This window comes from Rhizobium sp. O111, from assembly GCF_055616315.1.
Genome location: NZ_JBSHXL010000003.1, coordinates 225,126 through 338,821, shown reverse-complemented (window position 1 = coordinate 338,821; position 113,696 = coordinate 225,126). Strand labels below are relative to the sequence as shown.

Genomic DNA, 113,696 nt, shown 5'->3' with positions numbered 1-113,696 from the left:
CCGCTGAACACACCGATGTGGTCCTTGTTCTTTGAGGTTTTCGCCAACATTGCTTTCGCGGTCTATACAAGGCTTCGACTGCCGCCGTGGTCTCTTCTCGTGATCGTTGTGGTAAGCGGTCTTTGGCTATTGATTGGGATCAGCAGTAGAGGTGACGTAAACTTTGGTTTCAATACAAGTGGCTTTTGGTTCGGCTTTCCGCGGGTGATCTGGTCATTTTCCATCGGCATGCTGATCTATCGGTATCGTTCATTCGCCCCCAGGAACATGTTTTTCCCGGCGATGGTCGTCTTGGTCGCCATTCTCCTAACGCCCACGCTTGGCCTCTCCAGGGTGGCAGCCGATATGATCATCGTGATGATCATAATGCCCGCAATTGTCTTTGCATGCTTGAATGCGGATCTCGGCAGCCGCGCTCGGCTGTGCGCGACCTGGGGCGGTAACCTCTCCTACCCGCTGTATGCGCTCCACTATCCGATCGTCCAAGTCTTGGGCTACGTGGCAAAAGCGCAGAACTTGCCATGGATAATGCAGGCTGGTGTCGTGATCGGAGGAACGGCCTTCCTTGTTGGCCTGTCTGCGGTCGTCTACACCATGGTAGATGTTCCGCTGAGAAGACGCATATCGATGCTGGTGCGGCGCGCTTGAGCGCTTCTTCGATCGCTCTGGGAGCCGTGTCACAGCCAATCAGTGATGGTTGGATTTCGAATGCCAGTTCCAGGCCGAGCTGATGATCTGGGACAGATCATGCTGCGGCACCCAGCCGAGCACTTCGCGTGCCTTGTCGTTGTTGGCGACCAGCGTATGCGAATCGCCTTCGCGGCGACCGACATATTCGACGGGGAATGGCTTGGCGGAGACGTCTTCGATCGCGCCTAGCAGTTCCTTAACCGTCGTGCCGGTGCCGGTGCCGAGATTGAGCGCGACCGAGTCACCGCCGCGCAGCAGGTGCTCGACGGCGCGGACGTGTGCATCGGCAAGATCCAGCACGTGGATATAATCGCGCACGCAGGTTCCGTCGCGGGTCTCATAGTCGCTGCCGAACACCTTGAAGCCGTCGCGCCGTCCGAGTGCTGCGTCGATCGCGAGCGGGATGGCGTGGGTTTCCGGCTGATGCCACTCGCCGATACGACCTTCGAAATCGGCGCCGGCGGCGTTGAAATAGCGCAGCACGACCGAGCGAAAGCCGGTGTACTTGTCGTAGTCGGCAAGCGCCTGCTCGACGATGTATTTCGTCTGGCCGTAGGGGTTGATCGGCACCTGGCGGTGGGTTTCATCCAGCGGCACGCTCTGCGGCAGGCCATAGGTCGCGCATGTGGAGGAGAAAACGAAAGCCTTGATGCCAGCTGCCTGGGCCGCTGCCAACAAGGTGAGCGTGCCGATGACGTTGTTTTCGTAGAAGGTGACCGGGTCTTTTACGGATTCACCCACCTCGATCAGGGCCGCGAAGTGCAGGATGGCTGCGGGCTTGTGCTTGGCCAGAACCTCGTCGAGGCGCGCGCGGTCCCTGATATCGCCTTCTTCTGCCGGACCCCATTTGACGAACTCGCGGTGCCCGTTGGAGAAGTTGTCGTAAACGACGGGCTTGAAGCCCTTGTTGGCGAGATCGAGACATGTGTGGGAGCCGATATAGCCTGCACCACCAACGACCAGAACTGTTTCACCTGACATGCACCACCTTCTACAGTGCCACCATCACAGGGTAATGGCCACGTTCTTCTCATCTGGCAAGGGTCATCCGGGTGCCATCATCTCGAAAGCAAGCGCAACAAAGGCCGCACTTAAACACTTACCGCCCATCCTCAGGCATTCATCAAGCGGTCTTGAGCGGCGAGCTTCGCGTAACGGGGAACGTTGACGTTCTCGAAGGCAGTAAAAAGAAACAGTTTCAACGCAGTGACCTCTATTTCCATCGCAGCCGCCTGTGCTGGATCAGAAGCAGTCCATTGCCGCACGGTTGAGATCGACCTGCTCAGCGCGCCTGGAGAGGTAAGGTTGGCTGCGTCAAACTTCCCGCTATCCGTTACATACCAAACGAACAGGCGGATCGCGACATAGGCTGGATTGTAGTAACCCTCCGCGCAAATATTTTCATGCTCCTTGCGCAGCATAGCGGATGTTTCGCGTTTTAGTCCACGCATGTCCAACCCGAGCTCGCAAAGCTTATCGGCGACACTTTCCGACTGAGTTTCAGGCCTAAGCCTTGCGAGTATGGGTCTCATTTCCATACGCACAGCGTAACGCGAGATTGGCGAGTTGAGAACGGTGCTTACATAAGCAATTTGGCTAATGTAGTGCAGCAAAAATACAGACCGCGATCTTCTATCCAGATCTCGCGGAATTCGCATCGGACATACCGATCAAGTAGGGTTGATGTCTCTCGAAACCCGCTGGCCCTTGAGGCGCTTTGTTCTATTGAACTTTCCTGGACCCTTGGTCGGTGTCAACCACGATCCCGTGCTTTAGGGCTTCGTCCACAATTTCCTCGATCGCTTGCCTTACGCGGTAAACTGCGATGTCAAATCCAGGGCCTCCCCCTAGGGGCAATGTCACCGGCGACAATAAGTGTTAAAATCAACTGTGCAATACTGGATTCGTCATGAATATCGCCCTCATGTAATCGTAGAGACTGGCGGCAATACTCTTATGCTGCAATGCACAATACCAGAATGCGCTTGCGAAATTGCAGTGGCGATGTCTCCGAGGTCAGACTGCGATCCGTTCAAGCGGCCCCACAGTCCTCACTCCCATCACTGTACCGGATATGCGGACTCCTCGCTGTTGACTTTCACCGAGAAATGACCCGGCATTGCCGGGGATGCAGACCTAAAACTTCGATCACCGAGCGTTAGCGCAATCCTATTTTCCGGGGCCTCGAGGAGACCAACATGGTCCCATTCGGCGGCTTCCTTCCCACGGTTGAAGTGGATGCATCGACCGAGGTGCTGGCAACCTTCATTTCGGACTTCCCGATCTTTCCGCCGGAAACGTCTTGGGTGCGAGAACCAAAATCAAACACTCCGGCCATCACCATCAAAACCACGTCCAACGGCGGCAAGCCGCGGCCGACTTGGACCGTTGCTATGGGCGTGACGCCAATCCCGACCTCGCGCTGATCATTGCCAACGCAGTGAATTACGCGATCGGCGACGAACGAAAGGTGGCGCTGTCGGGTACCCACGGTGTCATCATTGCTGAGCTCTACCGTCAGGGAGGCCGCAAGATCCTTCACCTGAACAACAGGATTCTGCTCTCGAACGTCCCAGGAAGACAATATGACCTCGTTCCGATCGGTCCGGTCACTGTCCGCCTTCGCATCGAGAAGGCGTCCGCGAAGATCGACCTGCGTGTTCGTGGGAAGGCCGTGGAAGGAAAGACCGACGGTAACTACGTGACCTTCGTTGTCGACGCCATCCCCCACCATGAAGTTGTCGTGGTGGACTGACGAGGCTAGCCAAGCGATGGGGGCGGTGTGCTCCCATCGCTACCCCAGTCGGTCGGCAGTGGCTTTGCTTGCTGAAATACGCGATCCCACCCCCGACGATCTGGTGCGTTCACCTCTCCGGCAAGCCAGCTTTCCGGAAGCCATCGACGAAGTGGTCCCGCACATATGTGTCGCGCAGCGGCTGGGAGTTTAACCAGTGGTCGATCGTGAAATGAGGGTGGGCGATCAGGAACAATTCCGCTTCTCGGTGCGCTTCCTCATGGTCGCCCAACTGCGCAAGCGTAGCGGCCAGGAATTTGCGTGAGTTGGTGCGATATGTCTCCTCCCTGCGGAGTGTGGCTTTCGCCGCCTGATAGTCGTGCGCGGCGTATTGCGCCTGTCCAAGATGGCAAAGGTACCAGCAGGCTGGATAGGGATTAAGCCGCAGGGCCTTTTCGATCTGCGCCAAGCCGGCGGCAACCTTGCCATCCAGCACGGACATGTCCGACATGGCAGCCCAGGTGTCGGCGTGGTTGGGGTCCAACTCCAGGGCCTTTGCGAAGGCTGTCTCGGATTCCTCCCATCGCCGCTCATAAGCCATGATGGTCCCCAGAATGTAACGGCAGTCGGCATCGTTGGGATCCATGTCGACCGCTTCCTGCGCCAGCGTCACTGCCATCGCCCGGTTTGGATCTTCCGGCTCGCCGAAATGAGTCCAGGCAAGCCAACGATTATATGCGAGCAGACCGAGCGCCTCGGCATATGATGGTTCGAGCTGAACCGCGCGCTGGAGCAACATGTAAGCCTCGCGCTCGGTTTGCGGCGACTCTTCCGTCAGGAGGCGGGCGCGGACACACAGATCGTATGCCTCGACGTTCTTCGGACGATTGCGTTGCGCCGGAGCGGTCAGCCGGCCGACGAGGGCTTCGACGATCTTGGCATTGACTTCGTCCTGCAGCTCGAAAACATCTTCGACCGTCCTGTCAAACCGGTCGGCCCACAGGTGCTTGCCGCCAAGCGCGTCGAACAATTGCGCGTTGATGCGCACACGCCCCATCGTGCGTCTGGCGCTTCCCTCAAGCACGTAGCGGACGCCGAGTTCCTGGGCGACCAGCCGTACGTCGACCGCTTTGCCCTTGTAAACATAGGCGGAATTGCGCGCGATAACGAACAGGCCGGCCGTACGGGACAGGTCGGTGATCAAGTCTTCCGTCAAGCCGTCGACAAAATGAGCGTCAGCATCATCTCCGCTCATATTGGTGAACGGCAATACGGCGATCGAGGGCCCTTCGGGGAGTTGCAATATGCTCTGCAGCGCATCCGGCCAATGCCACACGTGGACCGGGCGGGTCAGGTTCTTCAGGTAGCGTTCGCCGGCATCGAAGAACCGCTCGTTGATTTTGCCGACGATTTCGCCGTGGACGCCGGCTGAAATGCAGATGCCTCCCGATGCGGCCTGCGTCTGAAGGCGCGCGGCGACGTTTACGCCGTCGCCGAGGATGTCCGAGCCGTCGCCGATGACATCTCCCACATTGACGCCTATGCGCAAAGGCAGGCGGCGGTCTCCAACCAGTTCAACAGCGGCAGTGGCCCGCTGTATCTCCAACGCCGCGGCGACCGCGTCCAACGCGCTTGCGAATTCGATGAAAAATCCGTCGCCCATGACCTTGAAAATGCGACCGTTGTGGCGCACCGCGGCCGGTTCGATAGCGCCGGAACGGAGTACCCTGAGGTTCTCCACCGTCGCGACTTCATCAGCCTCCATCAGGCGAGAATATCCCACCACATCGGCAACGACGATGGCGGCAAGGCGCCGCTGAAGAGATAGATCCGTCATCTGAGGACAAGCCTAACGACTGAGCTCGCAGGTTATTGTTCAGCCGTATGTGAGTCAACAACTCGTGAGAGGTGCAATGTCTACTGTCGGCATGAAGTCGCCATAGGGGCTCCCGCGCTTCCCATTGGCGCGTCCATGATCATTCATCCAAACATGCCGAATAAGCCTTCAACTTTCGAAGCTCGGTCGATATGAATCGAGTGGATGTCAGTCGAGGTCACCGACCTATGGCAAGTAGAAAATGAGTTGCTGCAGCTTTGATAACAAATCGGAAACAGGGTCGCTTCCGGATCGCGCGACTGAGGTCCAGCCCGCTACGTCTTCTCCACCATGCGATGTCAAGGAGATCCCAGGGGGTCGTGTTCACGTCGGGACAGCTAAGTTGCTTCTTACCTTTGTCGGCGAAGGGCCGCCACGCGTGAAAGCCCCAGACAGGTCTCCTGACATTTCACTCTCGATGGGGCCGAGACGCGGCCGAACCGCTGCGGCCTTGGGATTGCGATTGGTTTTGCGTGAGATGCCACGCTCTCGCTATCTTTTGTCGCACCTGCATCCAGTGGCAATTAAAATTAAAATCGATTAGCAGATTCATGAAACGACAGAAATGCCCGGATTCGCGATTTCCGGTACTGGACAGGTATTGACGTCTTTGGTTGATGAGCCTCGGCCATAAACGCCGTGCAATGAATAAGCGCGACCCGGTCGCCGTTAGGGGTACAATAAACATGACATTGAAAATTGGAGCCCCGAAGGAGCTTATAGCCGGCGAATCGCGGGTGGCGATGACACCGGACTCGGCGTTGCAACTGCAGAAGCTGGGTTATATCTGTCTGATCGAGGCTGGCGCCGGCTCTCTGGCCGGCTTTTCCGACAAAGCCTATCGCGCGGCGGGCGTGGAGGTTGTCGAAACAGCCGAGGCCCTGTTTGGACAAGCCGATATCATCGCCAAGGTGCGCCCTCCCGAACCGCGGGAACTGGAGCGCCTGCGTGCCGGTCAGACGCTGATTTCGTTCTTTTATCCGGGGCAAAACGCCACGCTGCTGGAGCAGGCCAAGGCAACCGGTGCCAACGTCATCGCCATGGACATGGTGCCGCGCATTTCGCGCGCGCAGAAGATGGACGCGCTTTCGTCGATGGCCAACATCGCCGGTTACCGCGCCGTCATCGAGGCGGGCAACAATTTCGGCCGCTTCTTCACCGGCCAGGTCACCGCCGCCGGCAAGGTTCCGCCGGCCAAGGTGCTGATCATCGGCGCCGGTGTCGCCGGACTTGCCGCGATCGGCACGGCTACTTCGCTCGGCGCCATCACCTACGCCTTCGACGTCCGCCCGGAAGTGGCCGAGCAGATCGAAAGCATGGGGGCCGAATTCGTGTTCCTCGACTTCAAGGGCGACAGCCAAGACGGCGCAGCGACCGGCGGTTATGCAGCACCGTCCTCGCCGGAGTTCCGCGAAAAGCAGCTGGAGAAGTTCCGCGAACTGGCGCCTCAGATCGACATCGTCATCACCACGGCGCTGATCCCGGGGCGCGATGCGCCAAAGCTGTGGCTGGCCGATATGGTCGCCGCCATGAAGCCGGGTTCCGTTATCGTCGACCTCGCCGCCGAGCGCGGTGGTAACTGTGAGCTTACCGTTGCCGACCAGCGTATCGTCTCTGACAACGGCGTCGTCATCATCGGCTACACGGATTTTCCGAGCCGCATGGCCGCGCAGGCATCGACGCTCTATTCGACCAATATCCGCCACATGATGACGGACCTGACGCCGGCGAAGGACGGTGTTGTCGTCCACAACATGGAAGACGACGTCATTCGTGGCTCGACCGTCGCCTTCGAGGGCAACGTGACTTATCCGCCGCCGCCGCCGAAGATCCAGGCGATCGCCGCGCAGAAGCGACAAGAAAAGGCCAAGGAGCTGACGCCCGAGGAAAAGCGGGCGAAAGAGACCGCGGCTTTCAAGGCGCAGACGAAGAGCCAGGGCTTCCTGCTTTTGATCGGCACCGCCCTGTTGTTGCTCGTCGGTGCCTATGCGCCGGCAAGCTTCATGAACCACTTCGTGGTCTTCATGCTGGCGTGCTTCATCGGCTTCCAGGTTATCTGGAACGTCTCTCACTCCCTGCATACGCCTCTGATGGCGGTGACCAATGCGATTTCCGGCATCGTCATCCTCGGTGCGTTGCTGCAGATCGCCTCCGGCAACTGGTTGGTCATTCTCCTTGCCGCTCTGTCGGTGCTGGTCGCGACGATCAACATCGTCGGCGGCTTCCTCGTCACGCGGCGTATGCTCGCCATGTTCCAGAAGTCCTGATCGGCCAAGGGATATCAAAGGGTTTTCAATATGACGATTGGTATCGTTTCGGCCGCCTATATCTCCGCGGCCGTGCTTTTCATCCTCTCGCTCGGCGGCCTTTCGGGCCAGGAAAGCGCCAAGCGCGCCGCTTGGTACGGCATTGTCGGCATGGCGCTCGCCATTGTCGCGACCATTTTCGGCCCTGGTGTCAGCAACTGGTTCATCATTCTCCCGATGATCCTGGCCGGCTCCATCGCAGGCTACTACGTGGCCAACCGCGTGCAGATGACCGAGATGCCGCAGCTCGTAGCGGCACTTCACTCCTTCGTCGGCCTCGCCGCCGTCTTCATCGGCTACAACGCCCACATCGAAGCATGGCGCGTTGCCGGCATGGATGAGGCGGCACGCGCTGCACTCGATGGCTTCGCCGGCATTCTCGCGCACAAGACCCCGGTCGAGCTCGCGATCATGAAGGTCGAGGTCTTCCTCGGCGTCTTCATCGGCGCGATCACCTTCACAGGCTCGGTCGTTGCCTTCGGCAAGCTGGCGGGCAAGGTCGACGGCAAGGCCAGGAAGCTGCCGGGCGGGCACTTCCTCAATGCCGCCGCAGCGATCCTGTCGCTGATCCTGCTCCTGATGTACGCCAACGATGCTGGTGTCTGGACGCTGATCCTGATGACGTTGCTCGCCTTCTTCATCGGCTACCACCTGATCATGGGCATCGGCGGCGCCGACATGCCGGTCGTGGTGTCGATGCTGAACAGCTATTCCGGCTGGGCGGCCGCCGCCATCGGCTTCACGCTCGGCAACGATCTCCTGATCGTCACCGGCGCGCTGGTCGGCTCCTCGGGCGCGATCCTGTCCTACATCATGTGCAAGGCGATGAACCGCTCGTTTGTCTCCGTCATCCTCGGCGGCTTCGGCGGCACCACGGGTCCTGCCATGGAAATCGAAGGCGAGCAGATCGCCATCGATGCCGAAGGCGTGGCGTCCGCGCTCAACGATGCCGACAGCGTCGTCATCGTGCCGGGCTACGGCATGGCGGTGGCGCAGGCGCAGCAGGCAGTCTCGGAGCTGACGCGCAAGCTGCGCGCCGCCGGCAAGACCGTGCGCTTCGCGATCCATCCCGTTGCCGGCCGTCTGCCCGGTCACATGAACGTGCTGCTTGCCGAAGCCAAGGTGCCTTATGACATCGTGCTCGAAATGGACGAGATCAACGACGACTTCCCCGAGACCGACGTCGTCATCGTCATCGGCTCGAACGACATCGTCAACCCGGCCGCGCAGGAAGATCCGAACTCGCCGATCGCGGGCATGCCGGTTCTCGAAGTCTGGAAGGCCAAGCAGGTCTTCGTCTCCAAGCGCGGACAGGGCACCGGTTATTCCGGCATTGAGAACCCGCTCTTCTACAAGGAGAACACACGCATGTTCTATGGGGACGCAAAGGCGAGCGTTGGAGCGCTGGTGCCTCTTCTCGCATAGTTAGGTGACGAGAGGCAGCCTACCGCGACTTCCAACACTGCGTGAATACACTATGCCGGGCGATCTAAAAGCGTCCGGCATTTTCCCGTCGGGTTGCGTTTTCGCGGACGTTTCTGGCGGCCCACGGCCGCCAGAACATCATTCTCAATGTACCGGTTTTGAAAATCCTGCGACAAACTTCCTACAGACCCGGCAAACCCCTGCGCCAACTCTAAAGTAACTACCGCTCACCGATAGTCCTCAAAGGGAGACGGATATGCGTGGAGAACTTTGGCAGGTGATCATTATGCGGCAGGTGCTCAACGAGTTCCGCGCTCAGCATGATCTGTCCGTCAAGGATCGCCCCGCGTCGAAGCGGCTGAATTGCTCATGCGGTTTGTGGCGGAAGGTGAGTTGGATCCCGACGAACCGCGGGCGCGTCTCGATGACGTGATGGTGGATCACCCTTTCGGCAAGCGGCCCCAGTCCGCAGCGCAAGACGGCGCCCGCGCCTAAAGCCTTTTCGCGTTCACAGTTATAAAATACCGAAGGGGGAGCGACCTGAAGGATGGCTCTGGTATCCGCGTTGAAATTCATTGATGGAAAATTCAGGCGTCAGCCTTCCGTCCGCTTTCCAGGCTATCAACGAGTTGTCATGGAATTGTGCCGGATAGTATGAACAGTGTAACGGGATTGTCTCAACTGGCTGTACGATGCGATCGTAATTCATTGCGTCCGCTGCCACTTTACCGCATCAACGCGCGGCCATGGAACGCGTGACGCTGTCGCGTCAGAGAGCGGGTGCTGACCGCGAAGGGTGGTCGGCGATGTCGTGCTGATCTGGCGCTTCAGACGTGAATAAGTAAGCCTGACGTTTTCATGATCGATCTGCTCGGACGAGACGCCTAAGATAGGCGCTCCGTCACTGTGCGCGGTTGCCGGATCAAGGCAGTGGCGGCGCATTCGTGCGGCCCGCTACTGCTATCTATACCACCAGGCAATGCCTATGGATGCTGTTGCACGCTCAGACCGCCATCGATGGTCAGGCAAGTCGCATTCATGAATGGGCATTCGTCCGAGATCATGAAGACCGCAGCCAGTGCGATCTCCTCGGGCGTCGCTATGCGCCCGCCCGGGTGCAGCTTCATCGTCTCGGCCTTGGCGGCGACGGGATCTGGGAAGCTGTCCCAGTAATCGATGACCTTCTGCGTCGCCACGTAGCCCGGTGCCAGGGCGTTTACCCTGACATTGTGGGCCGCATATTCGAGCCCGAGCGACTTTGTCATTCCGAGCAGTGCGTGCTTGGCCAGCGGATAGGGGAATGTGTGGGGTATGATGGTGAAGGCGTGGGTCGATGCGATGTTGAGGATGACGCCACCCCGCATCGCAATCATGTTAGGAAGCACAGCCTTGCAGCAATTCCAGGCACCCTTCAGGTTGATGTCGAAACACCGATCCCACTCCTGATCGGTGGTCCCCAAGGGATGCGAGAAGACGTTGACGCCGGCGTTGTTGACCAGGGCGTTTATCGCGCCGATTTCATCTGCTGCCTGCTTGACCGCGGCGGTGACAGCCGTTGCATCGGTGATATCGACCGAGCAGTAGCCCACCTTTCCGCCAAGCTGCTTGAGACGCTCGGCTTGTTCGGCCAGGAGCGCTGCATCCCTGTCGATCAGGAACAGCGAGGCATCCTGCCGGAGAAACTCCTTCGCGATAGCCAGGCCGATGCCCTGCGCCGCGCCGGTGACAAAGATTTTCTTTCCATTTAATCGACCGGACATATTCTCGCTCCAACCTACCATTCGGCAAAGCTGCCGTCGCCATGGCGCCACACTGGATTGCGCCAACGGTGGCCTTGCTTGGCCTTCTCGATAACGTATTCCTCGTTGACTTCCACCCCAAGCCCCGGCCCTTGAGGGATGCTGACGAAACCGTCCGCATAGTGGAACACCTCCTTGTTGGAGATGTAGTCCAGGATGTCGTTGCCCTTGTTGTAATGGATGCCGAGGCTCTGTTCCTGGATGAAGGCGTTGTAGCTGACAGCATCGACCTGCAGGCAGGCGGCAAGCGCGATCGGCCCGAGAGGGCAATGCGGGGCGAGCGCCACGTCATAGGCTTCCGCCATGGTGGCGATCTTGCGGCATTCGGTGATGCCACCGGCATGGCTGAGATCGGGTTGAAGGATATCCACATAGCCCTCGGCCAGGATGCGCTTGAAATCCCAGCGCGAGTACAGCCGTTCGCCGAGCGCGATGGGCGTCGAGGAGTGATTGGCGATTTCCTTCAGCGCCTCATGGTTCTCGGAAAGCACCGGTTCTTCAATGAAGAGCAGCTTGTAGGGCTCAAGCTCCTTGGCGAGCACCTTGGCCATCGGTCGATGAACGCGGCCGTGGAAATCGACGCCGATACCAACATGCGGTCCGATGGCCTCACGGATGGTCGCTATGGTCTCGACCGCCTTTTCCACCTTGTCATAGGTATCGACGATCTGCATCTCTTCGCAGCCATTGAGCTTGATGGCCTGGAACCCACGGGCCACCACCTCACGGGCGTTGTTGGCGACATCCGCGGGGCGATCACCACCGATCCAGGAATAGACCTTGATCCGGTCTCGCACCTGGCCTCCGAGCAGCGAGTGAACCGGCTGGCCGAGCGCTTTGCCTTTGATGTCCCAGAGTGCCTGGTCGATGCCGGAGATCGCGCTCATGTGGATTGCGCCGCCGCGGTAGAAGCCGCCGCGATACATGACATTCCAGTGGTCTTCGATCAGAAACGGGTCCTTGCCGATCAGGTAGTCCTCAAGCTCGTGCACGGCGGCCTGAACCGTGAGGGCGCGCCCCTCGACGATCGGCTCACCCCAACCGACAATCCCCTCGTCCGTTTCGATCTTCAGGAACAGCCAGCGCGGCGGAACGATGTAGCTGGTCAGCTTGGTAATCTTCATGGCGTGGGTCCGATCAAGCGAGAATGAGGTCGGCCGCCTTGGCGGCGGCGGCAAGGACAGCGGCGTTGGTGTTGCCGCTAACGATGGTCGGCATGAGCGAGGCGTCGATCACGCGCAGGCCGCGTGTTCCGTAGACGTTCAGGCTTGCATCCAAGACGGCCTCGGGATCGCTGTCGCGGCCCATTTTGCAGGTGCCGACAGGGTGGTAGCCGGTCTTTACGGTGCGTTTGCAGTGGGCGGCGACGGCCTCGTCGCTCGAGACATCAGGGCCAGGGAAAATTTCCTTGTCGATTAGATCACGCAGCGGCGAGGCTTGCAGGACCGTTCGAGCGAAGCGAAAGCTTGCCATCGTCAGCCGCAGGTCGTCGGGGTCGGAAAAGATCTGCGTATCGACAACCGGATCGGCAAATGGATCCGCCGACGAAAGCGTTACGGATCCGCGTGCCTTGGGGCGCAGCAGCAGCGAGTTGATGGTGACGCCGTCTCCCGGCTCCGTCCCCATCACGTCGCGATCTAGATAGACCGTAGGCACGCAGAACATCTGGATCGTCGGTCGGTCGTTGTTGCCGTCGGGGTCGTAGAAAGCGCAGGTCTCGACGCCGGTGGTGGAAACGGGGCCGGACTTGAACAGCAGATATTGCAGCCCTGCCTTGATCATCGGCCAACCCCGGTCGGCGCCGTAATATCCGAACGATCCGCGGGTCGTGGCGACGACCGGGCACTCATAGTGGTCCTGCAGGTTCTTGCCGACACCGGGGAGCGCAAGCCTCGTCTTTATTCCGTGCCTTGAAAGTTCATCTTCCGGTCCGATGCCTGAGATCATCATCAGCTTCGGTGTCTGATAAGCGCCGGCGGCCAGAATGACCTCGGCGCCGGCTGTCGCCGTTTTGCTGCTCCCGCCTTTCATGTAGTCGACGCCTGTCGCGCGGTCGCCTTCCATGCGAATGGCGGTTACGGTCGCACCGGTCTCGATCGTCAGCAACGGATTGTCCATCACCGGCTTCAGGAAGGCATCGACCGCGCTCGAACGCTTGCGCGTCGCCCAATCGATCGTGTGTTGCATGAAGCCGACGCCGAACTGATGCTCGCCGTTGAAATCCGGGTTGTAGGGAATGCCCATGCCCTGCAGCGTTTTCACATAGGTGCGCGTCATCGGGCTTGTATGGCCCAGATGCGATATTTTCAGCGGACCGCCGAAGCCATGATACGCACCCGCCAGATGATCGTTGTCCTCCTGGCCTTTGAAGTAGCCAAGCATGTCCTGATAGGACCAGGCGCCATCGTTATTGGCACCGGCCGGTGTCACGAGCTCGTTCCAATGATCGAAATCCGCTGCCTGGCCGCGCATGTAAACCATGGCGTTGACCGTGCTGCCGCCGCCGAGAACGCGACCCTGCGGTACGATCGGACCACGATCGCCCAACTGTGGTTGCGGTTTGGTCTTGTGCATGGCGAGGTACGTATCCTTCGCCAGGAATTTCATGTATCCGGCGGGGAAATTCATGATTGGGTTGGGTTTGGCGGGGCCGCGCTCGAGGATGAGCACGCGCGCCTTGCCATCGGCCACAAGTCTCGCGGCAACGACGCAGGCGGAACTGCCTCCGCCAACAATGATGTAGTCGAACTGACCAGTACCGGGCATGCGATTCTCCAGCTATGCGCGACGTATTAAATAGCTTGTGGCCGAAGGCGAATGGATCCCGAGAGCGTCTCGCCGGGTTCCAGCCGCCTGAGATCACCGAGACCGGGAAGATTATGCCCGTTCGCCAGATGCGACATTGGCTCGAAGCAGAAATAATCCCGCTTGAATGAAGGATCGAACGCCGTATCGGAAACGAAGACGAAGGCGTGCTTGAACACGGGGTCCGCCGTCAGATGAAGAGCGGTGTGGCGCTCTGGCCATGATACGATCGCCTCGCCGCACCAGTCCTCGAATCCGTTGTTTACCCACCGATGTGGAAGTTCGGACGGCCTGCTGAAATCGAGGTCCTCGGGAATGTTTGTCGCCTCTCCAGGCAGCCAGCCCTCGACCTCGGTCCAGAACTTCGAAGCTGGGGCGAAGAGCGTTGTCTCAGCTGTCATCGGAAAGTATGGATGCCAGCCGATGCCGAACGGCAAGGCCAATTCTCCGCGGTTCTCCACGGCCAATGTCAAAACCAGTGCGCCATCCTTCAACGCGAAGGACTGCGTCGCATGATATGCATAGGGCGTATGGCCAGCTCGGTGCGTGAAGCCGAGCTCGAGGTGATCATCGCCCTGGCCATCGATCGCCCATTCCGACTGCCATCCCTCGCCATGGAGGTAATGCTCATCCCATGGGGTGTTTGGCGTGAATTGATACCCCCTACCCTCGTACACGAAGCGGTTTTGCCGAACGCGATTTCCGAAGGGCACCAGGGGATAGCATCCTGATGATAGCGCGTCGGCATCATCAGACCGAGCCGGACGCAACAGCGGCACCTTGCCCATGTCACTGTCTTGCCAGAAGCCGAGGACAAGGCCGCCCGTCGTCGATACCTTCAGTGACAGCGAGCCTGACGTCAGTTCAATTGCGGACATGATATGCGCTCAGCCCTTGTTTCGCGACATGCTGCGCTTGATCGCCTGGATGTTTGCCAGCACGGCGATGACGATAATGAGACCACGCACGACCTGCTGGAAGAACGGGTTGATACCGAGCAGCACGAGGCCATTCCCGATCAGTGTGATGACGAGCACACCAAGAAGCGTTCCCAGCATGGACCCGCGGCCGCCGGACAGCGATGTGCCGCCGACCACTACCGCCGCGATCACGTCGAATTCCAAGCCGGTGGCAGCCGTTGCATTGCCCGATCCGAGACGCGAGACGAGCAGGATGCCGGAGATTGCCGCCATGGCGCCGGCAATGGCAAATAACGCGACCCGAATTTTCGATACGCTGATGCCGCTCAGGAACGCGGCATGCGCATTGCCGCCGATCGCGAATACCGACCGACCGAAGGCTGTCTTTCTGCTGATGAACGCGAAGGCCGCAAACAGCACCAGCATGATGATTGCCGCCGGCGGCACGCCGAACAGCGAGCGATCAAGCGCGTCCAGCATGTCGTTGCGACCGATGGAGACAGGCAGCGCATCCGTGACGAACAGGGCCGTACCGCGCAGCGCGCTCCACAGGCCGAGTGTGGCAACGAAGGATGGAACGTCGCAATAGGCGCGCAGCGCGCCTGCGATGGATCCCAGCAAAGCACCGACCACGATCGCAAGCGCAAAGGCCAGCGGTGTCGGAGCACCCCACTGCAGGAAGAAAGCCAATACGACGGAAATGAACGCCACCATCGGTCCGACGCTGACGTCAATTTCGCCGGCGATGATGATCAGCGTGGCCGCCCAGGCAGCGATCCCGATCGTGGCGGCATCGCGCAGGATGTTGATCTGGTTGTTGAACGACAGGAAGCCGTTCGCGGACGAGGTAAACACGACGTAGAGAACGATAATGGCGACGAAGAGGCTCAACTCGTTCATGTGTTGCGACAGACCAAAGCCCGACTTGCTGGATTTTGATCTTGAGGACGGCTTGGCCGTCTGTTCGAGTGACATCTGGTGCCTCCCTCAATGTCCGCTGATGCAGGCGGCCATCACGGCATCCTGATCGATGTTGGGTGATATGAACTCGTCTTGCAGCGTGCCGTCTCTGAGGACGAGGACGCGATCGCAAACAAGCGGAAGTTCCTCGATTTCGCTGGAGACAAAGATCACGCTCCGGCCCTCGGCCGCGAGTTGACGGATGATTGCATAGATTTGCGCCTTGGCCTCGACATCGACGCCACGCGTGGGTTCGTCGAGAAGTAGGATACGGCTGTTGGCATAGACCCAGCGACCGATGACGACCTTCTGCTGGTTGCCTCCGGAGAGCGTGCCGATCGGCGTGTCGGTGCGCGCTGCCTTGATATGCAGCCGATCGATCACGCGCCGTGTTGCTTCCGCCATCATCCGGCTCGACAGGACACCTGTCTTGCTGACACCGGAGAAGTTGGTCGAGAGCGTATTCTCATCGACACCCAGCAACGGGACGATGCCTTCTTCCTTGCGGCTCTCCGGTGTGTAGCCGAAGCCACGGCGCAGCATCTCCTTGTAGCGGCCAGGCTTCACGGTCGCGCCATCGACAAGCAACTGACCGGCATCAAAACGGCGCACACCGGCGATCGACTGCAGCAGCTCCGTTCGCCCGGAGCCCAGAAGGCCGGCAATGCCGAGCACCTCGCCTTTCCTGAGTGCGAAGGAAACGGAGTTCAGCTTAGGCGCAAGCGCCAGATCCCGCACCTCGAGGACGACCTTGTCACTGCCGGTGTTTTCAAGAGCGGCCGTCCGCGAAGCTTCCGATCCCAGCATCAGCCGAACGATCTCGCGCGTGTCGGCGCCCTTGACGTCAACCGTGTCGATGATGCGCCCGTCACGCATCACGGTCGCCGAATGCGCGATCTGGCGGATCTCGTTCATGCGGTGGCTAACATAGATCACGGCTATGCCCTCGGAAGCGATGCGCGTCACCGCGGCCATCACTTTTTCCGCTTCGGCCGCTGCAAGCGAGCTTGTCGGCTCGTCCAGAATGACGATCGTCGGCTTGCCGACGAGAACACGGGCAATCTCCAGAAGCTGCCGTTCGGCGGGGCTGAGGCCAGCAACCAGCCTGTTGGGAGGCAGGTCGAGGCCCAGCCGTCCCATCGCTTCGGCTGCCGCGGCTTCCATCTCCGCATATTGGATAACGCCGCCCTTGCGCGGCCAGCGGCCGAGGAACAGGTTCTCGGCAAGCGTCATTCCTGGTACCAGGCTGAGTTCCTGATAGACAACCCGAACACCCTTTTCGAATGACTCCTGAGCGCGCCCCGATCCGGCATGCGACAGTTCCGCGCCGTTGATCGAAACCGATCCGCTGTCCGGGATTTCGGCACCGGTCAGCATGCGGATGAGCGTCGATTTTCCGGCGCCGTTTTTTCCGAGCAGCGCCCGGACTTCACCGGCCGCCACCTGGAACGTGGCGTTGTCGAGCGCAAGCACGCCAGGGTAGCGACGCGTACAGCCGATGACGGATGCAACGATGGGCGATGACGCTGGCTGAAGATTGGTGGCTTGTGTCATAGGTCTTTCCACTCATGGAGCGATGCCGCCGGTGGGCCGGCGGCCTCTTTCTTCAAGGCAAGCGAGAGGATCCGCGATCAGGGGATGCCGTCCGCGTGTGCCTTCAGCCAAGCCTTTCCGTCGTCGGAAGACTTGTAGAGGTCGATGTCGTAGGCAACCTTGATGTCGGCCGGAGCCTGCCCGTCAATGGACTTGATCGCCTGGGCCAGAGCCAACTTGCCCAACCCCTGGCCGGAGATGTCGACCACGGCCTTGATGACCGTGAAGTCTGAAAGTTCCTGTGCGATTTCAGTGGTCATGTCGCCGCCGAAGACAACAACCTTGCCGGTCTTGCCCTGACTCTTGACCGCGCGAGCGGCGCCGAGCGTGGCGCCACCGGCCTCGCCGAAGAACGCATCGATATCCGGGTTGGAGGAAAGCATGGTGCTGGCGACGGATACCGCCTTGTCCAGAACGGCACCTTCCTGGTTCGCGACGATCTGGGCGCCGGGAACCTTGGCTTTCAGGGCATCTTCAAAGCCCTTGCGGCGCGTGACGCACACTTCGACAAATTCACAATTGAGGACCGCGATCTTCGGCGCATCCTTTTTCTCGGCGATGAAGTAATCGGCCGCTGCCTCGCCGAGCTTGTGTCCAAAGTCGTAGGGGTCTCCGACGGCATAGGCGGAGATATATTCCTTCATGTCGGCGTCGTTGAGGCAGGTATTATAGCAGACCACCGGGATGCCGGCGTCATGCGCGCGGCGGATCGCGCGGTAGGAGCCGTCGGCGGAAACGGGCGAGACGATGATCGCTTGAACGCCGGCGGAGATCAGTGAATCGATGAACGACGATTCCTTGCTGACATCGCCCTGCGCATTGGTTTCCACCACGTCCAGTTTGCGCCCGGCGTCGTTGGCGCCAGTCTGGATACCCTTGCGGACGCCGGCATAGAAGCCCTGGGCATCCATGTAGATCGCGCCGACCTTCAGGTCCTTGTCCTGCGCGAAGGCAGGGGCTGCGCTTGAGGCAGCAAGGGCGCTAATCGCCGCCAATGCGACGCGGCTGAAACGTTTCATTTTTTCCTCCCAAAAAATTGACCACCGGCGAAGGCCAAGGCTCATCTGCCGCCCTCTCCACGACGACTGGAAACTATTCATCATCGTACAAATGTCAATATAAATACGATTTATTTTCGGAATTTTGCCTGAGTGTGACGCCGGATCGCCGAAAAGGCCCGAGTTCCATCAAATTTGTGGATAATAAATCGTATTTATTTGACGATTTATCGGTGATTGACTACTGCTGCGTGTTGCGGGCATTTGCAGAAGATGAATCGGGAGGACACGAGTGGCAGGCGCAAGAACGGCACGCAATCTGACGGAAGACGGCGACCCAATAGCAGCACGCGGAAAGCGCAGTGTCCGCGAGGCACTTCTGCATCACTTCGTCGAGAAGATCGTTTCCGGCGAGATGGCGGAGGGCTCCACCTTGCCCAACGAGGCTGAGCTTACCGAGCGATTTGGCGTCAGCCGTACGAGCTTGCGCGAGGCGATGCAGTATTTGTCCGCGCTCGGGCTTGTGCGGTCGCGTACGCGGGCGGGAACGACGGTGCTGCCACGCGAGAACTGGAACTATCTCGATCCGCTGGTTCTGGATGTGCTGCTGTCCATCGGCACCGACGAGAACTTCTACATGTCACTGATCGACGCCCGCCAGTTGCTTGAGCCCGCGGCCGCCGCGCATGCGGCCGCGAATGCAACCGCACGCCAACTCTACCAGATCTCCAAGGCCTTCGAGGACATGGTCGAGGCCAATTCACGTGACAACGAGGCCTGGAGTCGCGCCGACCTCGAGTTCCATACGGCCATTATCGATGCGAGCGGCAACTGGGTCTATCGCCAGTTCGCCAGCGCAATCCGCGCCGCGCTTCTGGCGAGCTTCCGTCTGACGAACCGCGCCAGCCAGTCACACGAGCAGGCGATCCTGAAGCACCAGGACGTGCTTGAAGCAATCAGAATGCGCAGGCCGGAGGCCGCTCGGCACGCGATGGAGCAGCTGATCGGTGTCGCCCGAAGCGAGATCACCGATGCGCTTCGCAAGGTTCGCGTGTGACTACAAGGCTGTTGTCGCGGAGGCTTCATTATTCCGGCCGGTGACGTCTCATTGATCTGACCGCGCTATCGCTCATGTCCAGCAGTGGCGACACGATTGGCAACCCCGCTTCGGCAAGCGACCGGTTGGCAACGACCGGATGCTGAGCTGAAAGGATGAGCGTCGTCCCCTCACCGTTCCGCGGGAATGTCAACGCGGCGGCCTGGCGGCGTCGGATAGCCACTCGAAACTGACAGCCGCTTCGTTCGCAAGCATTCACGCTGGTTCCGTCGCAAGTTCCAGTATGCGCCGCGCCTGCCGCAGGTGCGGTGCATCGATCATCCGGCCATCGAGTTGAAGCACGCCTTTTCCCGGATTCGCTTCGAATGCCGCGACGATGGCTCGGGCCTTTTCGACGTCGGCCCGCGTCGGCGAGAAGGCCTCGTTGATAACGGGGATCTGAGAGGGATGAATTGCCATCATCCCGGTAAAGCCATCGCAGCGCGCCCGGTGCGCGTAGCGCCGCAGGCCCTCTAGGTCGCCGAGTGCCGGGTAGATGGTCTCGATGGCAGCGGCGCCGGCGGCGTGACCGGCAAACAATGTCAGGGAGCGCAGCATTTCATAGGGATGGGTATAGCTGCCATCCTCATTTCGCGACCGTGTCGCACCGATCGCCGCTGGCAGATCTTCCGCCCCCCAGGTCAATCCCAGGATCAGGTGACGAACGGCCGCATAGCTTCCGAGCTGGAAGATTGCCGCGGGCGTCTCCGTCGCGATCGGCATGATCGGCACACCGGGGGCGAGCGCCGCCAAGACCTCGACACTTGTGCTGCCCTCGGCCTTCGGCAAGACAAGCGCGTCGGGCCGGGCATCGAGAATGGTCGCGAGATCCTGCTCCAGAAGGCCACTCCCCAGTGAGTTCACCCGCACAAAGAGCTTGGTCCGCCGTTCGGCCGATCGCAGGAACGTCGCGACAGCCTCTCTTGCCGCGAGTTTCTCGACAAGCGCAACGGCATCTTCCAGATCGAGAATGAGGGCATCGGCGGAAAGCGCGAGCGCCTTCCACATGCGATCCGGACGATCTCCTGGCACAAAGAGCAGTGAGCGCAACCTCATGTCGGTCTCCTTTGCACCAGTGCGGTGCGCAGGCATCTGCAAACCACTTCGCCGCGCTGATTGATCAACTCGTGCTGGAAGGTAACGATGCCGGCCGTCGGCCTAGATCGGCTGTCCCTCAGATCGGCGATTTCGGTTTCGGCGCGCATCGTATCACCGATGAAAACGGGTTTCGGCATCACGAGCTTATCATAACCCAAATTCGCAACCAGCGTCCCCAGGGTCGTATCACCGACCGAAAGACCGATCATCAGCGCGAAGGTGAAGGTGCCGTTGACCAGTATCTGGCCGAATTCGCTGGCCTTGGCCGCTTCCGCATCGATGTGCAGCGGCTGCGGATTGTGGGTCATGGTGGAAAAGAGGAGATTGTCTGTCTCGGTGACCGTGCGACGTATCTCGTGCGCAATTCTGTCGCCGATGGTCCAGTCCTCGAAATGACGCCCGGCCATCACTGGTCTCCTTCCAGCTGCATGAGGACACTGCCTTCGACGACCTGGGCGTCGGCAAGGACCTTCATCTCCGAAACGGCGCCATCGAAGGGCGCGCTCAGCGTCTGCTCCATCTTCATTGCCTCGATGACGACGAGGGGCTGCCCTCTGGTCACCCGATCTCCCTTGTCGACCATCAACGCGATCACCCTGCCCGGCATCGGCGCAACAATCGCGCCATCGGAATGGCCGGCGCTCCCTCCGGCATGACCGGCGCGTGGCGGCCCGAAAGCCCAGGCTTCGCCGTCCAGAAACAGCACGCCGGCGTGGGTCACGGCCGGCTCGCCACCATCATCGCGCAGTTCCACCCAATATGCCGCGCCGCCGACCTCGACGCCGATTTCCCGCGACGCCGGCGCGTTCATCCGCAAGCCGCTTACCATCGTCCATATATCGCCGCCCAATTTCGGCAGGATCGCCCGTGCCGCCGCTTGCAGCACGCGCCCGCTGGGTTCGGTCGGCGGGATGAGATCGGTCGCGTGTCTTTCGATGAAGCCGGTATCGACCGTGCCGGCCTTAAAATCGGGATGATCAAGCGTGCGCGCGAGGAAGGCTGCGTTGGTGCGCACGGGCCAGACCTCCACGGAACCGGCCGCCCGGGCCAATCGCCGCGCCGCGTCCTGTCGCGTCGCGCCGTGGCTGATCAGCTTGGCGATCATCGGATCGTAATAGGAGCTGATCTCATTGCCTTCCTCGACACCGCTATCGACCCTTATGCCATCGGGAAACCGCAAATGGCTCAGCCGCCCGGTCGACGGCAGAAAGCCGGTGGACGGATTTTCGGCATAGAGCCTCGCTTCCATCGCCCATCCGTTGATCGATAATTGCTCCTGGCGCAGAGGCAGCGGCTCGCCGGATGCCACCAGGATTTGCCATTCCACCAAATCCTGGCCGGTGATGGCCTCGGTCACAGGATGTTCGACCTGCAGCCGGGTATTCATCTCCATGAACCATATGCGATCGGCGCGAAGTCCGTCGGACGAATCCGCGATGAACTCGATCGTTCCCGCGCCGACATAATCGACCGCGCGCGCTGCCTGGACCGCGGCCTTGCAGACAGCCTCTCGCGTCGACGCATCCATGCCCGGCGCCGGCGCTTCCTCGATGACCTTTTGGTGGCGTCGCTGAAGCGAGCAATCGCGCTCGAACAGGTGAACGACGCTTCCGTGTGTGTCGCCAAAGATCTGGACCTCGATGTGCCGGGGCGAGAGGATGTATTTCTCGAGCAGCACCCGGTCATCGCTGAAGGCGGCAACGGCTTCACGCCGGCAGCTGGCAAGCGCCGCTGGAAATTCCGCTGCGCTATCGACCCGACGCATCCCCTTGCCGCCGCCACCGGCGACAGCCTTGATGAGGACAGGATAGCCGATCGCTTCCGCCTCGCGCCGCAGTCGTTCGTCCGTTTGGTCCTCGCCGAGATAGCCTGGCGTGACCGGGACGCCCGCCGCGATCATCCGCTTCTTGGCTGCATCCTTCAGGCCCATGGCCCGGATCGAAGCCGCCGGCGCGCCGACCCAGATCAGACCGGAGGCCGTGACCCGCTCTGCGAACTCGGCATTTTCCGACAGAAAGCCGTATCCCGGATGGATCGCCTTCGCGCCAGTCCTGATGGCGGCCTCGATGATCCTGTCGGCATTGAGATAGCTCTCCTTGGCCGACGCCGGGCCGATGCATACCGCCTCGTCCGCCTCGCGAACGAAGGGCATGTCGCCATCGATCTCGGAGTGCACGGCGATCGTGCGGATCCCGAGCCGTTTCGCCGTTTTTATGATCCTCCTCGCGATCTCGCCGCGATTGGCGATCAGCAGGCTGTCTATCACGGTCTCTCCTCTCCCTGCCTTCGCGACTACATGCGAAACAGACCGAACTGGGCGCGCTCTGGTATCGGCGCATTCAGCGTCGCCGCGAAGGCCAGGCCGAGCACGTCGCGTGTCTGAGCGGGGTCGATGATGCCGTCGTCCCACAGCCGCGCGGTTGCGTAGTAGGGGTTGCCCTCGTCCTCGTACTTCCGCCGGATCGGCACCTTGAAGGCTTCGGCCTCATCGGCGCTCCAGCTCTCGGCATCGCGATGCACGGTCGCCAGAACCGAGGCCGCCTGCTCACCGCCCATGACGGAAATGCGCGCATTCGGCCAAGTAAACAGAAAGCGCGGCTGATAGGCTCGGCCGCACATGCCGTAATTGCCCGCGCCGAAGCTGCCGCCGATCAGCACCGTTACCTTCGGCACCGATGCCGTTGCCACCGCTGTCACCAGTTTCGCGCCGTTCTTGGCAATCCCCTCGGCTTCATATTTTCCGCCGACCATGAAGCCGGAGATGTTTTGCAGGAAGAGCAGCGGGATGCGCCGCTGGCAAGCAAGCTGGATGAAATGGGCGCCCTTCAGCGCACTCTCGGAGAAGAGCACGCCATTATTGGCGAGAATGGCGACCGGGATACCCCAGATACGCGCGAAACCGCAGACCAGCGTGGTGCCATAGAGCGCCTTGAACTCCTGCAACTCCGATCCGTCGACGATACGGGCGATGACCTCACGGACGTCGTATGGCGTGCGCACGTCTCGCGGAACAATGCCATAAAGCTCCTCCGGATCGAGCTTAGGCGGCTGTGGCTCGGCCACCTCGATATCCACCCGCTTCGGCCGATTGAGCGTGGCGACGATGTCGCGGACGATCAGGAGCGCGTGCTCGTCGTTTTCGGCGACATGGTCGACGACGCCGGATTTCCGGCCGTGCGTATCGGCACCGCCGAGTTCTTCGGCGGATATGATCTCACCCGTCGCCGCCTTCACCAGCGGCGGGCCGGCGAGAAAGATCGTTCCCTGGTTGCGCACGATGACGGTTTCATCGGACATCGCGGGTACGTAAGCCCCACCCGCCGTGCAGCTCCCCATGACGCAGGCGATCTGGGCGATGCCCGCCGCCGACATCCGCGCCTGATTGTAGAAGATGCGCCCGAAATGATCGCGATCTGGAAAGACCTCGGCCTGATGCGGCAGATTGGCTCCGCCCGAGTCGACCAGATAGATGCAGGGCAGTCGGTTTTCCCAGGCGATCTCCTGCGCCCGCAGATGCTTCTTCACCGTCATCGGAAAATAGGCGCCGCCCTTCACCGTCGGGTCGTGCGCCACGATCATGCATTCGACGCCCGAGACACGCCCGATGCCGGCGATCATGCCCGCGCCGGGCGCCTCGTCGTCATACATGCCATTGGCGACAAGCTGTCCGATCTCGAGAAACGGCGAGCCGGGGTCGAGAAGGCGCTGGACGCGGTCGCGCGGGAGAAGCTTGCCGCGCTCGACATGCCGCTCGCGATGCTTTTCGGAACCACCTCGGGCTGCCTGCGCCACCTTGGATCGAAGTGTCTCCACCAGAGCAAGATTATGCGCATGATTGGCGGCGAAGGTTTTCGAGCTGGAATCGAGCATGGTCTGCAGTTCCGGCATCAGCCCCTCCCCTCAGCACCTATGACTTCGCGCCCGATCAGCATGCGGCGCACCTCGTTGGTACCGGCGCCGATGTCGAGCAATTTCGAATCCCGCCAATACCGCTCCACCGGCCAGTCTTTCGTATATCCCGCGCCGCCCAGAGCCTGGATCGCCTGCTCGGCCACTTTGACCGCACTCTCCGACGCATAAAGAATGGCCCCGGCTGCATCATGCCGCGTCGTCTTGCCGGCATCGCAGGCTCGTGCCACTGCGTAAACGTAGGCGCGGGCGGAATTCAGTGCCACGACCATGTCCGCCACCTTCGCCTGGATCAGCTGGAAACTCCCGATCGGGGCTCCGAACTGCTTGCGCTCCATGATATAAGGAAGCACCACATCCACACAGGCCTGCATGATGCCGAGCTGAATACCTGAGAGCACGACGCGCTCGTAGTCGAGCCCGGACATCAGCACTTTAACGCCGCCATTCAGCGGGCCCATGATGTTTTCTTCCGGAACGAAGCAGTCGTCGAAAACCAGTTCCGCGGTCGGTGAGCCCCGCATGCCGACCTTGTTGATCTTCTGCCCGATCGAGAAACCCTCAAAACCCTTTTCGACCAGGAAAGCACTAATGCCCTTCGAGCCACCATCGGGAACGGTCTTGGCATAAACGACCAGCGTATGGGCATAAGGCGCGTTGGTGATCCAGAATTTGGTGCCGTTCAGGCGGTAACCGCCATCGACCCTATCGGCGCGCAGGCGCATCGAGACCACGTCCGAACCGGCGCCCGCTTCCGACATGGCAAGGCTGCCGACATGCGCGCCAGATATCAGAAAGGGAAGGTATCGCTGCTTTTGTTCGGCGGTTCCCCATCGCGAAATCTGGTTGATGCAGAGATTGGAGTGCGCGCCATAGGACAGGCCGACCGATGCCGAGGCGCGGCTGATTTCCTCGCACGCAATAACGTGTTCGAGATAGCCAAGCCCAAGGCCGCCATGCTCTTCGGGCACTGTAATGCCGTGAAGGCCAAGTGCGCCCATCTCGGGCCAGATTTCGACCGGGAACAAGTCTTCCTCGTCAATCCTCGCGGCAAGCGGGGCAATACGCTCTGTCGCAAACCGATGCGTCGTCTCACGGATAGCCTCCGCCATTTCGGATAACCCGAAATCCAACTCCAGCATGTCGCCAGTCCTCCCAGACCGCGATCATGCTACCGCGACGAATGCGATTAGTAAAATCGTATCAACGCCATCGCCTCCTGGCAGGTTGCCGGTAGGCACAATGGGCTACGCCTTGCGCCGCGCCAAAATCTCGGCTGCGACCAGCGCCTGCAGGCGCCATAGGTTACGGTCGCGGATGCCCTCCGCCTGAAGATCGACGATCGTGTTGTGTAGATACTCGGCGCAGGAGCCGCCCTGACCGCAGGCTGCCGCGATCAGCGAGGAAGCTTCCGCCGCCGGCAGCGGTTTCGTCAGTCCGGCCCGCTTGGTGCTGGCCCAGAATGTCAGGGCTTTTTTGGCGCCGCTTTCAGTTCTGACCGGAAGCCAGCGCACCATGTCGATCACTTCACTATACTTGATCTCGCGCGCGACGAGCGCGCGCAGATCCTGGCGGCGGCGATCGGCTGAAAGCTCGAAGGCGATACCATCGCACTGGCCGCCGCGCTCAAGCGCCATCATCAGCCCGGGCTGGTCGCTGGTTGCGCGCCAGCGCTGAATTTTCAAGGAGAACGACCTGTGCCAGCCATAAGCGGTGGCTCGTTCGCGGCTGGCGGGTTCGAACTCCGGGTTCCAGATCAGGGACCCATAGGCAAAGACGAGAAGAGGCTCACCTGCCGCTTCGCGTTCAATCCTGTCGACGAGATCGTCAAGCTCAGCTTCCGAAAGCGGCGTCCAGCCCGGCTCCGGTCCGTCATCACGGACATCTCGGATGGTCAGGGCAACAAGTTCGGGCGTCAGCTGCATGGTGGTATCGATCTGTATCAGGTCAAGGAAATGGAGCAACTGGCCGTGGCGGATGTCCGCCACGGCCAGGTCTTTTCGTTAGGACTGCACGAAAGCGAGCAAGTCGGCGTTCAGCACATCGGCATTGACAGTCAGCATGCCGTGCGAGAAGCCCGGGTAGGTCTTCAGCGAACCGTTCTTCAGGAGCTTGGCCGACTTCAGCGCGGAGTCCGCGATCGGTACGATCTGGTCGTCTTCGCCGTGCAGGACAAGCGTCGGAACGGTGATCGCCTTCAGGTCTTCCGTCTGGTCCGTTTCGGAGAAGGCCTTGATGCCGTCATAGTGCGCCTTGGCGCCGCCCATCATGCCCTGGCGCCACCAATTCTGGATCACGCCTTCCTGAACCTTGGCGCCATCACGGTTGAAACCGTAAAACGGGCCAGCCGGGACATCGCGGAAGAACTGCGCACGGTTGGCGGCAAGCGCGGCACGGAAGCCATCGAACACTTCGATCGGCAGACCCTCGGGGTTGTTTTCGGTCTTCAGCATCAGCGGCGGAACGGCCGATACCAGAACAGCCTTGGCGACACGGCCGGCCGGCTGGCCGAACTTCGCGACATAGCGAGCAACTTCACCGCCGCCGGTGGAATGGCCGATATGGACGGCGTTCTTCAGGTCGAGCGCCTGGACGACGGCAAATGCGTCGGCTGCGTAGTGGTCCATGTCGTGTCCGTCGGCAACCTGGGCGGAGCGGCCGTGACCGCGGCGATCATGGGCAACGACGCGGTAACCCTTCGACAGGAAGAACAGCATCTGCGCGTCCCAGTCATCCGACGACAGCGGCCAGCCGTGGTGGAAGACGATTGGCTGTGCGTCCTTCGGACCCCAATCCTTGTAGAAGATTTCGACGCCGTCCTTGGTGGTGATGGTAGCCATTTCAGTATTTCCTTCTGTTTTAGTGTTTGCGGGCGCAGCGCTCGCTGCGAATGTAAAGGCGGGTGAGATTGCCATGGTCGTTGCGGCCGCGCCGGCGGAGAGCAGTGCGCGGCGACGCGTCATGGAAGAAAAAATCTCGGTCATTTCATATCCCGTAATCTTGTCGTTTCAAGCTTCAGACGACGCTGTTGCTCGGCTGATGACTGGAAATTGCCACGGATCGAGGGACGCAAACAATTGCACTAATGCTTTCGATTTAATTGCCTAATTTGCAACAATGGAGAAGAAGGTTTCGGGTGACCGGCGATGAGAGACTTTCTGTCGGTCACGAGCCGATCGCGCGTCGATCCCGCGAGCCGTCGATCAAGGCAGGCGCTTCTGCCCCACCTATGCTTTGCTACCTCAATTGCGTCAGTTCTCTCACGCGATGTGGCTAGTGGTTTGCCAGCTCGCACGGATCATCAGTCCTCAACGCCGGAAAGGCCCGGCTGCGAGCAAGCGTCTCAGCCGAAATCACCCAATTCTTCGTGGATGGCCGAAATGATTTCGGCGCGCTGCTGCGCGGATCGACCGGTGTGAGCAGCGTAGGTCAGTGCCAGAAGTCTTACCGTGCTGAGGATTGTCGTATGCGAAGGACCGAGGGCGAAGCTCGCGACATGGCAGGACAGAACGACTTTGGAATAACGCTGAGCCTCCAGCATCGAGGTGCGGTCGGTGATGGTGATGACATTGAGACGGCTCGTCGCGGCAGCTGAGAATCGGCCGCGAAATCGGCTGATGTGGCGGCAGCGTCACCAGGATCAGCACGTCCTTCGGGCCGGTCATGGCAAGGGTCCTCGTCCCACGATCCCTGATTGATGCCGAGGTTCATCACATTGTGACGAAGCCGCGCCGATCAGTTCGGCGGCCTGGCGTACCTTGTCGGAGCGCATCTCCTCGAAGGTCTTGGTCAAATCACTCAGCTCAAGTTCCAAAAGGGCGCCGATCGTGCGGCCAAGCGCAACCTGTTCGGGCTGGGTAACGGAATAGCCATAAGGTTCGGTGCTTGGCGAGCGCCCCGATACTCAATTGGTCGCAGCGAGCGATAACAATTCTCAAGGTGACGTTTTCGCAAATCGACTGCGCGCTCTGGCGCAGGATGTCGGCTGCTCATATCGTCGATCGCGACCGGCCGCCGAGGACCGGAACGACGTGGTGAAACAGTCCGGAAGGTTCGCTTGACCTCCCTTTATCCTGCGGCATAGACGAGCCGTTTCGACGGTTAGTGTCTGTTCGGGTCGTTTTGAGACTGCTTCAATGGAAGATCGTTGGGGTCGGTGCTACGGACCACCCGCACGCTGCCGCGGATTGCGAGCCAGATGCAGCTCAGCATTGCCGCTGGCATTCCCCATTCGAAGATCACTCCGGCATAGGTCGGCCACGGTTGCCCGGCGCTCAAGCCGTCGATCAGATATCGGTATCCACCAAGAATGAACGACAGCAGGGTTGCCCAACCGATAAGCAGGAGGAGCAGATTGAGCGCCTTCAATTTGAACAGCTTGGATGGTCCGCGCAGGGGGATGTAGCCGCGTTCCCTAGTGCGATCGATGAAGGCTGCAACTCGCCGAGCGTCGTTGAAAAATCGATGGTCGGGACCCACGATCCAGCTGCAAAGCACGTGACGAGCAATTGCCAGTATGAAAAAAATGGATGTGATCGCAAAGACCGCGGATGCAAATCCCTTGCCGTGATTAGGGAACAAATCCACCAGCGGGACGCCGATAATCCAGATCGGCAGGGTTGCGCCCACCACACGCAACGTCCCGAGATTGGCTTCGATGTTTCGGAGCCGATGAAGCTCGAAGATTGACTGCTGGGTCATTGAGGGCTCCCCCAGTTTGGATTTCGGTGATCCATATGATTGCCACAGTCTATGGGTTGTGGATGACCCCGGCAACCGGCAACCGGCAACTTCCTTCATGCGGACATTAAAATGCGTCGCCTCATATCGTCGCCCGCCATAGCCCTCGCGGCCACTGCATAGCTGCATTGCGCAATAAATGTTTTCCAGGTGGTCAATATTCAGGCATAACGCCTACAGCTAATGCATATGACGGTTTCCTCCCAGTTCCGTTGCATTGGCTGTTCCCCTCTGGAGGTTTTTTGACCTTCAAACTTTATGGGCCGCGGCTTTTGCCGTCGGCCCTTTTTTCTTCCCGCGACCCTGGCATCATTCTGATACGATCAGTTGCTCAAGAGGCGTCGGTCGGCGTCGTGCTCGCGCTTGGCGCCGGCAACTTCAAGCTTGAAGTCGCAGGATTATGCTCGACGGCATCGGCGCCGAAACGATCGGTGCGATCGTGCTCTATCACGCCTTGGGCTGGTCGAAAGTCTCGGGTCGCACGAACAACAATCCGTAGTAGCGCTCTGTGCACGAGCACAAGAGATCGAGGCCGCCTTCGTGAAAGGCGGCCTTTCTACTCGTTTCCACCGTCATCTGGCCGGAAGACTGATTTCGAAAATTGATATGAATCAATCTGCGCCTGGACGATCAATGGTTCGCTTCCGACGGCCGAAAGGGAGTTGGCTCAACAAATCGAACACATAGCTTAGCCCGCTCTCATCCGCATCATCATGCGAAAGTTGCGAGGGGTGTCTTCCGTATGGTGTTTGAAAACAGCGTAGAAACGCGCGGGGGAACCGAAACCACAGTCATGTGCGATCTCAAGGATCGGGTCGTCAGTCTCAGCCAGCCGTTGCATGGCACGCGACAACCGAAACCGCGTCAGGTACTCCATGACAGATATCCCTAGCACGTTGCGAAATGCCCTGTTGGCGGTTGTGGGATGCACGCGAGCTAGCTTCGCGATCGATGCGAGCGTCAGTGGTTCACGGTAGCGCTTGCTGATTATCTCCGTGAGAGCCTGCGTATAGCGTATACCCGGACCGGCGAGCGCCGTCGCTTCGCGGCGGGTGATGCCAGCGTCTGCATGGTCAAGGATAAGCCGGCGCACACGAAGAGCAACCTCATCGCTGACCAGTTGCCGCCGCGCCTGATCGCCAGCGGACCATTCACGGACCCACCGGGCGCCTGAAAGCGTCGCGCCTTCGGCGGGATTGGGCTCGTGTATGAACGCCCCTTGCAGGATGGCCTGCCTGGCGGTTGCCTCGATCGGCATTGCCAGAAAGTCCGCGAGCGGAAGATAGGCGCAGACGAGCGGTGATTGTGGCGTCACGACAATCGTTTGATGGGGGATCGCCGCCCAGAACAAGACCAGACGCCCCGCCTCGACATGCTCCTGCTTTCCGTTGAAAAGGTAGGTCATCGAGCCCTCGCGAAGCAGATTGATCTCGATGTGATCGTGCCAATGCGCTGACGTCATCGTATCGGCCATATGCTCTTCAACGAGAAAGTCGCGTGGTGAGCCGAGCCACTTGCCTTGCGTACCAGCTTCTTCTCCGTTCACCGTCGTCTGCTCCGATCCGAGAATAATTTCCCTATTATTGAGAAGAAAGTCCCAATTAAAAGGGGCATGAAAGGTCGATCTCATCAAAGGAGAACCTTATGCCGAAGATTTGCCTCGTCGGAGCCGGAAGCACGGTCTTTGCCCAGAACATTCTGGGCGACGTGCTATCGACCTCGTCCGACCATGATTATGTAATCAGTCTTTTCGACATAGATCCGGAGCGTCTGAAGACGTCCGAGATTGTCGCGCGACGCATATGTGAGGCGCTGAAGTTGCCCTCGGTGCGGATCGAGGCGACGCTCAATCGTCGCGAGGCACTCAAGGGCTCGGACTTCGTCATCTTGATGATGCAGGTCGGTGGCTACAAGCCAGCAACGGTCACGGATTTCGACGTGCCGAAGAAATACGGCTTGCGACAGACGATTGCCGATACCCTCGGCATCGGCGGTATCTTCCGGGGTCTCAGAACAATCCCGGTACTCGAGGCCATTTGCCACGACATGGAGGAGGTGTGCCCGAATGCTTTGTTGATGCAGTATGTCAACCCGATGGCGATCAATTGCTGGGCCATCAAGGAGATCGCTCCGACCATCCGCAATGTAGGCCTGTGCCATAGCGTGCAACACACCGCCGGCCACCTTGCAGCGTGCCTTGGAGAGAATATCGACGACATCAACTACGTCTCCGCCGGTATCAATCACATCGCGTTCTTTCTCAAATACGAGAAGATCGGAGCGAATGGTGGCCGCGAAGATCTCTATCCGAGGCTGAAGGCGCTGGCGGATGAGGGCAAGGCTCCCGCCGACGATCGTGTCCGTTTCGATGCCCTGAAACGGCTCGGCCATTTCGTCACCGAATCCAGCGAGCACTTCTCGGAATATACGTCCTGGTACATCAAGGATCGCCGGCCGGAACTGGTGGAGCAACTCAACATACCGCTCGACGAGTATATCCGCCGATGCGAGGTGCAGATTGCCGAATGGCATGCGTTGCGCAAGGACCTCGAGGGTGGCAAGCCGATCGAGGTGTGCCGCAGCAACGAGTATGCCGCCGGCATCATCCACGCGGCCGTGACCGGAAAGCCGGCGCTGATCTATGGCAATGTTCCGAACAACGGCCTGATCGAGAATCTTCCGCCGGAATGCATCGTCGAGGTGCCCTGCCATGTCGACCGCAATGGCATCCAGCCGACGCGGATCGGCAGGATTCCATCGCAGCTCGCAGCCGTCATGCGATTGAGCATTTCGGTGCAGGAACTGACCGTCGAGGCAGCGCTGACCGGTAAGCGGGACCGGATCTACCAGGCCGCGCTGCTCGATCCGCACACATCCGCCGAGCTGTCGCCCGACGAAATCTGGCACATGGTGGATGATCTGATCGAACAACACGGCGACCTGCTGCCAAAGTATCACTGAGCACACCCCTACCCTTTTCAGCGGCGCCTTGTTTAAGGCGCCGTTTTCTTTGTGCGCAAGGAAAACGATCATAAAAAATCATAATAGTGATTGACATTGATCTTTTCAAATGAAAACCTGATTGAAATTATAAAGCCAAAAAGGGAGCATGCCTTGAACCAGAGCGGCGGCCTCAAGACCGATCGGCAAGACCTCATCCGCAGTCATCTGTATGCGAACGGATTTTCCACGATCCAGGACATCGCGGATGCGGTCGGCGCTTCGCTCGCGACCGTGCGGCGCGATCTGCAGCTTTTGCAGGAGGCTGGTGCGATCGATCGGGTACACGGCGGCGCCCGCATCGCCGAAGGGTCTTCGGTGGAGCTCGCGTTTCAGGAGCGCGAGAAGCGTCAATTGGCTGCCAAGCGCGCTATTGCGAATGCGGCCCACGAGCGCCTTCACCCCCGCACCGCAATCTTCCTCGATGCCGGCACGACGGTGCTCCAGCTGGCCAAGCTGATCCGCATCAATCCCATGCCGCTGCGTATCTTCACCAACGGGCTGATCGTGGCGCAGGAGTTCATGAACGTCCCGAACCTCGACGTCGTCCTGCTCGGCGGGCAGTTGCGCAGCGAAAATGCATCGCTCGTCGGCCCCCAGGCCGAAGCCATGCTGGAAACGATCTGGTTCGACCAGCTGTTTCTCGGCGCGAGCGCGGTGAGCAATGATGGCGCGATCTATAGCGTGGACAGCGCCGAAGCGAGCCTCAATCGGAAGATGCTCACCCGATCCAGCCATCGCTTCGTACTCGCGGACTCCTCGAAATTCGGCACGACGGCAACCTACAAGGTGGCGCCGCTGAACAGTGCCAAGCTGATCACCGATGCCGATCTGTCGAAGGACTGGCGCGCGCAGCTTGGCGACCTTGCCGTCGAGACAATTTTCGCCGACCAGGGAGCGAAGTCTTGAGCACCGACCTGATCCTCGGCATCGACGGCGGCGGCACAAAGGTGATGGTGGCGCTTGCCGATCGCAGCGGACGCATCCTTCGTACCGGTTTGGGTGGTGGCGTCAACGCCATGGACAATCCAGCCTGGCGGACCGAACTCGAGGCGCGGATCGAACCGTTTCGCGGCGAAAGGCGATTGACCGCCGTGGCGGCCGCCTTGCCCGTTTACGGAGAGGTCGCCCATCTTTCCCAACAGTTGGAAGAAACCATCGCGCAAGCCTTCCCGAATGCGCGGACACGCGTTCTCAACGATGTCGATGCCGCCCATCTCGGCGCGCTCGCCGGCAAGTCGGGTATTCTCGTACTCTCTGGAACCGGTTCCATGGCCTGGGCGCGCAATGCAGGGGGCGAAGCCGCCCGGACCGGCGGCTGGGGCGACATCATCGGCGACGAAGGCAGCAGCTACTGGATCGGCAGGCTGGCGCTCAATCTTGTCAGCCAGAGCCTGGATGGACGTCTGCCGCCGACCGCCTTGGCAAAGGCTGTCTTTGATCACCTTCAACTCGACCCAACCAACCCGATGGACAGCCTCGGTGCCTGGGCGACGTCTGATGCGAAACGGTCAAGCATCGCTGCGCTGTCCGCCGTGGTCGACAAGGCCGCACTAAACGGCGACACGGCCGCCATTGTTCTCCTCGACCTCGCGGCGGACGAGCTCGCCAAGCACCACCGTGCGATCGCCGGCCACTGTGAACCGGGAGCCGACTGGACATTTGCCGGCGGCACGTTCCGAAGCACGATCCTTTTGAAAGCCCTCGAGCGACGCATCGGTCGCCCCCCGATTGCTCCGAAACTACCCCCGATCGGCGGAGCGCTCTTCGCTGCCGCCCAACTTCTCGACTGGCCCATGGACGAAGGCTGGATCGGGCACGTCGTCGCATCGGCAAATGCGGCGTTTGCGCAATAAAATCACGTAAATTCTTGATAACAAAGAAGGATGGGAACATGCGTAAAACAATCTTATCACTGCTCGCTTCAGCCGCCCTGGCCGTCGCTCTTCCGGCGGCCGCGCAAGACAAGCCGCTTGCCGGTGAATCGATCACCGTATTGATGCCGTCGCCGCAGGGCCCCGATATCGCCGCCGCGTTCGAAGCCGAAACTGGCATCCACGTCGACCTGCAGACGCTTTCCTGGGACGATATCCGCCCGAAGCTGGTGACGGCACTGGTTGCCGGCACGGCGCCGGCCGACGTGACCGAGTTCGACTGGTCCTGGACGGGCCAGTTCGCGGCAGCCGACTGGTATATGCCGCTTAACGATGTGATAGACGCGGACTCCACCAAGGACATCGGCGTTGCCAAGATCTTCACGGTCGATGGAAAGCTGCTTGGCGTCCCCTATTCGAACGACTTCCGCGTGATGCTCATCAACAAGAAGCATTTCGCGGATGCCGGCATCACCGAGACCCCGAAGACGCTCGACCAGCTGGTGGGAGCGGCCAAGAAAATCAAGGAAAAGGGCATCGCCACCTATCCGATCGGCCTGCCGGTGTCCGCGACAGAGGGTGCCTCGACGAGCTGGTACTTGCTGACCAAGGCATTTGGCGGCGAGCTGTTCGACAAGGATTTCAACCCGCTCTTCACCAAGCCCGGTTCCGCCGGCTACAAGGCGCTGGCATTCGAACTGATGCTTTTGAAGGAAGGCCTGGTCGATCCGGCTTCCACCGGTCTCAAGGATAGCCAGATCAACGAGGGTATGTTCTCCCAGGGTCTGACCAGCATCATGATCTCGGGCGAACCCGGCCGTCTTGGACAGATGAACGATCCCAAGCAGTCCAAGGTCGCCGGTCAGGTCGAGGCGATCCTGGTTCCGACCGAAAGCGGCGAGACTCGCAGCTTCGGCCTGCCGGAGGCGCTTGCGATCCCGAACGTCTCGCCCAACAAGGAAGCGGCTGTTGCCTTCGTCAAGTGGTTCACGAGCCGCGAATTCCAGAAGAAGAACATGGCGAACGGCTTCCTGCCGACCCGCACGTCGGCACTGGCCGAGCTCAACTCGGAAGGCAAGCTGAACAGCGGCGATGCGCTCGTGGCGCAGTCTAAGACGGTCGAGGCGCTGTTCCCGCAGGGCACGCCCCCTTGGTACCCGCAGTTCTCCAGCGGCGTGAACACCGCGATCAACAGCGCTGCCAAGGGTCAGATGAGCGTTGACCAGGCTGTCGAAAGCATCGCCTACGCCGCCAAGCAGGCGATGGCGCAATGACTGCTGTCGCCTATAAGGAGACCGCGGCCAAGAAGGGTGTCGGCTTGAATGCCGACACCATTCTCGGCGTGCTGCTGGTGTCGCCCATTCTCATCACCATGACGGCGCTCGTCTTCTATCCTATGGCGCGAACGCTTTGGGACAGCCTTCACCGGGTCAATCCGATGCAGGCCGGCACGCCCTTCGTCGGCCTGGAAAACTACACGCGCATGTTGTCGGACGCGCAGCTCGGCACGACCTGGGTCAACACGCTCATCTATGTCGTGCTCGCAGTGCTCGCGGAAACGGTCTTCGGCGTGCTCGCCGCCTCGCTGATCAATCAGTTGAAGGTCGGCCGGCAGTGGGTTCTCGCGGCGGTCATTCTTCCCTGGGCGCTTCCCGGTGTCGTCAACTCCGTGATCTGGCTATGGATCTATCAGCCTGGCGCGGGCCTGCTGAACGGCATCCTCACCTCGCTCGGCCTTCCCTTCGAAAACCACGTCTGGTTCAACGATCGGACGAGCGCGATCATTGCCGTCACCGTCGTGCATGTCTGGCGCATGATGCCGCTGACGATCGTCATCGTTCTCGCGGCGATGCAGAGCATTCCCTCGCATCTTTATGAAGCGGCACGCATCGATGGCGCGACACGCCCGCAGATGTTCGCGCTTGTCACGCTTCCGCTTGTTCGTAGCGCGATCGCGGTTGCCATGACCAACGCCACGGTTAACGCCTTCAATCTTTTCGACGAGGCCTGGGTTCTTGCCGGCTCCAGTCTCGAGACGCGACCGATCCTCGTGCAGATTTATCTGGAGACCTTCCAGAACTTGCGGTTCTCATACGGCATGGCGCTTTCCGTCGTCATCACCTTCGTCTCGCTTCTCGTCTCGCTCATTTACGTCCTTCGGGTCTATCGCAACACACGGTTCGACTGATGAAACCCACCCTTCTTTATCGCCTGATGATATGGATCGGCGTCGCCGTGCTATTGATCTGGTCGCTCGGTCCGATCTACTGGACGGTCGCCAGTTCGGTGACGCCGACGGACGACTTCTCCGTCCGGCCAATCAACTTCTTCCCTCAACATTTCACGCTAGATCACTACTCTCGGCTGCTCGGCATCAACGTCGATCGTATCGGCGGCGTTGAGGTGTGGCGGCAGTTTCGCGCGGCGCTCTTGAACAGCGTCGTCACCTCGGCGGCCGCGACGCTCCTTTGCGTGGCCATTTCCGCGCTGGGCGCCTACGCCTTCACCCGCATACGCTTCCCCGGCCGCAACGCGCTCTTCGGCCTTGTGGTCGCGACGCTGGCGATCCCGGCCTATGCGGTGCTGATCCCGCTCTACCAGATCATGATCAAGATGCATCTCGTCGATACCTATGTCGGCGTCGCCCTGATCTATGTCTCGGCCTACCTGCCGCTCTCGCTCTGGCTACTGCGCAGCGTCTTCGAGGCCCTGCCCCTGGCGCTGGAGGAAGCCGCGCAGCTCGATGGCGCGGGACGTCTCTACATCTTCTTCAATATCGTGCTGCCGCTGGCTGGTCCCGGCCTGACCGCTGCCGCGATCCTCACCTTCCTCGGCGCCTGGGGGCAATATCTCGTGCCCCTCATATTCTCGCCGCAGGCGACCAAGCCACTGACTGTTCTCATTCCCGAGTTCGTCACGAAAAACTTCATCGACTACGGGCTGATCACGGCTAGCGGTTCCATCGCGATCGTCATCCCCGCCCTCGTCGTCATCTTCCTCAACCGATACCTCGTCAGCGGTCTGCTGGCCGGCTCGGTCAAGTAATCGGAGCCACCATGAACACGACCGAAAAAGTCATCCGCGAGCAGTTCCCCTTCTGGGAGAAGGCACTGGGCTCGAACACCGCGACCACGCGCGACGACGTGCTCGTCTATGTCGGCTGCGGAACATCCTACTACCTCGCCATGTCGCTGGCGGCCCATGCGAACAATGCCGGTCGTCGTGCGATCGCCGTGCCTGGCGCCGAATGGCTCAATCGCCCATCATTCTTCTGGCCGGACTGGAAGAACACGCATGTCGTCGCGATCTCGCGCAGCGGTGAAACGACCGAGACGGTCGCTGCCGCCAAGAAGAGCCGGGAAAACGGCGCCTTCGTCACCGCGCTGACCGTCGAGGCCGAGAGCTCGCTTGCAAAATGCAGCGACGACGTCGTCGCCTCGCCGACCCACAGCGAGGAAGGCATCGTCATGTCGGTCTCGGCCAGCCTCATGCTGCTGCTTGGCTTGCAGATGATCGGCCATGAGATCCCCGCATCGGCCGTGGCATCCGCAAAAGAGCTCGCTGATGCGCTCGACGCTTCGCTCAGCAAACAGGTTCTCGATCGCAGCCATTTCGTTTTTCTTGGCGGCGGTCCGCTTTTCGGCCTGGCCGCCGAAGGCGCGCTGAAGCTGATGGAAATGAGCCAGGTCCTGACCCAGCCCTTCCATCCGCTTGAATATCGCCATGGCCCAATCAGCCTTGTGGACGAGAAGACCGCGACCGTCATGCTCTACAGCACCGACCAGAAGGATGCCGAAGCCAAACTCGTCGAAGAGCTGCGGGAAAAGGGCGCTATCGTCATCGGCCTCGGCGGACCTGGCGATATCGAACTCGCTGTCGACGCCGATCTTTCGCTCGCCGCACTCGTCGTTCTCCCTGCCCTGCAGATGCTCGGTGAGCGTGTCGCGCAATCGAGAGGCATAGACACGGTATCGCCGCGACACCTGACCAAGGTTGTAACGTTGGTATGAGCGACGCCCTCGATCAAAATCGTGAGCGCGCGCTCTCCAAGCTTTTTGGCGCGCGCCAACAAGCCTTGCCGCGCGGGATAACGTCAGTGTGCTCGGCACATCCACTCGTGATCGAGGCCGCCTTGCGGCGGGCGGCACGGGAAGGCACCGTGGTCCTCATCGAGGCCACCTGCAACCAGGTCAACCAGGAAGGCGGTTATACGGGCATGACTCCGGCAGCCTTCCGGCGGTTCATTGAGCGGATCGCCACAGAGGTCGGTTTCCCACTGGAGAGGATCATCCTCGGCGGCGATCATCTTGGTCCCAACCCCTGGAAGAAGCTGGGCGCGGACGAAGCCATGGCTCGAGCCGAGGCAATGGTCGCGGCTTATGTCGAGGCAGGCTTCGAGAAGCTGCATCTTGACACGTCGATGGGATGCGCCGGGGAACCGCCGGCGCTCGACGACGAGGTAACCGCCGAAAGGGCGGCACGTCTGGCACGGGTCGCGGAGGACACGGCACGCCGCATCCGGCAGCGGCCTCCGGTGTATATTATCGGCACGGAGGTCCCTCCTCCCGGCGGCGCGACGCATGCGATCGAGGAGCTTGAGGTCACCTCTCCCGACGCCGCCCTGAAGACGATCGCCATCCACGCATCGGCTTTCGAGAAGGCTGGCGCCGGAGCGGCCATGGACCGCGTGATCGGGATCGTCGTCCAGCCAGGCGTCGAGTTTGGTAATGCGAATGTCGTCCTTTACAAGCCGGACCGCGCCCGGGGATTGGCATCGTCGCTTTCCCGGATGCCGGGACTCCTCTTCGAGGCCCATTCGACGGATTACCAGACCGTTGCCGAGCTTTCGGCTCTCGTTGATGACGGTTTCGCTATCCTGAAAGTCGGTCCCGGCTTGACCTTCGCACTGCGCGAGGCGCTCTACGGGCTTGATGCCATCAGGCAGGTACTCGCTGGCGGGTCGGATAGCCTGCATGCCGAGATGGACGCGATCATGTTGAGCCAGCCGCGACATTGGACGGGTCATTACATAGGGTCGGCCGAGGAACTGAGGCTGCAGCGCCACTTCAGCTACAGCGACCGTATCCGCTACTATTGGCCCGACAGGCAGGCTGCCGGCGCGGTGGAAACGCTGATGAAAGCGCTTCCCGATCCGATCCCGGAAACGCTGATCAGCCAGTATCTCGCTCGTGTTTATCCTGACGTCGTGACAGGAGGCGTGGCGCCACGAGCTCGCGATCTTTGCCTCGCCGCAATCGATGCGGCGCTGGCGCCCTATTCCACGGCCACGGCCAGCCAGTAAATTTCAAGTGGTGCGGCAGGCTGCCGGTACGGCGGCCACACGTCACACAGTTTCAGTCGGAGAGAATTATGGCGTCAGTCAGCGTCGCGAATGCCCGCAAGAACTACGGTCACCTGGAAATCCTTCATGGGGTCGATATCGACATTCAGGACGGCGAGTTCGTCATTCTTGTCGGTCCCTCGGGCTGCGGAAAATCCACCCTTCTGCGGATGATCGCGGGCCTGGAGGAGATTTCCGGCGGACGCATCTCGATCGGTGGGCGTGTCGTCAACGACGTCGCCCCGAAGGAGCGCGACATCGCCATGGTGTTCCAGTCTTATGCTCTTTATCCGCATATGACGGTGGAGGCCAACATGGGCTTTTCCCTGAGGTTGGCGAAGGCACCGAAAGAAGAGATCAAGGCACGCGTGCGTGAAGCAGCTCAAATTCTCGGGCTGGAAAAACTGCTCGACCGCCATCCAAGAAACCTGTCCGGCGGCCAGCGCCAGCGCGTCGCCATGGGGCGCGCCATCGTGCGCCAGCCGCAGGTCTTCCTGTTTGACGAACCATTGTCCAATCTGGATGCCAAGCTGCGCGTCCAGATGCGCTCGGAAATCAAGCAACTGCACCAGCGCCTCAAAACCACCACCATCTACGTCACGCACGACCAGATCGAGGCGATGACCATGGCAGACAAGATCGTCGTCATGCGCGATGGTCATGTCGAGCAGATCGGATCGCCGCTCGACCTCTACGACAGCCCGACCAACCTCTTCGTCGCCGGCTTCATCGGTTCGCCGGGAATGAACTTCATCAAAGGCCAGATCAGTGCCGAAGGTCCCATCGAGTTTATCGCGAATGGAGACGCGAGGTTGCCCATTCCCGCCGACGTTCCAGTCACCCGCGGCCAGCAGGTCATCTATGGCATCCGCCCGGAACATCTGACGATCAACCAGGGTGGCGCGCAGGCTGACGTCACCTTGATCGAACCAACGGGCGCTGAAACGCAGATCACGGCTGGCCTTGGAGACGTGCAGATCGTGGCAACCGTCCGTGACCGTCTTGCGCTGCACGCTGGCGACTCGATATCGATCGCACCAGAGCTGACCAAAGTGCAACTCTTCGATGCAGTCACCGAGAAGGCGTTGCGAGTGTGATGGGACCGACTGACTGTGACCAGCGATAAGCCGTTGCAGCGGCGGTTGACGCTAGCGCGACAGGCGCCCCCTCATCGTCGATCCGTGTGAGACCTTCGGATTTTTGACAAAGTTTGCCAATATCAGTAATGAAGATCGGACAGATGGAGGCCTGCTATGGCGACAATGAATGTTTCTCTCCCTGACCCGATGAAGGACTGGGTCGAGGCGCAAACCAAAACCGGGCGATACTCCAATGCCAGCGACTACGTGCGGGACCTGATCAGGCGGGACCAATCGCGCAATGACAAGATTGCCGCAATGCAGCGCTTCGTCGACGACGGGCTTGAAAGTGGCGTCGGTACTCGATCCAAAGACCAACTCTTTGCCGAAGCTACGGCTCGCGCCGGCAACTCATGAGTTTCAAGCTCTCAGTCGAGGCAGAAGAAGACATTATTACAATCGCGGCGCAAGGCGTTCGTCTGTTCGGCGTCGCACAGGCGCGACGTTATCACGATGATCTCTACGGCCTATTGGATCTGATCGCAGGCAATCCGCTTATCGCCCGCGAAAGAGACGAAATCCATCCGCCGGTTAGAGTTCATCCTTTCAAGGCTCATCTCGTAGTTTATCGGATCGAGGACGACGATTCGATTCTGATTATCCGAATTCGACACGGTCATGACGATTGGGCGAGCGATGCATTCTAAATTAGCGCAGCCTCTGTATTCCCCTGTGCCGTGTCTGGCTTACCCGGCGTCTAAAAGAAAGAGCCGATGACTTTGGCCATAGACGCCGTGAAGTGACTATCCAACCTTGGCTACGCAGAGATGCCTCTCGCTAGTAGGCGCCTTACTTGAAACTCTCTTCGAGCTGACACCAGATGGCAAGCAAAGGCTGAAAGGTGCATCTTATCGCGAGTGGGAGGGATGGCCGACACTGTCGAGTTTGCGTTTCACGAAGTCGAGGTGTGCCTGATAGCACGCACAAAGCCAGCGTATATATCAGCCTTATATTGTTGATATGATTTGTGTTGCTGCGCTGAGCCGCTCATCTTTCCTCTTTTCCCCCTTCATCACGTACGGCGGTCATGGTCTTGGCGATAGCCTGGATGTGGCCCGCTCGCTTGCGCCGCGATCCGACGTTCGTCAGGCATTGTCGATGGAAGCCGATCAGGAACGCCGGACGCTGAAAGAGGTCATGGGGTGGCTCTCGCGGGAGTCAACCGCCTTCAACGCCGTTGCCATCGCCGTCCGTTTATCCTCGGTGCCTTATCAAGCGCGGAAATCAAGACCGATATCGAGAATGGGCGCGCTGTGGGTGATCCAGCCGACGGAGACCAAATCGACCCCCGATGCTGCAATGTCGCGCGCGGTTTCAGGCGTTATGCGCCCCGAAGCCTCCGTGATTGCACGTCCTCCGACCATCGCCACCGCTTCGCTGAGCTGCCGGGCCCCCATATTGTCGAGAAGAACCGCATCGACACCCTCCTCCATCACGTCACTGAGTTGATCGAGCGTATCGACTTCGATCTCGATCTTCAGCATATGTCCCGCCGCTGCTTTAGCCCGACGCAGAGCCTCCCGGACACCACCGGCAATCACGATGTGATTGTCCTTGATCAGCATCGCGTCATGCAGCGCGAACCGGTGGTTCATCCCGCCGCCGGCGCGCACCGCGTATTTTTCGAGCGCCCTTAGTCCCGGCGTCGTTTTGCGGGTACAGGCGACGGCCGCGCCGCTGCCGGCAACCGCTTCGACGATCGATGCGGTCACCGTTGCTATCCCTGACAGATGGCTGAGGAAGTTGAGCGCTGTGCGCTCACCGGTCAGTATTCCTCTGGACGGCCCGCTGATGGTGGCGATCACGTCACCCGGCCCTACCGTGCTTCCCTCACGGATGTGCCGGGCGACCGATATCGCGGGATCGACCAGCTCGAATGCAAGGGCTGCGGCATCCAATCCTGCGACAATGCCGGGCTGACGCGCGGCCATGACGACGGTCGACATGTGCTTTTCAGGAATGACTGCGGCCGAGGTGACGTCACCGGCCATTCCCAGATCTTCGGCAAGCGCTGTTCTGACCGCAGGTTCGATGACGAGACGTGGAAGAGATGTGACGTGCATTTCATGCACTCCTTGCAAAGTTTGATGAGCTTGCGGAACGGGCGATCTGCAACGCCTGTTCAAGCGTTATCCGGCTGCGCTCAGCAACCGCGTGCTTCAACGGATAGTCGGTCCGGGCATGCGCCCCGCGCGATTCCGTGCGCAGGCTTGCGGAGACGGCGATCATCAACGCGACGATCGCGGGGTCGGCCGCTATGTCATTGCCTTCTGCCACAGGCAACAGCTCCTCAATCGCCTGGTGAATGCCGACCGCGCCGCGCAGAACGCCAACTTGCCGGGAGACAATTGGGCGCACGGTCGTCGTGTCGGGCACGCTCGGCATGGGCGGAACATATCCAAGCGTAACCGCCGTCAGCTTTGATCTCATGTCGTTGGCCGCGCGCACGCCCATGACGGCGGCTTCCAGCAGCGAATTGCTGGCGAGCCTGTTGGCGCCATGCAATCCGGTCGAAGCGGCCTCACCCGCGACCCAAAGGCCAGCAACGGTACTGCGTCCGGCTCGATCCGTCGCAACACCGCCCATGTGGTAATGCGCGGCCGGGCGAACGGGGATCGGCTGCTCGGCGGTATCGATCCCGGCCGAGCGGCAAGCGGCATGGATCGTGGGAAAGCGCGAGGCGAAGCGCGCGCCAATCGCTTGGCGCGCATCGAGAAAGGCGCGGCCGCCGCGGGCGATCTCGGCGCTGATTGCACGCGCGACAACATCGCGCGGCGCGAGTTCAGCACCTGCAACATGCCTCATGAAGCGTTCGCCGCGCTCGTTGATCAGCACGGCGCCCTCGCCCCTCACCGCCTCGCTGATCAGGACCAGAGGGCGCCGATTGCCGTCAAGTGCGGTCGGGTGGAACTGGACGAATTCCATATCGGCGAGCACGGCACCCGCGCGCGCGGCGAGCACGATCCCCTGGCCGAAGTTGCCGGCAGGATTGGTCGTCGCCTCATACAGTCCGCCAATGCCGCCGGTGGCGAGAAGAATGCGCGACGACGGCAAGACCATGCCCCCGCCAGAACTGGCGCAGAGCAAGCCGGAAACAACGCCATCAGTCGTCAATATCCGCCGCGCATCCACCCCTTCGATAACGGTGATTGCAGGATCGGCATGGACCGCCCTTTTGAGGGCGGCGATAATGGCCGCACCCGAGCCATCGCCGCCGGCATGCACGACGCGCCGACGCGAATGGGCAGCCTCCAGGCCGAGCGCCAGACTCCCATTGCCATCTTGATCGAACGAGACGCCGAGACGCTGCAAGGCTCCGATCACGGACGGCGCTTCAGCAATAATTTCGGCGGCTGCAGCGGCATCGCAAAGGCCATCGCCGGCAGCGAGGGTATCGGCAAGGTGCAGGTCCACACTATCATCCGCACCGATGCATGCCGCGATGCCACCCTGCGCCCACCCGCTCGAGCTCTCGGCGCCGAGATGTGCGCGGGTGACGAGCACGCAGGGCTCGGGAGACAGCGTCAATGCCGCGATCAGCCCGGCAAGCCCGCTTCCGACAATGACCGGTCGATCCGCGAGGTTTTGGAGGATCTCGGTCATATCGCCAGCATCCTTTCGACAGCGCGGCGAGCAGCAGTCGCGACATTGGCGTCGACGACGACTTCGTGCTGGTTTTCCTCAAGCGCGGTTCGAATGTTGCGCAAGGTGATGCGCTTCATGTGCGGGCAGAGATTACAGGGGCGAATGAACTCGACATCGGGATGATGCACCGCGACGTTGTCGCTCATCGAGCACTCGGTCAGAAGCACGACGCGGGCAGGCTTCTTCTCTCCGACATAGTCGGACATGACCGCCGTCGAGCCTGCAAAGTCGGCTTCCGCCACGACATCCGGCGGGCATTCGGGATGGGCGAGCACGGTGACGCCGGGATGGTTCTCCCGAAGCTGGCGAACATCTTCGGCGGAGAACAGTTCATGCACTTCGCAGTGCCCGTGCCAGGCGATGATCTCGACATTCGTTTCCTTGGCGACGTTGCGTGCCAGGTATTCGTCGGGGATCATCAGAACTCTGGGAACGCCGAGCGCCTCGACGATCTGCTTGGCATTGCCCGATGTGCAGCAGATGTCAGATGCTGCCTTCACAGCGGCCGATGTGTTGACGTAGGTGATCACGGGAACGCCGGGGTAAGCCTTGCGCAGCAGGGCGACGTCCTCGGGCGTGATGGAATCCGCCAGCGAACAGCCCGCCTCGGTGTCGGGGATCAAAACCGTCTTTTTCGGGTTCAGCAGCTTGGCCGTCTCGGCCATGAAATGCACACCCGCGAGCACGATCACGTCGGCGTCGACGTCGATTGCCTTGCGGGCAAGCGCCAGGCTGTCACCGACGATATCGGCGACACCGTGGAAGATCTCCGGCGTTTGATAGTTATGCGCGAGGATGACCGCGTTGCGTTTGCGCTTCAGCTCCAGGATTGCCTCGACATCCTCCTCGAAGCTCATCCATTCCGCTTTGGGAATGACCCGGCTGACACGGTTGTAAAGCGACGCGGCAGACACTGCGGTATTCATCTCATCCTCCATTATACTCAGTTCGAGTATATCTAGGAGAAATAGATATTCTCACAGTGAGCATATGTCAATTGCGGGCGAGAGGCAGCTTTGTCCCTGATAGAGCGCGTTCTTCGACGACCGTCTGCCGGAAGCGGAAGAGCTTGGCGGGGCGGCCGCCGGTTTCGCTGGTGATGCCACCGGTTTCCTCGACAAGCTCCTGCTGCTCGATAAGGCGGCGGAAGTTCTGTTTGTGGAGGCAAAGGCCGGCCAAGGCCTCGACCGTTCGCTGCAGCTGCAGCAAGGTGAACGCGCTCGGCATCAGCTCGAAGACGACCGGGCGGTATTTTATCTTCGCGCGCAGGCGCGCTATGCCGGTCGCCAGGATCCTGCGGTGGTCGGCAAACATCGGCCGGCCAAAATTGTCGCTCACATCACCTGCTTCTGTCACCAACCCGGCTTCGTAGAGCAATTCGTATCGCTGCAGCGTCAGATCCTCGTTCCAGCCACCGTGATCGAGGCCGAAGGTGAAGTCGGCGCGCTGGTGACGCTCGTCGCGACGTCTTGGGTCGACATCGGCCCAGACCCGGAGCTTCTCGATGATCGCATCCAGAACCTTGGGTCGTCCCTGCCGATGATCCTCCCACGGCAGATATTCGTACCACCCATGCCATGCCGGACGGCCCGCACCTGGCGCATCCTGTTCCAGCACCAGCCCGAGATAGCTGATCGAGATCGTTCGTCCGCCACGAATGTCGTTGTTGCGGTCCCGGTCGGCGAATGTGTAGAGCTGCTCAAGGTAGCCGATCGGGTGGCCGGTCTGCTCCTGGATCCATTCGCGCAAGCCGCTCTGCAGCGTGCGATGTCCAAGCTCGAACGGGCCGGACGGCAAGGCTTCGCCGGAACGCACCGTCATCACACGTGGCTCGTTGCTGGTGACGGCTGCCACAACAGCCATGAGTTCCGCGTGGGCAAGCCCGATCGTCAAGCAATTCTCCCTGAATTTAGCAACATCAATTGCACGCCGGCCGCTTTACCGCCTGCCCGCAACCTTCTGCCCCAAGAGGCTTGCCACGTCGAGCATCCGGTTCGCGAAGCCAAATTCGTTGTCGTACCAGCCGAACACGCGAAGCAGTCCACCCGGCGCGATCGATGTCTCCGGACCGGAGACGACCAATGACTCCTGGCGCGCCCGCATGTCCACGGAAACCACCGGCTTCTCCGTCCAACCAAGAACACGTGACGCGGCGGCAGCTTTTTGCATCTGCGCGCGCGCATCGGCGAGTGACGGGGTGTCTCGCAACGACACTGTCAGATCGATCGCCGAAACGCTCGCCGTCGGCACCCTTATGGCACGCGCCTCGATCGCTCCAGCCAGCGACGGCAGGACCTTGCCGAGAAGCTTGTGCGCGCTGGTGGTCGTCGGCACCATGGAGAGCGCGGCGGCGCGGCTTCTCGCGAAATCGTCACGCGGCTGGTCAACCGTGGGCTGGCTCCCGGTATAGCAATGCACAGTGGTCATCTGGCCGCCCACCACGCCCCAGGCATCGTCGATAACCTTGAGCAACGGGGCAAGCGCATTGGTCGTGCAGGAAGCGTTGGAGACGATGAGGTGATCCCCAAGCATCTCCTCGTTGGCGCCGAGAACAACCGTCACATCGGCGGCCTCGGCGGGCCCTGAGATCAACACGCTTTTCGCGCCCGCTTCCAGCGCACGAGAAATGAACTCGCGTGTATAGCGCTGGCCCGTGCACTCGAGAAAGACATCGACATCCGAGAGATCAAGCTGGCGGACATCGCGAACATTGTGGAAGGCGATCAGCCTGTCGCCCACCTGCAGCGCCTGGTCGCGGACCGCGACCTCTTCCGGCCAGGGGCCGAAAACACTGTCATACTGGAAGAGGTAGGCGCAGCTTTCCAGCGCCGCGACATCGTTGATCAGGACGAGTTCGAAACTCCCGCCCTTGCTCAGCAGGACACGCAGCACCGTTCGGCCGATGCGACCGAAACCATTGATGGCTATTTTCGTCTTCCGCTTTGTCATGTGTGCCCGGACTCACATTGCCTGTCATTGCTCGGTACGCCCGTCAGACGGATTTCGCAACATGGAGATCTGGCTTCCTCAGCCTCCGTGGCAGCGCAACCGCCGACTGCGCGGATATGTCCCTCCCGGGTCTGCGATTGATTGTTAGAAATGGAAAAATCGGGGGCACATCTCTGCGACAAATCAATATTAGCTATGCGTCACGCAAAGCTGGCAGGCACGATTGAAATGCCAACGGCTGACTCGGGTCGCGGTCAATCACGGAGGCGACAACGACCGTTGAGTTCGATCGGATTGGTGGGCGTTCTGTTTGCCGCGAGCCGTTGGCCGATGAATGCCATGAACGGTGCGCGGCGACGACCGACGTGTGAAGCAGACGAAAGAGAACGTGAATCATGTTAGAAAAAATGATCCACGTCCTGCGCTTTCGCTCTCTACCTTGCGCAAGCGTGGTGTTGCTACCTAATTCCGGAAGATTGGAGCAGGCGTCGGGGACTGACAGTTTCAGTGGTTTCATCCCGACCGGTCGATAAAGAGCGACGAGAACACCGCGCGTTGCCACTCATGTCACCGCTCTCGTCAGCAGAGCCAGTTCATGTTCACGCTTTTTGAAGCAAAGAGCGTCAGCAGTTGAGCAGGCCGTTCACGAAGATCTCGGGCAGCGCACGCCAGCGGCTCGGCGGACGCATCGTCCTTGCCGTCTGCATGGACACGCTCATGCTGCTTGGTCTCGCATACTGGTGGCTCGAAAACCTCGCCCAGGAGCTTTTTGGAACCGCGTTGTTCCTGCTTCTTGTAAGGCATATCTACCGGAACCGGAGCTGGTTTCGGAACATCGTCAAAAGGCATTATGGTTTACGACGCACGGTTATCGTCACATTTCATGCCGCGCTCGCTCTGAACATGGCTGCGCTTCTGGCAACAAGTCTCGCCATATCCCAATCCCTATTCGCGGCTCTGCCACGGCCGGATAGCGCCGTGCTGACCGAAATACACTGGTTCTCTTGGGCCGTGATCGCGATCGGGTGCCATGTCGGGCCGCACTGGTCGAGGATCGGGGCAATCACGAGCGCCGCCCTCGATCTGCCGCCGGCCACACCGGCTCAGACACGGTCCTGACGTTACTCGCCGTCGTGCTTGTCGCAATCGGCATATCGAGCCTTTCAGCGCTCGGTGTCCAAACGAAGCTATCCTTTGAGCTAAGTCCCAATTTCTGGGACTTCAGCACTTCGGCAACACCATTCTTTGTCCGCAGGACCGGTGTTCTTGCACTGCCCGCGATCACAACCTATTGCGCAATGGATATTGTTCCACGCCTCCGAACGCGATCGAAGCTCTGATGTGACGCTAGGAGCGGCTTGCGCTCGTTGCGGCTATCGCGTTGAGCGTCTGCGCATCGCGACCATAGATGTCGTCGTAATAGTGAATGATGCCGTCGGCCGTCGGCCATGCCGTGAAATAGGAGACGTAAACGGGAACTTCCTCGGGAACCGGAACGTCCTTCTTCTCACCGCCCGCAATTTCCTGCGCGACCGAATCCACCGATGTTTTCAAGACGGCGGCGGCCATGGCTCTCGGATTTTCCAGCCGCACGCAACCGTGGCTGAACATTCTATCCTGCGAAGCGAATTTTCCGCGCGCCGGCGTGTCGTGCATGTAGATGGCATGCGGATTGGGGAACAATATCTTCAGCTGGCCGAGCGCATTATCGGGGCCTGGCGGCTGTACGACGGCGATATTCTCGAGCGGTTGCGCCCAATCGACTTTCGCCGAGGACATCGGCTTGCCGTTGACCGATACCTTGTAGCCCTCGCGGTCGAGGTAGGACGGATCCCGCTTCAGATGCGGAAGCATCTCGTTCTTGATGATCGACTGCGGCACCCCCCAATCGGGATTGAATTCGACTGTCTTGATCGAAGCATCGAAAAAGTTCGTCTGGTGATCTTGCTGCCCAATCACCGCCTTCATCGAAAGGGTGACATCGCCGTTCTCGGTGTAGTAGGCCATATAGGCCGGCTGATTGATGAATACGTACCGATCCGGAAACTCCTGCGGCAACCATCGCAGCTCCTCCATGGCGACAATCACCTTGTTCTTGTTGACGGTCGTATCCCCGCCCTGGCCTGATGTTCGCAACCAGTGCAATTCGGCGGCGAGCTGGGCAAACTTTGGACTGCTCGGCATGAAGCGGTCGACCGCCGACGCCAGGTTTTGCGCTGCTGCCAACTGAGCAAGCGTCGCTTTCAAATCGACGGGCTTACGCTTGAAGTCATAATAGTTCGACAGCTTGTTCGGATCGATGCGCCCCCTGAAATTATCCTGGAGAAACATCAGCATATTGTTTGAGAGGGACAGTTCGAACGCTGCCAAAGCTTTGGCGCGGTCGGGCGAATTCTGCTGCAAAGTCTCCGGAGATGGCGAAACGGCATAGTCCGAAACGGTTAGTCCCCAATCGTCGGCCTGCCGCAAGAGGTCAAGCGCTTGCCTCGCCTTGGCGTTCGGTCCCTTCGCGTCAGTCCAGATGAGCTTTGTTTTCGGCTGACCATAATAGGCTTCAAGCGCGGCGGCAATGTCGCTGTTCATCGATGGAGAAAGGCCAGCCATCTCCCGCAGGACCTTGGCCGGGTTTCCAGCCCCGCTTTCGAACAGCGTCGACAGCGCTGAATCGTCACCGTGACCGGCGACATGCACGAGCCGGCGCTCGGGAACGGCATATCCCTTCGAGGCGGAGAGCTGCGCAGCGGGCGCGGCGGGCTGCGGCTCCGCACGGGCGCCTATCCCGCTTGCCATAAGCGCGACCACGCTCATCAGAGTGATCTTCAGGCGTAAAGCTGATGTGTCTGCCATTCCAAATATCCCCAGCACTCGACGAGAAAAGCCACTCCGGATGAGCACACTATCTTCGCTTGTCGTCACCGCGGACTAGAGCGGCAACATTCAGGCGGAAGCTGGGCAAAACGCCATCACGAGAGGTTGAAAGCAGGACCACGACAAAAATGTCACGCGTATGAAATGCAGGCGCGACAGTATGGTGGGCGGGTCATCACTCAGGTGAATCGTTCACCCTCGATTGATTCATAAGTCTCGTTGGACGCCAGCACCTGCTTCCCCGATTCTAGGGGCATGATCGCTCAGCTATATCATCACCATGTCGAACGCACGGACGCCGAGAGGAACATGGCCCGGTATTACATCATGAAGATCTCCCTGGCGCTATTCGGCGAGATCCGCCTGACACGCAGCTGGGGTCGGATTGGCCAAAATGGACAAACCAAGGAGCACCATTTCGAGCGTGAGACGGAGCAGTCGGTCTGTTTCTCGCGCTCGTCCGGCAGCGGGCACGCGGTTATCGGCCGCGTGTCGCACCTCTCAGCCCATGAGACCGGGCCGCGGCTGGTCGATTTGACGCCGTGTCAGGCGCCACACTGGCGACGCCTGACACGATCATAGGCTCAGAAGTCTTCCCAGGCTTTGTCCACGACCGCTACCGCGGCCGGCCGGCCATCACGGCGCCAGGATATGATTTCATCGTGCATGGATGCAGTCCCGTCTTATATGGCTGTCATTACACGGCATGCTCCCGTCGAATGCAAAAGTCTGCAAAACCTGCGATGCAAAGGTTAGGTGTATCGCATCCCACGTCATCGTCGGCGACACTCCGCCTCTGAACGATCGTGCGCTTCAGCGATATTCGGTCGGATTTAGGAAATCCCTCCCAAAAGCATTCTCGGACGTCGTTGATATGGTTCCCGGATAGGCCACGAACGCCAAGATTTTACTTCTAAACGTGCACTCCGGGCTTTCGGATGATTGAGAACAGTGCTATTTGTGGCTAGACAGCCTAGCTAGATTGGAGCAAATTCATGGATTGGCAGCTGCAGGACGCTAAAAACCAATTTTCGAAAGTAGTGCAAAAAGCCCGCTTTGAAGGCCCGCAAGAGATAACCGTGCGTGGCGAGCGGACGGCGGTTGTCTTGTCCGCAAAAGACTATGACGCTTTGCGCGCAGGGCGACCGACTTTGGTCGATGATCTGCTTGCCGGTCCGCCTTGGGATGACGCCTTCACCGACGCGGTCGACGCGCGGGCTAAAGTCTCAAGCCGCGACGTGGCTTTCTGATGTATCTAGTGGATACGAATATCGTCTCGGAGGCAAGGCGGGGCACCCCGCAGGCAGTGTCCTGGCTGCGCTCGGTCGATCCTCTCAGCGTCCACTTGAGTGCGCTGACGCTTGGTGAGATCATGCGCGGTATTGCCTTGAAACAAAAATCAGATCCCAAGGCTGCGGCACATCTTGCCGAATGGCTGCGCAAGCTGCGCCACGATCATTCTGACCGCATCCTCACGGTGACCGACGAGATCGCAGTCGAATGGGGCCGCATCGCCGCGATCCGTCCGCGCGGAGACATCGACGGGCTGATCGCAGCCACCGCAATCGTCCATGACCTGATCCTCGTCACTCGCAACGTCAAGGACTTTGAGGACACAGGCGCAGCCGTGATCAATCCATGGGAAGCGTGAGATGAGCGACATACTCGGTGGAGAAGCTGTGGCGGACGAGCCTTCCATTTCCAGAGCAGAAATCCCCTCCCCTCCCCACAACCGGGGTCCAGCCTGTCAGGCCAGCTGCAAGACCTCAACGATCGCGCTCGAAGCTACGTCGAGGCAGCCAGCTCGATCAACACCCGAAAAGCCTACGCATCCGACTGGAAGCATTTTTCCGCTTGGTGCCGGCGCTCCAATCTTTCCCCCCACACCCACAGGCGGTCGGGCTTTACATTACCGCCTGTGCTTCCGGCACGGCCGAACGCGGCATGAAGGCGAATTCTGTCGCGACGATCGAGCGTCGTCTCTCGTCAATATCCTGGAACTATGCACAACGCGGTCTGAGCCTTGATCGCAAGGACCGGCATATCGCCACTGTCATGGCTGGCATCCGCAACAGCCATGGACGGCCGCCGGTCCAGAAGGAAGCTGTCATGGCGACAGACGTCATCGCCATGCTAGAAACACTCGATCGCGGCACTCCGCGTGGTGTGCGCGACCGGGCGATGCTGCTGGTCGGCTACGCAGGTGGACGCCGGCGCTCCGAGATCGTCGGCCTCGGTCTAAAGGTGGATCAGACCGAAGACAGCCGTGGCTGGATCGAAATCCTCAATAAGGGCATGCTCCTCACTTGCGTGGCAAGACCGGATGGCGGGAGGTCGAGATCGGCCGCGGCTCAGCCGATGCGACCTGCCCGGTCGCCGCAGTTGAGACCTGGATCAAGTTCGCCAAGCTGGCTCATGGCCCGCTTTTTCGCCGGGTGACCGGACAAGGCAAAGCAGTTGGGACAGAACGACTGAATGACAAGGAAGTAGCTCGGCTGGTGAAGCGGGCCGCAATGGCGGCCGGCGTTCGCGGTGATCTTAGCGAGATCGGACGCGCCATCAAATTCTCCGGACATTCCCTTCGCGCGGGCTTGGCCTCCTCCGCCGAAGTCGACGAGCGTTACGTCCAGAAACAGCTCGGTCATGCTTCAGCGGAGATCACACGCAGATATCAGCGCCGGCGGGATCGCTTCCGCGTGAATCTCACCAAGGCATCAGGGCGTTAGTTGGCCCTCCCCTACTCCGCAGCGAAATCGAAAGAGGAGATTTCAGTGCCGAATTCCTCGCTTAGCGCTTCAATTGAAATCGGGAGCTAAAAGCCACAGCCGTATCGCCGCGTGCAAGAGATGTCATGCGCTCGCGCAATCTCGCGATCGGTGCGGTAATCCCGCGCGCGGACACCAGCAGGGCCGCCGCGATACTTGCCGCGAAGATGAGGGTCAGCATCGTGAGGGAGATGAAAATCGTCGAGCGCGTCTGCTGGGTCAGCTCGTTCGCTCGCGCATTGATATTCTTCTTCATCAATGTCGTGAGATCGCGCATATCGGACAGCAGCGGCCTGATCAGGATATCCGCCTGCGCCAGAATCGCTAGCGCTTCGGCTGCACGCCCGCTTCCCAATTTGACGGCGGCATCGGTCTTGGCGATCACGTCATTCGACCTCGCGATGAAGGCATCGATCGCCTCAGCATCCTCTGGACGACCACCCTTGGATTGCTGGAGGCGAGCGATCAGGCTCCCGGCGTTGTCCTTGTAAAAGTCGTTCGCCGCCTTGAAGGCCGGATCCCGAGCGTCGTAGGCAAGCGTCTGGTAGGCCGCGTAACCGATGGAAACCAGGCTTCGCGTGGAGGCGACGAGGTCGACCTCTGCCTGATAGTCCTGCGCGATGAACTCCGAATAGGTGGCATCGACGGCCTTGAACTTATCGGACATGAAGAGCGTGGCGCCGATGCCCATCACACAGATGGGAATGATGAGAGAGAGAATTTTCGTGCGAATGCGCGCGTTTTTCAGAAACGACATGTGACCTCTGTTTGACGGGATCGAGTGGCACGAGGCCGCGAATTCCCATTCGACAGCACGACAACACGACGGCGCCGGGACAACGGCACATGACGTGCCGAAGCGATGCGTATCGTTTCGCCATGCAGGGATAGGTCCATGGTTTCTTGGCCGCCAATCCACTCATCGATCGGGTGGGGATATCGACATGGCAGAGATCTTGGCCATCATGGCGACTTGAGCGGCTTCTACCAATTACAAATTCGGCTCAAGGCTAAGGTTTTCAGTATGTCTTGAAGGCAAATCAAAAGCACGGCGTAGCATGCGCCATGCCTACGCTTAAATCATCTAAGCAAATGCAATCTAGGACTATTTACTAGTTGTGAGAGCGTGGCCGCGCAATCAGTCTTTACTGGAATCAGTTTTCATAAAAATTGAACCAACATGCATCTTCCCGGCATCTCGAAACGATGCCAGGACGCGGCTAATAGCCCCGATCGAAATCGATCCCGTCGGGCGGGACGCCGGTCGCGCGGTATTCGTCGATCCTGTTGGCAACGATCTTTGCCGCGGTCGACGGGTTGGTGGGCGCCGAGATATGCGGCAGCACGGTCACGCCCGGGTGATCCCATAGAGGGCTCTGCTCATCGAGTGGTTCGGTCTCGAAGACATCAAGCACGGTATGCTTGACAGCGCCCGCATCGAGCGCCGCGATCAGCTCGATCGTTTTGACGATGCGGCCACGCCCGAAATTGATGAAGCCGGCGTTTGGGGGCAGTAGTGCGAATTCACGCGCGCCGAGGAGCCCCGTCGTTTCAGCCGTCAACGGCAGAAGGCAGACCACGATGTCGGACGTCCTGAGCATGGCGTCCAAGCCGTCCGCGCCGAAATAGGTCTCGACACCGTCGACCTGCTTTTCGGTCCGGCTCCAGCCGCTGACCGCAAAACCCGCCAACCGCAGTTGTCGTGCGGCCGCGCGGCCGAGCGTCCCGAGGCCCAGCAGGCCGACCCGCGTGTCGGGTGCCGACCGATAGGGAAGCTGTCGCCAAAGGCTTTGGCGTTGCTGCATGTCATAGGCGGGCATGTCGCGGGAGAGATAGAGGGTCCAGGCGAGCACGGCCTCGGCCATGGTGCGCGCGAGATCAGGATCGACGAGGCGTACGATCGGACGTGAGAAGCCCTTGAGTTCCAAGACCAACCGCTCGACACCCGCCCAGAGGCTGTGCACCCATTTCAAGTTCGGCAGCCGCTCGAGATCTGCGGGGTCGGGATTGGCGACGATGGCGATATCGACACGGCCGAGCTCATCCGGCGAAAGCTGACGAATGGAACGGATGGTTTCTTGCGGCATGGCTGCGCTGAGCGCCATGAGCCAGTTGCTTTCGGCTGCTTCGGACAAGCGCGTGACAAGCGCGATGAGAGGCGACATCGATCTGCTCTACATGGATTGCCCGGCGCGAAAGCCTGGCGGCATCAAGGAAAAAAGGCCGGGCACTTTCGGTGCCCAGCCATGCGATCATTACTGAATGGTCTTGATCGGGTCCTTCGGCGTCGGATCGAAGCCGACCAGATCGGTCGTCAGCTTGGCGTAGGTGCCGTCGGCAACCATGTCGGCCAGCGCCTTGTTCACGGCCTCGACCAGATGCGGCTTGCCCTTCTTGAAGGCGAAGCCCTTTTGAACGTGGCTGACATAATCGTCGGTCATGGTCAGCGGCATCTTCGCGGACTTGATGGCGTAGGCGGCGGCGATCGCATCGGTGATGACGGCGTCGACGTTGCCGTTGACGAGGTCCTGCATGGCGTCGGATTCGGCCTTGTAGCCCTTGGCGGTCGCGCCCTTGTCTTCGGCGATCTTCGTCCAGCTCGATGCAACGAGCGCACCGACCGTCTTGCCCTTGAGATCGGCAGCGCTCTTGATCGCGGAATCGGTCGGGATAACAACGCGGCCGCCGGATTCAAGCCAGCCGTTCGAGAAGGTGACCTGCTGCTGACGGGCTTCGGTGATGTCCATGGCCGCGCTGATGACGTCGTACTGGTCAGCCTGGAGGCCAACGAGCAGCGAGTCCCACTTGATCAGGACGGGCGTGTATTCGAGGTTGAGGCGCTTCGCGACTTCGGTCATGACGCGGATTTCGAGGCCGTCGAGCTTACCATCGGGCGCGCGCATGCTGAACGGCGCGTAGGTGCCTTCGGTGGCGACCATCAGCTTGCCCGGCTGAAGCAGCTCGAGGTCGGCGGCGTGGGCGATGGAGCTCACGGCCATGCCCGCAAGGGCGGCGGCGGTCATGATGAGAGATTTCAATTTCATGGTTCAGTTCCCTTTATGTTGGTTCATTGCATTCACGCGGCATCGCACGCCGGTTTTCGTTAACCCTTCGCCTGAGCGCGTTGGGAAGCAAGCAAGGCCATCAGTTCCGCCATCACGGTCGCGGCCATCAGGGCGGTGATCTGTCCCGGCCCATCGTAGAGTGGATTGGCCTCGACCACGTCGCAGCCGACGAGGTTGATGCCGTGGAGGGCGCGCAGAATCTGCAAGGTCTCACGCGCTGTCGGCCCACCCGCCTCGGGTGTCTGGACCGCGGGGGCCGCGGACGGATCGATGAAATCCATGTCGAAGGAAATGAAGGCCGGCCGGCCGCCGGCACGATCGGCGATGCGTTGGGCGAGACCATGGGGGCCGAGATCGAGTGCATCGTCGGTCGTCAGCACGTCGTAGCCGAGATCGATCGACTGGTTGATATCGTCCTTCTGGAACAGCGAGCCCCGCATGCCGATCTGAATAGAGTGCGCGGGATCGATGATGGCTTCCTCCGCGCCGCGGCGGAACGGGGTTCCGGCGCTATACTTCTTGCCGGCGAAATACTTGTCCCAGGTGTCGGTGTGGGAATCGAAGTGGATCAGTGAGATCGGGCCATGGACCTTGGCGAGCGCCCTGATCTCGGCCAGCGTGATCGAGTGATCGCCGCCGATCGCGAAGGGGACGATGCCGGCATTGACCAATGCCGCGACCGACTCTTCGATGCGCTCCAAGGATTCGATCTCGTAACCCGGCACGACGCTGGCGTCGCCGACGTCAGCCACGGCGAGCTCTTCGAAGACATTGATATCGCCGCGATAGGGATTGATCGGACGCAGCATCACCGACATGGCGCGCACCGCGTTCGGCGCGAAGCGCGCGCCGGTGCGGTACGGGCCGCCGGAATCGGAGGGAAGTCCGATCACGGCCGCGTCCAACCCGCTCAATGTCGTTGCCTGCGGCAGGCGCATGAAGGTCGGCACACCGCAGAACCGAGGCGTTTCAAGCGAGTCGATCGGCAGGACACTCATGGCTGACCTCAACCCAGGTTGGCGTAGCGTCGCTCAAGCCAGGAGGCGACGAATGTGAGGATCGTGGTCAGCAAGAGATAGATGACGGCTACCGCGATGTAGAACTCGAAGGGACGGAAGGTCGCCGCGATGAGGGTCTGCGCATAAAGCGTCAGCTCGACGACGGTGATCGTCGAAAGAAGCGAGGTGTTCTTCAGGGTCGAGATCGCCTCGTTGGTGACCGCGGGCAGGATGATGCGGAAGACCTGCGGCAGGATGATAGTGCGCATGGTCTCGCTGGGGCTGAAGCCGAGTGCCAGCGCCGATTCATTCTGGCCGCGCGGGATGGCGTTCAGGCCACCGCGGACGATCTCGGCGACATAGGCGCCGCTATTGATGCCGAGCGCGATGACGCCGGCCGTAAACGGCGAAAGCCGGATACCGATCTGCGGAAGGCCGAAATAGATGATGAAGACCTGGATCAGCGTCGGCGTGCCACGAATGAACCAGATATAGAAGCCCGCCGCCACGCGCGCGGATTTCCATTTGGAACGCTGTGCCAAGGCAGCCAGCAGGCCGCATGCCCAACTGACGACGATCGTCAGGATCGTCAGGCCGAATACCGTCCAGGCGGCTTCAAGAAAGCCTGGACCATAAAGCTGAACTTCTTCGATAAAACCGCTCATTACGCCTGCGCTCCCTGACCCTGATCGTTCGAGAAGGAATGACCAACGTCGTCATGCAGGATGCGATGAAGGAACTGCTTCAGGCGGTCGCTTTCGGGGTGCCTCAGAATATCCGGCGGCCCCTCTTCGGCGATCACGCCCTTGTCGAAGAACAGGACGCGCGAGGAGACGTCGCGCGCGAAGGCGATCTCGTGGGTAACGAGCAGCATGGTCATGCCCTCGGACGCCAGCGATGCCATCAGCACCAGCACCTCGTGAACGAGCTCCGGATCGAGCGCCGAGGTGACCTCGTCGAACAGCATCAGGCGCGGCTTCATGGCGAGCGCACGGGCGATCGCCACGCGCTGCTGCTGGCCGCCCGAGAGTCGCGACGGATAGCTATGGCGCTTTTCGAACAGGCCGATCCGCGACAGTAGAGCCTCGGCCTCCTCGATCGCCCGCGCGCGCGGCAGCTTCAAGAGACGGATCGGCGCGTGGGTGACGTTTTCGAGCACCGTCATGTGCGGCCAGAGATTGTAGCTCTGGAACACCATGCCGACGCGCGCCCGCAGGGACTGTAGCTGCGACGGCGTCGGGAAGAAGCGCGAGGCTGGACGGAAATCGAAAGACAGGCCCTCGAATTCCATGAAACCCGATTGCGGCATTTCCAGCGCGTTGATCGAGCGCAGGAAGGTGCTCTTGCCGGAGCCGCTGGCGCCGATGATCGAAACGACCTCGCCCGCCTTGACGTCCAGCGAGACGCCTTTCAGCACCTCGTTCTCGCCAAAGCTCTTGCGGATTTCGCGCAGTTTCAGAAGCTGCTCGCTCATGCTGACACCTCCGACGGATAGGTATCGAGGATATTGACCGCCACATCGCGCGGGGTGCGCGCGGCGCCGTTGATCGGCGTGATGTCCTGCGGACAGGCCGACAGGACGAAGATCAGATCCATCTCGGCGCGCATGACAACATAGTCGCCGGCAGCCGTATCGGGTGGGACGCGATCGACGGTGCCATCGGAAGTAACGGGCACGTTCATGAAGAGGTTCAACGACGCGGGCGTGAACGGCATTTCGATACCTACGCCAGAAAGCGCCTCGTGGAAGTTGTCGGTGCAACTGCGATGATACTCCTCGCATCCGAGCTGCTGATAGAGCTCGCGATTGCACGGGCAAAGCAACGTGTCGTGCCTGACCTTGGCGCTGTCGGCGACCATTGTCAGCATGGGGCGGCGGCGTGAACTCATCAGCGCCATCCCCTCGGTGAAGAAGATGTTGCTGTTCATCGAACGCGTGTGATCGAGCGAAGACGTCTCGAAGTGATCGCTGTCAGCCAACGCCCAGGCATCGACAACCTGGTTGCCATGGGTGTTCGTCACGAGGGCAAATTGCCCGGCCTTCATCTTGAAGGAGCGCCCCCTGCTGGCGGGCACGATATCTGCGTCTAGGCTCATTTCAAACTCGTCTTTCTTCGATGCGATCGGCATTGAGTGAGGGTCGATCGATCAAGTCCCAGCAACCCTATTCAGTATACCAGTGGAGTTCAAGTAGCAATTTCAACAAATTACAGCCCACATAATCGGCTTCGTGCGTGTAATTTAAGCAGAGTATGATTATATCATGAGCACATTTCGTCGGCTGATGCTTTAATTAGCAGAAGCGCGCATCGCTCGATTGACGTTCGGATACTCGTGGTGTACCGAAAATCAAGGCCTTACCGCGAGAGTGCATACGGAGTGATATGATGGATCGCTATTTTCCGCTGGACGAATACGAGGCGCGCTGGGATCGCGTTCAAAACGAGATGAAACGGCGTGGGTTTGCCACGACGGTCGTCTTCGGACGCGGCGGCGGAACGACCGACAATTGCGGCGACATTCTCTACCTCTCCAACCACTATGCCATCAGCGGCGGCATGGACTCGTTGATCTGGACCGCAAGATCCTTCGCGGGCGTCATCTTACAGGAAGGACTTGCGCCGCAGCTGCATATCGACGAGCCGGAAGTTCGTCGCGATCTGGTATCGATCGATGATGTGCTCAGCAGCAATCATCCCTTCGAAAGCGTCGCCCGCTCGCTCGTCGAACGCGGCGTGAAGGGCCCCGTCGCGCTTGTTGGCACCAACCTGATCCCGGTGAAATACTACCGCGAGTTGGAAGCCATTGCGCCCGATATCGAATGGGTCCCGGCCGACGACCTTGTCAGATCCGTTCGGCGGATCAAGAGCAAGCGCGAACTCGACTGTTATCGCGTCGCGGGCGAGACCGCGACGGCGGGAATGACGATCCTGATGGAAAGCCTGATCAGCGGCATGTCGGAGCGTGAAGCGGCCGGCGAGGCCGCTCGCGAGGTCGTCCGCCGCGGTGGCCGCATCCAGATGATCGGCACCAACCATGGCGACACGCTAGGCTTCGATCAGCGCTTCCCGCTCACGGGCTACAGCGCCGACGTGCCTGCTATCGGCGACATCGTCACCGGCACGCTTCATGGCCCGCTGTTTCAGGGATATTACCTTGACCCGGGCCGTACGGCTGTGCGTGGCAAGGCCAACAGCGAACAGCTGCGCCTGATCGAAGCCGCGGGCAACATCGTGCACCGCTTGTCGGATATGCTGAGACCCGGCACGAAGCTGCTTGACGTCGCGGCCGAAGGTGATCGCATGACGGCGGCATTCGGCGGCTCGATCTCGCCGATCATGAAGAACTTCCCCTTCTATGGCCACGGCATCGGTCTCGGCTTCGAGTTGCCGCGCATCTCGACGACCATGTCGATGCCTGAAGATGTCGTGGAAGAGAACATGGCATTCGGCGTCGAGGCGTTTCTATCGCTCGACGGCGTTGGTGCTGCCTTCTTCGAAGACATCATCATCATCGGCGGGGATGGCAACGAGCTCCTGACGAAGTCGCCGAGCGTCTTCTAGACTGAGCGACAACCGCGACCTGGATAAAAAAGGACCGGGCGAGATGATCGCCCGGTCCTTTTCTTTTTAGTGCGCGAAGACGCTGTCGAAGTCCTTGAAGCCCTTGACTTCGATCGGGTTGCCGCTCGGGTCGAAGAAGAACATCGTCCGCTGCTCGCCCGGCTCACCCTCGAAACGGACGACTGGCGGAATATCGAAGGCGATGTTGCCCTTTTGCAGGCGTTCGGCGAGCGCGAACCAATCATCGAGCGGCAGTACGACGCCGAGATGCGGCATCATCACCATGTGATCGCCGACCTTGCCGGTGCGCGTGACCTCGAACGGCTTGCCGAGGTGCAGCGAGATCTGGTGGCCGAAGAAGTCGAAATCGACCCAGGTATCGGTCGAACGGCCTTCGGCGCAACCGAGGACGTCGCCGTAGAAGCGTCTCGACGCGTCGAGATCGGTGACGTGGTAGGCGAGATGGAAGAGTGAGCGCACGGTGGTCTCCTTTGTGATGGCGATATGATCTTGATCAGCGAATGGTGAGGGTTCTGGGCAGGCTCGATAGCGGCTCGGCGCCGTGTTCGGTAACGATCACCGTCTCCGACGCACCGACCGTCCAATGGCCGTATCTGCGAAGCGTGGCAGGCAGGTGGAACACCATGCCGGGCTCGATTACGCGCGAGACGCCGGTAAACAGGCTGAGGATCCCCCCCTCGCCCCAGTCGGGCGCGAAGGCGACGCCCATCGAGTAGCCGATACGCTTGCGAAACGCGACGGTGTAGCCGGCCTCGTCGATGACGCTCTGTGCGGCCTCATGCGGCGCCGAACACGGCGCGCCCGGGCGGATCGCCGATAGCGCGGCATCAAGGGCGCGCAGCGAGCAATCCATCATCCGCTGTGCGTCATCCGGCGGGCCGCCGATCCAGACGCTGCGCATGAGCGCGGAATGATAACGGGCATGGCTGCCCGCGAGTTCGAGGAAAACGGGATCGCCCGCTTCCAACAGGCGCCGGCGCCAGGTCATGTGCGGCAGGCCGCTGCGTGGTCCCGACGAGACGAGCGGCTCCATTGCCATGGCCTCGGAACCGGCCTGCGTTGCGGCCCGCAGCATGGCCGCGGCGATGTCGTTTTCGTTGGCGCCACCACGGCAGGCGTCGATGGCCGCGATCATGCCCGCTTCGGCATAACGCGCGGCAGCACGGATCGCGGCGAGTTCATCGGCTGATTTGACCATGCGCAACGGCGGCAGGATGTCCGAGCCATCCGCAAGACGCTGCTGTCCAAGCTCCCTGGCGATCTCATCCGCAAGCCTGGGCGGCAGGAACCAGCCACCGAGCTCGATCGCCGGCCGCGTGATCTCGCGGTCTCGCAGCAGTGCCACCAGCGCCGAGACAGGGCTCTCGCCATCCTGGTAGACGACGATGTCGGAAAGCCAGGTATTGGCCACCGTTCCGTAGAGTTCCAGCTGCCGCACCAGCAGCGTGAGCTCGCCCGATGCCGTGAGGATCAGCGCCTGAAACGCGAAGTATCCGGCGGTTTGGCGCCCTGTCAGCCAATAGATCGTCTCAGGCCCGGTGACGACAAGCGCCTCGTGGCCGCTGGCCACCAGCGCCGACACTGCCCGCGCCTGACGCCTGGCGAATTCGTCTCGCGAGAACGAAGCCTCGCTTCCGCGAAGAGCGTCCAGGCCGTCATTGGGTGCCTTGGATTGCATTTTCATTGCCTCAGCTCCGCGCCAGCCAGCCCAGGAAGCGGGCGCGCACGCTGTCGAAGTGGGCCTCCATCGCTAGTCTTGCAGCGACGCCGTCCCCGGCTTCGATCGCATCGATGACCGCGATGTGCTCGAGCGCCTGCTGGTCGAAGCGGTCGTGTGTGCGGGTGATCGTGCAGCGGCGGGCGATGCCGCGCATCTCGGTCAGCATGGCCGCGAGCAGGGGAAGCTCGGCGGCATGGGCGACAGCATTGTGAAAGGCATCGTCGTCGAGCCAGAAGTGATCGAAAGCGATGTCGCCGCCATTGGCGTAGGCACGCATGCGTTCGCGCGACTGGATGAGATCGGGCGTGAGCGGTCGCGTGGCCGCTGTCTCGGCTGCTGCTCCTTCGAGCAAGCGTCTGAGCTGGACGATCTCAAGCAGCTGCTCCACGGTCACCTGGCGCACCATGAGCGCGCCGTTCGGCAGCCTTGAGATCACGTCCTCTTTTTCCAGGCGGGAAATCGCCGCGCGCAGTGGCGTGCGGGAAATACCGGAGTCCTGCGCGAGCGAACGTTCCGTCAGCATATCGCCGGAGGAAAACTGCCCTTCCAGGATACGCTGCTTCAGATCGCGATAGACCTGTTGTGTCAGGTTTTCCTTTTCACTCATCGTGAACCGCCCGTCTCACCGGCAATCGCGGCGTACAAGATTTCGACTGCCGCGGCCAAATCCGCGTTGTCCATGGCTTCATCGGGATTGTGGCTGCCGTTCCAGTTGCGCAGGAACACCATGACGGAGTCCCAGCCCGCCTGCGCGAAGGCTGCCGCATCATGGCCGCCCCCCGACAGCATCCGGCGCGGGGAGTGGCCGAGCCGTTTCGCCGCGTCGGCAATCATGTTGCCGAGATCAGTCGACAGCCGGGTCGGCTGGCTGCGCGACTGTTGCCCGAAGTCGAAGCGCACGCCACGCGAGGCCGCGATCGATGCCGCCTCGGCCCGCAGCAGCGCATCGGCGCGTTCGAGAACCGCGACATCGTCACTGCGCAGATCAACGCAGAAATCGACGCGGCCCGGCACCTTGGCGAAGGCGTGTTCGGAGCTCGCCGCATCGACCCGACCGAAGGTGACGGCGAGATCGTCGCCACCATCGAGGATCTCACCCCAGTGCTTGTCAATGGCAACGATCAGATCGGCCAGCGCGAAGACCGCGTCCGAGCGCGCGGCGCGCGGCGCTCCGCCCGAATGCGCCCATGTTCCGTCGATGCGCGCCTCGCGATATCGCAATCCGCCGCGTACGCCATCGACGATGCCGAACGCTTCCTTCGCGTCGTCGAGCACCGGCCCCTGCTCGATATGCAGCTCGATGAAGCGCGCCGGCGAAAGGCCCGGGCCATTCAAAATCGCATTAGGATCTCCGCCTTCCGCGCGGATATGGTCGCCGAGGGTCCGGCCGTTATCGGCTCGCTTCGCCTGCAGTTCAGGCGCGGTCAGGCGTCCCAGCGCTGCCCGCGAGCCGGCGTAGGAGACAGGAAACCACACGCTTTCCTCCGCGCGCGTCACGGTAACGACAAGATCGACCGGCGGCGCCTGCCCGCTGTCCACGAAGGCAGCCGCAAGCGCAACGGCGCCGGCGACGCCGGCCGCGCCGTCATAAGCGCCGCCCATGGAAACCGTATCTACGTGCGAGCCGATGTAGATCGGCGGGGCGTCGCGATCACGTCCCGACAGGCGCGCGAAGAGATTGAGCGCGGCGTCCCGGGTCACGGTCATGCCCAGGCGCTCTACTTCCTCGGCGACCACTTCATGCGCGCGGCTTTCGAGTGGGCTGTAGGATGGGCGGGTGAAGCCCGGGCCGGGATCGGAGATGGCGTTGATGCGATCGAGCAGTCTATCGATCGTGTCCCTGATGATTGCGCTCACGCGGATGCCTCCGGTAGAAATTCAATGGTCGTGGCCGGCTTCTCGCCGGAAAGCGCCAGGAGCACATTGCGGGCGGCGCCGACCGCGACCCGCTGCAACGCCTCGGGCGTCGTGCCGCCGAGATGCGGGGTGAAGATGACGCGCTCGGTGGCGCCCAGTGGACCGCTCGGTGCTTCTGGCGAATAGACGTCCAGCGCGGCAGCGGCAACGACGCCGCTCGCGAGCGCCTCGGCAAGTGCCGTCTCGTCGATCAAGCCGGCACGCGCCGTGTTGACGAGAATGGCGCCCGGTTTCATGGCCGCGAAAGCAATTTTGCCGATCATTCCGCGTGTTTCCTCACGCATGGGGGTGTGGAGCGAGACGACATCGGCCTGTGCGAGGCCCTCGGCAAGCGTGCCCGCTCGCTGGAACGAACCGGTATCCGCGCTTCTCGGCGAAAAGACGAGAACCCGCATGCCGAGCGCCGCGTGAAGCATCCGCCCCAATCCGGCGCCCGTCGCGCCCCAGCCGACGACGAACGCGGTCTTGCCGGACAATTCATGAAACGTATGGGCCTCGCGAAAGCCGCGCTCACCGGAACGAACAGCACGATCGGCGGCCGGCACCAGCCGGGCCGCGGCGAGCATAAGCCCCAATGCGAGTTCCGAAACCGATTGCGCGTTGGCGCCGGGTGTATTGCAGACCAGCACGCCCTTCTCATGCGCCGCGCGCTTGTCGACCGCATCGTGGCCGGCGCCGTGGACCACGATAACCTTCAGACGATCGCTCGCGAGAATGGGCGCGGCCGGCAGGCCCGCATCGCGGGTGATGGCTGCGTCGCAGCCCATGATCATCGTCGATACGGTCTCAGCATCCGGCGACGGGCACAAGACGGGTTCCACGCCCGCCTGCCGTAGGAGATCAAGGCCATCCTTGTGAATGGGCTGAACGATCAGGCACTTCATCGCGTTGCTTTCCGCTCGTTGTGTTCAAGCCGCCCAACGATTGCATCGCGGGCATTGAGGACATGTCGGCTCATCAGCTTTCCAGCCTGCTCGCCATCCTTGGCGCGCAGCGCCGCGATGATTTCGAGGTGCTCCTCGCAGCCCTTCAGATAGCGTGCGGGAACGAGGCTGTGGTCGAACATGCAGGTCCGGCGCCTGAGATCGCTGATGGTGCGCACCATCATCTCGTTGGACGTGGAGCGGGCCAGCGTCAGATGGAAATCGTCGTCGACCCGGCGCTGCTCGTCTTCCTCGCCCGGTCCTTCGGTCATCAGGGCGGTCACACGCCTCTCGAGACCGTCGAGGATAGCGGGCGCGACCGCCGTCGCATGGCGGGCGCAATAGCCTTCGATGACACTTCTGAGAAAGAAGATCTCGTTCACCTCGCCCGGGGTCAGCGTGCGAACCTTGAGAAAGCGCCCGTCCTGAACGGCAAGTCCTTCGGCCTCGATGCGCTTGATCGCTTCGCGAACCGGGGTGCGCGACATGGCGAGCTCCTCTCCGAGCTTCGCCTCTTGCAAGACGTCTCCGGGCTTCAGCCCGCCGGCGAGGATCATCTCGATGATTTTCGCATAGGCCTGCTTGGCAAGCGGTTGGCTCATGTTTGTCGGTCCTCCACCTTTGCCGCGTCCCCTGGTTTTTCCTCGAGAGAAGCAAGGATATTCGCGAGCGCGTTATAGCGCGCGATCAGCAAATCTTCCGCCTCTTCCTGTGATATGGATTTGAAGCGAATGGTGCTGCCCGTCGCCGTCTGCGCCAATCTTGGCAGGTCGACCGAGGCAACGGTCGCGATCTTCGGGTAGCCGCCCGTGGTCTGGCGCTCCGCCATCAGCACGATCGGGCGCCCGGACGACGGCACCTGGATCGAGCCCGCCACCGTCCCATCAGAGACGATATCGTGACCGGCGAAGGCACGGATGGCGGGACCATCGAGAACCTGCGCCATCCGGTCCCGGCTTGGGGTGACACTAAAGGGTTCCCGCAGGAAATTCTTCCAGGCGGCCGCGTCGAAATGATCCGCCTGCGGCCCCGGAACGACGCGCACCGGGCCGTTCGATCGCGAGAACGGCTTGCGCAATGCAAGGAGCGAAGACTTCTTGGTCTCGCCAAGCGGCAGCGCATCGCCGATCGCAAGACGCCGTCCGTCAATGCCGCCGAGACCGGAGCGAAGATGCGTCGAGCGCGCCTCCAAAACCTTCGGCGTATCGATGCCACCCGAGATGGCGAGATAACCCCAGACGGCCCGCCGCAGGGCGCCGATCTTCAGCACCTCGCCCGGCATGAGCCAGTGGCTTTCCCAACCATGCCTGAGCTGACCGTCGACGGTGATATCGATGGCGCCGCCGGTTACCGCGAAACGCACCGGTTTTTCGGCCACGAACGCCCCGCCGACATGCGCGAACTCCAGCGCCGCGTCACTATCCGCGTTGCCGACCAGCCGGTTGGCGATCAGCATCGACGTCGGGTCCATCGCACCGGCGCCGGAGACGCCGAGGTGCATGAGCCCGGTGCGTCCGAGATCCTGGACCGTCAGCATGGGGCCGGCTTGCTTGATATGGAGCATGGTCATGGTGCCTCCCACTCCTCCACCGCCTCGCCTCGGCTGATGGCGGCATCGAGGCTTTCGGCCTCGTCGGCGCCGACAGGACGAAAGCGCACGCGATCGCCCGCGCGCAAAAGGAATGGCTGAGGTCGCGAGGGATCGAACAGCTTGAGCGGCGTGCGGCCGATGAAGCGCCAACCGCTTGGGCCGGGAACGGAATTGATGCTGGCCTGCTTGCCTCCAATGCCGATCGCGCTCGCGTCGATCCGCTGGCGCGGAACGGCCAGGCGCGGTGTATGCAATTGCCGAGGCAGGCCGCCGAGATAGGAAAAGCCCGGCGCGAAGCCGATCATATAGACGCGATAATCGGCGGACGCATGCAACGCGATCAGCTCCTCGCGCGACATCTGCTTCATATCCGCGAGTTCATCGAGATCGATCCCGACCTCCTCGCCATAAAGAACGGGTACGGTGATCCGGCGCGCGGTTGCGCCGCCCACCGACAGCTGGCCAAGCAATGTTTGGAGCGAAGAGGAAAGCGTCTTCCCGCGTATGATGACGGGATCATAAGCGACAAGGAGCGAACGGTAGGTTGGAACGGTTTCGATGACGCCTGTTATCGGCCGCGTCGCCAGCATGTCCGCCAAGGCAATGACACGCTCATTCGTATATTCATCGATCTGGTCGGAGAATTCGACCACCAGCGCACTGTCACCGCACGCGATAATGCGCGGATAGTTGGGATGGACCGACTGCATCATGGCCATGGGCGCGACTTTACCTGCAAGAAGGGCGCGGACGCGGTAACATGCCGCTCCAGAGGCCTAGGTGCCGAGCGCAAACGGAAAGCGAGAGATATTTCCACCATCACCATCAAACACGTCTCGACAAGCGAGATTCTCAATCGACAATGCCCTTGTCATTTCAGTACACCAACTGTATGTCAAGCACTATCACACCCTCAGCGGCGATTGACGAATGGCCGGCGGCGCCCTCGCGAACAAGGAGTTCAGCCATGGTATCAGTAGATTTGAACTGCGACATGGGCGAGAGCTTCGGCGCCTACAAGATCGGCGACGACGCGGCCATGATGGAGATCATTACCACGGCGAACGTGGCCTGCGGTTTCCATGCCGGCGATCCTATTGTCATGCGCGACACGATCCTGAACGCCAAGAAGCATGGCGTCGCCGTCGGCGCCCATCCATCCTTCATGGACCTCTACGGTTTCGGCCGACGCAGAATTTCGGGCGAGCGGCCTGAGGATATAGAGGCGCAGATCATCTATCAGATCGCCGCGATCCAGGGGATGGCGTCGGCGCTCGGCTGGCCGATCACCCATGTGAAGACACATGGCTCGCTTGGCAACATGGCGGCCGAGGATACGGAACTGGCGGCGGTTTGCGTGCGCGCCATCCGCGCCGTCGATCCGAACCTCGTCTTCATCACTCTCCCCTATTCGCGGACCATGCGGGCCGCCGAGGCCGCCGGCCTCAGCGTCGCCTGCGAGGTCTATGCCGATCGCAGTTATCTCGAAAATGGCATGCTGGCGCCACGGCAAATGGAGGGCGCGGTCATTCATGATGTCGACCAAAGCGTCGACCAGGTGCTCTCGATGGTCTGCAACAACAAGATTCCGACGGTCGGTGGCGCAAGTCTCGACGTCACCGCGGCCACCGTCTGCATTCACGGCGATACGCCGGGTGCGGCGGTAACGGCGCGCGCCCTGCGTGACAAACTTATCGCCGCTGGCGTGGATATCGCGCCCTTTTCCAAGCCTGAAATCTGAACGAGGACTGATCTTGACCCGTACCGTATATCTGAATGGCAGCTGGCTCGCCGAAGCTGACGCGAAAGTCTCCATTTTCGACCGCGGCTTCCTGTTCGCCGACGCGATCTACGAAGTCACCGGCGTGATCGGCGGCAAGCTGCTGGAGTATGCCGGTCACGCGGCACGCCTGCAGCGCTCCACGGCCGAACTGGGCATCGCCTGCCCGCTGACGGAAGAGGAACTACTTGAAGTTCATCGCGAGATCGTCCGCAGGAACGATCTTCGGGAGGGGCTTATCTATCTGCAGATTTCCCGCGGCGCCGCCGACCGAGACTTCGCCTTCCCTGAGAACGCAACCCCGACGCTGGTTCTGTTCACCCAGGCCAAGTCCGTGCTCGACAACCCGAAGGTCAAGACGGGGATTTCCGTTGCGCTCGTTCCCGACCAGCGCTGGGCTCGGCGCGACATCAAGACGGTCCAGCTGCTCTATCCCTCGATGGCGAAGATGCAGGCCGCATCCGTCGGCGCCGATGACGCCTGGCTGGTCGAGGACGGCTTCGTAACCGAAGCAAGCGCGGCAACGGCACACATTATCAGCAAGGATGGGACGCTGATCACGCGGGGCCTGTCAAACGCGATCCTGCATGGCATCACGCGCCTCAGCGTTCTCGACATCGCTCGCAACGCCGGCCTTCCCGTCGAGGAACGCGCGTTCACGCCAGAGGAAGCGAAGGATGCCGCCGAAGCCTTCATCACCTCGGCGACCAACTTCGTTCTACCCGTGACCTCGATCGACGGACAGGCGGTCGGCGACGGAAAGCCTGGACCCCAGACGCTGAAGCTCCGCCAGCTCTATATCGAAGACAAGCTGGCAAACGCCATCTGACCCATCGTTGTCGCCCGTTTACGGGCGACAACCGCTATTTCGCCGGTGTCGGCTCGCCGAGCGAGAGCATGAGGCGGTTCGCCCAGTTGAAGAAGGCGGCGCCGCGAATGACGTCGGCGATTTCGAGATCGTCGAGACCCTCGTCATGCAGCTGGTCGACCTGCTCCGCGCCGAATGCTGGCGGTGTCGCGGTCAAAGCCACCGAGGCCGCGACCACGGCCTTCCAACGGGGGCTGGCGAGATCGGCGCCGGTGCCTTCGTCAAGCAGCCTCTGAACCTCTTCAGTGCGCTTCGAATGATGCGACGGAAAGCGCGAATGTACCGAGGCGCAGAAGATGCACCCGTTGCTGCGCGAAGCGGCCGTGGCGGAAAGCTCACGCTCGGCACGCGGCAAACCCGCCTCGGTATTGTAGAAAATGTCCTTGTCGGTCTTGGTGCGGGCTTCGAGGATCCCCGGATCGCGCGCAAGGAGCATGAAGTACGGAGACTTCGACCGAGAGGCGTCAACGAGGCCGGCCCAGTGCCGTTCGGTGAACTCCCCCTGCGAAAGCGGCTCGAGCCAGGCGTCCAGCCGATTTCTTCCTGGGTAAAGCTATTCGGGCGATTTTCAATCCGCGGATGAATGACGATATCGGTCATGACGAGCTCCTTATTCCGCGGCCGCGCGTGGAGCTCCGACGCGCTCCACACAAGCCATTGGAATTTTACCCCGCGATGCTGTCGCTGATCCGTCGCGCGACAGTGCGCGCCTGTGCCCGGATATCGGGAACAGCCGTGATCTCCCAGAACTGACCGGCCGTCAGCGCGCCTACCGCATGCATCGGCACTGAACCGGGATTGCCGCCCACAACCCTGGAAGCCTCGTCCACTCCAATACCAAGCTGAAGGGGGTCGGCCTTGATCAAACCCTGCCGCATCATCTCCCGCAGCAAGGGCGAATGAGCGATGCCGGCGCGTTCCACGCCCGTACAGTTAACCAGCCAATCGCAGGTAATATCCCTCGCATCGTGCGTTCCTCGCCCGCGGTAGCGGAGCATAAGCTGATTTCCCGCCTGCTCGACGCTTTGAAGATATCCGGCATGAACCGACACCTGACCGCTCGCCATCATGCCGCGAAACCTGTCGTAAACATCCGGCGCCACGCGATGGCGATGAATGTTCCACCATGCAAGACCGTGACGCAGAAATCTGGAGCGCTCCGACGGCGGCAGCCGCTGCCACAATGCCTGCGTCTTCGGACGCAAGGTGTCCATGACGCTGCGCCAGTCTCCGGAGCGGCGGCTCTCGCGGCGCAATTCGCGCAGAAGCGCACTCATGCTGCTCGGCAGGCTGGCCGGATCAAAATCCGCCGGTGGTTTTGGTGTCCTTGCGTGCCCGTGCGGCACAAGGCCCCTTCGCGACAGCACGTCGATCCTGCCGCGGAACCCCTGGGCAAACAAGGCAAGGACCTGATCAATCATCGTGAGTCCCGAGCCGAGGATGCAGACACTGTCATGTGCCTCCACGCGACGAAGCCAAGAGAGGCGCCAGGGATTTTCGACAGTCCTGTCGTGTGCCTCCGCGGAAAGTCCAGAGAGCTTAACGGGCATCGGCGCGTTGCCGACGCCGAGACATAGCACCACGTTTCGTCCGACGATCTCGTCGCCATTGTCGAGCAGGAAGCCAAGCGTGGCGCTATAGCGCTCCACGCAGCCGGTGGCCTTCGCGCGGATGAAATCGACCTTGCAGCGTGATCGCTTATCCCGCAGCAGGGCTGCGAGCGTATCTCGAACGTAGAGCCCATAATCTTGGCGCGAGGCGAAATCGCCATCACGCAGCGGACGCTTGCGCTCGGCAAGCCACGTCACGAACGCATCCGGCCTGTCGGGAAAGAGGCTCATCCTGCCGGCCGGCACATTCAATCTGTGCAGATAGAGCTCCGAGCGATAAGCGGTTCCGCGTCCAAAGCCCGGATCATCGCCAACAACGGCAACCTTGGCCGAAGCGGGAAGATGCTCGATCAGATTGCAGACAGTGGCGATTGCCGAAAAGCCCGCCCCTACCACCACCACGTCATAACTCATGCGCATCTCCCTCGCGGCCCGCATACAGACGTGGTTTCTCCGGCGGGAGTTTCAAGACCGCTACAGCGAGCGGTTGACGCCACACCAGTCGGCGACAGCTTCGGACCGTCGTTCCCAACCCAAACGCTGGCCGGGAACAACCGGCCAGAAAATTCGTTGTGTCAGCATCTCGGAATAAACCCCATCCGAGACTCTCCCGTGGCGAAGCGCGTGCAGCGTCGGGTGCTTCGCCATCGGGATCCGTGGAAAGGAGACTAAGATGATGAACCGCGCCAAGCAGACAGCCGACGAGTATCGCCACCTTGGAGGACGGCGGTTGGCGGCTTTTGACGACAACAAGGCCTCAACGCGAGCCTGGGACAAGGATACGCCGGAAGCCGAGCGTTTTTGGCAGACGAGGATTGCGACCCTCCCGGATAAGGAGCGCGCTGAGGTCCAGTCGTTCTTGCCATCAATCGTTGACGAGACCGACGAGCCACGCGGCGGACACTAACATCCTGTCAGCGGTTTTGAAACTTTCTGATTTTCAGAACGTTTAGCTGGTCATGAGGGACGATGATATTGATCCGACCAACGCTGGCGGCACCCAACCGGGTGAAAGAGAAGATCCGGCCCAGGAGAACACGCCAACGCCTGATATCGCCCCTCCACCAGAGGTCCTGAAACCCGAGGAAGACGTGACGCCCGAGGAATTCGAGGCGGCACGAAGGGCTTATCTTCTCAAGCGGTTCTGGATCAGCGCGCGCGGTTACTGGACGCGGCGCGGTGACAAGCTGGCTTGGCCGCTATCCATCGGCCTGCTGGCGCTGATCGGACTGAACGTCTGCTTCCAATACGGCATAAACGTCTGGAACCGCGGCCTCTTCGATGCCATCGAAAAGCGCGATGCGCCCACGGTCTACTTCCTTGGCGCGCTCTTTCCGCCGCTAGTGCTGGGAAGCGTTGCCCTCGTCACCATTCAGGTCTACATGCGCATGAAGATGCAGCGGCGTTGGCGATCATGGCTGACGAAAGCGCTCATCGGGCGCTGGCTGGCAAGCGGTCGCTACTATCAGCTTAATCTCATCGGCGGTGACCACAAGAATCCGGAGGCGCGCATTTCCGAGGATATGCGCATCGCCACCGAATCCCCCGTCGACTTCGTCGCCGGCGTCATCGCGGCCTTCGTTTCGGCTTCGACCTTCATCGTGGTGCTCTGGATGATCGGTGGAGCATTGTCTTTGCCGATCGCTGGAACCGTGATCACCATTCCCGGCTTTCTGGTCGTCACGGCCGTTCTCTACGCCATTATCACATCAACCTCGATCGCCTTCATCGGCCGCCATTTCGTCAAGGTCTCGGAAGCCAAGAACCAGGTGGAGGCCGAATTTCGTTACACGCTGACGCGTGTGCGCGAAAATGGCGAGAGCATCGCCCTGCTCGGTGGCGAGGACGAAGAGCGCAACGACCTGGAAAAGACCTTCGGCAACGTTCTGCATCAATGGGCCCTGCTGGCGCGTCAGTACATGCGAACGACCCTGGTTTCGCACGGTTCGATGCTGATCGCGCCGGTCGTGCCTGTTCTGCTCTGCGCGCCCAAATTCCTCGACGGCAGCATGAGTTTGGGTCAGGTCATGCAGGCCGCATCCGCGTTCACCATTGTCCAAAGCGCGTTCGGATGGCTGGTCGACAACTATCCGCGGCTCGCCGACTGGAACGCATGCGCAAGGCGCGTCGCGTCCCTGATGATGTCGATCGACGGGCTGGAGCGGGCTGAACAGAGCAATGCGCTTGGACGTATCAAACGCGGCGAAACCGAAGGCGATGCGATCCTCAGTTTGAACGATCTCTCTGTCTCGCTGGGCGACGGCACGGCCGTGGTCAAGGAGACGGAGGTGGAGATCCAGCCAGGGGAGCGGGTGCTTGTGGCAGGCGAATCCGGATCCGGCAAGAGCACCTTGGTCCGGGCGATCGCCGGCCTCTGGCCATGGGGCGATGGCGCCGTCAATTTCCGCCCCGACAAACGCCTCTTCATGCTGCCGCAGCGACCTTACATCCCATCGGGGACGCTCCGCAGGGCAGTGACTTATCCGGCGGGCGCCGACACATGGACGGTCGAGGAGATTGGCGGTGGCCTTGAGCAGGTCGGCCTCGGTCATCTGAAGGACAGGATCGAAGACGAGGCGCCTTGGGACCAGACATTATCAGGTGGCGAAAAGCAGCGGTTGGCGTTTGCAAGGTTGCTGTTGCACGATCCCGATATCATCGTTCTTGATGAGGCGACCTCGGCCCTCGACGAAAAGAGCCAGGATCGGCTGATGGAAATGCTGATCGGCGAATTGCCGAAGGCCACTATCTTGAGCGTCGGGCATCGCGTCGAACTGGAAGCGTTTCATAGCCGCAAGATCACATTGGAAAAGCGCGATGGCGGTGCGAGGCTTGTGAGCGACGTCGACCTTATCCCGAGGAAGAAGAAAAAGCGCAACGTCCTGTCACGGCTTGTACGAAATCGGCGCCGGCGCCGTGATGGCGGAACGCCCGTGTCCGGCGGAGCTGGGCAATGAACCACCCAGAGCTCATCAGCCCGGGCCGGTCGAGCGCGCGCCGACAAGCTCCAACACATCCACCTTGCCCGCCCGCCCCTTGAGCCGCGCCAGGCCGAGCGGTCGAAAATCGAACCCACCGCCGACCGCATCCCTCACCGCCGCGCTGACCAGGATCGACGTGTTGAACTCCTTGTTCAGCCCTTCGAGCCGTGACGCCACGTTGATCGTATCACCCATTGCCGTGTACTGCTGGCGCGAAGCGGCACCGAAACTGCCGACAACGGCCGGCCCGGTGTGCAGTCCAAATCGCGTCAACAGCAGCGGACGTCCATCCCTCTCATTGGCATCGTTCAACGCATCCACGGCTGCCTTCATCGCAAGGGCGCACCGGCAGCCCTCTTCGACATGGGTTGCGGTCTCGACGGGCGCGTTCCACATGACGAAGATGGAATCGCCGAGATATTGGACAACCGTCCCGCCATGGCGCTCGGCAATGCTGTTCAGCAGTTCGAAATAGGTGGAGAGCGTTTCGACGACGTCTTCCGGCGAGTGCTGCTCGGAGATGGTGGTGAAGTCGCGGATGTCGGTGAACAGCGCGGTTATTTCCTGCCGCTTGGCGGTGACGATGGCCGGCCCGCCCGGCCCCACGATCCGCCGAACCACCTCACGTGGCACATAGAGCGCGAACTGGCCGATGGCCCGGCGGCTTGCCGCGAGAGCGGTCGCGAGCGTATTGATCTCGGTGATCAAGGAATGCGAGGTGGTCTTTTCGTGAACGTCGAGGTTGCCGATCTCCCGTGCCTCCTCCGCCAGCTGGTTAAGCGAGCGGCTGACCATGCGTGACAGAAGCACCGACGCGACGACACCCGCGATGACAAAGCCAGCAGCGATAATGAGATTGTGCATCAGCGATCGGTTTGCTTGCTCCACGAGGTCCGCCAATGGCACGACGATCGCCGCCTCGCTTCCCGCGAACAAACCGGACACGCTGATCGGCGCAACCTGGATCAGATAGCGCTCGTCATCGAGGTCCAGCCGCGCGAGCCCTCCGGCGCCGAGGGCCGAATCTCGCCGCAGGTTGGCCACGGTGGCCAGGCTGGTGTCGAAACCGCTTGCCGTCGCGCCGATGCCGCCGGCGCTTCGAGACCATAGATCCATCAGTCTATTCATGATGTCGGGGTCTGAATGAGCGACCAGCTGATCTTCATCGTCGATAATGTAGGCACGGGCGCGTGACGAAATTTGGCTGGCATCCAGGAGACGACTGATCGTCCTCAGGTGGATGTTGATACCGACCACGACGTTGCCGTCGTCGCGCATGGGTGCCGCGATCGTCAGCGTCGGCGTCTTGAGGGTTCCAGCCACATAGGGCCCGACCGAAACCGCCTTTCTATCCTGGACGACCGCCTGGTACCAAGCCCGCTGCCGCGGATCGAAGGATGCGTACTCGACCGATCTCTCCTCGATCACGCGGGCGTTGGCATCGAGAAAACGCAGCGTTGACACGGCGTCCGGCCGGTCCCTGCCGGCGATCGTCCGGATCGCGAAAGCCGTTCCATCGGGCGCCGACAGCGTCTGCCTGACGTCATCGCGGATGGCGGCGATCACCTGCAGGTACGAGCCATCAGGATATCCGGTGTAGACGCTTGTCGCATTGGGGACGTTGCGCAGAACCTCGAGAAAGAAGCCCTCTTTCGCGCTGATATCCGCCGGCGGCGCGGAGGCGAGCTGCCGCATGGTCGAGGCCAGCGCCACCGCTTCGGTGCCTTCCTGCAATGTGTTTCGGTATCCCTCGATCAGCCGCAGGCTCATCTCGCGCATCTGTTGCGCCCCCGCGGTGACTGCCGCGCTCGTTCCCTGGCTGAAGGCCATCCAGATGATTGGTACCGATGTGCAGAGAAGCGATCCAACGACCAGCACGCCAAGATGCAGCCTAAGCGGCCGGGACCAGTCCACAAGCCCCTTGGACGTGCCATGCCGCTTCATGCCGACCCCCTCATCCGCGCTCCCTTAACACCAGCTAAGCGTGTTTTAAGCCGGCGCACAAGATGGGCAAAGGACGGACGGTGCGGAGGTCAGGAAGTGTTTGCCGGCGTCATGTCACGAACTACCGCGATGTTCGACATGGGGCTCGACCAAGACATGTCTGGCTTCGCGTCTGCCATCGATCCGCTCAAGCAACATTTGCGTCGCCGTTCGTGCCAACTGGACGGGGTTCTGGTCGACGCTTGTCAGCCCGACCAGCGGCAGCGCCGAGACGGGCGAGTTGTCGTAGCCGATGATGGCCAGGTCCGAGGGCACGCCGATATCTCGCATCCGCGCGATGTTGATCAGCGGCACGGCATCGAGATCCGACCAGACGAACACGGCTCTCGGGCGATCGAGAGCGGATAGAAAATCGTTCAGGGCGGCGGTTCTGTCGGCATCAACAGGCGGAAGCCGCAGCACGCGCGCCTCCAAGCCGGCCGCCCTCATGGCGTCCAGATAACCGAGCTCTCTTTGCACGGCGACGATGGTGGCCGGTGAGCCCTCTATGTCGTAGCCGAGCATCGCGATATCGCGATAGCCTTTCGAAAGAGCAGCCTCGACAGCGAGGTAGGCGCCCTTCCGGTCGTCGGAATTGGCGGTGTCGTAGGTCTGAGCGTCCGGCTCGTGATGCGCGATGACCACGATCGGAATCTGCTTGGCGTAGCGCTCGAGAACCTTGCCGGAAATACGGGGAGCGATGATCAGAACGCCATCCATGCGGTTGTCGATCATCGACTCGATCATTGACGCCTCGATCGGCTGAGCAGATCGCCCGAGCCCGACCAGCGCCTTGAAGCCGCTGTCGGCGAGCGTGTTGCTGGCCGCCTCGATCAGGCCGGGCAGGAACGGGTTAGAGAGCTCGATCGCCAGCACGCCAATGGTGTTCGTCCGCCCCCGCATGGCGCGGGCGGCAACGGATGGGCGATAGTTGAGCTTCTCGATCGACGTCTCGACTTTCGTGCGCAGAAGCGCGCTGACGCCATATGCGTTGCGAAGGACTTTCGATACCGCGGCGACCGAGACGCCGGCGTCTTCCGCGACATGGCGGATGGTGACCCGCGCTCGCGCTCCGTCGTTATCCTTCTGAAAGGTCTGCATAATTTTCCGTTCATATCAATCTTGCCCGGAGTATAGGCATTTTTCTGTTGCACATCAAACAGGAATGTAGAATGATATACATATAACGATACACACTTCGTTTGATGGGTCCGCCTCAAGCGGATCGGGAGGGGACATGGATATTATGCAAGGGCGCGCGAGCGCTGCCGCTGGCTCGTCATTTCAATTCACCGCCGCGATTGTGGCGCCACTATGCGATGAAGGCCAAGGCACCGCCGGCACATTCGTGTCCCGCGACTTCCAGCTTGAGCATGCCCCTCGCGAAGCCGTGCTCACCATTTCAGCGCTCGGGCTCTACCGCGCCTTTATCAATGGCCGCCGCGTCGGCTCGGACCTGCTGACGCCGGGCTGGACCTGCTACGACGATCGCATCGCCTATCAGACCTATGACGTCGCCAGCCTGCTTCAGCCGGGCGAGAACAGGATCGAGATTTGGCTCGGCGACGGCTGGTATCGCGGCCAGCTCATGTGGGCGTCGAACCCGATCTTCAATTGCTGGGGCGATCGCACAGCCGCCATTGCCGAACTCAGCGTCGATGGCGCCTTGGCGCTGAAGACAGATTCCACCTGGAAAAGTGGACTGACCCCCGTCACCAGGAACGGCATCTATTACGGCGAGGACTACGACGCCCGCTTGAGGGCGGAAGACGCGTTCGGCGTTGAAGAACTCGCCTTCGACAAAACCTTGCTTGTGCCCCATGAGACGGCCGCCGTTGTCGAGCTCGCCCCGTTCGAGCCGATCGACAGCTGGACGGAAGAGGATGGCCGGCTGGTCCATGATTTCGGCCAGAACGCCGGGGCGTATATCCGCATCGAGGCCCAAGGCGAGGCTGGCGCGAGCGTACGCGTGGAGCATTCCGAAGTCCTCGGGCCAAACCGGTTCTTCGACAACCGCAACTACCGCAGTGCCAGGGCCGAGTTGGTCTACACGCTGTCGGGAGATGGCGTCGAAATCTACGCGCCGCTGTTTACGTTCATGGGCTTCCGCTACGCTCGCGTGACCGTCACCGGCGATGCGAAGCTTCTCTCCATCAAGATGGTCCCGATCACCTCGGTCCCGGTCGCGACAGGCGGCATCATGACCGGCGTGCCCGCCGTCAACCGCCTTGTCGAGAACACGATCTGGTCGCAGCGATCGAACTTCATCGAGATACCGACGGACTGCCCGCAGCGCGACGAACGGCTGGGGTGGACGGGCGACGCCCAGGTCTTTGCCGGCACCGCATGCTGGCTTGCCGAGAGCCAGTCGTTTCTCCGGAAATTTCTTCGCGATGTGATGCACGATCAGAGAGAGAACGGGGCAGTGCCGCACTTCTCGCCGGATCCGACACGTCTGCATCCGATCAGCAACCGCGGCGATTGGGCCGGATCGACCGGTTGGGGCGATGCGATCGTCATCATCCCATGGCAGCTTTATCTGCATTATGGCGACAAGGCAGTCCTGCGGGAGTGCTTTCCGGCGATGTTGCACTGGCTGGATTACCTCTGGGGTATTTCCAACGGCCCGATCATCCGCCCTCCGGCGGTTTGGGGTGAGCACGGCTTCACCTTTGGCGACTGGCTGCAGCCGGTCGGCGACAATCGAAAGCCGCGCCCGACCGTCGCCGACGATTGCGCCGCGACGCTCTATCACTTCGTCGCAACGCAGCTGACGGCGAAGATCGCGCGGGTCCTCGGCGATACGAGCGAGGCACGGCGCCTCGACAGCAAGCTCGAGGACATCCGCGCGGCATTCAAGAACGAGTTCTTTTCCCCATCAGGGCGCATTGCCCATAACGACCAGACATCGTGGGCGATCGCCTTCCTCCATGGTCTCGTTCCGCTGGAATATGAAGAGGCAGGTCGCGGTTATTTCCGCCGCGTCGCGGAAGAGACCGATGGCGTGATCGGCACCGGGTTTATCGGCACCCCTGCGTTGCTGCCAGCCCTCACCCGGCTCGGCATGCTCGATCTCGCCGAAAAGATGTTCCTCAATCGCAAGGTTCCCGGCTGGCTCTACCAGGTGGAGCGCGGAGCAACATCGATCTGGGAGCGTTGGGATGCGCTTGCCGAAGACGGAACGATCTACGATCCCGATATGAACAGCTACAATCACTATGCATATGGCGCCGTTTGCCAATGGCTGTTCGAGGATGTGGCTGGCATCAGGCCGCTTGAAGACAAGCCCGGTTTCGAGGAAATCGAGTTCGATCCGGCTATCCTTCCGGCGCTATCGCCCGTTGCGGCCTGGCACGACACGCGCTTCGGCCGCATCGAGGCCGGATGGGATATCGACGGGGGGAAAGTCACGTGCCATCTTGAAATCCCAGATGGCATAACCGTGCATATGCGCGGTAATCGTGCAAGGAAGAACCTGACGGTGAACGGCGCCAACGTGGTGGATGACGAGCGTGTCCAGATCGGACATGGGAGCCATTCGATCACCTTCGACATCTGATCAAGACGGCGCGGCGAGCCGCGCACGACGTGACTGATCTTAACGGTAAATCGCAAGTCCTTTGGAGGAGGAGACGACCATGCGGATGACCAAGTGCAGCATCATCGCGGCGGCCACTTTGGCGCTGGCGAGTAGCGTCGCCCACGCAGACGTGACATTGAGCGTATTGATCGACACGAACCCGGAAACCATCGCTTCCTTCGATGCCGTTTCCAAAGCCTATAGCGAGAAGCGTCCGGATGTGACCTTCGACGTGGAGCAGCGAGCGGGCGGTTCCGAGGGCGACAACATCGTCAAGACGCGGCTGGCGACCGGCGAGATGCCTGACATTTTCCAGTATAACAGCGGCTCTCTGTTCCAGGCCTTGAAGCCCGAGCAGACGATGGCTGATCTCTCCGATCTCCCATCCGCCGCCGGTATTCTCGAAAGCTTCAAGAAGGTGGTCAGCGGATCCGATGGTCATGTGCGCGGGATACCCTTCGGCCCGGCGATGGGCGGCGGGATTTTCTACAACAGGAAGATCTACGCGGAGCTTGGGCTGCAGCCGCCGAAAACCTGGGCCGAATTCATGTCCAACAACGAGAAGATCAAGGCAGCCGGCAAGGTCGCCATCGCCCAGACATACGGCACGACCTGGACATCGCAGATCTTCGTCCTGGCGGACTTCTTCAACGTCCAGACCGAAGTTCCGACCTTTGCTGACGATTACACCGCCAACAAGGTCAAGTACGCCACGACACCCGCGGCACTTCGCGGTTTCGAGCATCAGGAAGAGGTCGCGAAAGCGGGATTCTTTAACGAGGATTTCGGCGCGGCGAGCTTCGATGACGGCATGCGCATGGTCTCGACCGGTGAGGCAGCGCACTATCCCAGCCTGACCTTCGGGATCGGCAACATCCAGCAGAACTTTCCCGACAACGTTCAGGATGTCGGCTTTTTCGCGGAACCCGGGACCGATGCCGCGAAGAACGGTTTGACGATCTGGATGCCGGCGGCACTCTATCTGTCAGCCAAGGCCGAGCATCTCGACGAAGCCAAGAAGTTCCTCGATTTCGTGGCCTCCAAGGAAGGTTGCGAGCTGATGGCGAAGGCCGTTCCGTCGGGTCCCTACCTGATCAAGGGCTGCGAGCTGCCGAAGGACGTGCCGCAAGCCGTCACGGACATGTTGCCCTATTTCCAGACGGAAGGCCGCAATGGCCCGGCGCTGGAATTCCTGTCGCCCGTGAAAGGACCAGCGCTCGAGCAGATCACCGTCGAGGTTGGAACGGGTATCCGTTCCGCCAAGGACGCGGCCGCGCTTTACGACCAGGACGTCGCCAAGCAGGCCAAGCAGCTCGGCCTCCCGAACTGGTAACATCCAGACGCACCTTGCCAGGCAAATATCCGGGCAAGGTGCTTAGGAACCGCCATGGTTATACGCAAGTCACCCTACCCCTATTGGTTCATCCTGCCGGCGGCGGTCATTTTTACCGTTCTGTTCCTGGCACCCACGATCGCATCCTTCTGGTTCAGCCTGACACGTTGGGATCTGTTCACGACAGAGTTCATCGGGCTTGAGAACTACAAGCAGTTCTTTCGCGAGCCTTTCCTCATCCAGGGGCTGACCAACACTGTAATCTATGCGGTGGCGACGTCGGCCGCGAAGACGGTTCTCGGCCTGCTTCTGGCTGTGCTGCTGACATCCGGCCTTTGGGCTCAGGGTCTTCTTCGAACGGTAATCTTCTTTCCCGTGCTGGTGTCGACCATCGGCGTCGGCATTACCTTTTCGGTTCTCATGCATCCGACGCGTGGCATCATCAATGTCGCGCTGGCCGCCATCGGCATCCACGGACCGGGCTGGCTGACGGATCCGGCGCTGGCGCTCTATTCGATCGTGCTCGTCGATCTCTGGAAGGGCATCGGGCTTGCGACGGTGATCTATATCGCCGGACTGGCATCCATCAGCGCCGACTACTACGAAGCCGCGCGCATCGACGGCGCAACCAGAACGCAGATGCTCTTCCGCGTCACCATACCGCTAGTCAAGCCGGCGACGATCACCGTCATCACCCTGTCGCTGATCGGCGGGCTGCGCAGCTTCGATCTGATCTGGGCGATGACGAAGGGTGGCCCCGGATTTTCCTCGGACGTGCTCGCGAGCGTGATCTACAAGCAATATCAGGCTGGCTTTTACGGCCTTTCCACCGCCGGGAACGTCATACTGTTCGTGCTGATCGCGGTGATCGTTCTGCCGCTGACCTTCTGGCTTAATCGCAGGGAGGTCGATGTATGACCCGGCGCCAGTTTTACACCGGGGCCTCGGCGCTCGCCGCATGCTGCGTGATCTTCGTCATGCCGTTCCTGTTCATCTTTTTGACGGCCGCGAAAACCAAGCAGGATGCCGCGGCGCTTAAATTCACATTGCCGAGCGAATGGCAGCTCTGGACGAATTTCGTGGATGTGATCCAGGCCCGCAATTACATGCTGCTGCTGGCGTACTTCAACTCGACGGTCATCACGGTTGTTGCCGTCACGTTGCTCGTGCTGTTCGGCGCGATGGTGGGCTATGTGCTGCAGCGCCGGCCATCGCGATGGAACGCGGTGATCTATGCCTTTGTGCTCGCCGGTTTGATGATCCCGCCCGCCGTGGTACCGACGATCTGGGTGTTGCAGGCGCTTGGTCTCTTCAAGACGATTTCCGGCATGGTCCTGATCCAGGTCGCCTACGGCCTGTCGTTCACCGTGCTGCTTTTTCGAAGCTTCATCGCGACCATCCCGCGCGACCTGGACGAGGCGGCGATCATCGACGGCGCAAAGCCGCTGCAGATCTTCTTCCGGGTTGTGCTTCCTCTGCTGAAGCCGGTGACCGTGACCGTCATCGTCGTCCAGTCGATTGCGATCTTCAACGATTTCACCAACCCGCTCTACTATTTGCCCGGCCGGGAAAACGTGACCGTGCAGCTCACCCTCTATAATTTCCAGGGACAGTTCCAGACGCAGTTCAACCTGCTGTTCATGAACATCCTGCTTGTGACCATTCCGCCGCTGATCGTGTTCATCTTCTTCAATCGACAGATCGTGGCGGGCATGACGGCCGGCGCAGTGAAAGGATAAGCCATGACCAGCGTTGTTCTCGATGGCGTCAGAAAGAGCTTCGGTAGCCTCGAAGTCATCAAGGGCGTCGATCTCAACATCGGCGCCGGAGAATTTTGTGTGTTCGTCGGACCTTCGGGCTGCGGAAAGTCGACGTTGCTGAGGATGATCTCGGGCCTGGAAAAATCAAGCGCCGGAAAGATCGTCATCGATAACAAGGATGTGACCGATGCCGAGCCCTCCGAGCGTGGCATCGCGATGGTGTTTCAATCCTATGCTCTCTACCCGCACCTCACGGTCGCCGAAAATATCGGCTTCGGTCTCTCGCTCGCGAGACGCCCGAAGGCGGAAATCGCTGAGAAAGTGAAGCAGACCGCGGACATTCTGCAGCTCTCGCATCTGCTCGATCGTAAGCCGAAAGCACTTTCCGGCGGCCAGCGGCAGCGCGTGGCGATCGGGCGAGCGATCATCCGCAATCCGAAGGTGTTTCTGTTCGACGAGCCGCTTTCCAACCTCGACGCTTCGCTGCGCTCTCAGATGCGCATGGAGCTCACCGAGCTGCATGCCCGCCTTGGCGCGACGATGATCTACGTGACCCACGACCAGGTGGAAGCCATGACCATGGCCGACAAGATCGTGGTGTTGAACGGCGGTCACATCGAGCAGGTCGGCTCTCCGATGGCGCTCTACAACGGTCCGCGGACCGCCTTTGTCGCGGGCTTCATCGGATCCCCCAAGATGAACCTGTTCGACGGAGCCCTGGCCAAGGCCGAGGGGTGCCGGGTTTACGGAATCCGGCCTGAGCACCTGGCGCTTTCCTCGACCGATGGTAAATGGCGGGGCACAGTCCGGCATATCGAGCGGCTGGGAGCGGATTCGATCATTCATCTCGATGTCGACACCCTCGGAGCCGTGCTCGTAAGGGCTGATGGCGACAGCACCATCAGCGTTGGCGACACGGCGTTTGCCTCACCCTTGCCAAACAAGGAACATCGTTTTTCTTGAGACAGCTTCGGAAGCAAGCGCCGGCCATCGCGGATGGCATCGGAAGCTATACGTCTTTTCGGGCTTAAGCCACGCGATCCCGCGCCGGCCGCACTCTCGAGACCGTTCGTGTCAACGACACTTCCTTCCCTTGATCGCGGTGTCGGTGCGTCCTTCCTTCGGACGAGATATGATCGCCCTCAAGCCAGGATCATTGGAACGGAGAATGATGTCGCCGCCCCTGGCGCGCGATCGCCCGTGCGATGGACAAGCCCAGGCCGACACCACCCGTATCTCGATTGCGCGACGCCTCAAGCCGATAGAAGGGTATCAAATACCTTCTCACGCATTGTCTCCGGAATTCCAGGGCCGCTGTCTTCAACGACGATATCGACCGTCGCAAGCGGCTGCACAATATGCACGCGCGCCTTCCCACCGTAGCGCACGGCGTTTTCAGCGAGATTGCGCACGGCGCGCCGCAATTCATCCGGGCGGCATCGATAGGTCATCGTCGGGCCCTCGACATATTCGACAGCCTGGCCGAGATCGGAGAGATCGTCGCGGTTGCTGCCGACCAGCGCATCCAGTTCCATGGCTCTTGTCTCCTCGACGTTCGCCTCTCCGCGCGCGAAAGCAATCGCGGCCTCGGTCATGTTCTGGAGCTCATCGATGGTGCCCAGCATCTTCTGCTGGACGTTCTTATCGGTAACGAACTCCGCTCTCAGACGCAGTGACGTCAGGGGCGTTCTGAGATCACGACCGATAGCCGCGAGCATTCTGGTCCGGTCGTCGACGAAGCGACGGAGCCGTTCCTGCATCTTGTTGAACGCCTCTGCCGTGCGACGAATGTCATCCGGACCTTGCTCGGGAAGTGGCGGAAGACTTTCTCCCCGACCAAGGGCTTCGGCCGAGAGCCGGCGTCGCTCCATGCATTAGTAATTCATTAACCGGGCTTGGATAGAAATTGTTAACCATCCCGTCGATGCATGGCGGGTGCCCGTTAGCCTCGACCGAACCAGATGAAATCACCGCTCTCGGCATTCTCCCGCCGCCTAGGCTTGTTCACGGCACTTGCATCGGCCACGCTGCCGGCGCACTGCCTTGCCCAGTCCGCGTGGTCCGGTACCGCGGACAATGAGTTCAGCAATTCATCCAACTGGACCCCATCCGCGCCCGGGTCCAGCGACACCGCGCGCGTGGACGCAGGTTCCCCGCAGGTCACGACGGACGTCACGATCGGCCATCTCGATGTGGGTGGTGGCAACGTTACCGTCACCTCTGACGGTACGCTCAATGCCGCGAGCGGCATCACGATCAGCTCGGGCAGCCTTGGCATCAACCAGGGGGGCGTCGTCAACTCGGATGTCAGCCTGGACGGCGGCAGCCTCTCTCTTGATGGCAACCTCGGTGGCCAGCTAAACCTCAATAACGGCAATGTCACCGTAACCGGCACCGGCACGCTCACCAGCGCCGAGGTCAAGGCCGGGACGGCCCTTACCAATAATGGCGCCACCGGCGCCGCGAACATCTCCGCCGGCGGAACATTGGTCAACAACAGCGGCGCGACGATCGCGACGGTCACCAATGCCGGTACGGCGTCGAATGCCGGTGCGGTAGGCAGCTTGACCAATACGGCGGGGACCTTCACCAATAACGTCGGCGGAACGGTTAGCGGAAAGACGACCATCACGGGTGGGACCGTCACGAACAACTTCGTCATCACCGATGCGGATGTGGCCGCCACCGCTGCCTTCATCAACAACGCCGGAGCCTCAGCCGGCGCGATCAGGAATTCCGGCACCGTCACAAACGCGGGAACGATCGCCTCCATCCAGAACGAGGCTGGATCATTCACCAACAATACGGGCGGCATCGTCACCGGTACTACCAACGTCGACGGCGGGAATGTGACGAACAACGCCACGCTCAATGGGGTTGAGGTCGGCACGGCGGGCATCCTCACCAACTCCAGCGGCGCCATCGCGGGGGCGGTCACGAACGCCGGCACCACATCCAACGCCGGCACGATTGCGAGCCTGACCAATACGGCGGGCACCTTCATCAACAACGCCGGCGGAACGGTGACTGGAAAGACCACCGTCACTGGCGGAACCGTCACGAACAACTTCGTCATCACCGATGCCGACGTCGCCGCCACCGCTGCCTTTATCAACAATACGGGAGCCACGGCCGGTGCAATCAGGACCTCCGGCACCGTTACAAACGCCGGCACGGTCGCCTCCCTGCAAAGCGATGCCGGAACCTTCGTCAATAATGCAGGTGGGGTCGTTAGTGGCAATACCAGCGTCAATGGCGGCGTGGTTACGAACAACGCCACGCTCAACGGCGTCGAGGTCGGCACGGCGGGCATCTTCACCAACGCCACTGGCGCGACCGCCGGGGATGTCACGAATGCCGGCACCACATCCAATGCCGGCACGGTTGCCAGCCTGACCAACAGGGCTGGCACTTTCACCAACAACGCCGGCGGCACGATTGCCGGGCAAACCGTGGTCGCGGGCGGAACCGTGATCAACAATTTCATCGTCACCGACGCCGACGTCGCGGCCGTGGCCTCGTTCGTGAACAACAGTGGGGCCACGGCGGGCGCGATCAGGAATTCCGGCAGCGTCACAAATGCCGGAACGATCGCCTCCGTTCAAAACGACGGTGGGAGTTTCGTCAACAACGCGGGTGGATCGGTAACCGGCAACACGACAGTGAGCGGAGGTGAGGTCGTCAACAATGCGACATTGGCCAACGTCGATGTCGGCGCGCGGGGCACCCTCATCAACAACAATGGCGCAGTGGCGGGAACGATTACAAATGCCGGCAGCACCGCGAACGACGGGACTGTCGCCGCATTGGTGAACAATGGCGGCACGTTCTCAAACACCGGAACCATAGCGGGAACGGCAACGGTTTCGGGCGGCGCGCTGATCAACGACGGCATTATCTCGGGCGCGGTCGACGTCAATGACGGCGGTCTGCTATCCGGTAGCGGCGCCGTCGGCGAGCTCGTCGTGAATGCTGGCGGCTCGTTGTCACCAGGACCGGGTATCGCGACGCTCAGCGTCAACGGCGATCTGACGTTTGGCGCCGGCTCGACCTATCAGGTGGACATCCAGGCCGACGGCCGCTCCGACAGCGTCAATGCGACAGGCGCGGTTGCCATCCAGGGAGGCAGGCTCGACATCAGAGCGGCTGGCGGCAATTATGCGACGACAAGCAGCTACACGATCCTGACCGCCGGAAGCGTTACTGGCGCCTTCGATACGATCTCAAGCGATTTTGCCTTTTTGTCGCCGACACTCACCTATGATGTCACCGGCATAGACATGACGCTCGATCGCAACAATGTGCGCTTTGCCGACGTCGCCGATACGGCGAATGGTCGGGCAACCGCTACGGCCGTGGAAGCATCAGGCTCGGGCAACGCGGTCTATGACGCAGTGTTGTCATTGGATGACATCACCGCGAAAAGCGCGTTCCCGCAACTGAGCGGCGAGGTTCATGCCTCGCTCAAGAGCGCCCTCCTGTGGGAGAGCCGCTTCGCGCGCGAGGCGATCCTCAATGACATCGCTTCACGCGCGGACGACGCGGTTTTCTGGACCTCCGGCTACGCGTCGTCCAACCGTTGGTCGGACAATGGAAATGCGGCGGGAATCGATACCGGCGTTTCCGGTGTCGTGTTTGGAGCCGATGCGCCGATCTCCGATCAATGGCGCGTTGGCGCGATAGCGGGTTACAGCAGAGGCTCCTTGGACCAGGCGGACGCGGATTCCTACCACGCCGGCCTTTATGCCACGGGCGACTTCGGGCCGATAACCCTCACAAGCGGCGCCGTTTACTCCCATAACGAAGCTTCGATACACAGGGACGTCTCGTTTGGAACATTTTCGAATGAACTGAACGCCGAGTATGCGAGCGCCACCAGCCAGCTGTTCGCAGATGTCTCGTGGACGCAACAATGGAATGCCGTCAGGTTCCAGCCATTTGCCAACCTCGCTTACGTCAACCTCAAGACCGACGCGTTTCAGGAAAGTGGCGGCGCTGCAGCTCTGTCATCTGGGGGCGGTAACGATGCAATCGCCACATCGACGGTTGGGTTGCGTTGGTCCATGGATTGGTCGCAAGGCGACGTGCCTATCCTGTTCTCCGGCATGTTGGGATGGCGACATGTCGCGGGTGATGTGACGCCATATTCCAGCCTCGCCTTCGCCGGCGGTTCGCCATTACTCATCGGTGGCGTCGATATTCCGCAAAACTCGATCGTGACACAGTTTGGTATTTCTGCGAAGCTTGCCAAGTCGGCGCGCCTGACACTCGCCTATACCGGTGAGTTTGGCAAGGATCTGCGCTCCAGCGCGGCACAGATCAATTTTGTCACACGTTTCTAGAGGCCGAGCCCTCATGGGCATCAGGCGTAGCCCTTGGCCAGAGCCGGTGCAATCTGCAGCTCCGCAAAGAGCGAACGACCGATGTCGGTCGATTTATTGAACTCGCCGTCTTTGGCGCGACGGATGTATCGCTTATTCGTCCCTGTATCGACGAGTTCGCGTTTTGACATCATTTTCTCCTCGGTTGAGGATTTGAAACGCGCAAGATTCCAAAATGTCGCGAACTGCTCAGCGGGCTACGCTCAACCAGCTGGATGCGCCACTGGAGCTCCGCCATGCGCACCAGCGCTAAAGGACCGGGCCGTCCGCTACGTCTGTGCGCCCTTGCAAAGCCCCGCATATCGCCGTGCCTTTAGAGATCATCATTGCCGAGGGAGCTCATCGGGACAAAAGGGCATATTGCCGATCGCCTCTTCCGCGGCGGCCACTTCGTCCAAGATGCGGCACGCATGGGCGTAGAACATCTCACCCGTCTCGGTCAGGCGAAGACACCTTGTCGAGCGCTCTATTAAGACCCGGCCGACTTCGGCCTCTAACCTCGCCAGAGCCCTGCTCACAGACGATTTAGGCATTTTGAGTGAACGCGCAGCACCCGAAATGCTTCTAACATCGGCGATCAACGCAAAAACGGCGAGGTCTGTAAGGTGGAACATTCAACAAGGCTCACATGTTTAGGCACCGATGTCCACAGCTCGTTGTGTTGTTCATCGATGCAGGAATAATGAAAGGCTAGAGGATGAGAAACGTTTTCATCGCAATCGGCATAGCTCTTTTGACCACAGGCTCGGTCCACGCGTTCGATGCTAAGGGTAAGGGCGGGTACGACAGCTTGCTCGGAGGTGACGCGAATGTGTGTCACCGCGAACCGTGGCGCTGTACAAAACACCCTGAGAGCGCCGAGCGACGCCATTACCGCGACCGAGATTTCAGAGAAAACAACCGTCACTACGATCGACGCGATCGCGACTGGCGACGTCGCCATGACAGCGACTGGTACGAATAGCTTAGGGCACTGTGTCCGTTTTCTGTTAGCGGTTGATCGTCCACGACCGAGGAGTTCCAGACCGGCAAGCTCGAAGGTGAAGCGGGGCACCGGTATCACCGCCACGGGCGAACGCCCCGGCGACCTGGAAAACGGCTTCTTCGTCGATGGCTACACCCTGGATGCGTCACTCGCCTACAAGGTCAACGAGCATCTGGATTTCTCGCTTATCGGTCGCAACCTGACCGACCAACGCTACATCGAAACCAGGGCGGGCATAACAGAAACTACGCGGGGAGGCCGATCAACGTCATGGCATCCCTCAAGGCGAGTTTCTGACAGGTTAAAGGGAGCCGTTCCTCCCCTCCCAACGCTCCCTTTTATACGCCAACATCCCGTGATCTGCCCGTTCAGCCCAGGCGTTCTCAGTCCGCCGTGCGCGGGCACGCGGCGATCTACGGGACGAACGACCTCAGCGACGAACGGGCGGCATCCCGGTGACACGTTCCCAGAACTCATCGGCCCGTTTTTCAAATGTCGATGCGCCGCGCGCGTCGCTCTGATAGAAGGCTCCCCGGGGGATCCCTTCCGCATAGGTCTGCTCGACCCAGCCTCGAGCATCATCATGCGGAAACTGGTATCCGACATGGCCGAGCGAAGCAGCCCCCTTGTAATGCGCATCACGCAAATGCGGCGGGACGCTTTCCGGGGGCTGCGAGGCGACGTACTGAAGAGCAAGCCCTAGGCCTCGGGAAGCCGAACTCGACTTCGGCGCACGCGCCAGATGAAGGGCGGCATGTGCCAGAATCGTCTGCGCTTCCGGATATCCGATTTTCTCGACCGCCTGTGAAGCCGCCACCGCGGTTTGGAGCACCGAGTTATCGGCCAATCCGATATCTTCCGACGCATGAATCATGATGCGCCGGGCGATGTAGCGCGGATCCTCGCCGCCGTGGATCAGCCGTGCGAGCCAATAGAGCGTCGCGTCCGGATCCGAACCGCGCATGGATTTGATGAAGGCCGAGACGATGTCGTAATGGGCATCACCCGAACGATCGTGATTGATGGGGGCAGACGCGTAAGCTTCGTTGATCATGTCATCTGTTATGACGATGTCTTGATCGCCAGCGTGACCGACGGCCAGGCTCTCCAATGTGGTGAGAGCTCGGCGGGCGTCTCCACCCGACCGGCCGGCAATCAGCCGGACCATATCGGGCGTCAGGACAATCGGAATGTCGGTCGCGTGCAGATGATCGATGCCGCGCCGAACGACCTGTTCCATTTCACCAAGCGTCAAGGGCTCGAGCCGAATGATCGTCGAGCGAGAGACAAGAGCGGGTGTCAGGACATGGAACGGATTGCCAGTCGTGGCGCCGATGAAGTCGACGAGCCCCTCTTCGCAAAGCGCCAGAAGATCGTCGGTTTGGGTCGCCGAGAAGCGTTGAACCTCATCGACGAAAATCAGGGTTGGATGGATGCGGGCGCCGTCGGCGATCCGGCGGATATCGGCAACGCCCGCCCGTGTCGCATTGAGAGGTCGGAACGTCTTGCCAAGCATGTTGCCGACGGCGCGGGCGATCGACGTCTTGCCGAGGCCGGGAGGACCGTAGAGTATGATGCTTCCCAGCCGGCCGGCCGCGATACGCCGGCGCAGGATGGAGCCAGGAGCAACAACAGCTTCCTGGCCAATGATGTCGTCGAGCGTCGCTGGCCTCAGCGCCGCGGCAAGAGGTTGCGGATTCATCCGTCCAGCAGTGTCAAACAGGTCGCTCATCAGGTCATCCGGCGGGTGGGCAATCACTCATCCGTGGCTCGTCAGCCATTTTGCCGCTCACAACGCGCCGTGATCGGCAGATGCCCGGTTTAAGATGAAGATACCGGATCCGCAAGACATCTGGCGCAAGGCCGATATCGCGCAGCACCTGCCCGCGACATGCTTTCGCCTGCGATGCGGTCCGTGGACTTCCAGCACTTCCAGCAAAAGCGCGACGGATGGGGCGAAGGCCTATCCTTGATCAGCAATCACGCACTTGCTGCCCCAACTGCTGCAACAGCTTGAAAGCGTCATATCTCCGCAGGTGAATATCGGCGGCCGGGCCCGCGGATGGCGTGAACGTTCCGTCGACCATCGTCAGCATGCTCATCGCGTCGCGAACATCGCGGTAACGGCCACTGGCGACCGCGCCAAGGATAGCCGCGCCTAGCAACACCGGTTCATCGGCTGACGTCGCGACAATAGGCTTGCCACAGGCATCCGCCAAAAGCTGACGAACGAAAGCCTGCTGCCCGGCCCCGCCGCTGATGACGACCGTATCGATCTCGACACCCGCCTGCGCTTGTGCGTCGATGATCTGCCTGAGCCCATAACCGATGCCATAGAGCCCCGCCACGTACAGCCGGACAAGGCTGTCGATATCGCGTTCCATGCCAAGGCCCGCGATCAGCGCGCGGGCGTGCGGATCGGCCAGCGGTGCGCGGTTACCCAGGAATTCAGGGACGACGTGAAGGCCTGTCACGAGCGAGGCGGCATCGGTTCCCGCTGTGCTGGCGGCGAGGTCGGCAAGCATGATGGGAAGCGGTTGGCCTTTGTCCTTTGCAATTTGCGTCGCTTCCGCCGCGGCAGGATGAAAGGAGAGAAGCTGTTCGATCGCAGCACCCGCGGCACTCTGGCCGCCTTCATTGAGCCAAAGCCCAGGAACCATCGCGGAATAGTAGGGTCCCCATACGCCCTGCACGAAGGCCGGTTCGACTGTTGATGTCATCGTGCAGGATGAGGTGCCGAAGACATAGCCGAGGTTCGCCGTCGGTCCGTCCCCGAAGCCGACCGTCCCGATCCCGCCGGCATGGGCATCGATCAGTCCGGCGGCAACCGCCGTCCCCGGCAACAGACCGAGTTCCGCCGCCGCAGCCGGCGTCAGGCCGCCACCAAGCGCCGAGCCTGGTTCGACAATCGTCTGGCCGATGCGGGCAAAGCCTTCATCCGCCAGCGCGCCGAGGCCGACTTCCTCGAAATATGTCGGATCCCAGCGTTTCTCGTGCGCGAGATAGGTCCACTTGCAGGTGACGGTGCAGGTGGAGCGCGAGAGGTCGCCGGTGGCGCGCCAGGTCAGGTAATCGGCGAGATCGAGGAATTGCCACGCCGCGTCGAACACGTCAGGCCGATTCTCCTTCAGCCACAGCAGCTTGGGCGTCTCCATCTCGGGAGAGATGCGCCCGCCGACATAGCGCAGGACCTCATGGCCGAGCGCATTGATCCGCTCCGCCTGCGAAACCGCCCGGTGATCCATCCAGACGATGATGTTGCGGTCGGGATCCTCCGATGGGCCGACCGGCAAGGGCTTGCCCTGGTCACCGAGGACGACGAGCGAGCATGTCGCGTCGAAGCCCAGTCCGACGACGGTCTCCGGGCTTACGCCTGCATCTTGAACGGACTGACGCACGGCGTCGCGGACCGCCCGCCAGATCTCGTTGCTCGACTGTTCGACGATCGATCCCGCCTCGCGGTAAAGCGTGATGTCGCGCTTGGCCGAAGCCAGCATCCGTCCGCCGAGATCGAACACCCCCGCGCGAGCGCTTCCGGTGCCGACGTCAACGCCGATCACGTAGCGCGGTGTTTGGACTTCGTCGCTCATGGTCTCTCATCTTTCTGGCATGAATGGCTGATGCCCGCGCATCGCGCGGAGATCACGGTCTCTAGAGGTCGACGCTGTTGGGGAGGATCACGAGGTCACGAATGGTCACGTTGCGCGGCCGCGATAGCATGAAGAGCACGCAGTCGGCGACTTCCCTTGGCTGCATCAGGCTGCCATTGGCAAGCGCTTCCTCCATCTTCGCCTTCGGCCAGTCATCAAGCAGCGCGGTCACGACCGGACCCGGCAGGACAGCGCCGACGCGTACGCCGTGTTGCGCGACCTGGCGGCGTGTCGAATGCACGAATGCCTGCACCGCGAATTTCGAGGCGGTGTAGATCGGTTCCCAGACAACCGGCACGACACCGGCGATCGAGCTGGTGAACAGGATGTCGCCCGACTTCTGGGCGATCATGTGCGGCAACACGGCATGAACGGAGCGGAAGGCTGCGTTGATGTTGAGGTTCAGCATCCTGTCCCAGGCATCGGGATCGCCTTCGGCGACCTGCCCGCCGATATAGGCGCCGGCATTAGCGTGGAAAATGTCGAGCCCACCAGCGATCTCCAAAATCCTGGGAAGGATGCCAGAGAGTTGCTTGCCGTCGAGAAGATCGACGACGAGAGGGAATGCGCGCTCGCCGAACTCCGCGCAGATTTCGTCCAGTCTGTCCTTGGCGCGGTCGATGAGAACGACGGTCGCGCCTTCGGCGTGCAATGTGCGGGCGCATTCGAGGCCGATGCCGGAAGCCGAGCCGGTGATGGCGGCGACTTTGCCTTTCATGAGGTCGGTCATGAATTTACTCCTAGAAGTTTGATCAGGCGCGTCCGTGGCTGACGCGGGAACGACGGGCGAGCGAGTCGACGATGACGGCAATGGCGAGAACGCCGCCCGTGATCATGTAGCGCAACGACGAGCTGAGGTTGAGCAGGGTCAGGCCGTTGGAGATCGCCTGGATGACGATGATCCCGAGCAGCGCGGAATAGGCGCTGCCACGGCCGCCGAAGAGGCTCGTCCCACCGATCACGGCGGCGGCGATGGCGTTGAGGTTGACGTCACCAGTGCCGGCCTGCTGGCTCGATGAGGCAAGACGCGAGGCTGACAAAATGCCGCCGATGGTGGCAAGCGTCGAGCAAAGCACGAAGGCGCTCAGATAGATGCGGCGAACATTGATGCCGGCGCGCCGCGCGGCTTCGCGATTGCCGCCGACCGCGAACATCGAGCGTCCCCATTGGGTACGCGTCAGGCCGTAGTTCAAGACCACCGCGATGGCGACGAACAGGCCGAACATCCACGGAATGCCGCGACCGAGGTTGAGATAGTAGACGGCGAATTCGAGTGCCGCGGTCAGCACGACGGCCTTGATGGCTGTCGCCGCGAAGGGCTGCGACGATAGGTTGACGGCAGCGCGTTGCTGGCGTGTCCGCAGGCCCTTGGCGATGATCACGGCGCCTGGAATGAGAGCGAGCAGATAAGACAGCCAATCGGGCATCACCAGGATCTGGCCGAAGCGGACGAGCGGGGAAGCATAGGGAAGGTTGATGCTGCCACTCGGGCCTAGGATGTAAAGCTGCATGCCGAGCAGCGCCAGCAGGCCGGCAAGCGTCGCCACGAAGCTTGGCATTCCCAGCCGATTGTAAAGCACGGCGTAGACGGTCCCGATGACCGCGCCGGCCGCGATGGCCGCGATGATCGCGACGACAAACGGGAGGCCGTTGTTCACCCAGAGAACCCCGAGAATGGCGGATGACAGGCCGCTCATCGAGCCAACGGAGAGATCGATCTCGCCGAGCATCAGCACGCAGACGATGCCGAGTGAAATGATGCCGACGGTCGCGCAGTCGAAGAGCAGGTTGACGAGGTTGTTGGGCGCGAGGAACACCGGATTGAGAAGCGAGAAGACCGTCGAGATGACGATCAACCCGACCGCGACGGGAAGCATGCCCAAATCGCCGGATTTGACGCGATCGATAAAAGCGCCGACCATCGCCATCATGCTGTCGTCATGGCGGACGCGTTCGTCGCTGCGATCGAGCGTCGTGGCGGGTGCGAGTGTTGTATCGGATGGTTTCTGGCTCATGCCGGTCTCCCGCTGTTTTCCTGCGCCGTGCCTGTCTTGCGCTCGATGCGGCGCGAGACGGAATTTTCCGTGGCACCCGTGATCGAGGCCACGAGTTCCTGGTTGGAGGCATCTGGCGTGAAGACGCCGTTGTTTCGGCCCAGCCGCAATACGACGATGCGATCGGCTACGGCGCGGACGTCTTCCATGTTGTGGCTGATGATGATGACGCCCAGGCCGCGATCACGGACCCGCTCGATCAGATTGAGCACCTCGGCGGTCTGCGCGACGCCGAGTGCGGCCGTCGGCTCGTCGAGCATGATGATCTTCGGATTGAGGAGGAGCGACCTTGCAATCGCTACCGTCTGGCGTTGACCGCCGGACAGAGAGGCGATCGGCTCCCTGACGGATGGGATGCGCGCGGCCAGCTCCCGAAGCAGTGTCCAGGCTCGGACCTCCATCGCCACCTCGTCGAGCGACCACGGCGAGAGCTCATGCCCGAGGAACAGGTTGGCGACGACGTCGAGGTTCTCGCAGAGCGCCAGATCCTGGAAGACGGTGGCGATGCCGAGTTCCAGCGCCTTGCCGGGGCTGTCGAGCGATACACTCTGGCCGCAGAACTCGATCGAGCCGGACGATGGCTGGTGAACGCCCGCGAGAACCTTGACTAGCGTCGACTTGCCGGCGCCGTTGTCTCCCACCAGGGCCACGACTTCGCCCGCCTTGACGTCCAGTTCGATATCGGTCAGCGCCGAGACGGCACCGAAATTCTTCGACACGTTTCGTAGTCGCAGGATGGGCTGCCCGCGCTCCGGTACATTGCTTGCTGTGGTGCTCATGGCTGAGGGCCTTTGTACGTCCTTGAGAAACCGGCCGCACGCGGTGCGGCCGGAATGGCGGATCGGCTTTTAGTTGCCGATGCCGAGCTTCTTGCAGCCCTCGGCATATTCGCCGGTGCAGATCTGCTCAGCCGTCTGGATCTTCTTGTCGAAGATTTCCGCCTTGATGTTTTCGGCGGTGACGACGGCCGGGATGAAGAGCTGCGACGGCGTGTTGTAAAGCGTCGTCTTGGCTTCCGGCTTCTCGCCCTTGATGAGCTGGACAGCGACCTGCGCGGCCGCCGCCGCTACGATCTCGGAAGGCTTGGAGATCGTGTTGTACTGGTCGCCCGAGATGATGAGCTGCAGTGCCGCGATCGTCGCGTCGTTGCCGGTGACCGGCGGAACGGGGTTGACGCCCGCCGCCTTGAACGCGGCGATCGCACCACCGCCGGTGCCGTCATTGGCGGCGACCACGCCCTTGATATCGGCGCCGAAGCGCGTGATCTGGCCGGCGGCCCATTCCTGCGCCTTCGGCGGCGCCCATTCCGGCGTGTCGAATTCGGCAAGCGTCTTGTACTTGGATTCCTTAAGTCCGCGATGGATGCCGTCGCGAATAAGGCCGGCGGCCGCATCGGTCGGGGAGCCGTTGATCTCAAGCACGCCGGCTCCGTCAGGCACACCCGACTTCTTCAGATGCTCGACAAGCGACTTGGCAATCGCGTAGCCGATACCTTCATTGTCGAAGGAAACGTAGAAATCGGCAGGCTTGTCCGGGATCGGACGGTCATAAGCGATGACCTTGACGTCCTGGGACTGGGCGAGTTCCACGAGGCCCGCGGCGGCGGCCGAGTCGACCGGATCGAGGACCACGACCTTGGCTCCCTGCGCAATCACCGAGTTGAACTGTTGCTGCTGCAGCGACGCGTCGCCATTGGCGTTCTGGTAGACGACAGTACACTTGGCGCACAGTTTTTCCATTTCCGCCTTGAAGCCCGGAAAATCGTGCTGCTCGTAGCGGGTTGATGCCTGATCGGGCATCAGGAACGCCACCGTGGACGCTTCCTGGGCGAATGCTGCTCCGCCGAGCGCCATCAGCATGGTCGCCGACATCAGGGAAAGTTTGCGATAGGTCATGTTCTCCTCCTTAATTGACCAACGGCAAGGTTCGGCCATTGCCGCAACATCGGCCTGATGCGCGATGCGTCATCGCCTCAAGCCGCGGCTCGACGAGAGCCGCACGGCAAAGAGGACCACCAATAGCTGCGAAATCACCTCCCGGTGCCAGCCTCCTAGCTGACACGTATCATCGATTGAGCGCACTTGCTCAATCGATGAAGCAAGATTTGCCACTTCTCTGGTTTGATGTCAAGTTAGCGCCCGATACAGGAGATGAGAATTTTGAGTCTGGACAGGCAGCAGAAGCGAACAACGATCTACGACCTTGCGGAACTCGCGGGCACATCCGCGAGCGCGGTCAGCGCTGTCTTGAACGGAAACTGGAAGAAGCGGCGCATCAGCAAGCAGCTTGCGGAGAAGATAACGCGCATAGCCGAAGAGCAGGGTTACGCGCTCAACATGCAGGCAAGTCTCCTGCGTCGCGAGAAGTCGCACATCATTGGGATGATCGTTCCCAAGTACGACAACCGGTATTTCGGTTCGATCGTCGAGCTCTTCGAGACGATGGCGCGTGACAAGGGCCTCTTCCCGCTCATCACCTGCACGCGACGCGACCCCGCGCTTGAGATCGAGGCCGCTCGAACGATGCTTTCGTATCAGGTGGACTGCGTGATCGCGACAGGTGCGACCGACCCAGACAGGATCACCGAGCTTTGCGCCGCCGCCGGCGTGCGCACGATCAACCTCGATCTGCCCGGCACACTCGCTCCTTCAGTCATTTCCGACAATTTCGCAGGCGCCCGGGAGCTGACGCGAAGAATTCTCGTCAGTTGCCAACAAAGATTTGGCGCCATGGAGCCTCTGATGTTCGTTGGCGGACGCGGTGGCGATCACAACACGATGGAACGCTTGAGGGGCTTTCGCCAGGCACATGCGGATCACGGCATCGACCTTGAGGACCACAGGGTCATCGCCTGTGGCTACGCCCCCGAAAAGGCGCAAAGCGCGCTCCAAGAGCGCGCCGCAAGCGGTTTGCCGTTTTCGAGAGGCATGTTCGTCAATTCGACGATTACACTCGAAGGTGTGCTGCGCTGGGTGCGGCTCGCCGGACCTGTCAGCGAACAGGAATTCGCCCTCGGCTGCTTCGACTACGACCCTCTCGTCGCCCTCCTCGGCGACAACATCGAGATGGTCCGCCAGGATGTGCCGGCAATGCTGACACGGATGTTCGAGCTCATTGAGCTCGGAAACTTTGAGCCAAACGTGTCCGAAATCCCGCCCGTTCTGAGGTAAGTGTTACCGCGCGGCCCAGAGAGCACCGCGCCTGAAGATTTCATACATCTGCGGCACATCGAATTCCTTGGCAGCATGGCCAAGCGACGAGTAGAAAACGCGGCCTTTGCCATACATGCGCTTCCAGACAACAGGCATGGTGACGCCATCGATCCAATAAGCATGTTCACCGGTAAAGGTCGTCGTCGCCAGCACATCGTTCGACGGGTCGACATGCATGTAATACTGCTCGGAACTGTAGCGAAAATCTGCAATCCCCGCCATCCGCCGCAGTGCATGCGACAGGCCACCGGCTTCCGCCGGCGTTCGGATATCACATTGGTGTTTAGAAGGATCATTCGAAAGTCATATGTTCGGCAGGCGTATCATCACGTGTCCGCTGCAGGGCTTCGACATCCGCATTGGAGAGCTCTGCATTGCGACCAATGCCCAGCAACAGAGAACCAAGCTTTACGCCCTGAGAAGGGCGAGCCGCGGCCTCGATAATGTCGCGGATTTCAGCCTCCGTGCCGCGGCCATTGTGAGCCGCGCGCACGCGCAAAGCGCGATGTGTTTCATCAGGAAGAATGCGGATCGTTACGGCCGGCATCGATATCACCTCGGCTTTAGTGATGACACTGATATCGATATATGTGAAGTGACACCAACATCCAAACAGAATTCGGGTTGCGGGCAAAGCTGCTCTTGTGGGATCGCCCGACGGTGAACGCGCATCCACATCGGCTGGCATGACGGTCTCGCGGAGTTTAACATCACGACCCCAACCAGTCAGGTGGCCGACAAGCTCCTATCTGTGCTCCGGGTTGTGCTTTGGAGGCGCCTCTCCATTTGCCTCGGCGCGATCCCGGTGCAAGGCAGCGCGCGCCAGCATCATCAGCGTGATGGGTGTCGTTACCGTCACGAAAATGCCGATCAGAATCTCGTGGATCGCCAATCGCGACGACGCCACGGAAAAGAAGATCATCGAGCCGAGCATGACGCCACCAATTCCCCAGCTAGTCCCGAGGGTGGGCGCGTGAATGCGTTGGTAGAAGCTTGGCAGACGCAGAAATCCGATCGCGCCAATCAGCGCCAGAAGGGCGCCGAGCACGAGAAAGAAGGCGACCAGCGCCGCCACCCAAACAGGCATATCCATAGCCGGGTGCATCATTCGATCACCTCTCCGCGCATAAGGAATTTCGCCAGCGCGACGGTCGCAACGAAGCCGATCATGCCGATGACCAGAGCAGCCTCGAAATACACCACCCGTCCCGTTCCGACGCCGAATGTCACCAGAAGCAGCATGGCATTGATGTAGAACGTGTCGAGGCCTAGGATCCGGTCCTGCGCGCGGGGCCCGACGAACATGCGGATCGAGACGATGGCCATGGCGGCGACGAGCATGATCTGGGCGACCGAAACGGCCGTGAAGAGGATGATTGCACTCATGCGAATATCTCCAGCAACAGCGCTTCGTAGCGGTTCTTGATCGTATCGCGCCATACGGCTTCGTTCTGGATGTCGAGAACGTGCAGCAGCACCGAATGATCGTTGGAATCATATTCCAGCCAGGCGGACCCCGGCGTGCTCGTCAGGATGACGGCTAACACGGCGAGCGCGAACTGGCTGCGGAGTTCGAGATGGACGGTGATAAAACCGGGATTGTGCCGACGTTTGCCGCTGCGCAGGATGATCCACGCGACGTCGATGTTCGACTTGACGATATCACGGAACACTAGGCCGAAGAGCTTAGGGAGCAGGTACCATTTCTTCACCCGTATCGGTTCCGGCTGCAAGGATGCCATCGCCCAGCCCGCGAAGACCGCGACGATTAGGCCGAGAATGAAATGGCCAAGGGTGAAGCCGTTGAGCAGCAGCCACATGATGAGAAGGCACGTCGCGAGAATGGGATAGGGAAGCATCACTCGCCCTCCGTTCCAGCTTTGACGCCCTTGATCGGAAGCGCGTTGTTGACCGCGTCGATATAGATGGACGGCTTGCTCAGTGTACGGATCGTCGTGTCCATGTACTGCATCGCCGGCCCGGCCCGCACGGTGAGTGCGAGCGTCAGGGCCAAGAGGAACATCACCGGCACGATCTCGATGACCAGCACGCGGGGAACCGTTCCCTCGATCGAGCTCCAGAAGGTGCGGATGCCGACGCGCGTCATGGAAATCAATGCGGCGATGCCCGAGAGAATGACAAGAACGACCAGAGCCCAGATCGCGGCCGTGGGCGGCACGCCGATGGAGCCGGTGCCCATCATCGCCGAGAGCATGGCGAACTTGGCGACGAAGCCCGAGAGCGGCGGGAGGCCGGACAGGAGGATGCCGCAGGCGGCGAAGCAGATGCCCAAAACGGCCATGGTGCCGGGCATGGTCACGCCCTCTTTCTCGTTTTCAGGCTCGTCGTCGGCCTCGCCATAGGCTTCCATGGTCACGGCTAGCACGTTTGCGCCGGCATCCTGGCCGCGCTCGACGAGTTCGATCAGCATGAAGAAGGCGCTGATCGTGAGTGTCGAGCTGACGAGATAAAGCAGCGCGCCGGAAGAGACGGCGCCGTCGTTGATGCCGAGCACCATCAGCAGCGTGCCCGAGGAGACCAGTACGGAAAAGCCAGCAAGCCGCCCGAGCGCCTGCGACGCGAGAACGCCGACGATCCCGAAGATCAGCGTCGCCATGCCGCCATAAAGCAGCACCGGCGCACCGAACCCGGCCGAAGGTCCCTCGCCGAACAAAAGCATTGTCAGCCGCAGGATCACGTAGATGCCGAGCTTGCTCATGATCGCGAAGATACCGGCCACCGGCGCCGATGCGGCGCTATAGGCGGTGGGCAGCCAGAAGCACAGTGGCCACATGCCGGCCTTGATGAGGAAGACGACACCCAATATGCCGGCGCCGGCCTCCATCAGCATACGCCGGTCAGGCTCGATCTCGGGGATGCGGGCCGCAAGGTCGGCCATGTTGAGCGTTCCGGCGGTTCCGTAGATGAGGCTGACGCCGATCAGGAACAGCAGGGCGGCCACGAGGTTGATGGCGATATAATGCATGCCGGCCTTGACGCGCAGCGGACCGGAGCCGTGCAGCAGGAGGCCATAGGATGCTGCCAGCATGACCTCGAAAAAGACGAAGAGGTTGAAGAGGTCGCCAGTGAGGAACGCCCCGTTGACCCCCATGAGGAGCAACTGGAACATGCTGTGGAAATGCGCGCCGACGGCATGCCAGCGCGCCAGCGAGAAGACGAGTGCCGACACGGCAAGCAGCGCGGTCAGAAGCAGCATCATGGCTGATAGGCCATCGAGAACGAGCACGATGCCGAAGGGTGCCGACCAGTTGCCGACCAGATAAACGCCCTCGAAGCCGTTGGGGCCACTTTCGATCCTGAATAGGATGAAGGCGATCACGGTAAGCAAGATCGCGGAGGCGAGGCTGACCATTGCCTTGGCGACCCGGCGACGCTCGTCGATGAACAGCAGGAGCGCGCTAGCGATCAGCGGAATTAGGATGGGCGCGACGATGAGATGATGGGACCAACCGTTCATTTCGGCTCGTTCCTTCCGTCGACATGGTCGCTGCCCGTCAGCCCGCGCGACGCCAGGAGGACGACGAGAAACAGCGCCGTCGTCGCGAAGCCGATGACGATCGCGGTCAGCACCAGGGCCTGCGGCACAGGATCGGCGAGAATGGACGGATCGTCATTGCCCAGGATCGGCGGCACGTTGGCCTTCACGCCGCCGACGCCGAATATGAACAGGTTGACGGCGTAGGAGAGCAGCGAAAGCCCGATAATCACCTGATAGGTGCGAGGGCGCAGGATAAGCCAGACCCCGCAGCTCGTCATGATGCCGATGGCGATCGACAGAACCAGTTCCATCACCGCTCCTCCGATTTGGCCGCTTCGATCGTGCGCAAGCGATTGATCCGCAGTGATTGGTGGGCAAGGGCGACAAGGATAAGCACGGTCGATCCGACGACCAGGGAGAAGACGCCGAGATCAAAGAGCAGCGCCGTCGCCGCCGGTATTTTGCCGATCAGGGGCAGCTCGAGATAGCGCGAATGCGAGGTCAGGAACGGATAGCCGAGCAACCAGGCGCCGGCGCCCGTCAACACCGCCGTCAACAGCCCCGCGCCCATCCAGCGCAGCGGCAGAATGCGGATGCGGTCCTCGGCCCAGCGCGTACCGCCGGCGAGATATTGCAGCAGAAAGGCGATCGAGAGCGTCAATCCCGCGGAGAACCCGCCGCCCGGCAGGTCATGCCCGCGCATGAAGAGATAGACCGAGAAGGTGATGATGACGGGGAACATCCACTGCATGATCACCGATGGCACGAGCAGGTAGTCACGCACCGTGTCGCCCGCGGACCGTTCGGGCCGCTCCTCGTCGAAGCGATTCTGAACCTGTTGCTGCTCCGGCATCCCCATGCTGTCTTCAGCCGGGCGGAAACGACGCAGCAGACCGTAGACGGTGAGCGAGACGACGCCGAGCACAGCGATTTCGCCCAGTGTATCGAAGCCGCGGAAATCCACCAGGATCACGTTCACGACGTTTCGTCCGCCGCCGAGCGAATAGGCATGCTCGAGGAAATAGTTGGCGATCGCGTCGGGCACCGGCATCGTCATAACGGCATAGGCGATTGCCGACATGGCGACACCGCAGATGACGGCGAGCGCGAAGTCGCGGAAGCGCCGGAACCGGGCGCGGATCGTCATGGATTCGCGAATGTCTTCGGATCGCTTCGGCAGCCAACGGAGGCCCAACAGGATGAGAACGGTGGTGACGATCTCCACCAACAGCTGGGTGATGGCTAGGTCGGGTGCCGAAAGCCATACGAAGGTGATGCAGACGATCAGGCCGACACCGCCGAGCATGATCAGCGCGGCCAGTCGGTGGTATTTGGCCGTGTAGGCGGTTCCGATCGCCAGACACACTCCGATCATCCATAGCGCGGCGAAGACAGGATCGACGCCGGAATAGGCAAAGGGCCGATGCTCAAAGCCACGCGAGTAAAGTGGCAGAGCGCCGGCAAGCAGCCCCGCGAGCACCAACCACCGCAATTGCGGCTGCAACTTGCGTGTTCCCAAGCGTCGCTCGGCAACGCGCGCCCAGCGCCAGGAGACTTCCACGAGGATTCGCTCGAAAATGCGCTGCCCCTTCAGCCGCCGGATAAAGGGCGGTCCATCGTCACAGCGAGACAGGTAACCTTTCAATGCCCAGTATATCGCGGTTCCAGCGATCAGCGCGATGACACTCATGATCAGCGGAAGATTGATCCCGTGCCACAGTGAGAGGCTGTATTCAGGCGTGTCGTCTCTCAGAACGCTGATCACCGCGCTATGGAGAAATGGTCCGATCGAGAGTGCAGGCACGATACCGACGACCAGGCACAGCACGACGAGAAACTCGATCGGAAAGCGCATCCAGCGCGGCGGCTCGTGCGGATGCGCGATCGGCAGGTCTGTCGGCGGCGGCCCAAAGAAAACGGTGTGAATGAAGCGCAGGGAATAGGCCACGCTGAAGGCGCTGGCGAGCGTTGCGACATAGGGTAGAATTCTGTCGAGGATGGAATCGGCATGGGTCTCGACCGCTTCCGCGAAGAACATTTCCTTCGAAAGAAACCCGTTCAGCAGCGGCACGCCCGCCATGGCGGCGCTGGCGACGACGGCAAGCGTCGCCGTGATCGGCATGAACCGGTACAGCCCGCTCAGCTTGCGCATGTCGCGCGTTCCGGTCTCGTGGTCGATGATGCCGGCCGCCATGAACAGCGACGCCTTGAACGTCGCGTGATTAAGCATGTGGAAAATCGCCGCCACCGTCGCCAATGGGCTTCCCAGGCTCAATAGTGTCGTGATCAATCCTAGATGGCTGATTGTCGAATAGGCGAGCAGCCCCTTCAGATCGCGCTGGAATATCGCGAAGTAGGCGCCCAGCAGCAAGGTGATCATGCCCGCGGCGCCTAGGATCCAGAACCACTCGTAGGTTCCCGACAGGACGGGCCAGAAACGCACGAGCAGGAAGACACCCGCCTTCACCATCGTCGCCGAATGCAGGAACGCCGACACGGGCGTCGGCGCCGACATGGCGTTGGGCAGCCAGAAATGGAATGGGAACTGGGCGCTCTTCGTCAGAGCTCCAAGCAGAATGAAGATCAGCGCGGGCACATATAGGCTATGATTTCGGATCAGGTCGCCCGAGTTCAGGATCTTGTCCAGATCGTAGCTGCCGACGATCTTGCCGAGCAGGATCAGGCCGATCAACAAGGAGAAGCCACCGATCCCGGTGATCGTCAGCGCCATTCTCGCGCCATCGCGCGCGGCGGAATTGTTGTGCCAATAGCTTATCAGCAGGAAAGAGAAGATGCTTGTCAGCTCCCAGAACACCGACAGCAGGATGACATTGCCTGATATGACAATGCCTATCATTGCACCCATGAATGCAAGCAGGAACGAGAAGAACCGCGGGACCGGATCGTCTTCCGACATGTAATAGCGGGCGTAGAGGATCACCAGAAAGCCGATGGAGGTTATCAGCATGGTGAAAATCCACGCAAACGCGTCCATTCGCAGCGTCAGATCAAGACCGAGCTGCGGCAACCATTCACCGTTAAAGCGAATGACGCCACCATCAATGACTTGCGGGTAAAGAAAGGCGGTGAGCAAAAGGGAAATGAGGACGACGAAACCAGCAAGACCAGCGGGCAGACGACGTGATGCCGTCCTCAAGAAAAAGACCGATAGAATGCTTCCGATGAACGGCAAAAGCAGCAGCGCAACGAGCATGAACGGTCCGGCTGTTATCCCAATGCATCGATCCTTTTCGAATTCTGATCCCCCGGCTTAGCACCTTAGGTGCCCACCTAGAAATCTTTCTCAAATTAACCTATATGATCTATGTCAACCAATATGGGCGATAGTCGAACATGGGTCAAGCTTACGACCATAGGATTTTGTCACCGGCTCTCTGTCGAGCGGCACGCGGTCTTCTGGACTGGACACAGCTCGAGCTGTCGGCACGTGCGGGTGTGTCGCGAAGCACGGTTCGCGATTACGAAGGTGGGCGCCACGATGTCCACCGTGCGACGGCGGCACAATTGAAGTTCGCGCTGGAAAATGGCGGTGTCAATTTCATTGCTCTGGATGACGGCAAGATAGCCGTTTGCGCCAACCAGTCGCCGCCGGGGCAGCCTTGACGTATGGTAAAATGTGGATCTTTGCGCATGAGTAAGAAACCCGACCACTCCGCGGACCTTCTTGTAACGGAGAAGGACGGTGTGGTGGCAAGGCTCGTCGTGCGCGGCGCAGCGCGTCGCCCCGATGCCTTGCAAGGCTTTTTGAATGCCTTTGCCTCGGCAATGCTCTCCTCCAACGCCTGTCCAACGGCAAGCTTCATCGCGGGAAAGGTGCTTCAGCGAACGGAACGAACGGGGATTTTCAATCTCGAGGAAACGGCGTCGCGCAAGCAATCCTTCGAAACGGCATTGCGCCACGCTCGTCAATCATCCGGCTTTCCCCACCAAGGCCTGGCCACTGAACTCGCTCAGCTGAGCCCATATATTGCCTGGCGAAGCGGTCGCTCCGGTCCGTTTGCGAGCGTGAACTTCTCGAAAGCGCACGCGCACAGCATTTTGATCGGTCCGTCGGGCATTGAAACTCGACCAGACATCCGGATTTGTTTGATCCTGATGGAGCCGTATACGCGGTTTCCCGATAACGTGCAGGCCCGCTCCAAGGCTTTCCTGCTTCTAAGCCCCTCGGAAATATGCATCGATGGTGAAGCTTGGTTGAGGGCTGACGCAGGATCGGTTTTCGTGGTCGAGGCAGGGCAGGCATTCGCGATACGGTGCACCTCTCAACCGCTACTCGCCATCTGGTGCCAACTTGAAGAGGGCTTCAAGTAGCCGCTCGTTTTCAGTCCCTCCCCTCTTTACGCAAACGATTTTGCCGAAGGTTTCGGGCCGAGATACGGAAATGCCGCGCGGCTTTCGCGGTCGTCGATTTTGGATCCCCTTCCGCTCATTCACGAGCATGCTCCTCCAGCGTCTCGCCGCAGGTCTAATATTTGGTCGACTGCTTCGGGCCTCCCGCGAATAGCTTGTGAAAATCGAGCAAAAAGATCGAGGAAGGGCGATAAACGCTCCAGCGATATCTTGACTCGTTTAGTAATGTTTTTATTGATGCGCCGGAAAGGCGACGTGCCTTTCGGCGGCGCAAATTGCCGCCTTGAGAATTTTAGTCTTGCGTCGGCTATTTGCCGGCGCCTCTGCTTGCCGAGAAGGGTCGCGCAATGGCATTTTCTTTCAAACGAACTCGCACGCATCGCGGCCTCCTCAATTCCACCATGCTCGTGGGAGTGGTGACTGCCGTCGCCCTGAACGTGGGGCCAGCCTTCGCTCAGGACGGCAGCAGCACCGAGCTTGAGAAAATCACCGTCACCGGCAACGGTTCGAATCCTCGGTCAATTAAAGAGGACAATGCCACGGTCGTGGCCAAGCGCACGATATCGGCCACGAAGACGGATACGCCGCTTGTCGAGACGCCACGCTCCGTCTCCGTTGTCACGCGCGCGGAAATGGATGAGCGTGCGGTCACCGATATGATCCAGGCGGCCCGTTACGCATCGGGCGTCACAACCGGTGCCTTCGGTTATGATCCGCGATTCGATCAGATCTATATTCGGGGTATCGAGACCACCACCACCGGCGACTTCCGCGATGGCCTGCGCCAACCGATCATGAACTACGGTTCGTTCATGACGGAAGTTTACACGCTCGATCGCATTGAAGTCCTGAAGGGCCCGGTGTCTGTGATGTACGGCGCGGCGAGCGCCGCCGGTATCGTCAATCGCATCTCAAAGCTGCCGCTGGATGAAGCACATCACGAGATTGAGCTGCAATACGGCACCTTCGGCCGTAAGCAGGCAGCCTTCGATTTTGGAGGACCGATCAACGACGAAATAGATTACCGTCTGGTCGGTTTGGCCCGCGCGGGGGAAGGAAGCTACGACATTGATGATGACCGCTATCTGCTGCAGCCATCCGCGACCTGGAAGCCGAGCGAAGACACAACCTTCACCGTTCATGGACTGGCGCAAAAGAGCGAGACAGGTGCAAGCGCCTGGAGCTACCTGCGGGACAACGACGTCTTCCTCTACACCGATCCGGACTTCAACAGCCAGAAGGTCGAGCAATATCAGCTAGGGTACCAGCTGGAGCATGAGTTCGAGAACGGCCTGACCTTCCGCCAGAATGCCCGCGCGGGCGATGTGGATCTGAAGGCCCATTACCTCAACCGCATCCTGGTCAACACAGACGGCGGCTGGCCGACGACCGCCGTGACGGAGGACTTACGCAGCTATCAGATCGACAACCAGCTGGAAGCCGAATTCGATACCGGTGACGTCTCTCACACGCTGCTCGGCGGCCTCGACTACACATGGGTTTCGTCCGACTTCGCCATGGGTAGCGGTAGCGTCGCGGCGAATACACCCGGCTCAATCGTGCCAGTCCCCGCGCTTACCTCGTTCACGGGAAGCAGCCTCACCCAAACCGGCATTTATGCACAAGATCAGATGGAACTCGGCAGTTGGCGCGCCGTGGCGGGCCTTCGCTATGACTGGGCGCATCAGGAATCCACTGTAAAGGGCGCCGGCGGCTCGACGGATGAGAAGGACGATGGCGTTCTTTCCGGCCAGGTGGGACTACTCTACCTGTTCGACAATGGTATCGCACCTTATGTCAGCTACGGAACGTCGTTCGTACCATCGACAGCTCTGTCGGAAGATGGCTCGGTTCTGGACCCCACCAAAGGGCGGCAGATCGAGGTTGGCGTGAAGTACCAGCCAGAAGGCGAGAACTACTCACTGAGCGGCGCCGTCTATCGCCTGATCGAGACGAACAAGCCCCAATACGCTTCGAGCTTCCTGTTTTCCGAGAATTCAGGAGAAAACACCTATACGGGTTTCGAACTTGAGGGCCGCACCCAGTTCGACAATGGCATCAGCCTCATTGCCGCCTACACCTACTCCCATGCGGAGATCACCGGCAATAACGATGCGACCTTGATCGGCAATGCCCCTTCGACGGTGCCGCGCCACGTTGCTTCGTTGTGGGTGAACTACGCGATGCCGGAGACCTCCGCCATACCTGGGCTGAGCATTGGGGGCGGCATTCGCGCGATGAGCGACTCCTTTACGAGCGACTCCAACACGGCCAAGAACGCAGGCGTCGGCTATCTGGATGCAGTCGTTTCCTATGACTTCGGCGTGAGCTCTCCGGAACTCAAAGGACTGTCGCTGTCGGTAAGCGCCACAAACCTCGCCGATCGTCGCGAGCAGGTCTGCACCGACGGCTACTGCTACACCGGCCAGGGTCGTACGGTCATGGGATCGCTGAAATTCAAGTGGTAACGAGCATTGCAACCACTTGTCGATCGACCAAGCGATAATCGGAATGAATATGACTGATCAAGCCTACGCCTTGCCCGGAACATTTCATTTCGACCTTGAGCCAACCGACGGTGGCGACCCATACCGCATCTTCCTGTTCATACCAAAAGGCGAGCCGCCCTTCGGCGGCTGGCCTCTTTTGGTCACGACCGACGGCAATGCGACATTCCCCTTCGCTTTCGCCAGTTTGGTGACGCAAGCCCCTTATCCAACCGGAACCAACGTCAACTGGGGGGTTGTGGCCGCGATCGGCTACCCCTGCGAGGAACCTTATGATGCCTTCCGGCGGGCTTGGGATCTTGGCCCTCCACCGATCAAATCCTATCCGCCCTATTTCGAGGGAGGACCGCCGGTCCGTATTGGCGGGACCGGGCGACTCGTCGACTTCATCGAGCACCGCCTCTTACCGCGGCTCGACGCGATCACGCGCATCGATCGAACGCGCAGGTCGCTGTTCGGCCATTCGTTCGGCGGGCTTTTCACGCTTTATACCCTTTTCGAACGGCCGAGCCTTTTCACCAACTGGATTGCCGCAAGTCCAACGATCTATTGGGAGGCAAGCGAAATCCTGAACAACGAGGCCGCGCGGCAGCCCATCGTTGGCCCACCCGTCTTCCTTCATTTGTCGGCCGGCGAGTACGAAGGCGATGAGCTCGCCCCCTTCCAGTATCGCAACGACGACGCTGCATCCCGCGCGGAAAAACGCAAGACCGAACGCACGGTCGCGCTCGCACGGGAAATGGCGGATCGGCTGCATGATCCCGCCACGGGTATTCAGACGCGGTTCGAGCTCTTCGCGGGACAGACGCACATGTCCGTGCTCGGACCAGCTGTCAATCGAGCCGTTGGTATCGCGTTTGAGAGCGGCCGTGCGGACGACAATCAACCGTCGGCCCGATAGTCAGTGAAAAGGGGAAACACCTTGACCTCGCTAGAACCCGCGCAAGCGGTCACCCAAATGGTAGCGGCGTTCGACGTCAGAGGCGTTGGGCTCTCCATCCAGGACAACATCATCCTGTCCAACGTCAGCCTTGAATTCCCCGCAGGCGAAGTCGTGGCTCTGGTCGGGCACAATGGATCAGGCAAATCCAGCCTCTTGAAGATTCTTGGGCGCCAACAGTCGCCCACCTCAGGAACTGTTACCTGTAGCGGCCAGGCACTGGATCACTATGGCGACCGCGACTTTGCGCGAGCGGTCGCTTATTTGCCGCAGGATCTGAGCACGGGTCTTGAGATGACAGTTCGCGAGCTTGTCGGTTGCGGGCGTTATCCATGGCATGGCGCCCTCGGTCGTTTTTCCGAAATCGACAAGAGCAAGGTCGATGCCGCCCTTGCAGCAACACACCTAGGGATGCTTGCCGAACGCCTCGTCGGCACCCTGTCCGGTGGCGAACGGCAACGCGCCTGGATCGCGATGCTGGTCGCTCAGGATGCTCGCTGTCTGCTCCTCGACGAACCCACCGCGGCACTCGACATCGCCCACCAGATCGAGGTTCTTTCGCTCGTCCGGCGTCTGGCACATGAAGGCGGGCGAAGCGTGGTGATCGTCCTTCACGATATCAACATGGCAGCGCGCTTCTGTGATCGGATCCATGCTCTGAACCACGGTCACGTGGTTGCCAGCGGCACGCCGGCCGACATACTCGTGCCCGAGACGCTACATGACATTTATGGGATCGACATGAACGTTATCGCCGCGCCCAATTTGAACCACCCACTTGCCTATGCCTGCTAGGCCCGGTGGTTTGATGCCCATCTCGCGAAGGACCTTCCTGCAATATGCGGCTGCGATGGCAGCCACGTCCACGCCGGTATTCGCTCAAGCGCCGGACCAAAGAATCGTCAGTCTTGACTATGGCCTGTCATCGACGCTTCTGTCACTCGGCCTACCGCCGGTCGGCATTTCCGATCTCGCGGACTGGGGTCGGTGGGTGGTCGAGCCTGCAATGCCGGGTTCCGTCGTCGATATCGGCAGCTCCTTCGAGGTGAATTTCGAGATCCTGCTCCAACTGAAACCCGATATCATCTTGACGACGCCCTACCTCGACGAATTGCTGCCCAGGCTGAAGCCTTATGGAAGGATCGTGCGCCTGGAGATATTCACGCCTGATAGTGGACCTGCTCTTCAGTCGGCGATATCGGGGACGCGCAAGCTTTCGGTGGAAATTGGACGGGAGAAGGAAGGTGAGGCATTCCTGGCGCGTTCAGAGGCGTTCCTTGATCGTTGCCGCGAGCGACTGGCAGGGAAAAACATCCCGCCGATCGCCTTGGTGAACTTCATGGACGCGCGTCACGTCCGCGTCTATTCAAACCCCGGACTGTTTCATGGTGTGTTCGAGCGGCTGGGCGTCAGGAACGCATGGACGAGGGAATCGAACTATTGGGGGTTCGAAACCATTGGCATCGAAGATCTCGCCAAGATAACCGACCCGGATGCCCGGCTCGTGGCCTTCGATCCCGTCCCGCCAGACGTCCTTCCCAAACTTGCGGAAAGCCCTCTATGGAACCGGCTTCCATTTGCTCGTCCCGGACACCTATCGATCCTTCCCGCGGCCCTGATGTTCGGGATGGTGAATGAAGCCATCCGATTTGCTGGTCTTCTGACTGATCTCCTGGAGCGCGACGCATGAAGATTTCCCGTCGAGACGTTGTCGGGCCGGCACTCGTGGTCATCATTTTTCTCATCGTTGGAGGCTCCGCATCCCTGTTGCTCGTCACCCCTTCCCTGAGGGCGCCTTCCGAGGCAAGCTACGATGCGACACGGCTGGTGCTCTATTACTCGACCCTACCCCGTCTTGCGACAGCGATCCTCGCGGGCGCGGCACTTGCCTTGGCGGGTGCGCTGTTCCAGCAGGTGTTGCGAAATCCTCTCGCAGATCCGACAACGCTTGGCGTATCTGCGGGCGCCAACCTCACCTTGGTGGTAGCGTCGCTCTTCATCCCGGGACTGCTTGGAACCAATCGCGATCTCGTCGCCTTGGCTGGGAGCGCGGCCGCCGCAGCGATTGTTCTCACCCTTGGCGCGCGGCGTGGGTTTTCGCCCTATTCCCTCGTGCTGTCAGGGCTGGTGCTTAGTCTATGGTGCGGCGGCCTCTCGGCCATCCTGACCTATCTCAATCAGCGCTACCTTGCGAGCCTCTTCATTTGGGGAAGCGGGTCACTTTCTCAGCAGAGCTGGGTCATACCGTTGTCCTTGTTCTGGAAGATGGCGGTGGTGACGGTTATTTGCGCCTTGATCGTGAGGCCATTGTCCCTGCTAGATCTCGGCGACAACAGTTCAGTCTCCCTCGGCGTCCGGGTGGGCCGGCTTCGTGTCATCGCCATCGGCTGCGCCGTGGCCCTTTCCGCCTTCGTCACCAGTGCCATAGGTGTGATCAGCTTTATTGGTCTGGTCGCGCCGACGCTCTCGCGACTGTCGGGCGCGCGGCGTCCCGGACAGTTGATCTTCTGGTCTCCACTGATCGGCGGCAGCCTTCTTTTCTGTGCCGACGCTGTGCTCCAGCTGGTTGCGGGTGGGCTTGGGGACTTCCTACCGACGGGCGCGGTCACCGCGATATTCGGATCCCCCCTGCTGTTGGCGCTTTTACCCCGGCTGAAAATCCGCCACCGGATCCAGCAGTCCGCCGTCTGGAACAGACCCCGGCGTACCAGCGCAGCGACATCGATCGCCTTTGTCGCGGTTGGACTGCTTCTGGCCGTTGGCGTGAGCATGATCGTGGGACGCGGTATTGATGGCAGCCTTTCAATTCTTTCCGGCGATACGTCATCGGACATCCTCGCCATCCGAGCGCCAAAGGTTTTTGCGGCTTTGGCCTCAGGCGCGATGCTCGCGGTCGCAGGTTCGATCCTCCAACGGCTCACCGGCAACGAAATGTCGAGCCCCGAGGTTCTCGGCATCAGCGCTGGATCGACATTCGGCGTTGCGATCGGACTGTTTGCCGTCGCGCCGGGCCTGTTTGGCCAGTTTACCTTCGCGGTCGCCGGCGCGATCGGTGTGCTTGCCGTCATTTTCTTGAGCTCGCGCCGATCCGGCTTTTCTCCCGAGCGCGTCCTGCTTGCCGGGATCGCGCTGAGCGCGATGGTCGATGCAGTCGTCGGCGTCTTGAGCTCCACCGGCGATCCAAGAGCCGCACTTCTCATGCGATGGATGAGCGGCTCGACCTATCTCGTCGACGGGCCGACGGCCCTCGCGGAAATAGGCATCGGTATCGTGTTGATGACCATCGCGTTCTTTACCCGACGCTGGCTCGATATCCTCCCACTCGGGCCGTCACCAACATCAGCCGTCGGCATATCATTGGCGCGATCAAGACTTGTTCTCTTCGCATTGGCGGGCCTGATGACGGGCGCGGCAACGCTCACTGTCGGACCCCTGTCATTCGTAGGATTGATGGGGCCGCATCTGGCACGGGAGGCGGGCCTGACGCGTGCATTGCCGCAGATGATCGGCGCAGCCCTGATCGGCGGCGCACTCATGGTGGCTGCCGATTTCCTGGGACGCTCGCTCGTATCGCCCTATCAAATCCCGGCCGGACTGGTTTCCGCGATGATCGGTGCGCCATTCCTGATGTTCATGATGCGGAAGAGAGCCTAGGTCAGGCGCCGCAACATGATCCTGCGTTGCGTCTTGACACGCAGGCGCGATGCGCTCGGGCTTGCGGCAATTACCGCGATCGACCAAGCGCTTTGGAATATCACCCGCAAGGCCGCCGGACTGCCGGTCGATGTGCTGCTGATCAGGCATGGCTTGTCAAAATACGAGCGACTTGACCCAGACAAGAGCTCGGATCTGGGAAATGTCCCGCCGGACGGCACGTTGCTGCTTGACTTCAACTTCTCTTATTTTCCCTCCTGTGCATACTCTTCTCGCTATGTATGCCCGTTGTCGCCTTCAGCCAGTGCCCTGAAAGGCGCGCTTCGAGCTGGGGAGGGACATCGCTAACGATCTCGCCAGCGAAGTGCCAACTTTTCCGACATGAATTGAATAGCAACCTCTCCGATACAACGCATATTGCCGGCCGGCATCATCGCCGACTATCTTCAGATTGCTCAGATCAGCTCCCCAAATCTCTGGCATCAACTGTTTAAGCTCTTGCTCCAATTTCGCGGAGAGCTCAGGCTACACATACTCGCATAGCGATGGGCGCGGGATCGCTGCCGAGCGATATTCCGGTTGAGATCGAGGCAGTGTTCGACGTGTCACGAGACTGATTATAAACGATCATCCGGCACGCTAGCGATAACACTCCAGCGAACCCATAGTCGACCGGAGAGAACGCGCTCCAGCCATGATGAACGCAGATCCGGTGCGTTGCGGTTACGGATGCCGCATTAGCCTCGAAACATAGGTGAAGCGGTCGCCCGGATGGATGCTGATTGAAGCGAGCACGAGTTCGCTGGTTCCCAGGAAATAGCGGCGGGTGATTTCCAGCGCGTGGCCGTCGACTGGCGCCTTCAACGCTTCGGCATATTGGGCCGGAACGCCGACGCCGCGAAGTGCTTGCTCCACCTGCGAGATAGGCCGGCCCGCCGCCTCCTCGACCAGTTCTGAGACCGCTCCCACGTGCAGCGCCATGCGGTCCGACACGAAACTTGCATATCGCCTGTCGACGTACACGTCGGTCCAGCAGATGGGCGGTGCGGTGTTCACAAGCTTGTCGACGCGGCGGTAGGAGATCTTTAGCCACTTCGAACCGGGATTGGTCTGCAGGCGGGTCGCGAGACTATCATCCAGCACAATCTGCTCAAACGTCAGGCCGTCCCGCAGCGTAATGGCAGCATATTGAACGATGGCCTCGATCGAGCTGAAGGTCT

The 113,696-nt window shown here is 60.8% G+C and carries 103 protein-coding genes and 4 pseudogenes (2 of these 107 cut by a window edge); 43 read left to right on the top strand and 64 right to left on the bottom strand.

Annotated elements, in window-relative coordinates; genetic code table 11:
• A protein-coding gene (locus tag ACVTFQ_RS27365; RefSeq protein WP_470424277.1) for an acyltransferase family protein crosses the window boundary here: on the top strand, nt 1-648 show its 3' portion. Its footprint begins 474 nt before the window's first position; 648 of the gene's 1,122 nt are visible here — the last part of the coding sequence; its start codon lies beyond the left edge, outside the window; it ends in the stop codon at nt 646-648.
• 39 nt (nt 649-687) lie between these two features.
• Here ACVTFQ_RS27365 and galE read toward each other — a convergent pair whose 3' ends face one another.
• Together galE and ACVTFQ_RS27355 are read right to left on the bottom strand one after the other, a co-directional pair.
• The gene (galE, locus tag ACVTFQ_RS27360) at nt 688-1,671 is read right to left on the bottom strand and encodes a UDP-glucose 4-epimerase GalE (RefSeq protein WP_112437120.1); all 984 of its coding nucleotides are present in this window, start codon (nt 1,669-1,671) and stop codon (nt 688-690) included.
• Between the two features lie 131 nt (nt 1,672-1,802).
• Nucleotides 1,803-2,141, bottom strand: coding sequence for a hypothetical protein (locus ACVTFQ_RS27355; RefSeq protein WP_413392817.1), 339 nt, complete (start codon nt 2,139-2,141; stop codon nt 1,803-1,805).
• 747 nt (nt 2,142-2,888) lie between these two features.
• On the opposite strand from ACVTFQ_RS27355, the gene ACVTFQ_RS27350 reads away from it, so the two are divergent.
• Both ACVTFQ_RS27350 and ACVTFQ_RS27345 read left to right on the top strand, forming a co-directional pair.
• A complete protein-coding gene (locus tag ACVTFQ_RS27350) occupies nt 2,889-3,116 on the top strand; it encodes a hypothetical protein (protein ID WP_112437121.1) in 228 nt (75 codons plus the stop codon).
• Nucleotides 3,071-3,445 carry a hypothetical protein gene (locus ACVTFQ_RS27345; protein WP_162718220.1) on the top strand — a complete coding sequence of 125 codons (375 nt, stop codon included), beginning with the start codon at nt 3,071-3,073 and terminating at the stop codon, nt 3,443-3,445. Before ACVTFQ_RS27350 ends, ACVTFQ_RS27345 begins: the two co-directional genes overlap by 46 nt.
• A gap of 109 nt (nt 3,446-3,554) precedes the next feature.
• Here ACVTFQ_RS27345 and ACVTFQ_RS27340 read toward each other — a convergent pair whose 3' ends face one another.
• The gene (locus ACVTFQ_RS27340) at nt 3,555-5,261 is read right to left on the bottom strand and encodes an adenylate/guanylate cyclase domain-containing protein (protein WP_470424276.1); all 1,707 of its coding nucleotides are present in this window, start codon (nt 5,259-5,261) and stop codon (nt 3,555-3,557) included.
• A gap of 731 nt (nt 5,262-5,992) precedes the next feature.
• Here ACVTFQ_RS27340 and ACVTFQ_RS27335 point away from each other — a divergent pair.
• Nucleotides 5,993-7,567, top strand: a complete 1,575-nt coding sequence (locus ACVTFQ_RS27335) for a Re/Si-specific NAD(P)(+) transhydrogenase subunit alpha (protein ID WP_470424616.1) — start codon at nt 5,993-5,995, stop codon at nt 7,565-7,567.
• 30 nt (nt 7,568-7,597) lie between these two features.
• Nucleotides 7,598-9,031, top strand: a complete 1,434-nt coding sequence (locus ACVTFQ_RS27330) for an NAD(P)(+) transhydrogenase (Re/Si-specific) subunit beta (protein ID WP_470424275.1) — start codon at nt 7,598-7,600, stop codon at nt 9,029-9,031.
• A 983-nt stretch (nt 9,032-10,014) separates the two neighbouring features.
• Here the strand turns inward: ACVTFQ_RS27330 and ACVTFQ_RS27325 are convergent.
• The 7 genes from ACVTFQ_RS27325 to ACVTFQ_RS27295 form a co-directional block, all read right to left on the bottom strand.
• A complete protein-coding gene (locus tag ACVTFQ_RS27325) occupies nt 10,015-10,791 on the bottom strand; it encodes an SDR family oxidoreductase (protein WP_470424274.1) in 777 nt (258 codons plus the stop codon).
• A gap of 14 nt (nt 10,792-10,805) precedes the next feature.
• Nucleotides 10,806-11,954: a galactonate dehydratase gene (gene dgoD, locus ACVTFQ_RS27320; protein ID WP_111564581.1), complete on the bottom strand. Its 1,149-nt coding sequence runs from the start codon at nt 11,952-11,954 to the stop codon at nt 10,806-10,808.
• 13 nt (nt 11,955-11,967) lie between these two features.
• A complete protein-coding gene (locus tag ACVTFQ_RS27315; protein ID WP_470424273.1) occupies nt 11,968-13,596 on the bottom strand; it encodes a GMC family oxidoreductase in 1,629 nt (542 codons plus the stop codon).
• A 26-nt stretch (nt 13,597-13,622) separates the two neighbouring features.
• The gene (locus tag ACVTFQ_RS27310) at nt 13,623-14,513 is read right to left on the bottom strand and encodes an aldose 1-epimerase (protein ID WP_470424272.1); all 891 of its coding nucleotides are present in this window, start codon (nt 14,511-14,513) and stop codon (nt 13,623-13,625) included.
• 9 nt (nt 14,514-14,522) lie between these two features.
• On the bottom strand, nt 14,523-15,530 hold the full coding sequence (locus ACVTFQ_RS27305) for an ABC transporter permease (protein WP_113200980.1): 1,008 nt from the start codon (nt 15,528-15,530) through the stop codon (nt 14,523-14,525).
• A gap of 12 nt (nt 15,531-15,542) precedes the next feature.
• Nucleotides 15,543-17,069: a sugar ABC transporter ATP-binding protein gene (locus ACVTFQ_RS27300; RefSeq protein WP_470424271.1), complete on the bottom strand. Its 1,527-nt coding sequence runs from the start codon at nt 17,067-17,069 to the stop codon at nt 15,543-15,545.
• A 77-nt stretch (nt 17,070-17,146) separates the two neighbouring features.
• Nucleotides 17,147-18,127, bottom strand: coding sequence for a substrate-binding domain-containing protein (locus tag ACVTFQ_RS27295; RefSeq protein WP_111564576.1), 981 nt, complete (start codon nt 18,125-18,127; stop codon nt 17,147-17,149).
• A gap of 271 nt (nt 18,128-18,398) precedes the next feature.
• On the opposite strand from ACVTFQ_RS27295, the gene ACVTFQ_RS27290 reads away from it, so the two are divergent.
• Nucleotides 18,399-19,163, top strand: a complete 765-nt coding sequence (locus ACVTFQ_RS27290; RefSeq protein ID WP_111564575.1) for a FadR/GntR family transcriptional regulator — start codon at nt 18,399-18,401, stop codon at nt 19,161-19,163.
• A 255-nt stretch (nt 19,164-19,418) separates the two neighbouring features.
• Here ACVTFQ_RS27290 and ACVTFQ_RS27285 read toward each other — a convergent pair whose 3' ends face one another.
• The 8 genes from ACVTFQ_RS27285 to ACVTFQ_RS27250 form a co-directional block, all read right to left on the bottom strand.
• Complete coding sequence (locus ACVTFQ_RS27285) at nt 19,419-20,258, bottom strand: HpcH/HpaI aldolase/citrate lyase family protein (RefSeq protein WP_111564574.1); 840 nt, start codon at nt 20,256-20,258, stop codon at nt 19,419-19,421.
• Nucleotides 20,255-20,707, bottom strand: a complete 453-nt coding sequence (locus tag ACVTFQ_RS27280) for a MaoC family dehydratase (RefSeq protein WP_112437131.1) — start codon at nt 20,705-20,707, stop codon at nt 20,255-20,257. The genes ACVTFQ_RS27285 and ACVTFQ_RS27280 overlap by 4 nt, the downstream gene beginning before the upstream one ends.
• Entirely contained in the window at nt 20,707-22,566 is a 1,860-nt protein-coding gene (locus ACVTFQ_RS27275; RefSeq protein ID WP_112980978.1) for an acetyl/propionyl/methylcrotonyl-CoA carboxylase subunit alpha, read from the bottom strand. Before ACVTFQ_RS27275 ends, ACVTFQ_RS27280 begins: the two co-directional genes overlap by 1 nt.
• A gap of 26 nt (nt 22,567-22,592) precedes the next feature.
• Nucleotides 22,593-24,188 carry a carboxyl transferase domain-containing protein gene (locus ACVTFQ_RS27270; protein ID WP_470424270.1) on the bottom strand — a complete coding sequence of 532 codons (1,596 nt, stop codon included), beginning with the start codon at nt 24,186-24,188 and terminating at the stop codon, nt 22,593-22,595.
• Nucleotides 24,188-25,351, bottom strand: a complete 1,164-nt coding sequence (locus ACVTFQ_RS27265) for an isovaleryl-CoA dehydrogenase (RefSeq protein ID WP_113177587.1) — start codon at nt 25,349-25,351, stop codon at nt 24,188-24,190. Before ACVTFQ_RS27265 ends, ACVTFQ_RS27270 begins: the two co-directional genes overlap by 1 nt.
• 105 nt (nt 25,352-25,456) lie before the next feature.
• On the bottom strand, nt 25,457-26,134 hold the full coding sequence (locus tag ACVTFQ_RS27260; RefSeq protein ID WP_111564597.1) for a gamma-glutamylcyclotransferase: 678 nt from the start codon (nt 26,132-26,134) through the stop codon (nt 25,457-25,459).
• Between the two features lie 78 nt (nt 26,135-26,212).
• Nucleotides 26,213-27,049: an alpha/beta fold hydrolase gene (locus ACVTFQ_RS27255; protein WP_313760460.1), complete on the bottom strand. Its 837-nt coding sequence runs from the start codon at nt 27,047-27,049 to the stop codon at nt 26,213-26,215.
• A 503-nt stretch (nt 27,050-27,552) separates the two neighbouring features.
• On the bottom strand, nt 27,553-27,750 hold the full coding sequence (locus ACVTFQ_RS27250) for a hypothetical protein (protein ID WP_112989000.1): 198 nt from the start codon (nt 27,748-27,750) through the stop codon (nt 27,553-27,555).
• Nucleotides 27,751-28,090: 340 nt separating this feature from the next.
• On the opposite strand from ACVTFQ_RS27250, the gene ACVTFQ_RS27245 reads away from it, so the two are divergent.
• Complete coding sequence (locus ACVTFQ_RS27245; RefSeq protein WP_470424269.1) at nt 28,091-28,270, top strand: toprim domain-containing protein; 180 nt, start codon at nt 28,091-28,093, stop codon at nt 28,268-28,270.
• A 40-nt stretch (nt 28,271-28,310) separates the two neighbouring features.
• Here ACVTFQ_RS27245 and ACVTFQ_RS27240 read toward each other — a convergent pair whose 3' ends face one another.
• Together ACVTFQ_RS27240 and ACVTFQ_RS27235 are read right to left on the bottom strand one after the other, a co-directional pair.
• Nucleotides 28,311-28,910 carry a hypothetical protein gene (locus tag ACVTFQ_RS27240; RefSeq protein ID WP_111564567.1) on the bottom strand — a complete coding sequence of 200 codons (600 nt, stop codon included), beginning with the start codon at nt 28,908-28,910 and terminating at the stop codon, nt 28,311-28,313.
• 727 nt (nt 28,911-29,637) lie between these two features.
• A complete protein-coding gene (locus ACVTFQ_RS27235) occupies nt 29,638-30,579 on the bottom strand; it encodes a helix-turn-helix domain-containing protein (protein ID WP_470424268.1) in 942 nt (313 codons plus the stop codon).
• A gap of 14 nt (nt 30,580-30,593) precedes the next feature.
• Between ACVTFQ_RS27235 and melA the strand changes: the two genes are divergently transcribed.
• From melA to ACVTFQ_RS27180, 11 genes are all read left to right on the top strand, one after another.
• Entirely contained in the window at nt 30,594-31,910 is a 1,317-nt protein-coding gene (gene melA, locus ACVTFQ_RS27230) for an alpha-glucosidase/alpha-galactosidase (RefSeq protein ID WP_112949531.1), read from the top strand.
• Between the two features lie 153 nt (nt 31,911-32,063).
• Nucleotides 32,064-32,858, top strand: a complete 795-nt coding sequence (locus ACVTFQ_RS27225; RefSeq protein WP_111564564.1) for a DeoR/GlpR family DNA-binding transcription regulator — start codon at nt 32,064-32,066, stop codon at nt 32,856-32,858.
• On the top strand, nt 32,855-33,805 hold the full coding sequence (locus ACVTFQ_RS27220; RefSeq protein ID WP_112435605.1) for an N-acetylglucosamine kinase: 951 nt from the start codon (nt 32,855-32,857) through the stop codon (nt 33,803-33,805). Before ACVTFQ_RS27225 ends, ACVTFQ_RS27220 begins: the two co-directional genes overlap by 4 nt.
• Nucleotides 33,806-33,843: 38 nt before the next feature.
• Nucleotides 33,844-35,097, top strand: a complete 1,254-nt coding sequence (locus ACVTFQ_RS27215) for an ABC transporter substrate-binding protein (RefSeq protein ID WP_470424267.1) — start codon at nt 33,844-33,846, stop codon at nt 35,095-35,097.
• Entirely contained in the window at nt 35,094-36,011 is a 918-nt protein-coding gene (locus ACVTFQ_RS27210; RefSeq protein WP_111564561.1) for a carbohydrate ABC transporter permease, read from the top strand. Before ACVTFQ_RS27215 ends, ACVTFQ_RS27210 begins: the two co-directional genes overlap by 4 nt.
• Nucleotides 36,011-36,868, top strand: a complete 858-nt coding sequence (locus ACVTFQ_RS27205) for a carbohydrate ABC transporter permease (RefSeq protein WP_111564560.1) — start codon at nt 36,011-36,013, stop codon at nt 36,866-36,868. Before ACVTFQ_RS27210 ends, ACVTFQ_RS27205 begins: the two co-directional genes overlap by 1 nt.
• Nucleotides 36,869-36,879: 11 nt before the next feature.
• Nucleotides 36,880-37,833: an SIS domain-containing protein gene (locus ACVTFQ_RS27200; protein ID WP_111564559.1), complete on the top strand. Its 954-nt coding sequence runs from the start codon at nt 36,880-36,882 to the stop codon at nt 37,831-37,833.
• Nucleotides 37,830-39,125, top strand: a complete 1,296-nt coding sequence (locus ACVTFQ_RS27195; protein ID WP_470424266.1) for a D-tagatose-bisphosphate aldolase, class II, non-catalytic subunit — start codon at nt 37,830-37,832, stop codon at nt 39,123-39,125. Before ACVTFQ_RS27200 ends, ACVTFQ_RS27195 begins: the two co-directional genes overlap by 4 nt.
• A 68-nt stretch (nt 39,126-39,193) precedes the next feature.
• Nucleotides 39,194-40,261, top strand: coding sequence for an ABC transporter ATP-binding protein (locus tag ACVTFQ_RS27190; RefSeq protein ID WP_111564557.1), 1,068 nt, complete (start codon nt 39,194-39,196; stop codon nt 40,259-40,261).
• Nucleotides 40,262-40,417: 156 nt separating this feature from the next.
• Entirely contained in the window at nt 40,418-40,660 is a 243-nt protein-coding gene (locus ACVTFQ_RS27185) for a type II toxin-antitoxin system ParD family antitoxin (protein ID WP_111564556.1), read from the top strand.
• Complete coding sequence (locus tag ACVTFQ_RS27180) at nt 40,657-40,950, top strand: type II toxin-antitoxin system RelE/ParE family toxin (protein ID WP_111564555.1); 294 nt, start codon at nt 40,657-40,659, stop codon at nt 40,948-40,950. Before ACVTFQ_RS27185 ends, ACVTFQ_RS27180 begins: the two co-directional genes overlap by 4 nt.
• A gap of 564 nt (nt 40,951-41,514) precedes the next feature.
• On the opposite strand, the gene nadC is transcribed toward ACVTFQ_RS27180, so the two are convergent.
• The 5 genes from nadC to ACVTFQ_RS27155 form a co-directional block, all read right to left on the bottom strand.
• Nucleotides 41,515-42,366 (bottom strand): carboxylating nicotinate-nucleotide diphosphorylase, encoded by an 852-nt coding sequence (gene nadC / locus ACVTFQ_RS27175; protein WP_111564554.1) that lies wholly within the window; start codon nt 42,364-42,366, stop codon nt 41,515-41,517.
• Nucleotide 42,367: 1 nt separating this feature from the next.
• On the bottom strand, nt 42,368-43,906 hold the full coding sequence (locus ACVTFQ_RS27170) for an L-aspartate oxidase (protein ID WP_111564553.1): 1,539 nt from the start codon (nt 43,904-43,906) through the stop codon (nt 42,368-42,370).
• Nucleotides 43,903-44,874 carry a quinolinate synthase NadA gene (gene nadA / locus ACVTFQ_RS27165; RefSeq protein WP_111564552.1) on the bottom strand — a complete coding sequence of 324 codons (972 nt, stop codon included), beginning with the start codon at nt 44,872-44,874 and terminating at the stop codon, nt 43,903-43,905. The genes ACVTFQ_RS27170 and nadA overlap by 4 nt, the downstream gene beginning before the upstream one ends.
• A 67-nt stretch (nt 44,875-44,941) precedes the next feature.
• Nucleotides 44,942-45,841, bottom strand: a complete 900-nt coding sequence (locus ACVTFQ_RS27160) for an NUDIX hydrolase (RefSeq protein ID WP_111564551.1) — start codon at nt 45,839-45,841, stop codon at nt 44,942-44,944.
• Nucleotides 45,842-45,886: 45 nt separating this feature from the next.
• Nucleotides 45,887-46,897: a type I glyceraldehyde-3-phosphate dehydrogenase gene (locus tag ACVTFQ_RS27155; RefSeq protein ID WP_113177585.1), complete on the bottom strand. Its 1,011-nt coding sequence runs from the start codon at nt 46,895-46,897 to the stop codon at nt 45,887-45,889.
• A gap of 630 nt (nt 46,898-47,527) precedes the next feature.
• Between ACVTFQ_RS27155 and ACVTFQ_RS27150 the strand changes: the two genes are divergently transcribed.
• Complete coding sequence (locus ACVTFQ_RS27150) at nt 47,528-48,016, top strand: hypothetical protein (RefSeq protein WP_146618545.1); 489 nt, start codon at nt 47,528-47,530, stop codon at nt 48,014-48,016.
• A gap of 228 nt (nt 48,017-48,244) precedes the next feature.
• Here ACVTFQ_RS27150 and ACVTFQ_RS27145 read toward each other — a convergent pair whose 3' ends face one another.
• A complete protein-coding gene (locus ACVTFQ_RS27145; RefSeq protein WP_181459328.1) occupies nt 48,245-49,744 on the bottom strand; it encodes a L,D-transpeptidase family protein in 1,500 nt (499 codons plus the stop codon).
• Between the two features lie 276 nt (nt 49,745-50,020).
• Between ACVTFQ_RS27145 and ACVTFQ_RS27140 the strand changes: the two genes are divergently transcribed.
• From ACVTFQ_RS27140 to ACVTFQ_RS27125, 4 genes and pseudogenes are all read left to right on the top strand, one after another.
• Nucleotides 50,021-50,347 carry a WGR domain-containing protein gene (locus ACVTFQ_RS27140; RefSeq protein WP_283193676.1) on the top strand — a complete coding sequence of 109 codons (327 nt, stop codon included), beginning with the start codon at nt 50,021-50,023 and terminating at the stop codon, nt 50,345-50,347.
• Between the two features lie 413 nt (nt 50,348-50,760).
• Entirely contained in the window at nt 50,761-51,015 is a 255-nt protein-coding gene (locus ACVTFQ_RS27135; RefSeq protein WP_111564548.1) for a type II toxin-antitoxin system Phd/YefM family antitoxin, read from the top strand.
• Nucleotides 51,015-51,416, top strand: a complete 402-nt coding sequence (locus tag ACVTFQ_RS27130; protein WP_111564547.1) for a type II toxin-antitoxin system VapC family toxin — start codon at nt 51,015-51,017, stop codon at nt 51,414-51,416. Before ACVTFQ_RS27135 ends, ACVTFQ_RS27130 begins: the two co-directional genes overlap by 1 nt.
• Before the next feature lie 93 nt (nt 51,417-51,509).
• Nucleotides 51,510-52,491: pseudogene (locus tag ACVTFQ_RS27125) on the top strand (tyrosine-type recombinase/integrase).
• Nucleotides 52,492-52,552: 61 nt separating this feature from the next.
• On the opposite strand, the gene ACVTFQ_RS27120 reads toward ACVTFQ_RS27125, so the two are convergent.
• From ACVTFQ_RS27120 to ACVTFQ_RS27090, 7 genes are all read right to left on the bottom strand, one after another.
• Entirely contained in the window at nt 52,553-53,287 is a 735-nt protein-coding gene (locus tag ACVTFQ_RS27120) for a hypothetical protein (protein WP_470424265.1), read from the bottom strand.
• A gap of 463 nt (nt 53,288-53,750) precedes the next feature.
• Nucleotides 53,751-54,695 (bottom strand): 2-hydroxyacid dehydrogenase, encoded by a 945-nt coding sequence (locus ACVTFQ_RS27115; RefSeq protein WP_112435610.1) that lies wholly within the window; start codon nt 54,693-54,695, stop codon nt 53,751-53,753.
• A gap of 90 nt (nt 54,696-54,785) precedes the next feature.
• Nucleotides 54,786-55,574, bottom strand: a complete 789-nt coding sequence (locus ACVTFQ_RS27110; protein WP_111564545.1) for a transporter substrate-binding domain-containing protein — start codon at nt 55,572-55,574, stop codon at nt 54,786-54,788.
• Between the two features lie 59 nt (nt 55,575-55,633).
• Nucleotides 55,634-56,593 (bottom strand): agmatinase, encoded by a 960-nt coding sequence (locus tag ACVTFQ_RS27105; protein ID WP_111564544.1) that lies wholly within the window; start codon nt 56,591-56,593, stop codon nt 55,634-55,636.
• Nucleotides 56,594-56,601: 8 nt separating this feature from the next.
• A complete protein-coding gene (locus ACVTFQ_RS27100; RefSeq protein ID WP_111564543.1) occupies nt 56,602-57,258 on the bottom strand; it encodes an amino acid ABC transporter permease in 657 nt (218 codons plus the stop codon).
• A complete protein-coding gene (locus ACVTFQ_RS27095; RefSeq protein ID WP_111564542.1) occupies nt 57,258-58,067 on the bottom strand; it encodes an amino acid ABC transporter ATP-binding protein in 810 nt (269 codons plus the stop codon). Before ACVTFQ_RS27095 ends, ACVTFQ_RS27100 begins: the two co-directional genes overlap by 1 nt.
• Nucleotides 58,064-58,690 (bottom strand): DUF1989 domain-containing protein, encoded by a 627-nt coding sequence (locus ACVTFQ_RS27090; protein WP_111564596.1) that lies wholly within the window; start codon nt 58,688-58,690, stop codon nt 58,064-58,066. The genes ACVTFQ_RS27095 and ACVTFQ_RS27090 overlap by 4 nt, the downstream gene beginning before the upstream one ends.
• A 290-nt stretch (nt 58,691-58,980) precedes the next feature.
• On the opposite strand from ACVTFQ_RS27090, the gene ACVTFQ_RS27085 reads away from it, so the two are divergent.
• A complete protein-coding gene (locus ACVTFQ_RS27085) occupies nt 58,981-60,156 on the top strand; it encodes a M24 family metallopeptidase (RefSeq protein ID WP_112435611.1) in 1,176 nt (391 codons plus the stop codon).
• A 66-nt stretch (nt 60,157-60,222) separates the two neighbouring features.
• Here the strand turns inward: ACVTFQ_RS27085 and ACVTFQ_RS27080 are convergent, their stop codons facing one another.
• From ACVTFQ_RS27080 to pxpB, 8 genes are read right to left on the bottom strand one after another with little or no spacing between them, the layout of a single operon-like run.
• Nucleotides 60,223-60,636: a VOC family protein gene (locus ACVTFQ_RS27080; RefSeq protein WP_112435612.1), complete on the bottom strand. Its 414-nt coding sequence runs from the start codon at nt 60,634-60,636 to the stop codon at nt 60,223-60,225.
• Nucleotides 60,637-60,670: 34 nt separating this feature from the next.
• Nucleotides 60,671-61,861: a M24 family metallopeptidase gene (locus tag ACVTFQ_RS27075; RefSeq protein WP_112435613.1), complete on the bottom strand. Its 1,191-nt coding sequence runs from the start codon at nt 61,859-61,861 to the stop codon at nt 60,671-60,673.
• A 4-nt stretch (nt 61,862-61,865) separates the two neighbouring features.
• Nucleotides 61,866-62,504: a GntR family transcriptional regulator gene (locus tag ACVTFQ_RS27070; RefSeq protein ID WP_111564538.1), complete on the bottom strand. Its 639-nt coding sequence runs from the start codon at nt 62,502-62,504 to the stop codon at nt 61,866-61,868.
• A complete protein-coding gene (locus ACVTFQ_RS27065; protein ID WP_111564537.1) occupies nt 62,501-63,754 on the bottom strand; it encodes a hydantoinase/carbamoylase family amidase in 1,254 nt (417 codons plus the stop codon). The genes ACVTFQ_RS27070 and ACVTFQ_RS27065 overlap by 4 nt, the downstream gene beginning before the upstream one ends.
• Nucleotides 63,751-64,698: an NAD(P)-dependent oxidoreductase gene (locus tag ACVTFQ_RS27060; protein WP_112435614.1), complete on the bottom strand. Its 948-nt coding sequence runs from the start codon at nt 64,696-64,698 to the stop codon at nt 63,751-63,753. Before ACVTFQ_RS27060 ends, ACVTFQ_RS27065 begins: the two co-directional genes overlap by 4 nt.
• A complete protein-coding gene (locus ACVTFQ_RS27055; protein WP_112435615.1) occupies nt 64,695-65,339 on the bottom strand; it encodes a GntR family transcriptional regulator in 645 nt (214 codons plus the stop codon). The genes ACVTFQ_RS27060 and ACVTFQ_RS27055 overlap by 4 nt, the downstream gene beginning before the upstream one ends.
• Complete coding sequence (locus ACVTFQ_RS27050; protein WP_111564534.1) at nt 65,336-66,307, bottom strand: 5-oxoprolinase subunit C family protein; 972 nt, start codon at nt 66,305-66,307, stop codon at nt 65,336-65,338. The genes ACVTFQ_RS27055 and ACVTFQ_RS27050 overlap by 4 nt, the downstream gene beginning before the upstream one ends.
• The gene (gene pxpB, locus ACVTFQ_RS27045) at nt 66,304-67,047 is read right to left on the bottom strand and encodes a 5-oxoprolinase subunit PxpB (RefSeq protein ID WP_111564533.1); all 744 of its coding nucleotides are present in this window, start codon (nt 67,045-67,047) and stop codon (nt 66,304-66,306) included. The genes ACVTFQ_RS27050 and pxpB overlap by 4 nt, the downstream gene beginning before the upstream one ends.
• A gap of 248 nt (nt 67,048-67,295) precedes the next feature.
• Between pxpB and ACVTFQ_RS27040 the strand changes: the two genes are divergently transcribed.
• The gene (locus ACVTFQ_RS27040) at nt 67,296-68,069 is read left to right on the top strand and encodes a LamB/YcsF family protein (protein WP_111564532.1); all 774 of its coding nucleotides are present in this window, start codon (nt 67,296-67,298) and stop codon (nt 68,067-68,069) included.
• 7 nt (nt 68,070-68,076) lie between these two features.
• Nucleotides 68,077-68,937 carry a D-amino-acid transaminase gene (locus ACVTFQ_RS27035; protein WP_111564595.1) on the top strand — a complete coding sequence of 287 codons (861 nt, stop codon included), beginning with the start codon at nt 68,077-68,079 and terminating at the stop codon, nt 68,935-68,937.
• A 34-nt stretch (nt 68,938-68,971) separates the two neighbouring features.
• Here the strand turns inward: ACVTFQ_RS27035 and ACVTFQ_RS27030 are convergent.
• Together ACVTFQ_RS27030 and ACVTFQ_RS27025 are read right to left on the bottom strand one after the other, a co-directional pair.
• Nucleotides 68,972-69,576, bottom strand: a pseudogene (locus ACVTFQ_RS27030) (alkylhydroperoxidase domain protein).
• Between the two features lie 65 nt (nt 69,577-69,641).
• On the bottom strand, nt 69,642-71,006 hold the full coding sequence (locus tag ACVTFQ_RS27025; protein ID WP_470424264.1) for an FAD/NAD(P)-binding protein: 1,365 nt from the start codon (nt 71,004-71,006) through the stop codon (nt 69,642-69,644).
• Nucleotides 71,007-71,259: 253 nt separating this feature from the next.
• On the opposite strand from ACVTFQ_RS27025, the gene ACVTFQ_RS27020 reads away from it, so the two are divergent.
• Complete coding sequence (locus tag ACVTFQ_RS27020; RefSeq protein ID WP_111564531.1) at nt 71,260-71,493, top strand: hypothetical protein; 234 nt, start codon at nt 71,260-71,262, stop codon at nt 71,491-71,493.
• Between the two features lie 52 nt (nt 71,494-71,545).
• The gene (locus ACVTFQ_RS27015) at nt 71,546-73,543 is read left to right on the top strand and encodes an ABC transporter ATP-binding protein/permease (RefSeq protein ID WP_111564530.1); all 1,998 of its coding nucleotides are present in this window, start codon (nt 71,546-71,548) and stop codon (nt 73,541-73,543) included.
• Between the two features lie 15 nt (nt 73,544-73,558).
• Here ACVTFQ_RS27015 and ACVTFQ_RS27010 read toward each other — a convergent pair whose 3' ends face one another.
• Nucleotides 73,559-75,511, bottom strand: a complete 1,953-nt coding sequence (locus tag ACVTFQ_RS27010; RefSeq protein ID WP_409527938.1) for an adenylate/guanylate cyclase domain-containing protein — start codon at nt 75,509-75,511, stop codon at nt 73,559-73,561.
• A 114-nt stretch (nt 75,512-75,625) separates the two neighbouring features.
• Nucleotides 75,626-76,651, bottom strand: a complete 1,026-nt coding sequence (locus ACVTFQ_RS27005; RefSeq protein WP_111564529.1) for a LacI family DNA-binding transcriptional regulator — start codon at nt 76,649-76,651, stop codon at nt 75,626-75,628.
• 145 nt (nt 76,652-76,796) lie between these two features.
• Here ACVTFQ_RS27005 and ACVTFQ_RS27000 point away from each other — a divergent pair, with 145 nt between their 5' ends.
• The 5 genes from ACVTFQ_RS27000 to ACVTFQ_RS26980 all read left to right on the top strand — a co-directional run bounded on the left by ACVTFQ_RS27000 (nt 76,797) and on the right by ACVTFQ_RS26980 (nt 83,186).
• Complete coding sequence (locus ACVTFQ_RS27000) at nt 76,797-79,109, top strand: family 78 glycoside hydrolase catalytic domain (RefSeq protein WP_470424615.1); 2,313 nt, start codon at nt 76,797-76,799, stop codon at nt 79,107-79,109.
• A 79-nt stretch (nt 79,110-79,188) separates the two neighbouring features.
• Complete coding sequence (locus ACVTFQ_RS26995; RefSeq protein ID WP_112949525.1) at nt 79,189-80,463, top strand: extracellular solute-binding protein; 1,275 nt, start codon at nt 79,189-79,191, stop codon at nt 80,461-80,463.
• A 54-nt stretch (nt 80,464-80,517) separates the two neighbouring features.
• Entirely contained in the window at nt 80,518-81,381 is an 864-nt protein-coding gene (locus ACVTFQ_RS26990; protein WP_111564527.1) for a carbohydrate ABC transporter permease, read from the top strand.
• On the top strand, nt 81,378-82,202 hold the full coding sequence (locus ACVTFQ_RS26985; protein ID WP_111564526.1) for a carbohydrate ABC transporter permease: 825 nt from the start codon (nt 81,378-81,380) through the stop codon (nt 82,200-82,202). Before ACVTFQ_RS26990 ends, ACVTFQ_RS26985 begins: the two co-directional genes overlap by 4 nt.
• A gap of 3 nt (nt 82,203-82,205) precedes the next feature.
• Nucleotides 82,206-83,186, top strand: a complete 981-nt coding sequence (locus ACVTFQ_RS26980) for an ATP-binding cassette domain-containing protein (RefSeq protein ID WP_113200966.1) — start codon at nt 82,206-82,208, stop codon at nt 83,184-83,186.
• Between the two features lie 111 nt (nt 83,187-83,297).
• Here ACVTFQ_RS26980 and ACVTFQ_RS26975 read toward each other — a convergent pair.
• Nucleotides 83,298-84,094 (bottom strand): annotated as a pseudogene (locus tag ACVTFQ_RS26975) (sensor histidine kinase); the annotation flags it as partial.
• A gap of 267 nt (nt 84,095-84,361) precedes the next feature.
• Here ACVTFQ_RS26975 and ACVTFQ_RS26970 point away from each other — a divergent pair.
• Nucleotides 84,362-87,565, top strand: a complete 3,204-nt coding sequence (locus ACVTFQ_RS26970) for an autotransporter outer membrane beta-barrel domain-containing protein (protein WP_470424263.1) — start codon at nt 84,362-84,364, stop codon at nt 87,563-87,565.
• Between the two features lie 20 nt (nt 87,566-87,585).
• Here ACVTFQ_RS26970 and ACVTFQ_RS26965 read toward each other — a convergent pair whose 3' ends face one another.
• The 9 genes from ACVTFQ_RS26965 to ACVTFQ_RS26925 form a co-directional block, all read right to left on the bottom strand.
• Nucleotides 87,586-87,735, bottom strand: coding sequence for a hypothetical protein (locus tag ACVTFQ_RS26965; protein ID WP_181459325.1), 150 nt, complete (start codon nt 87,733-87,735; stop codon nt 87,586-87,588).
• A gap of 192 nt (nt 87,736-87,927) precedes the next feature.
• Nucleotides 87,928-88,218 carry a LysR family transcriptional regulator gene (locus ACVTFQ_RS26960; RefSeq protein ID WP_111564523.1) on the bottom strand — a complete coding sequence of 97 codons (291 nt, stop codon included), beginning with the start codon at nt 88,216-88,218 and terminating at the stop codon, nt 87,928-87,930.
• Complete coding sequence (locus tag ACVTFQ_RS26955; protein ID WP_470424644.1) at nt 88,182-88,547, bottom strand: hypothetical protein; 366 nt, start codon at nt 88,545-88,547, stop codon at nt 88,182-88,184. The genes ACVTFQ_RS26960 and ACVTFQ_RS26955 overlap by 37 nt, the downstream gene beginning before the upstream one ends.
• 472 nt (nt 88,548-89,019) lie before the next feature.
• The gene (locus tag ACVTFQ_RS26950; RefSeq protein ID WP_111564591.1) at nt 89,020-90,321 is read right to left on the bottom strand and encodes a replication-associated recombination protein A; all 1,302 of its coding nucleotides are present in this window, start codon (nt 90,319-90,321) and stop codon (nt 89,020-89,022) included.
• Nucleotides 90,322-90,562: 241 nt separating this feature from the next.
• Nucleotides 90,563-92,179, bottom strand: a complete 1,617-nt coding sequence (locus ACVTFQ_RS26945) for an FGGY-family carbohydrate kinase (RefSeq protein ID WP_112435621.1) — start codon at nt 92,177-92,179, stop codon at nt 90,563-90,565.
• A gap of 61 nt (nt 92,180-92,240) precedes the next feature.
• Nucleotides 92,241-92,969 (bottom strand): SDR family oxidoreductase, encoded by a 729-nt coding sequence (locus tag ACVTFQ_RS26940; protein ID WP_112949522.1) that lies wholly within the window; start codon nt 92,967-92,969, stop codon nt 92,241-92,243.
• 22 nt (nt 92,970-92,991) lie between these two features.
• The gene (locus tag ACVTFQ_RS26935; RefSeq protein ID WP_111564520.1) at nt 92,992-94,254 is read right to left on the bottom strand and encodes a sugar ABC transporter permease; all 1,263 of its coding nucleotides are present in this window, start codon (nt 94,252-94,254) and stop codon (nt 92,992-92,994) included.
• Complete coding sequence (locus ACVTFQ_RS26930) at nt 94,251-95,072, bottom strand: ATP-binding cassette domain-containing protein (RefSeq protein WP_111564519.1); 822 nt, start codon at nt 95,070-95,072, stop codon at nt 94,251-94,253. Before ACVTFQ_RS26930 ends, ACVTFQ_RS26935 begins: the two co-directional genes overlap by 4 nt.
• A gap of 69 nt (nt 95,073-95,141) precedes the next feature.
• On the bottom strand, nt 95,142-96,188 hold the full coding sequence (locus ACVTFQ_RS26925) for an ABC transporter substrate-binding protein (protein ID WP_112435625.1): 1,047 nt from the start codon (nt 96,186-96,188) through the stop codon (nt 95,142-95,144).
• Nucleotides 96,189-96,452: 264 nt separating this feature from the next.
• On the opposite strand from ACVTFQ_RS26925, the gene ACVTFQ_RS26920 reads away from it, so the two are divergent.
• Complete coding sequence (locus ACVTFQ_RS26920) at nt 96,453-97,463, top strand: LacI family DNA-binding transcriptional regulator (RefSeq protein ID WP_470424262.1); 1,011 nt, start codon at nt 96,453-96,455, stop codon at nt 97,461-97,463.
• A gap of 3 nt (nt 97,464-97,466) precedes the next feature.
• Here ACVTFQ_RS26920 and ACVTFQ_RS26915 read toward each other — a convergent pair.
• The 8 genes and pseudogenes from ACVTFQ_RS26915 to ACVTFQ_RS26880 form a co-directional block, all read right to left on the bottom strand.
• Nucleotides 97,467-97,727, bottom strand: a pseudogene (locus tag ACVTFQ_RS26915) (ThuA domain-containing protein); the annotation flags it as partial.
• Nucleotides 97,728-97,797: 70 nt separating this feature from the next.
• Nucleotides 97,798-98,052 (bottom strand): FitA-like ribbon-helix-helix domain-containing protein, encoded by a 255-nt coding sequence (locus tag ACVTFQ_RS26910; RefSeq protein WP_470424614.1) that lies wholly within the window; start codon nt 98,050-98,052, stop codon nt 97,798-97,800.
• A gap of 198 nt (nt 98,053-98,250) precedes the next feature.
• Nucleotides 98,251-98,610, bottom strand: coding sequence for a monovalent cation/H(+) antiporter subunit G (mnhG, locus tag ACVTFQ_RS26905; protein WP_111564590.1), 360 nt, complete (start codon nt 98,608-98,610; stop codon nt 98,251-98,253).
• Entirely contained in the window at nt 98,610-98,891 is a 282-nt protein-coding gene (locus ACVTFQ_RS26900; protein ID WP_037185734.1) for a K+/H+ antiporter subunit F, read from the bottom strand. The genes mnhG and ACVTFQ_RS26900 overlap by 1 nt, the downstream gene beginning before the upstream one ends.
• Nucleotides 98,888-99,364 (bottom strand): Na+/H+ antiporter subunit E, encoded by a 477-nt coding sequence (locus ACVTFQ_RS26895; protein ID WP_470424261.1) that lies wholly within the window; start codon nt 99,362-99,364, stop codon nt 98,888-98,890. The genes ACVTFQ_RS26900 and ACVTFQ_RS26895 overlap by 4 nt, the downstream gene beginning before the upstream one ends.
• Complete coding sequence (locus ACVTFQ_RS26890) at nt 99,364-100,983, bottom strand: monovalent cation/H+ antiporter subunit D (RefSeq protein ID WP_470424260.1); 1,620 nt, start codon at nt 100,981-100,983, stop codon at nt 99,364-99,366. Before ACVTFQ_RS26890 ends, ACVTFQ_RS26895 begins: the two co-directional genes overlap by 1 nt.
• Nucleotides 100,980-101,315: a Na+/H+ antiporter subunit C gene (locus tag ACVTFQ_RS26885; protein WP_018897795.1), complete on the bottom strand. Its 336-nt coding sequence runs from the start codon at nt 101,313-101,315 to the stop codon at nt 100,980-100,982. The genes ACVTFQ_RS26890 and ACVTFQ_RS26885 overlap by 4 nt, the downstream gene beginning before the upstream one ends.
• Entirely contained in the window at nt 101,315-104,236 is a 2,922-nt protein-coding gene (locus ACVTFQ_RS26880; protein WP_470424613.1) for a monovalent cation/H+ antiporter subunit A, read from the bottom strand. Before ACVTFQ_RS26880 ends, ACVTFQ_RS26885 begins: the two co-directional genes overlap by 1 nt.
• 122 nt (nt 104,237-104,358) lie before the next feature.
• Between ACVTFQ_RS26880 and ACVTFQ_RS26875 the strand changes: the two genes are divergently transcribed.
• The 8 genes from ACVTFQ_RS26875 to ACVTFQ_RS26840 all read left to right on the top strand — a co-directional run bounded on the left by ACVTFQ_RS26875 (nt 104,359) and on the right by ACVTFQ_RS26840 (nt 112,824).
• A complete protein-coding gene (locus tag ACVTFQ_RS26875; protein WP_470424259.1) occupies nt 104,359-104,628 on the top strand; it encodes a helix-turn-helix domain-containing protein in 270 nt (89 codons plus the stop codon).
• A gap of 27 nt (nt 104,629-104,655) precedes the next feature.
• A complete protein-coding gene (locus ACVTFQ_RS26870; protein WP_470424258.1) occupies nt 104,656-105,336 on the top strand; it encodes a dimethylsulfonioproprionate lyase family protein in 681 nt (226 codons plus the stop codon).
• A gap of 386 nt (nt 105,337-105,722) precedes the next feature.
• Nucleotides 105,723-107,843, top strand: a complete 2,121-nt coding sequence (locus ACVTFQ_RS26865) for a TonB-dependent siderophore receptor (protein WP_470424257.1) — start codon at nt 105,723-105,725, stop codon at nt 107,841-107,843.
• A gap of 49 nt (nt 107,844-107,892) precedes the next feature.
• Nucleotides 107,893-108,783 (top strand): alpha/beta hydrolase, encoded by an 891-nt coding sequence (locus tag ACVTFQ_RS26860; protein WP_470424612.1) that lies wholly within the window; start codon nt 107,893-107,895, stop codon nt 108,781-108,783.
• 57 nt (nt 108,784-108,840) lie between these two features.
• The gene (locus tag ACVTFQ_RS26855; RefSeq protein WP_470424611.1) at nt 108,841-109,617 is read left to right on the top strand and encodes an ABC transporter ATP-binding protein; all 777 of its coding nucleotides are present in this window, start codon (nt 108,841-108,843) and stop codon (nt 109,615-109,617) included.
• Between the two features lie 13 nt (nt 109,618-109,630).
• Complete coding sequence (locus ACVTFQ_RS26850) at nt 109,631-110,512, top strand: iron-siderophore ABC transporter substrate-binding protein (RefSeq protein WP_470424256.1); 882 nt, start codon at nt 109,631-109,633, stop codon at nt 110,510-110,512.
• Nucleotides 110,509-112,476: a Fe(3+)-hydroxamate ABC transporter permease FhuB gene (fhuB, locus tag ACVTFQ_RS26845; RefSeq protein ID WP_470424255.1), complete on the top strand. Its 1,968-nt coding sequence runs from the start codon at nt 110,509-110,511 to the stop codon at nt 112,474-112,476. The genes ACVTFQ_RS26850 and fhuB overlap by 4 nt, the downstream gene beginning before the upstream one ends.
• Before the next feature lie 15 nt (nt 112,477-112,491).
• Entirely contained in the window at nt 112,492-112,824 is a 333-nt protein-coding gene (locus tag ACVTFQ_RS26840; protein ID WP_112949515.1) for a DUF1684 domain-containing protein, read from the top strand.
• A gap of 375 nt (nt 112,825-113,199) precedes the next feature.
• On the opposite strand, the gene ACVTFQ_RS26835 is transcribed toward ACVTFQ_RS26840, so the two are convergent.
• Nucleotides 113,200-113,696, bottom strand: the 3' portion of a protein-coding gene (locus tag ACVTFQ_RS26835) for a GntR family transcriptional regulator (protein WP_470424254.1). Its footprint extends 247 nt past the window's final position; only the last 497 of its 744 coding nucleotides appear in the window; its start codon lies off the right edge, out of view — the gene reads right to left on this strand; it ends in the stop codon at nt 113,200-113,202.

What these genes read in the sequence shown, in the direction of transcription:
- ACVTFQ_RS27240 (WP_111564567.1), bottom strand. Translation starts at nt 28,910, where the DNA reads ATGACCCAGCAGTCAATCTTCGAGCTTCATCGGCTCCGAAACATCGAA.
- ACVTFQ_RS27095 (WP_111564542.1), bottom strand. Translation starts at nt 58,067, where the DNA reads ATGAGCGAGCAGCTTCTGAAACTGCGCGAAATCCGCAAGAGCTTTGGC.
- ACVTFQ_RS27115 (WP_112435610.1), bottom strand. Translation starts at nt 54,695, where the DNA reads ATGTCGCCTCTCATCGCGCTTGTCACGCGCTTGTCCGAAGCAGCCGAA.
- ACVTFQ_RS26875 (WP_470424259.1), top strand. Translation starts at nt 104,359, where the DNA reads ATGGGTCAAGCTTACGACCATAGGATTTTGTCACCGGCTCTCTGTCGA.
- ACVTFQ_RS27140 (WP_283193676.1), top strand. Translation starts at nt 50,021, where the DNA reads ATGATCGCTCAGCTATATCATCACCATGTCGAACGCACGGACGCCGAG.
- ACVTFQ_RS27040 (WP_111564532.1), top strand. Translation starts at nt 67,296, where the DNA reads ATGGTATCAGTAGATTTGAACTGCGACATGGGCGAGAGCTTCGGCGCC.
- ACVTFQ_RS27305 (WP_113200980.1), bottom strand. Translation starts at nt 15,530, where the DNA reads ATGTCACTCGAACAGACGGCCAAGCCGTCCTCAAGATCAAAATCCAGC.
- ACVTFQ_RS27025 (WP_470424264.1), bottom strand. Translation starts at nt 71,006, where the DNA reads ATGCGCATGAGTTATGACGTGGTGGTGGTAGGGGCGGGCTTTTCGGCA.
- ACVTFQ_RS27055 (WP_112435615.1), bottom strand. Translation starts at nt 65,339, where the DNA reads ATGAGCCAACCGCTTGCCAAGCAGGCCTATGCGAAAATCATCGAGATG.
- ACVTFQ_RS27100 (WP_111564543.1), bottom strand. Translation starts at nt 57,258, where the DNA reads ATGAGCGGTTTTATCGAAGAAGTTCAGCTTTATGGTCCAGGCTTTCTT.
- nadA (WP_111564552.1), bottom strand. Translation starts at nt 44,874, where the DNA reads ATGAATACCGCAGTGTCTGCCGCGTCGCTTTACAACCGTGTCAGCCGG.
- ACVTFQ_RS27200 (WP_111564559.1), top strand. Translation starts at nt 36,880, where the DNA reads ATGAACACGACCGAAAAAGTCATCCGCGAGCAGTTCCCCTTCTGGGAG.
- ACVTFQ_RS26865 (WP_470424257.1), top strand. Translation starts at nt 105,723, where the DNA reads ATGGCATTTTCTTTCAAACGAACTCGCACGCATCGCGGCCTCCTCAAT.
- ACVTFQ_RS27325 (WP_470424274.1), bottom strand. Translation starts at nt 10,791, where the DNA reads ATGTCCGGTCGATTAAATGGAAAGAAAATCTTTGTCACCGGCGCGGCG.
- ACVTFQ_RS26855 (WP_470424611.1), top strand. Translation starts at nt 108,841, where the DNA reads ATGGTAGCGGCGTTCGACGTCAGAGGCGTTGGGCTCTCCATCCAGGAC.
- ACVTFQ_RS27130 (WP_111564547.1), top strand. Translation starts at nt 51,015, where the DNA reads ATGTATCTAGTGGATACGAATATCGTCTCGGAGGCAAGGCGGGGCACC.
- ACVTFQ_RS27020 (WP_111564531.1), top strand. Translation starts at nt 71,260, where the DNA reads ATGATGAACCGCGCCAAGCAGACAGCCGACGAGTATCGCCACCTTGGA.
- ACVTFQ_RS27235 (WP_470424268.1), bottom strand. Translation starts at nt 30,579, where the DNA reads ATGAGATCGACCTTTCATGCCCCTTTTAATTGGGACTTTCTTCTCAAT.
- ACVTFQ_RS27085 (WP_112435611.1), top strand. Translation starts at nt 58,981, where the DNA reads ATGGATCGCTATTTTCCGCTGGACGAATACGAGGCGCGCTGGGATCGC.
- ACVTFQ_RS27355 (WP_413392817.1), bottom strand. Translation starts at nt 2,141, where the DNA reads ATGCGTGGACTAAAACGCGAAACATCCGCTATGCTGCGCAAGGAGCAT.
- ACVTFQ_RS27010 (WP_409527938.1), bottom strand. Translation starts at nt 75,511, where the DNA reads ATGAAGCGGCATGGCACGTCCAAGGGGCTTGTGGACTGGTCCCGGCCG.
- ACVTFQ_RS27280 (WP_112437131.1), bottom strand. Translation starts at nt 20,707, where the DNA reads ATGGCCGGGCGTCATTTCGAGGACTGGACCATCGGCGACAGAATTGCG.
- ACVTFQ_RS27285 (WP_111564574.1), bottom strand. Translation starts at nt 20,258, where the DNA reads ATGAGGTTGCGCTCACTGCTCTTTGTGCCAGGAGATCGTCCGGATCGC.
- ACVTFQ_RS26895 (WP_470424261.1), bottom strand. Translation starts at nt 99,364, where the DNA reads ATGCTTCCCTATCCCATTCTCGCGACGTGCCTTCTCATCATGTGGCTG.
- ACVTFQ_RS26910 (WP_470424614.1), bottom strand. Translation starts at nt 98,052, where the DNA reads ATGCCGGCCGTAACGATCCGCATTCTTCCTGATGAAACACATCGCGCT.
- ACVTFQ_RS26940 (WP_112949522.1), bottom strand. Translation starts at nt 92,969, where the DNA reads ATGACCGACCTCATGAAAGGCAAAGTCGCCGCCATCACCGGCTCGGCT.
- ACVTFQ_RS27105 (WP_111564544.1), bottom strand. Translation starts at nt 56,593, where the DNA reads ATGAGTGTCCTGCCGATCGACTCGCTTGAAACGCCTCGGTTCTGCGGT.
- ACVTFQ_RS26870 (WP_470424258.1), top strand. Translation starts at nt 104,656, where the DNA reads ATGAGTAAGAAACCCGACCACTCCGCGGACCTTCTTGTAACGGAGAAG.
- ACVTFQ_RS27190 (WP_111564557.1), top strand. Translation starts at nt 39,194, where the DNA reads ATGGCGTCAGTCAGCGTCGCGAATGCCCGCAAGAACTACGGTCACCTG.
- ACVTFQ_RS27210 (WP_111564561.1), top strand. Translation starts at nt 35,094, where the DNA reads ATGACTGCTGTCGCCTATAAGGAGACCGCGGCCAAGAAGGGTGTCGGC.
- ACVTFQ_RS27180 (WP_111564555.1), top strand. Translation starts at nt 40,657, where the DNA reads ATGAGTTTCAAGCTCTCAGTCGAGGCAGAAGAAGACATTATTACAATC.
- ACVTFQ_RS27050 (WP_111564534.1), bottom strand. Translation starts at nt 66,307, where the DNA reads ATGACCATGCTCCATATCAAGCAAGCCGGCCCCATGCTGACGGTCCAG.
- ACVTFQ_RS27090 (WP_111564596.1), bottom strand. Translation starts at nt 58,690, where the DNA reads ATGAGCCTAGACGCAGATATCGTGCCCGCCAGCAGGGGGCGCTCCTTC.
- ACVTFQ_RS27145 (WP_181459328.1), bottom strand. Translation starts at nt 49,744, where the DNA reads ATGGCAGACACATCAGCTTTACGCCTGAAGATCACTCTGATGAGCGTG.
- ACVTFQ_RS27000 (WP_470424615.1), top strand. Translation starts at nt 76,797, where the DNA reads ATGCAAGGGCGCGCGAGCGCTGCCGCTGGCTCGTCATTTCAATTCACC.
- ACVTFQ_RS27310 (WP_470424272.1), bottom strand. Translation starts at nt 14,513, where the DNA reads ATGTCCGCAATTGAACTGACGTCAGGCTCGCTGTCACTGAAGGTATCG.
- ACVTFQ_RS27110 (WP_111564545.1), bottom strand. Translation starts at nt 55,574, where the DNA reads ATGAAATTGAAATCTCTCATCATGACCGCCGCCGCCCTTGCGGGCATG.
- ACVTFQ_RS26995 (WP_112949525.1), top strand. Translation starts at nt 79,189, where the DNA reads ATGCGGATGACCAAGTGCAGCATCATCGCGGCGGCCACTTTGGCGCTG.
- ACVTFQ_RS26860 (WP_470424612.1), top strand. Translation starts at nt 107,893, where the DNA reads ATGACTGATCAAGCCTACGCCTTGCCCGGAACATTTCATTTCGACCTT.
- ACVTFQ_RS27265 (WP_113177587.1), bottom strand. Translation starts at nt 25,351, where the DNA reads ATGCTGGAGTTGGATTTCGGGTTATCCGAAATGGCGGAGGCTATCCGT.
- ACVTFQ_RS26890 (WP_470424260.1), bottom strand. Translation starts at nt 100,983, where the DNA reads ATGAACGGTTGGTCCCATCATCTCATCGTCGCGCCCATCCTAATTCCG.
- ACVTFQ_RS26985 (WP_111564526.1), top strand. Translation starts at nt 81,378, where the DNA reads ATGACCCGGCGCCAGTTTTACACCGGGGCCTCGGCGCTCGCCGCATGC.
- galE (WP_112437120.1), bottom strand. Translation starts at nt 1,671, where the DNA reads ATGTCAGGTGAAACAGTTCTGGTCGTTGGTGGTGCAGGCTATATCGGC.
- ACVTFQ_RS27300 (WP_470424271.1), bottom strand. Translation starts at nt 17,069, where the DNA reads ATGACACAAGCCACCAATCTTCAGCCAGCGTCATCGCCCATCGTTGCA.
- ACVTFQ_RS27350 (WP_112437121.1), top strand. Translation starts at nt 2,889, where the DNA reads ATGGTCCCATTCGGCGGCTTCCTTCCCACGGTTGAAGTGGATGCATCG.
- ACVTFQ_RS27340 (WP_470424276.1), bottom strand. Translation starts at nt 5,261, where the DNA reads ATGACGGATCTATCTCTTCAGCGGCGCCTTGCCGCCATCGTCGTTGCC.
- ACVTFQ_RS27015 (WP_111564530.1), top strand. Translation starts at nt 71,546, where the DNA reads ATGAGGGACGATGATATTGATCCGACCAACGCTGGCGGCACCCAACCG.
- ACVTFQ_RS27120 (WP_470424265.1), bottom strand. Translation starts at nt 53,287, where the DNA reads ATGTCGTTTCTGAAAAACGCGCGCATTCGCACGAAAATTCTCTCTCTC.
- ACVTFQ_RS26990 (WP_111564527.1), top strand. Translation starts at nt 80,518, where the DNA reads ATGGTTATACGCAAGTCACCCTACCCCTATTGGTTCATCCTGCCGGCG.
- ACVTFQ_RS26930 (WP_111564519.1), bottom strand. Translation starts at nt 95,072, where the DNA reads ATGAGCACCACAGCAAGCAATGTACCGGAGCGCGGGCAGCCCATCCTG.
- ACVTFQ_RS26950 (WP_111564591.1), bottom strand. Translation starts at nt 90,321, where the DNA reads ATGAGCGACCTGTTTGACACTGCTGGACGGATGAATCCGCAACCTCTT.
- ACVTFQ_RS27005 (WP_111564529.1), bottom strand. Translation starts at nt 76,651, where the DNA reads ATGCAGACCTTTCAGAAGGATAACGACGGAGCGCGAGCGCGGGTCACC.
- ACVTFQ_RS27070 (WP_111564538.1), bottom strand. Translation starts at nt 62,504, where the DNA reads ATGAGTGAAAAGGAAAACCTGACACAACAGGTCTATCGCGATCTGAAG.
- nadC (WP_111564554.1), bottom strand. Translation starts at nt 42,366, where the DNA reads ATGCACGTCACATCTCTTCCACGTCTCGTCATCGAACCTGCGGTCAGA.
- ACVTFQ_RS27195 (WP_470424266.1), top strand. Translation starts at nt 37,830, where the DNA reads ATGAGCGACGCCCTCGATCAAAATCGTGAGCGCGCGCTCTCCAAGCTT.
- ACVTFQ_RS27170 (WP_111564553.1), bottom strand. Translation starts at nt 43,906, where the DNA reads ATGACCGAGATCCTCCAAAACCTCGCGGATCGACCGGTCATTGTCGGA.
- ACVTFQ_RS27205 (WP_111564560.1), top strand. Translation starts at nt 36,011, where the DNA reads ATGAAACCCACCCTTCTTTATCGCCTGATGATATGGATCGGCGTCGCC.
- ACVTFQ_RS27255 (WP_313760460.1), bottom strand. Translation starts at nt 27,049, where the DNA reads ATGGCTACCATCACCACCAAGGACGGCGTCGAAATCTTCTACAAGGAT.
- dgoD (WP_111564581.1), bottom strand. Translation starts at nt 11,954, where the DNA reads ATGAAGATTACCAAGCTGACCAGCTACATCGTTCCGCCGCGCTGGCTG.
- ACVTFQ_RS27155 (WP_113177585.1), bottom strand. Translation starts at nt 46,897, where the DNA reads ATGACAAAGCGGAAGACGAAAATAGCCATCAATGGTTTCGGTCGCATC.
- ACVTFQ_RS27295 (WP_111564576.1), bottom strand. Translation starts at nt 18,127, where the DNA reads ATGAAACGTTTCAGCCGCGTCGCATTGGCGGCGATTAGCGCCCTTGCT.
- ACVTFQ_RS27260 (WP_111564597.1), bottom strand. Translation starts at nt 26,134, where the DNA reads ATGCAGCTGACGCCCGAACTTGTTGCCCTGACCATCCGAGATGTCCGT.
- ACVTFQ_RS26935 (WP_111564520.1), bottom strand. Translation starts at nt 94,254, where the DNA reads ATGAGCCAGAAACCATCCGATACAACACTCGCACCCGCCACGACGCTC.
- mnhG (WP_111564590.1), bottom strand. Translation starts at nt 98,610, where the DNA reads ATGCACCCGGCTATGGATATGCCTGTTTGGGTGGCGGCGCTGGTCGCC.
- ACVTFQ_RS27075 (WP_112435613.1), bottom strand. Translation starts at nt 61,861, where the DNA reads ATGAAAATGCAATCCAAGGCACCCAATGACGGCCTGGACGCTCTTCGC.
- ACVTFQ_RS26850 (WP_470424256.1), top strand. Translation starts at nt 109,631, where the DNA reads ATGCCCATCTCGCGAAGGACCTTCCTGCAATATGCGGCTGCGATGGCA.
- ACVTFQ_RS27185 (WP_111564556.1), top strand. Translation starts at nt 40,418, where the DNA reads ATGGCGACAATGAATGTTTCTCTCCCTGACCCGATGAAGGACTGGGTC.
- ACVTFQ_RS26955 (WP_470424644.1), bottom strand. Translation starts at nt 88,547, where the DNA reads ATGGCGACGTCGCCAGTCGCGATCGCGTCGATCGTAGTGACGGTTGTT.
- ACVTFQ_RS26980 (WP_113200966.1), top strand. Translation starts at nt 82,206, where the DNA reads ATGACCAGCGTTGTTCTCGATGGCGTCAGAAAGAGCTTCGGTAGCCTC.
- ACVTFQ_RS27060 (WP_112435614.1), bottom strand. Translation starts at nt 64,698, where the DNA reads ATGAAGTGCCTGATCGTTCAGCCCATTCACAAGGATGGCCTTGATCTC.
- ACVTFQ_RS27215 (WP_470424267.1), top strand. Translation starts at nt 33,844, where the DNA reads ATGCGTAAAACAATCTTATCACTGCTCGCTTCAGCCGCCCTGGCCGTC.
- ACVTFQ_RS26900 (WP_037185734.1), bottom strand. Translation starts at nt 98,891, where the DNA reads ATGAGTGCAATCATCCTCTTCACGGCCGTTTCGGTCGCCCAGATCATG.
- ACVTFQ_RS26885 (WP_018897795.1), bottom strand. Translation starts at nt 101,315, where the DNA reads ATGGAACTGGTTCTGTCGATCGCCATCGGCATCATGACGAGCTGCGGG.
- ACVTFQ_RS26945 (WP_112435621.1), bottom strand. Translation starts at nt 92,179, where the DNA reads ATGAGCGACGAAGTCCAAACACCGCGCTACGTGATCGGCGTTGACGTC.
- ACVTFQ_RS27315 (WP_470424273.1), bottom strand. Translation starts at nt 13,596, where the DNA reads ATGCCCGGTACTGGTCAGTTCGACTACATCATTGTTGGCGGAGGCAGT.
- ACVTFQ_RS27250 (WP_112989000.1), bottom strand. Translation starts at nt 27,750, where the DNA reads ATGCTGGAGGCTCAGCGTTATTCCAAAGTCGTTCTGTCCTGCCATGTC.
- fhuB (WP_470424255.1), top strand. Translation starts at nt 110,509, where the DNA reads ATGAAGATTTCCCGTCGAGACGTTGTCGGGCCGGCACTCGTGGTCATC.
- ACVTFQ_RS26960 (WP_111564523.1), bottom strand. Translation starts at nt 88,218, where the DNA reads ATGTTCCACCTTACAGACCTCGCCGTTTTTGCGTTGATCGCCGATGTT.
- ACVTFQ_RS27330 (WP_470424275.1), top strand. Translation starts at nt 7,598, where the DNA reads ATGACGATTGGTATCGTTTCGGCCGCCTATATCTCCGCGGCCGTGCTT.
- pxpB (WP_111564533.1), bottom strand. Translation starts at nt 67,047, where the DNA reads ATGGCCATGATGCAGTCGGTCCATCCCAACTATCCGCGCATTATCGCG.
- ACVTFQ_RS26965 (WP_181459325.1), bottom strand. Translation starts at nt 87,735, where the DNA reads ATGTCAAAACGCGAACTCGTCGATACAGGGACGAATAAGCGATACATC.
- ACVTFQ_RS27135 (WP_111564548.1), top strand. Translation starts at nt 50,761, where the DNA reads ATGGATTGGCAGCTGCAGGACGCTAAAAACCAATTTTCGAAAGTAGTG.
- ACVTFQ_RS26925 (WP_112435625.1), bottom strand. Translation starts at nt 96,188, where the DNA reads ATGACCTATCGCAAACTTTCCCTGATGTCGGCGACCATGCTGATGGCG.
- ACVTFQ_RS27270 (WP_470424270.1), bottom strand. Translation starts at nt 24,188, where the DNA reads ATGCCGGAACTGCAGACCATGCTCGATTCCAGCTCGAAAACCTTCGCC.
- melA (WP_112949531.1), top strand. Translation starts at nt 30,594, where the DNA reads ATGCCGAAGATTTGCCTCGTCGGAGCCGGAAGCACGGTCTTTGCCCAG.
- ACVTFQ_RS26840 (WP_112949515.1), top strand. Translation starts at nt 112,492, where the DNA reads ATGATCCTGCGTTGCGTCTTGACACGCAGGCGCGATGCGCTCGGGCTT.